This window comes from Ruegeria sp. AB6 (assembly GCF_056542685.1).
In genome coordinates this window covers 1-111,783 of sequence record NZ_JBQGAD010000008.1, presented here as the reverse complement: position 1 = coordinate 111,783, position 111,783 = coordinate 1, and the positions used below count along the sequence as shown (strand labels likewise).

Annotated in this window: 113 protein-coding genes, 3 tRNA genes and 1 other RNA gene (1 of these 117 only partly in view); 49 read left to right on the top strand and 68 right to left on the bottom strand. The window is 56.8% G+C overall.

The features are described from left to right. Both ACR0DB_RS16415 and ACR0DB_RS16410 read left to right on the top strand, forming a co-directional pair. Nucleotides 1-662, top strand: partial view of an AMP-dependent synthetase/ligase gene (locus ACR0DB_RS16415; protein ID WP_480552115.1) — the end only. The gene continues 1,225 nt to the left of window position 1, outside the view; only the last 662 of its 1,887 coding nucleotides appear in the window; the start codon falls outside the window, past its left edge; it ends in the stop codon at nucleotides 660-662. Between the two features lie 29 nt (nucleotides 663-691). Next, nucleotides 692-1,852 (top strand): ABC transporter substrate-binding protein, encoded by a 1,161-nt coding sequence (locus tag ACR0DB_RS16410; protein WP_170790955.1) that lies wholly within the window; start codon nucleotides 692-694, stop codon nucleotides 1,850-1,852. Nucleotides 1,853-1,908: 56 nt separating this feature from the next. On the opposite strand, the gene rpsI is transcribed toward ACR0DB_RS16410, so the two are convergent. The 3 genes from rpsI to ACR0DB_RS16395 all read right to left on the bottom strand — a co-directional run bounded on the left by rpsI (nucleotide 1,909) and on the right by ACR0DB_RS16395 (nucleotide 4,425). Further along, nucleotides 1,909-2,394, bottom strand: coding sequence for a 30S ribosomal protein S9 (gene rpsI / locus ACR0DB_RS16405; protein WP_039535473.1), 486 nt, complete (start codon nucleotides 2,392-2,394; stop codon nucleotides 1,909-1,911). Between the two features lie 6 nt (nucleotides 2,395-2,400). Beyond that, nucleotides 2,401-2,859: a 50S ribosomal protein L13 gene (gene rplM / locus ACR0DB_RS16400; RefSeq protein WP_170711488.1), complete on the bottom strand. Its 459-nt coding sequence runs from the start codon at nucleotides 2,857-2,859 to the stop codon at nucleotides 2,401-2,403. A gap of 162 nt (nucleotides 2,860-3,021) precedes the next feature. Next, nucleotides 3,022-4,425 (bottom strand): aminotransferase-like domain-containing protein, encoded by a 1,404-nt coding sequence (locus tag ACR0DB_RS16395; protein ID WP_480552114.1) that lies wholly within the window; start codon nucleotides 4,423-4,425, stop codon nucleotides 3,022-3,024. Nucleotides 4,426-4,524: 99 nt separating this feature from the next. On the opposite strand from ACR0DB_RS16395, the gene ACR0DB_RS16390 reads away from it, so the two are divergent. After that, nucleotides 4,525-4,752, top strand: coding sequence for a DUF1127 domain-containing protein (locus tag ACR0DB_RS16390; RefSeq protein WP_170769722.1), 228 nt, complete (start codon nucleotides 4,525-4,527; stop codon nucleotides 4,750-4,752). A 59-nt stretch (nucleotides 4,753-4,811) separates the two neighbouring features. Here the strand turns inward: ACR0DB_RS16390 and ACR0DB_RS16385 are convergent, their stop codons facing one another. After that, nucleotides 4,812-5,255, bottom strand: coding sequence for a PaaI family thioesterase (locus tag ACR0DB_RS16385; protein ID WP_480552113.1), 444 nt, complete (start codon nucleotides 5,253-5,255; stop codon nucleotides 4,812-4,814). Between the two features lie 58 nt (nucleotides 5,256-5,313). On the opposite strand from ACR0DB_RS16385, the gene ACR0DB_RS16380 reads away from it, so the two are divergent. The 4 genes from ACR0DB_RS16380 to gluQRS all read left to right on the top strand — a co-directional run bounded on the left by ACR0DB_RS16380 (nucleotide 5,314) and on the right by gluQRS (nucleotide 9,221). Then, nucleotides 5,314-6,099, top strand: a complete 786-nt coding sequence (locus tag ACR0DB_RS16380) for an enoyl-CoA hydratase (RefSeq protein WP_480504337.1) — start codon at nucleotides 5,314-5,316, stop codon at nucleotides 6,097-6,099. A 254-nt stretch (nucleotides 6,100-6,353) separates the two neighbouring features. Next, on the top strand, nucleotides 6,354-7,694 hold the full coding sequence (gene trmFO, locus ACR0DB_RS16375) for a methylenetetrahydrofolate--tRNA-(uracil(54)-C(5))-methyltransferase (FADH(2)-oxidizing) TrmFO (protein ID WP_480552112.1): 1,341 nt from the start codon (nucleotides 6,354-6,356) through the stop codon (nucleotides 7,692-7,694). A gap of 37 nt (nucleotides 7,695-7,731) precedes the next feature. Further along, the gene (locus ACR0DB_RS16370; RefSeq protein ID WP_480552111.1) at nucleotides 7,732-8,346 is read left to right on the top strand and encodes a class I SAM-dependent DNA methyltransferase; all 615 of its coding nucleotides are present in this window, start codon (nucleotides 7,732-7,734) and stop codon (nucleotides 8,344-8,346) included. Continuing rightward, nucleotides 8,343-9,221 (top strand): tRNA glutamyl-Q(34) synthetase GluQRS, encoded by an 879-nt coding sequence (gluQRS, locus tag ACR0DB_RS16365; protein WP_480552110.1) that lies wholly within the window; start codon nucleotides 8,343-8,345, stop codon nucleotides 9,219-9,221. The genes ACR0DB_RS16370 and gluQRS overlap by 4 nt, the downstream gene beginning before the upstream one ends. On the opposite strand, the gene hisI is transcribed toward gluQRS, so the two are convergent. Continuing rightward, nucleotides 9,207-9,596 carry a phosphoribosyl-AMP cyclohydrolase gene (gene hisI, locus ACR0DB_RS16360; protein WP_170786709.1) on the bottom strand — a complete coding sequence of 130 codons (390 nt, stop codon included), beginning with the start codon at nucleotides 9,594-9,596 and terminating at the stop codon, nucleotides 9,207-9,209. The genes gluQRS and hisI overlap by 15 nt on opposite strands. Before the next feature lie 48 nt (nucleotides 9,597-9,644). Between hisI and ACR0DB_RS16355 the strand changes: the two genes are divergently transcribed. Together ACR0DB_RS16355 and ACR0DB_RS16350 are read left to right on the top strand one after the other, a co-directional pair. Continuing rightward, nucleotides 9,645-10,097, top strand: coding sequence for an iron-sulfur cluster assembly scaffold protein (locus tag ACR0DB_RS16355; protein ID WP_170769715.1), 453 nt, complete (start codon nucleotides 9,645-9,647; stop codon nucleotides 10,095-10,097). A 53-nt stretch (nucleotides 10,098-10,150) separates the two neighbouring features. Continuing rightward, nucleotides 10,151-10,789 carry a MarC family protein gene (locus ACR0DB_RS16350; RefSeq protein ID WP_170769714.1) on the top strand — a complete coding sequence of 213 codons (639 nt, stop codon included), beginning with the start codon at nucleotides 10,151-10,153 and terminating at the stop codon, nucleotides 10,787-10,789. Nucleotides 10,790-10,977: 188 nt separating this feature from the next. Here ACR0DB_RS16350 and ACR0DB_RS16345 read toward each other — a convergent pair whose 3' ends face one another. The 5 genes from ACR0DB_RS16345 to sciP form a co-directional block, all read right to left on the bottom strand. Next, nucleotides 10,978-11,100, bottom strand: coding sequence for a hypothetical protein (locus tag ACR0DB_RS16345; protein WP_272871073.1), 123 nt, complete (start codon nucleotides 11,098-11,100; stop codon nucleotides 10,978-10,980). Between the two features lie 112 nt (nucleotides 11,101-11,212). Next, the gene (gene recG / locus ACR0DB_RS16340; protein ID WP_480552109.1) at nucleotides 11,213-13,303 is read right to left on the bottom strand and encodes an ATP-dependent DNA helicase RecG; all 2,091 of its coding nucleotides are present in this window, start codon (nucleotides 13,301-13,303) and stop codon (nucleotides 11,213-11,215) included. After that, nucleotides 13,300-15,426 (bottom strand): NAD-dependent DNA ligase LigA, encoded by a 2,127-nt coding sequence (gene ligA / locus ACR0DB_RS16335; RefSeq protein ID WP_480552108.1) that lies wholly within the window; start codon nucleotides 15,424-15,426, stop codon nucleotides 13,300-13,302. Before ligA ends, recG begins: the two co-directional genes overlap by 4 nt. Before the next feature lie 116 nt (nucleotides 15,427-15,542). After that, complete coding sequence (gene ctrA / locus ACR0DB_RS16330; protein ID WP_170769711.1) at nucleotides 15,543-16,259, bottom strand: response regulator transcription factor CtrA; 717 nt, start codon at nucleotides 16,257-16,259, stop codon at nucleotides 15,543-15,545. 82 nt (nucleotides 16,260-16,341) lie between these two features. Beyond that, a complete protein-coding gene (gene sciP, locus ACR0DB_RS16325) occupies nucleotides 16,342-16,635 on the bottom strand; it encodes a CtrA inhibitor SciP (RefSeq protein WP_480552107.1) in 294 nt (97 codons plus the stop codon). A 128-nt stretch (nucleotides 16,636-16,763) separates the two neighbouring features. Between sciP and mnmA the strand changes: the two genes are divergently transcribed. Beyond that, nucleotides 16,764-17,909 carry a tRNA 2-thiouridine(34) synthase MnmA gene (mnmA, locus tag ACR0DB_RS16320; protein ID WP_170769709.1) on the top strand — a complete coding sequence of 382 codons (1,146 nt, stop codon included), beginning with the start codon at nucleotides 16,764-16,766 and terminating at the stop codon, nucleotides 17,907-17,909. Here the strand turns inward: mnmA and ACR0DB_RS16315 are convergent. From ACR0DB_RS16315 to ACR0DB_RS16225, 19 genes are all read right to left on the bottom strand, one after another. Continuing rightward, a complete protein-coding gene (locus ACR0DB_RS16315) occupies nucleotides 17,906-18,451 on the bottom strand; it encodes a carboxymuconolactone decarboxylase family protein (protein WP_480552106.1) in 546 nt (181 codons plus the stop codon). The genes mnmA and ACR0DB_RS16315 overlap by 4 nt on opposite strands. 78 nt (nucleotides 18,452-18,529) lie before the next feature. Beyond that, on the bottom strand, nucleotides 18,530-19,105 hold the full coding sequence (locus tag ACR0DB_RS16310) for a hypothetical protein (RefSeq protein WP_170790975.1): 576 nt from the start codon (nucleotides 19,103-19,105) through the stop codon (nucleotides 18,530-18,532). Beyond that, nucleotides 19,105-20,262, bottom strand: coding sequence for a lipid-A-disaccharide synthase (lpxB, locus tag ACR0DB_RS16305; protein ID WP_480552105.1), 1,158 nt, complete (start codon nucleotides 20,260-20,262; stop codon nucleotides 19,105-19,107). The genes ACR0DB_RS16310 and lpxB overlap by 1 nt, the downstream gene beginning before the upstream one ends. Beyond that, on the bottom strand, nucleotides 20,262-21,056 hold the full coding sequence (locus tag ACR0DB_RS16300; RefSeq protein ID WP_480552104.1) for an LpxI family protein: 795 nt from the start codon (nucleotides 21,054-21,056) through the stop codon (nucleotides 20,262-20,264). Before ACR0DB_RS16300 ends, lpxB begins: the two co-directional genes overlap by 1 nt. A 4-nt stretch (nucleotides 21,057-21,060) precedes the next feature. After that, nucleotides 21,061-21,846: an acyl-ACP--UDP-N-acetylglucosamine O-acyltransferase gene (gene lpxA / locus ACR0DB_RS16295; protein ID WP_170786696.1), complete on the bottom strand. Its 786-nt coding sequence runs from the start codon at nucleotides 21,844-21,846 to the stop codon at nucleotides 21,061-21,063. Next, entirely contained in the window at nucleotides 21,843-22,316 is a 474-nt protein-coding gene (gene fabZ, locus ACR0DB_RS16290; RefSeq protein WP_170769704.1) for a 3-hydroxyacyl-ACP dehydratase FabZ, read from the bottom strand. The genes lpxA and fabZ overlap by 4 nt, the downstream gene beginning before the upstream one ends. 72 nt (nucleotides 22,317-22,388) lie before the next feature. Next, nucleotides 22,389-22,970, bottom strand: a complete 582-nt coding sequence (locus ACR0DB_RS16285; RefSeq protein ID WP_480552103.1) for an OmpH family outer membrane protein — start codon at nucleotides 22,968-22,970, stop codon at nucleotides 22,389-22,391. 10 nt (nucleotides 22,971-22,980) lie between these two features. After that, nucleotides 22,981-25,341, bottom strand: a complete 2,361-nt coding sequence (gene bamA / locus ACR0DB_RS16280) for an outer membrane protein assembly factor BamA (protein WP_480552102.1) — start codon at nucleotides 25,339-25,341, stop codon at nucleotides 22,981-22,983. Nucleotides 25,342-25,469: 128 nt separating this feature from the next. Continuing rightward, nucleotides 25,470-25,598: a hypothetical protein gene (locus ACR0DB_RS16275; protein WP_269149762.1), complete on the bottom strand. Its 129-nt coding sequence runs from the start codon at nucleotides 25,596-25,598 to the stop codon at nucleotides 25,470-25,472. An 89-nt stretch (nucleotides 25,599-25,687) separates the two neighbouring features. After that, on the bottom strand, nucleotides 25,688-27,040 hold the full coding sequence (rseP, locus tag ACR0DB_RS16270; protein WP_480552101.1) for an RIP metalloprotease RseP: 1,353 nt from the start codon (nucleotides 27,038-27,040) through the stop codon (nucleotides 25,688-25,690). A 4-nt stretch (nucleotides 27,041-27,044) separates the two neighbouring features. Continuing rightward, a complete protein-coding gene (gene dxr / locus ACR0DB_RS16265) occupies nucleotides 27,045-28,217 on the bottom strand; it encodes a 1-deoxy-D-xylulose-5-phosphate reductoisomerase (protein ID WP_480552100.1) in 1,173 nt (390 codons plus the stop codon). Then, nucleotides 28,217-28,999 carry a phosphatidate cytidylyltransferase gene (locus tag ACR0DB_RS16260; protein ID WP_480552099.1) on the bottom strand — a complete coding sequence of 261 codons (783 nt, stop codon included), beginning with the start codon at nucleotides 28,997-28,999 and terminating at the stop codon, nucleotides 28,217-28,219. The genes dxr and ACR0DB_RS16260 overlap by 1 nt, the downstream gene beginning before the upstream one ends. Further along, nucleotides 28,996-29,727 (bottom strand): isoprenyl transferase, encoded by a 732-nt coding sequence (locus ACR0DB_RS16255; protein ID WP_170769698.1) that lies wholly within the window; start codon nucleotides 29,725-29,727, stop codon nucleotides 28,996-28,998. The genes ACR0DB_RS16260 and ACR0DB_RS16255 overlap by 4 nt, the downstream gene beginning before the upstream one ends. Before the next feature lie 8 nt (nucleotides 29,728-29,735). Continuing rightward, nucleotides 29,736-30,299, bottom strand: coding sequence for a ribosome recycling factor (gene frr / locus ACR0DB_RS16250; RefSeq protein ID WP_170769697.1), 564 nt, complete (start codon nucleotides 30,297-30,299; stop codon nucleotides 29,736-29,738). Between the two features lie 185 nt (nucleotides 30,300-30,484). Continuing rightward, nucleotides 30,485-31,480 (bottom strand): acryloyl-CoA reductase, encoded by a 996-nt coding sequence (gene acuI / locus ACR0DB_RS16245; RefSeq protein WP_170786690.1) that lies wholly within the window; start codon nucleotides 31,478-31,480, stop codon nucleotides 30,485-30,487. Between the two features lie 103 nt (nucleotides 31,481-31,583). Continuing rightward, on the bottom strand, nucleotides 31,584-32,687 hold the full coding sequence (locus ACR0DB_RS16240) for a dimethylsulfoniopropionate demethylase (protein ID WP_170769695.1): 1,104 nt from the start codon (nucleotides 32,685-32,687) through the stop codon (nucleotides 31,584-31,586). Then, nucleotides 32,688-33,194, bottom strand: coding sequence for a DinB family protein (locus tag ACR0DB_RS16235; RefSeq protein WP_170769694.1), 507 nt, complete (start codon nucleotides 33,192-33,194; stop codon nucleotides 32,688-32,690). After that, nucleotides 33,194-33,898 carry a DUF1326 domain-containing protein gene (locus ACR0DB_RS16230; protein WP_170769693.1) on the bottom strand — a complete coding sequence of 235 codons (705 nt, stop codon included), beginning with the start codon at nucleotides 33,896-33,898 and terminating at the stop codon, nucleotides 33,194-33,196. The genes ACR0DB_RS16235 and ACR0DB_RS16230 overlap by 1 nt, the downstream gene beginning before the upstream one ends. Before the next feature lie 4 nt (nucleotides 33,899-33,902). Further along, complete coding sequence (locus ACR0DB_RS16225; RefSeq protein WP_480504356.1) at nucleotides 33,903-34,694, bottom strand: DUF2182 domain-containing protein; 792 nt, start codon at nucleotides 34,692-34,694, stop codon at nucleotides 33,903-33,905. Nucleotides 34,695-34,780: 86 nt separating this feature from the next. On the opposite strand from ACR0DB_RS16225, the gene ACR0DB_RS16220 reads away from it, so the two are divergent. The 6 genes from ACR0DB_RS16220 to ACR0DB_RS16195 all read left to right on the top strand — a co-directional run bounded on the left by ACR0DB_RS16220 (nucleotide 34,781) and on the right by ACR0DB_RS16195 (nucleotide 38,869). Then, complete coding sequence (locus tag ACR0DB_RS16220) at nucleotides 34,781-35,512, top strand: FadR/GntR family transcriptional regulator (RefSeq protein WP_480552098.1); 732 nt, start codon at nucleotides 34,781-34,783, stop codon at nucleotides 35,510-35,512. 10 nt (nucleotides 35,513-35,522) lie between these two features. Then, the gene (locus ACR0DB_RS16215; protein WP_480552097.1) at nucleotides 35,523-35,885 is read left to right on the top strand and encodes a DUF4345 family protein; all 363 of its coding nucleotides are present in this window, start codon (nucleotides 35,523-35,525) and stop codon (nucleotides 35,883-35,885) included. Between the two features lie 36 nt (nucleotides 35,886-35,921). After that, nucleotides 35,922-36,269, top strand: a transfer-messenger RNA (tmRNA) gene (gene ssrA, locus ACR0DB_RS16210). A gap of 83 nt (nucleotides 36,270-36,352) precedes the next feature. Next, on the top strand, nucleotides 36,353-36,784 hold the full coding sequence (locus tag ACR0DB_RS16205) for an ester cyclase (protein WP_170769690.1): 432 nt from the start codon (nucleotides 36,353-36,355) through the stop codon (nucleotides 36,782-36,784). 293 nt (nucleotides 36,785-37,077) lie between these two features. Next, nucleotides 37,078-38,331 carry a chromate efflux transporter gene (chrA, locus tag ACR0DB_RS16200; RefSeq protein WP_480552096.1) on the top strand — a complete coding sequence of 418 codons (1,254 nt, stop codon included), beginning with the start codon at nucleotides 37,078-37,080 and terminating at the stop codon, nucleotides 38,329-38,331. A 76-nt stretch (nucleotides 38,332-38,407) separates the two neighbouring features. Beyond that, a complete protein-coding gene (locus tag ACR0DB_RS16195; protein ID WP_170786684.1) occupies nucleotides 38,408-38,869 on the top strand; it encodes an SspB family protein in 462 nt (153 codons plus the stop codon). A gap of 11 nt (nucleotides 38,870-38,880) precedes the next feature. Here the strand turns inward: ACR0DB_RS16195 and ACR0DB_RS16190 are convergent, their stop codons facing one another. Continuing rightward, a complete protein-coding gene (locus tag ACR0DB_RS16190) occupies nucleotides 38,881-39,387 on the bottom strand; it encodes a hypothetical protein (RefSeq protein ID WP_480552157.1) in 507 nt (168 codons plus the stop codon). Nucleotides 39,388-39,649: 262 nt separating this feature from the next. Between ACR0DB_RS16190 and fumC the strand changes: the two genes are divergently transcribed. From fumC to ACR0DB_RS16170, 4 genes are read left to right on the top strand one after another with little or no spacing between them, the layout of a single operon-like run. Next, nucleotides 39,650-41,044 carry a class II fumarate hydratase gene (gene fumC, locus ACR0DB_RS16185; protein ID WP_480552095.1) on the top strand — a complete coding sequence of 465 codons (1,395 nt, stop codon included), beginning with the start codon at nucleotides 39,650-39,652 and terminating at the stop codon, nucleotides 41,042-41,044. After that, nucleotides 41,044-41,220 (top strand): DUF4169 family protein, encoded by a 177-nt coding sequence (locus ACR0DB_RS16180; RefSeq protein ID WP_480552094.1) that lies wholly within the window; start codon nucleotides 41,044-41,046, stop codon nucleotides 41,218-41,220. Before fumC ends, ACR0DB_RS16180 begins: the two co-directional genes overlap by 1 nt. Further along, on the top strand, nucleotides 41,217-41,438 hold the full coding sequence (locus tag ACR0DB_RS16175) for a ribbon-helix-helix domain-containing protein (protein WP_170769685.1): 222 nt from the start codon (nucleotides 41,217-41,219) through the stop codon (nucleotides 41,436-41,438). The genes ACR0DB_RS16180 and ACR0DB_RS16175 overlap by 4 nt, the downstream gene beginning before the upstream one ends. 57 nt (nucleotides 41,439-41,495) lie before the next feature. Then, nucleotides 41,496-42,098 (top strand): DNA-3-methyladenine glycosylase I, encoded by a 603-nt coding sequence (locus tag ACR0DB_RS16170; protein WP_480552093.1) that lies wholly within the window; start codon nucleotides 41,496-41,498, stop codon nucleotides 42,096-42,098. A gap of 6 nt (nucleotides 42,099-42,104) precedes the next feature. Here ACR0DB_RS16170 and ACR0DB_RS16165 read toward each other — a convergent pair whose 3' ends face one another. From ACR0DB_RS16165 to ACR0DB_RS16150, 4 genes are all read right to left on the bottom strand, one after another. Next, nucleotides 42,105-42,986: a fructose bisphosphate aldolase gene (locus ACR0DB_RS16165; protein ID WP_480552092.1), complete on the bottom strand. Its 882-nt coding sequence runs from the start codon at nucleotides 42,984-42,986 to the stop codon at nucleotides 42,105-42,107. A 72-nt stretch (nucleotides 42,987-43,058) separates the two neighbouring features. Further along, entirely contained in the window at nucleotides 43,059-44,408 is a 1,350-nt protein-coding gene (locus ACR0DB_RS16160; protein WP_480552091.1) for a cytochrome P450, read from the bottom strand. Continuing rightward, nucleotides 44,405-45,619 (bottom strand): hypothetical protein, encoded by a 1,215-nt coding sequence (locus tag ACR0DB_RS16155; protein ID WP_480552090.1) that lies wholly within the window; start codon nucleotides 45,617-45,619, stop codon nucleotides 44,405-44,407. Before ACR0DB_RS16155 ends, ACR0DB_RS16160 begins: the two co-directional genes overlap by 4 nt. A 63-nt stretch (nucleotides 45,620-45,682) precedes the next feature. Then, complete coding sequence (locus ACR0DB_RS16150; RefSeq protein WP_170769680.1) at nucleotides 45,683-46,435, bottom strand: cytochrome c biogenesis CcdA family protein; 753 nt, start codon at nucleotides 46,433-46,435, stop codon at nucleotides 45,683-45,685. A 105-nt stretch (nucleotides 46,436-46,540) separates the two neighbouring features. On the opposite strand from ACR0DB_RS16150, the gene ACR0DB_RS16145 reads away from it, so the two are divergent. Then, a complete protein-coding gene (locus ACR0DB_RS16145) occupies nucleotides 46,541-46,774 on the top strand; it encodes a sulfurtransferase TusA family protein (protein WP_170769679.1) in 234 nt (77 codons plus the stop codon). A 50-nt stretch (nucleotides 46,775-46,824) separates the two neighbouring features. On the opposite strand, the gene ACR0DB_RS16140 is transcribed toward ACR0DB_RS16145, so the two are convergent. The 7 genes from ACR0DB_RS16140 to purC all read right to left on the bottom strand — a co-directional run bounded on the left by ACR0DB_RS16140 (nucleotide 46,825) and on the right by purC (nucleotide 56,197). Then, complete coding sequence (locus tag ACR0DB_RS16140; protein ID WP_480552089.1) at nucleotides 46,825-49,626, bottom strand: Rne/Rng family ribonuclease; 2,802 nt, start codon at nucleotides 49,624-49,626, stop codon at nucleotides 46,825-46,827. A gap of 515 nt (nucleotides 49,627-50,141) precedes the next feature. Then, a complete protein-coding gene (locus ACR0DB_RS16135; RefSeq protein WP_170769677.1) occupies nucleotides 50,142-51,476 on the bottom strand; it encodes a sigma-54-dependent transcriptional regulator in 1,335 nt (444 codons plus the stop codon). A gap of 12 nt (nucleotides 51,477-51,488) precedes the next feature. After that, a complete protein-coding gene (locus ACR0DB_RS16130) occupies nucleotides 51,489-53,267 on the bottom strand; it encodes a sensor histidine kinase (RefSeq protein WP_480552088.1) in 1,779 nt (592 codons plus the stop codon). A gap of 37 nt (nucleotides 53,268-53,304) precedes the next feature. Then, nucleotides 53,305-53,973 (bottom strand): phosphoribosylformylglycinamidine synthase subunit PurQ, encoded by a 669-nt coding sequence (gene purQ / locus ACR0DB_RS16125; protein WP_170791025.1) that lies wholly within the window; start codon nucleotides 53,971-53,973, stop codon nucleotides 53,305-53,307. 11 nt (nucleotides 53,974-53,984) lie between these two features. Next, nucleotides 53,985-55,028, bottom strand: a complete 1,044-nt coding sequence (locus ACR0DB_RS16120; RefSeq protein ID WP_480552087.1) for a zinc-dependent alcohol dehydrogenase family protein — start codon at nucleotides 55,026-55,028, stop codon at nucleotides 53,985-53,987. A gap of 4 nt (nucleotides 55,029-55,032) precedes the next feature. Next, nucleotides 55,033-55,263: a phosphoribosylformylglycinamidine synthase subunit PurS gene (gene purS / locus ACR0DB_RS16115; RefSeq protein ID WP_480552086.1), complete on the bottom strand. Its 231-nt coding sequence runs from the start codon at nucleotides 55,261-55,263 to the stop codon at nucleotides 55,033-55,035. A 178-nt stretch (nucleotides 55,264-55,441) separates the two neighbouring features. Next, entirely contained in the window at nucleotides 55,442-56,197 is a 756-nt protein-coding gene (gene purC / locus ACR0DB_RS16110) for a phosphoribosylaminoimidazolesuccinocarboxamide synthase (RefSeq protein ID WP_170769672.1), read from the bottom strand. Nucleotides 56,198-56,382: 185 nt separating this feature from the next. On the opposite strand from purC, the gene ACR0DB_RS16105 reads away from it, so the two are divergent. Both ACR0DB_RS16105 and bmt read left to right on the top strand, forming a co-directional pair. After that, entirely contained in the window at nucleotides 56,383-56,700 is a 318-nt protein-coding gene (locus ACR0DB_RS16105; protein WP_170769671.1) for a DUF1476 domain-containing protein, read from the top strand. Between the two features lie 117 nt (nucleotides 56,701-56,817). Further along, nucleotides 56,818-57,831, top strand: coding sequence for a betaine--homocysteine S-methyltransferase (bmt, locus tag ACR0DB_RS16100; RefSeq protein WP_480504369.1), 1,014 nt, complete (start codon nucleotides 56,818-56,820; stop codon nucleotides 57,829-57,831). Nucleotides 57,832-57,834: 3 nt separating this feature from the next. Here the strand turns inward: bmt and ACR0DB_RS16095 are convergent, their stop codons facing one another. The 10 genes from ACR0DB_RS16095 to ACR0DB_RS16050 form a co-directional block, all read right to left on the bottom strand. Further along, complete coding sequence (locus ACR0DB_RS16095; RefSeq protein ID WP_170791033.1) at nucleotides 57,835-58,611, bottom strand: enoyl-CoA hydratase-related protein; 777 nt, start codon at nucleotides 58,609-58,611, stop codon at nucleotides 57,835-57,837. Nucleotides 58,612-58,684: 73 nt separating this feature from the next. Then, nucleotides 58,685-59,137, bottom strand: a complete 453-nt coding sequence (locus ACR0DB_RS16090) for a cytochrome c-type biogenesis protein (protein WP_480552085.1) — start codon at nucleotides 59,135-59,137, stop codon at nucleotides 58,685-58,687. Then, nucleotides 59,134-61,098 (bottom strand): heme lyase CcmF/NrfE family subunit, encoded by a 1,965-nt coding sequence (locus ACR0DB_RS16085; protein ID WP_480552084.1) that lies wholly within the window; start codon nucleotides 61,096-61,098, stop codon nucleotides 59,134-59,136. The genes ACR0DB_RS16090 and ACR0DB_RS16085 overlap by 4 nt, the downstream gene beginning before the upstream one ends. A 75-nt stretch (nucleotides 61,099-61,173) precedes the next feature. Next, entirely contained in the window at nucleotides 61,174-61,752 is a 579-nt protein-coding gene (locus ACR0DB_RS16080) for a holin family protein (protein ID WP_480552083.1), read from the bottom strand. Further along, complete coding sequence (locus ACR0DB_RS16075) at nucleotides 61,743-62,354, bottom strand: holin-associated N-acetylmuramidase (RefSeq protein ID WP_480552082.1); 612 nt, start codon at nucleotides 62,352-62,354, stop codon at nucleotides 61,743-61,745. Before ACR0DB_RS16075 ends, ACR0DB_RS16080 begins: the two co-directional genes overlap by 10 nt. 119 nt (nucleotides 62,355-62,473) lie before the next feature. Further along, on the bottom strand, nucleotides 62,474-62,920 hold the full coding sequence (gene ccmE, locus ACR0DB_RS16070) for a cytochrome c maturation protein CcmE (protein ID WP_170769664.1): 447 nt from the start codon (nucleotides 62,918-62,920) through the stop codon (nucleotides 62,474-62,476). A 7-nt stretch (nucleotides 62,921-62,927) separates the two neighbouring features. Then, nucleotides 62,928-63,956 carry an N-acetyl-gamma-glutamyl-phosphate reductase gene (argC, locus tag ACR0DB_RS16065; protein ID WP_480552081.1) on the bottom strand — a complete coding sequence of 343 codons (1,029 nt, stop codon included), beginning with the start codon at nucleotides 63,954-63,956 and terminating at the stop codon, nucleotides 62,928-62,930. A gap of 93 nt (nucleotides 63,957-64,049) precedes the next feature. After that, a complete protein-coding gene (gene murI, locus ACR0DB_RS16060; protein WP_480552080.1) occupies nucleotides 64,050-64,859 on the bottom strand; it encodes a glutamate racemase in 810 nt (269 codons plus the stop codon). Between the two features lie 8 nt (nucleotides 64,860-64,867). Continuing rightward, nucleotides 64,868-65,746 carry a lysophospholipid acyltransferase family protein gene (locus tag ACR0DB_RS16055; RefSeq protein WP_170786655.1) on the bottom strand — a complete coding sequence of 293 codons (879 nt, stop codon included), beginning with the start codon at nucleotides 65,744-65,746 and terminating at the stop codon, nucleotides 64,868-64,870. Nucleotides 65,747-65,827: 81 nt separating this feature from the next. Further along, nucleotides 65,828-69,247, bottom strand: a complete 3,420-nt coding sequence (locus ACR0DB_RS16050; RefSeq protein WP_480552079.1) for an indolepyruvate ferredoxin oxidoreductase family protein — start codon at nucleotides 69,245-69,247, stop codon at nucleotides 65,828-65,830. Between the two features lie 170 nt (nucleotides 69,248-69,417). Here ACR0DB_RS16050 and ACR0DB_RS16045 point away from each other — a divergent pair, with 170 nt between their 5' ends. The 5 genes from ACR0DB_RS16045 (at nucleotide 69,418) to grxD (ending at nucleotide 76,126) form a co-directional block, all read left to right on the top strand. Continuing rightward, nucleotides 69,418-70,323 (top strand): LysR family transcriptional regulator, encoded by a 906-nt coding sequence (locus ACR0DB_RS16045; RefSeq protein WP_170786651.1) that lies wholly within the window; start codon nucleotides 69,418-69,420, stop codon nucleotides 70,321-70,323. Between the two features lie 268 nt (nucleotides 70,324-70,591). Beyond that, nucleotides 70,592-72,835 carry a mechanosensitive ion channel family protein gene (locus tag ACR0DB_RS16040; protein WP_170769658.1) on the top strand — a complete coding sequence of 748 codons (2,244 nt, stop codon included), beginning with the start codon at nucleotides 70,592-70,594 and terminating at the stop codon, nucleotides 72,833-72,835. A 154-nt stretch (nucleotides 72,836-72,989) separates the two neighbouring features. Continuing rightward, nucleotides 72,990-75,149, top strand: coding sequence for a phosphoribosylformylglycinamidine synthase subunit PurL (gene purL / locus ACR0DB_RS16035; protein WP_480552078.1), 2,160 nt, complete (start codon nucleotides 72,990-72,992; stop codon nucleotides 75,147-75,149). Nucleotides 75,150-75,274: 125 nt separating this feature from the next. Then, complete coding sequence (locus ACR0DB_RS16030; RefSeq protein ID WP_170354080.1) at nucleotides 75,275-75,511, top strand: BolA/IbaG family iron-sulfur metabolism protein; 237 nt, start codon at nucleotides 75,275-75,277, stop codon at nucleotides 75,509-75,511. Nucleotides 75,512-75,763: 252 nt separating this feature from the next. Further along, complete coding sequence (gene grxD, locus ACR0DB_RS16025; protein WP_170769656.1) at nucleotides 75,764-76,126, top strand: Grx4 family monothiol glutaredoxin; 363 nt, start codon at nucleotides 75,764-75,766, stop codon at nucleotides 76,124-76,126. Here the strand turns inward: grxD and ACR0DB_RS16020 are convergent, their stop codons facing one another. From ACR0DB_RS16020 to ACR0DB_RS16010, 3 genes are read right to left on the bottom strand one after another with little or no spacing between them, the layout of a single operon-like run. After that, complete coding sequence (locus ACR0DB_RS16020) at nucleotides 76,127-76,477, bottom strand: MliC family protein (protein ID WP_480552077.1); 351 nt, start codon at nucleotides 76,475-76,477, stop codon at nucleotides 76,127-76,129. It abuts the gene before it with no gap. Further along, the gene (locus ACR0DB_RS16015) at nucleotides 76,474-76,866 is read right to left on the bottom strand and encodes a cell division protein ZapA (RefSeq protein WP_170786647.1); all 393 of its coding nucleotides are present in this window, start codon (nucleotides 76,864-76,866) and stop codon (nucleotides 76,474-76,476) included. The genes ACR0DB_RS16020 and ACR0DB_RS16015 overlap by 4 nt, the downstream gene beginning before the upstream one ends. After that, nucleotides 76,866-77,663: a hypothetical protein gene (locus tag ACR0DB_RS16010; protein ID WP_480552076.1), complete on the bottom strand. Its 798-nt coding sequence runs from the start codon at nucleotides 77,661-77,663 to the stop codon at nucleotides 76,866-76,868. The genes ACR0DB_RS16015 and ACR0DB_RS16010 overlap by 1 nt, the downstream gene beginning before the upstream one ends. A 234-nt stretch (nucleotides 77,664-77,897) precedes the next feature. On the opposite strand from ACR0DB_RS16010, the gene tkt reads away from it, so the two are divergent. Together tkt and ACR0DB_RS16000 are read left to right on the top strand one after the other, a co-directional pair. Continuing rightward, entirely contained in the window at nucleotides 77,898-79,919 is a 2,022-nt protein-coding gene (gene tkt, locus ACR0DB_RS16005) for a transketolase (protein ID WP_480504379.1), read from the top strand. Between the two features lie 166 nt (nucleotides 79,920-80,085). Further along, on the top strand, nucleotides 80,086-80,436 hold the full coding sequence (locus tag ACR0DB_RS16000) for a hypothetical protein (protein WP_170786641.1): 351 nt from the start codon (nucleotides 80,086-80,088) through the stop codon (nucleotides 80,434-80,436). 43 nt (nucleotides 80,437-80,479) lie between these two features. Here ACR0DB_RS16000 and ACR0DB_RS15995 read toward each other — a convergent pair whose 3' ends face one another. Next, nucleotides 80,480-81,418 carry a DUF808 domain-containing protein gene (locus ACR0DB_RS15995; protein ID WP_480552075.1) on the bottom strand — a complete coding sequence of 313 codons (939 nt, stop codon included), beginning with the start codon at nucleotides 81,416-81,418 and terminating at the stop codon, nucleotides 80,480-80,482. Nucleotides 81,419-81,600: 182 nt separating this feature from the next. Between ACR0DB_RS15995 and gap (ACR0DB_RS15990) the strand changes: the two genes are divergently transcribed. From gap (ACR0DB_RS15990) to gap (ACR0DB_RS15980), 3 genes are all read left to right on the top strand, one after another. After that, on the top strand, nucleotides 81,601-82,602 hold the full coding sequence (gap, locus tag ACR0DB_RS15990) for a type I glyceraldehyde-3-phosphate dehydrogenase (RefSeq protein WP_170791060.1): 1,002 nt from the start codon (nucleotides 81,601-81,603) through the stop codon (nucleotides 82,600-82,602). Nucleotides 82,603-82,673: 71 nt separating this feature from the next. Further along, the gene (locus ACR0DB_RS15985) at nucleotides 82,674-82,817 is read left to right on the top strand and encodes a hypothetical protein (protein WP_170769648.1); all 144 of its coding nucleotides are present in this window, start codon (nucleotides 82,674-82,676) and stop codon (nucleotides 82,815-82,817) included. 83 nt (nucleotides 82,818-82,900) lie between these two features. Continuing rightward, on the top strand, nucleotides 82,901-83,905 hold the full coding sequence (gene gap, locus ACR0DB_RS15980; protein WP_480552074.1) for a type I glyceraldehyde-3-phosphate dehydrogenase: 1,005 nt from the start codon (nucleotides 82,901-82,903) through the stop codon (nucleotides 83,903-83,905). Here gap (ACR0DB_RS15980) and coaD read toward each other — a convergent pair. The 3 genes from coaD to ACR0DB_RS15965 form a co-directional block, all read right to left on the bottom strand. After that, nucleotides 83,897-84,388: a pantetheine-phosphate adenylyltransferase gene (coaD, locus tag ACR0DB_RS15975; protein ID WP_170769646.1), complete on the bottom strand. Its 492-nt coding sequence runs from the start codon at nucleotides 84,386-84,388 to the stop codon at nucleotides 83,897-83,899. The genes gap (ACR0DB_RS15980) and coaD overlap by 9 nt on opposite strands. An 85-nt stretch (nucleotides 84,389-84,473) precedes the next feature. Beyond that, on the bottom strand, nucleotides 84,474-84,911 hold the full coding sequence (locus ACR0DB_RS15970; protein ID WP_170786633.1) for a CBS domain-containing protein: 438 nt from the start codon (nucleotides 84,909-84,911) through the stop codon (nucleotides 84,474-84,476). Nucleotides 84,912-84,971: 60 nt separating this feature from the next. Beyond that, a complete protein-coding gene (locus tag ACR0DB_RS15965) occupies nucleotides 84,972-85,874 on the bottom strand; it encodes a LysR family transcriptional regulator (RefSeq protein ID WP_480552073.1) in 903 nt (300 codons plus the stop codon). A 103-nt stretch (nucleotides 85,875-85,977) separates the two neighbouring features. Between ACR0DB_RS15965 and ACR0DB_RS15960 the strand changes: the two genes are divergently transcribed. Together ACR0DB_RS15960 and ACR0DB_RS15955 are read left to right on the top strand one after the other, a co-directional pair. Continuing rightward, nucleotides 85,978-87,477, top strand: a complete 1,500-nt coding sequence (locus ACR0DB_RS15960) for a CoA-acylating methylmalonate-semialdehyde dehydrogenase (protein WP_480552072.1) — start codon at nucleotides 85,978-85,980, stop codon at nucleotides 87,475-87,477. 183 nt (nucleotides 87,478-87,660) lie between these two features. Further along, nucleotides 87,661-88,260: a L,D-transpeptidase gene (locus ACR0DB_RS15955; RefSeq protein WP_170769642.1), complete on the top strand. Its 600-nt coding sequence runs from the start codon at nucleotides 87,661-87,663 to the stop codon at nucleotides 88,258-88,260. Between the two features lie 53 nt (nucleotides 88,261-88,313). Here ACR0DB_RS15955 and ACR0DB_RS15950 read toward each other — a convergent pair whose 3' ends face one another. Both ACR0DB_RS15950 and ACR0DB_RS15945 read right to left on the bottom strand, forming a co-directional pair. Next, a complete protein-coding gene (locus tag ACR0DB_RS15950; RefSeq protein ID WP_480552071.1) occupies nucleotides 88,314-88,790 on the bottom strand; it encodes a fasciclin domain-containing protein in 477 nt (158 codons plus the stop codon). A 70-nt stretch (nucleotides 88,791-88,860) separates the two neighbouring features. After that, nucleotides 88,861-89,712 carry a class I SAM-dependent methyltransferase gene (locus ACR0DB_RS15945; protein WP_480552070.1) on the bottom strand — a complete coding sequence of 284 codons (852 nt, stop codon included), beginning with the start codon at nucleotides 89,710-89,712 and terminating at the stop codon, nucleotides 88,861-88,863. 130 nt (nucleotides 89,713-89,842) lie between these two features. Between ACR0DB_RS15945 and ACR0DB_RS15940 the strand changes: the two genes are divergently transcribed. From ACR0DB_RS15940 to ACR0DB_RS15915, 6 genes are all read left to right on the top strand, one after another. Next, the gene (locus ACR0DB_RS15940; protein WP_480552069.1) at nucleotides 89,843-90,958 is read left to right on the top strand and encodes a carboxylate-amine ligase; all 1,116 of its coding nucleotides are present in this window, start codon (nucleotides 89,843-89,845) and stop codon (nucleotides 90,956-90,958) included. A gap of 103 nt (nucleotides 90,959-91,061) precedes the next feature. Then, nucleotides 91,062-92,204, top strand: coding sequence for an acyl-CoA dehydrogenase family protein (locus ACR0DB_RS15935; protein ID WP_480552068.1), 1,143 nt, complete (start codon nucleotides 91,062-91,064; stop codon nucleotides 92,202-92,204). A gap of 7 nt (nucleotides 92,205-92,211) precedes the next feature. Continuing rightward, the gene (locus ACR0DB_RS15930) at nucleotides 92,212-93,252 is read left to right on the top strand and encodes an enoyl-CoA hydratase/isomerase family protein (protein ID WP_480552067.1); all 1,041 of its coding nucleotides are present in this window, start codon (nucleotides 92,212-92,214) and stop codon (nucleotides 93,250-93,252) included. Nucleotides 93,253-93,255: 3 nt separating this feature from the next. Continuing rightward, nucleotides 93,256-94,128, top strand: a complete 873-nt coding sequence (gene mmsB / locus ACR0DB_RS15925; RefSeq protein WP_170791081.1) for a 3-hydroxyisobutyrate dehydrogenase — start codon at nucleotides 93,256-93,258, stop codon at nucleotides 94,126-94,128. A 95-nt stretch (nucleotides 94,129-94,223) separates the two neighbouring features. Further along, entirely contained in the window at nucleotides 94,224-94,616 is a 393-nt protein-coding gene (locus tag ACR0DB_RS15920; protein WP_170769635.1) for a hypothetical protein, read from the top strand. Between the two features lie 80 nt (nucleotides 94,617-94,696). Next, nucleotides 94,697-95,353, top strand: coding sequence for a site-2 protease family protein (locus tag ACR0DB_RS15915; RefSeq protein WP_170791085.1), 657 nt, complete (start codon nucleotides 94,697-94,699; stop codon nucleotides 95,351-95,353). A gap of 2 nt (nucleotides 95,354-95,355) precedes the next feature. Here ACR0DB_RS15915 and uvrA read toward each other — a convergent pair whose 3' ends face one another. From uvrA to ACR0DB_RS15900, 3 genes are all read right to left on the bottom strand, one after another. Beyond that, on the bottom strand, nucleotides 95,356-98,214 hold the full coding sequence (gene uvrA, locus ACR0DB_RS15910) for an excinuclease ABC subunit UvrA (RefSeq protein ID WP_480552066.1): 2,859 nt from the start codon (nucleotides 98,212-98,214) through the stop codon (nucleotides 95,356-95,358). A 177-nt stretch (nucleotides 98,215-98,391) separates the two neighbouring features. Continuing rightward, nucleotides 98,392-98,468: transfer RNA gene (locus ACR0DB_RS15905), tRNA-Asp, on the bottom strand. A gap of 45 nt (nucleotides 98,469-98,513) precedes the next feature. Then, nucleotides 98,514-98,590, bottom strand: a tRNA-Asp gene (locus ACR0DB_RS15900). 340 nt (nucleotides 98,591-98,930) lie between these two features. On the opposite strand from ACR0DB_RS15900, the gene ACR0DB_RS15895 reads away from it, so the two are divergent. Next, nucleotides 98,931-99,668 (top strand): porin, encoded by a 738-nt coding sequence (locus ACR0DB_RS15895; RefSeq protein ID WP_480552065.1) that lies wholly within the window; start codon nucleotides 98,931-98,933, stop codon nucleotides 99,666-99,668. Nucleotides 99,669-99,778: 110 nt separating this feature from the next. Beyond that, nucleotides 99,779-99,853: transfer RNA gene (locus tag ACR0DB_RS15890), tRNA-Val, on the top strand. 101 nt (nucleotides 99,854-99,954) lie between these two features. On the opposite strand, the gene ACR0DB_RS15885 is transcribed toward ACR0DB_RS15890, so the two are convergent. From ACR0DB_RS15885 to ACR0DB_RS15870, 4 genes are all read right to left on the bottom strand, one after another. Beyond that, a complete protein-coding gene (locus ACR0DB_RS15885; RefSeq protein ID WP_214648752.1) occupies nucleotides 99,955-100,848 on the bottom strand; it encodes a tyrosine-type recombinase/integrase in 894 nt (297 codons plus the stop codon). A gap of 227 nt (nucleotides 100,849-101,075) precedes the next feature. Next, nucleotides 101,076-101,627, bottom strand: coding sequence for a recombinase family protein (locus ACR0DB_RS15880; RefSeq protein WP_170751026.1), 552 nt, complete (start codon nucleotides 101,625-101,627; stop codon nucleotides 101,076-101,078). Nucleotides 101,628-101,945: 318 nt separating this feature from the next. Beyond that, a complete protein-coding gene (locus ACR0DB_RS15875) occupies nucleotides 101,946-102,440 on the bottom strand; it encodes a hypothetical protein (RefSeq protein WP_170756474.1) in 495 nt (164 codons plus the stop codon). Between the two features lie 199 nt (nucleotides 102,441-102,639). After that, nucleotides 102,640-103,935, bottom strand: a complete 1,296-nt coding sequence (locus ACR0DB_RS15870) for an MFS transporter (RefSeq protein ID WP_170751022.1) — start codon at nucleotides 103,933-103,935, stop codon at nucleotides 102,640-102,642. Between the two features lie 249 nt (nucleotides 103,936-104,184). On the opposite strand from ACR0DB_RS15870, the gene ACR0DB_RS15865 reads away from it, so the two are divergent. From ACR0DB_RS15865 to ACR0DB_RS15840, 6 genes are all read left to right on the top strand, one after another. After that, nucleotides 104,185-104,355 carry a hypothetical protein gene (locus tag ACR0DB_RS15865; protein WP_170751020.1) on the top strand — a complete coding sequence of 57 codons (171 nt, stop codon included), beginning with the start codon at nucleotides 104,185-104,187 and terminating at the stop codon, nucleotides 104,353-104,355. 47 nt (nucleotides 104,356-104,402) lie between these two features. Next, nucleotides 104,403-105,434, top strand: coding sequence for an AraC family transcriptional regulator (locus ACR0DB_RS15860; protein WP_170724319.1), 1,032 nt, complete (start codon nucleotides 104,403-104,405; stop codon nucleotides 105,432-105,434). Between the two features lie 315 nt (nucleotides 105,435-105,749). Then, complete coding sequence (locus ACR0DB_RS15855) at nucleotides 105,750-106,613, top strand: alpha/beta hydrolase (protein ID WP_414478960.1); 864 nt, start codon at nucleotides 105,750-105,752, stop codon at nucleotides 106,611-106,613. Between the two features lie 283 nt (nucleotides 106,614-106,896). After that, nucleotides 106,897-107,718: a hypothetical protein gene (locus ACR0DB_RS15850; RefSeq protein ID WP_170354049.1), complete on the top strand. Its 822-nt coding sequence runs from the start codon at nucleotides 106,897-106,899 to the stop codon at nucleotides 107,716-107,718. Nucleotides 107,719-107,761: 43 nt separating this feature from the next. Beyond that, complete coding sequence (locus ACR0DB_RS15845; RefSeq protein WP_170354048.1) at nucleotides 107,762-109,201, top strand: arylsulfatase; 1,440 nt, start codon at nucleotides 107,762-107,764, stop codon at nucleotides 109,199-109,201. Nucleotides 109,202-109,529: 328 nt separating this feature from the next. Next, nucleotides 109,530-111,314, top strand: a complete 1,785-nt coding sequence (locus ACR0DB_RS15840; protein ID WP_170751015.1) for a Na/Pi cotransporter family protein — start codon at nucleotides 109,530-109,532, stop codon at nucleotides 111,312-111,314. Nucleotides 111,315-111,544: 230 nt separating this feature from the next. On the opposite strand, the gene ACR0DB_RS15835 is transcribed toward ACR0DB_RS15840, so the two are convergent. After that, a partial coding sequence (locus ACR0DB_RS15835) for a hypothetical protein (RefSeq protein ID WP_480552064.1) occupies nucleotides 111,545-111,783 on the bottom strand: 239 nt, incomplete at its 5' end.

Here is a 111,783-nt window from a genome sequence, read left to right as displayed (position 1 = left end):
AAACCTCGGGTCTGGCGACGCTGAATACGACTAAGCACAACAAGATCGGCACCATTGGCCGCGCGGTGCCGGGCAATGATGTGCGTATTGCAGTTGACGGAGAAATTCAGATCAAGGGTTTGAATGTTTTTCAGGGCTATTGGCGCAACAACGCCAAAACCGCCGAGACCTTCACCGCGGATGGCTGGCTTCGCACAGGCGATATGGGGCAGATCGACGGCGACGGCTATGTGACAATCACCGGGCGACTGAAAGACATCATCATTACGGCGGGCGGCAAGAACATCACCCCGGCCGAGATCGAAAGCCGCCTGAAATTCAGCCCCTATATCTCGGACGCTGTGATAATCGGCGACCAACGCAAGTTCCTGACGGCGCTGATCATGATCGACCAGGAGAATGTCGAGAAATTCGCGCAGGACCGCAAAGTTCCGTTTTCGAACTTCGCCTCACTCTGTGCCGCGCCTGAGGTACGCGATCAGATCAGGGCTGAGGTCGACGCGGTAAACAAGGAATTTGCGCGGGTCGAACAGATCAAGGATTTCCGCCTGATCAACGTGTTGCTGACCGCCGATGACGAAGAGCTGACGGCCACTATGAAGCTGAAACGCAGCTTTGTGGAAAAGAAACACGCAGATCTCATTGAAGATATGTACAATTAGATAAGGGTTTACCCAAAGGGAGGAGAAACATGAGGAACGTGATCAAACGGCTGGCCACCGCCACCGCTTTGACGGCTGCGGCAACTGTTGCAGGTGCTGAGACACAAGGTGTGAGCGATGATGAGATCGTCATCGGCTCGGTCAACGATCTGAGCGGTATTTTCGCTGCCGTCGGAGTTCCGGCCACCAAGGGCGCAAATGTAGTGTTTGACCGCGTAAATGCCGAAGGCGGCGTGCACGGGCGCAAAATCCGTTTCGTGGTTGAGGATAACGGCTATCAGATGCCGCGCGCGATGCAGGGCTATAACAAGCTGCTGAACCGCGACAAGGTGTTTGCCATGCTGCAGTCACTGGGCACGCCGATGAACGTGGCCGGATTCAAACTGCTGGACCCGAAGGGTATTCCGAACGTAGCGCCTCTGACAGCCGCGCGGCAAATGCTGCAAGAGCCGATGAAGAATAAGTTCACCTCGTTCTCGACTTATTTTGATCAGGCCCGGATAGGGGTGAAATATCTGAACGGAGAATTCGGATCACAATCCGTGTGCACCATGTACCTGCCCACCGATTTCGGCGAAGAAATTCTGGAAGGCAGCAAAGCGGGGGCCGAAGAGGCTGGGATCGCATTTGTCGCTGAAACCACGCACAAACCGGATGAGACGGATTTCGTCGGCTCTCTAAGCAAGCTCAAGGAGGAAGGCTGCGATATCGTCACAATGGCTTTGGGAGTGCGGCAGGCCATCACCGTGGTAGGCACGGCCAAAAAGATGGGGCTAGCGGATATGAAGTTCCTTGGTACTTCGGCCAGTTTCCTGACCGTGGTTGCGCAAGTACCCGGTGGCGTAACCGACGGGTTCTATGCAGCGGCCTCCTGGCTGGACCTCTGGGCGCGCGCGGAAGAGCCTGCCCCGGCCGCATTCATCGCCGAATACAAGGAGGCCACGGGCGAAGACCCTGTCGGTTTCTCGATGCTGGGCTATTCGGCCGCCGAGATGATGGTCAAAGCGCTAGAGGCCGCAGGCCCTGATCTGACCCATGACAGCTTTATCGCGGCCATGGAGTCCCTGAACTACAAGGATGATCTGGTCGGAAACCAGATCACCTATGGTCCAGACGACCATCAGGGCGCGGATACTGTCTTTGTCAGCGTTGTCGAAGATGGGGCCTGGAAACTGGTCTACGAAGAATAAATCAAAGAAAAAGGGCTCGCCGAGGCGAGCCCTTTCCAATTCGGTGTCCGTCGCGATTAACGCTTCGAGAACTGGAACGAACGACGCGCTTTGCGCTTACCGTATTTCTTACGTTCCACAACGCGGCTGTCGCGGGTCAGGAAGCCAGCGGCTTTCAGCGCGCCACGCAGCGAGGGATCATAGAGCTGCAGCGCTTTCGAGATGCCGTGCTTGACCGCACCGGCCTGACCGGTCAGGCCACCGCCTTTTACGGTCGCAACAACGTCGAACTCACCTTCTACACCGGCAACCTGGAACGGCTGGCGCAGGATCAGCTGCAGAACGGGACGAGCAAAGTACTTGTCCTGGTCCTTGCCGTTCACGGTGACTTTGCCGGAACCCGGCTTGATCCAAACGCGTGCAACAGCGTCTTTACGCTTGCCGGTGGCGTAGGAACGGCCCAGCTCGTCGCGCACGGGTTCACGCACGATGACTTCTTCGGCCACGGTTTCAACGCCTGCGACGGCGCTCAGCTCTTCGAGAGTATTGATCTGATCAGCCATCGGTCATTAGCTCCGGGTGTTTTTCTTGTTCATAGACTTAACGTCCAGAACTTCGGGCGCTTGCGCCTCATGGGGATGATCGCCACCGGCGTAAACGCGCAGGTTGGTCATCTGCTTGCGCGCCAGGCGGTTGCCCGGCAGCATTCGCTTGACGGCCTGAACAACAACGCGCTCAGGATGTGCACCTTCCAGGATCTGCTGTTTGGTGCGCGACTTGATGCCGCCCGGGTGGCCAGTGTGCCAGTAGAAGTTCTCTTCGCGCTTCTTGCCGGTCATCTGGATTTTGTCAGCGTTGATCACGATAACATTGTCGCCCATGTCCATGTTCGGGGTGAACGACGCTTTGTGCTTGCCACGCAGGCGCATGGCGACGATCGAAGCAAGACGACCCAGAACAACGCCCTCGGCGTCGATCAGGATCCATTTCTTGTCGATGTCTGCAGGTGTTGCAGAAAAGGTTTTCATGGCAGGATAGTCCTGTTTGATGTGAAAGACCGCCCCCGTGTGGAGCGGCCCGAATTCGATGGAGCGTATTTAGAGGGGAGCGTTGCGCAGGTCAACTGCAGTAATCTCTTTTAAGTGTTGTAAAAACAGTAACTTATAAAATAGGTATTATTTTACCCCAATTTAAACGCTGATTTGCTCGGGCGGGTTGTCCAACAGATTGCGCAGGCGCTGCATTGCATCTTCGAACCGTTCCAGCGAGACATGCCCGTTCATCGCAATGCGCACTGCATTCGGCGCGCGCCCATCGCGCAAAGCGAACTCATCGGCGGATCGCAGTTGGATCCCTTCCCGCTCAGCCGCCCGGCTAAATGCAGCAGCACGCCAGCCCGCGGGCAAGTTAAGCCAGACAAACGGCACATCGGGCGCCCAGTTCAGGTCAAACCCACCCAAGGAATTTACAGCCACGCGCACATATTCCCCCATCTTCTCACGTACATCGCGGGCAATTCGCCGGGTGCGCGGGTCGGACAGCATGAGCCGGGTCAATTCCGCCAGTGGCTGGGCTAAGCCGAAATAACCGTATTCCGCCGACCTCCGCAGATCGACACTGCGCTCACGCGGGGCAATCGCAAAGCCCACCCGCAGCGCAGGCGTCAAAGTTTTGGAAATGGACGACACGTGCCATCCACGCTCGGGGGCCAGGGCGCGGTAGCTGGGCTCGCGTGCGTCGCCCATTCGGTAGCAATCATCTTCTATGATTTGCAGGTCAAAGCGACGGGCGACCTCGACAACTTCTTTGCGTCGTTCGAGGGGGGTATGCGCGCCGGTCGGGTTCTGCACTTCGGGTGAGACACAGACGGCCTGCGCTGGGTTTTGACGTAGGACATGCTCCATCGCGTCGGGGTCAATGCCCCATTTGTCCATCTTCACACCGACCACCTCGGCCCGCATCAGCTCTCCGGCGCGGCGGAACCCGGCGTAAGACAGGTCCTCGACCAGGACCAAAGGTTTAGGGCCACGCAGAATCGTTTGAAACACAAGGCACAATCCGTTCTGGCCGCCATGTGTCAGTACAATATCGTCATGCGACAACGGCCCCAATGGCAGATCGGATAGCCAGTCAACTACGGCCTGGCGCATCGGTATATACGCATCGCGGGTCGGATAATTCAGAAACAACCCCGGATCGGATTGCGACACCTTTTGCAAGCACTCCCGGATCAGAGCCACCTGCCCTACATCCGCCAGTCGCGGGCTGAACAGACTGACGCTGGCATTGTACTTGTCGTCGCGCAGATGCAACTGACGCGCCCAGACATCATCCAGAATCGGCGATTTCGGCGGGGCCACGAATGTACCGCGCCCCACCTCGGCTTGTAACAATCCCTCATCCGTCAGAATCGTATACGCACGCGCAACGGTGCCCGGCGTAATTTGTAACCGATACGCCAGTTCTCGTACCGGAGGCAGCTTAGTTCCGACCTCCAATAATTTGTTATCAATAGCTTTTCGAATTGTATCGGCCACAAGTGTATACTTAGGTCCCTTGGATTTCGGTAGAGACTCTGGCCAAATTGTATCCATTACAATTCTTCCTTTGATTTTGACACAATGTCGAATGTATCAATCAGACATACCGAACATATTACGTTTGTGTCAATACAATTTGAAAGGATACCCAAGATGACACGCGCAATGCACACCCCCGCCCTTTTGCTGCTGAACGACAGCCCTCGGCTGCCGCTGATCGCATCGCTGGCCGTGCGGTTTGCGGCGACTGTCACAAAGTGGGAGCGACAGCGCCGCAGCAGAGTCAATTTGTCGAAACTGGATGATCGGTTGCTGCGTGATGTCGGGTTGACCCGAGATCAGGCCAACCGCGAAATCGAACGCCCGTTCTGGCACGGGTAAGATATCCCCATTCCCTTTATTGGGACCTCTTCCTTGGCCGGGCTCGTCCCGGCCATTTTTTATCCGAATGCCGCGGCGGCAGACCCCTCGGGCGGCAGCGAATAGGTCATCGTGGCACGTGCAACGGGTTTGTCAGAGCCTTCCGAATACATCAGCACATCGCCTACGGCTAAAGCCTTTCCCAGCTTCAACAGGGTGCAGCGTGCGATCATGTCCCGGTCCCCATCGGGTTTGCGCATGAAATCCATCGAACAACCCGTTGTAACGGCCAGAGATTGACGACCTTTGCGCGCAAGAATGATCGCGTAGACACAGACATCGGCCAGACCGAACATGGACGGCCCTGAGACCGTTCCGCCCGGCCGCAAGTGCCGGTCTTCGACCACCAACCGCATGGTGATCGTGTCCTCGGTCAGGTCCTCAACCACAAAGTCCCGATGCACCTGCGGAAAGACCTGTTTCATATAGGCAGTCAATTCTTCCCGGTCTAAGGCCAATGACATGCTTCCCCTCCTCGATTTGCCGACCTAGAGTTGGCCTCACATCAGATCGGAGGGCAAGATGGGAATTCTGGAACGCAGCGACACCGGAGCGGTCGCAAGGTTGACGATGAATGCGCCGGAACGCCTGAATGCCCTCAGCGACGAAATGCTGGCGGCACTGCAAACCGAGTTCGATGCCCTGCGCGACGACCGGTCTATCCGCGCGGTGGTCCTGTCGGGTGCGGGCAAAGCCTTTTGCGCGGGCCACGATCTGAAGCAGATGACAGCGGGGCGTCAAAGCGAAGATGGGGGCAAGGCCTATTTCCAGGACTTGTTCAGCAGATGCGCACAGATGATGCTGACAATTCAGTCCTTGCCTCAACCTGTCATCGCTCAGGTTCATGGCATCGCGACGGCCGCTGGATGCCAGCTGGTTGCCACTTGCGATCTGGCCGTGGCGGCAGAGACGACGCGGTTCGGCGTCAATGGCGTGAATATCGGCCTGTTTTGTTCGACACCCATGGTTGCGCTCAGCCGCAATATTCCCCGAAAACAAGCGTTTGAAATGCTGACCACAGGCGATTTCATAACGGCTGAACGTGCGGCAGAACTGGGGCTGATCAACCGGGCCGTGCCGGAAATGCTGCTGGAGCATGAGGCACAATCCCTTGCGGAACAACTGGCGGAAAAGTTGGGATCGGCAGTGAAAATCGGCAAGGAAGCGTTCTATCAGCAGCTCGATATGCCCATTGAACAAGCCTACGCACATACCGGCGAAGTGATGGCGCAGAACATGATGCACCGGGATACCGAGGAAGGAATCTCTGCATTTATCGAAAAAAGAACGCCAAATTGGGAACAATAACGCAATTGTTTCTTGGGAATTCTGCCCGATTCCGCATTTTGGGACTTTTCAAAACGGCGACACTGTGGCAATGCTGAGACAAGGCTATGGCCTGAAAACCGATTTTGGGTCGCCGTAGGCGGAAGGTCCCTCCAGCTGGTCTCTCTCACCGGCGTTGACATTCCCGCAGCGGCGACCCCAAAATTTCCCTTCTTCAGACAATCTGACCCAACAGGTGTTTGCGTTGACGCGTGCTCTGCCCTATGTGGCTGCGCATGACACAGAAACTGCATATCGTGGGCGGCGGCATGGCCGGGTCCGAGGCTGCCTGGCAGGCGGCGGAAATGGGCGTGGATGTTATGATCCACGAAATGCGGCCCAAAGTGGGCACCTTTGCGCACCAGACCGGCAACCTGGCCGAGATGGTTTGCTCGAACTCCTTCCGTTCGGATGATGATGAACAGAACGCCGTTGGCTTGCTGCATTGGGAGATGCGCGCCGCGAACGGGTTGATTATGACAACCGCTGATGCCCATCGGCTGCCGGCAGGCGGCGCCCTGGCGGTGGATCGTGATCCCTTTGCCGAATCCGTGACAGCCAAGCTACGGGCCCATCCACGAGTCGAGGTGTCCGAGGAGGAAGTAACCACCCTGCCCGATGACGGCCAATGGATTTTTGCAACCGGGCCACTGACTTCGGCTGCGCTGGGTGAGGCGATCCGGGCGGAAACCGGCACCGACTCGCTCGCCTTTTTTGATGCAATTGCACCCATCGTCTATGCCGACAGCATCGACATGAGCCAGGCCTGGATGCAGTCGCGCTATGACAAGGGCGAGACCGAGGAAGAGCGCACCGCTTATTTGAACTGCCCGATGGACCGCGACCAGTACGAGGCATTCATTGATGCCTTGTTGGCTGCTGACAAGACCGAGTTCCACGAAGGCGAAACCGCCGGGTATTTCGATGGCTGCCTCCCGATCGAGGTGATGTCGGAACGCGGTCGTGAAACCCTGCGCCATGGTCCGATGAAACCCGTTGGCCTCACCAATCCGCACCAGCCCGATGTGAAGCCTCATGCCGTTGTGCAACTGCGCCGCGACAATGCATTGGGCACGCTATTCAATATCGTGGGCTTTCAGACCAAGATGAAATACGGCGCGCAAACGGATGTTTTCCGTATGATTCCGGGGCTGGAGAAAGCAAGTTTCGCGCGGCTGGGCGGGATTCACCGCAATACGTTCATTAACTCTCCAACCCTTCTGGACGCACAGATGCGGTTGAAGTCCAGACCCAACATTCGTTTTGCCGGGCAAATCACCGGGGTCGAGGGCTATGTCGAAAGCGCCGCGATGGGCCTGCTGGCCGGGCGGCTGGCTGCGGCGCAGATTCTGGGACGAGAGCTGCCAAATGTGCCGCAAGACAGCGCCATGGGCGCTCTGATCCATCACATCACAGGCGGTGCCGAGGCCAAGACCTTTCAGCCGATGAATGTGAATTTTGGCCTGTTCCGCCCGGTCGATGGGCTGAAAGGCGGCAGACGCGGCCGCAAGGACCGCTACAAGGCCTATACAGATCGGGCCAAGGCGGCATGGTCAGACTGGCTGGCGCATTGCTGACTGGACGCAACGCGCTCTACCGGCCTAACATAGGGGCATGAGCGACGAATATATGAAAGACGTCTACGGGCTGGACACTCCCGAGGCGACCCGCGACCACTATCAGAAATGGGCATCCTCATACGATAGCGAGGTCGCGTCGCACGGCTATATTACCCCAACCCGTGTGGCCGAGGCGCTGCGGTCGAAACTCCCCGAACCTCAGACGCCGATCCTGGACTATGGCTGCGGCACCGGGCTGTCTGGTCAGGCGCTGCGGACCGCCGGGTTCGAGGTTATCGACGGCATAGATCCCACACCCAGAATGCTGGAAGAGGCCGAATCCAAAGGCGTTTACCGGCAGTTGTCCTCATTCGAGATTTCCAATCCCAATCCGGTGAACGCAGGGGCCTATAAGGCGATTGCAGCCATCGGTGTTATCAGCGTCGGAGCGGCCCCTCCTGAGACTTTCGACATGCTGATGAAGGCGCTACCCAAGGGTGGATTGTTGGCGTTTTCATTTAATGATCATACCCTTAAGGATTACAGCTATACCTGTCGATTGAACGATTGGCTTGATATGGGAGCCGCCCGGTTGCTTTTTCGGGAATACGGTCCGCACCTGCCGGGTATGGACCTGAAATCTGACGTCTACATTGTTGAAAAAGCGTGACATTCACCACTCGGTTTGCGCCATCACCAACCGGCCCGCTTCATCTTGGTCATGCTTATTCGGCTTTGCTGGCCAGTGATTTGGCGCGGCAGCACGAAGGTCAGTTCTTGCTGAGGATCGAAGACATCGACCGCACCCGCGCTCGTTCACATTGGGAAGAGCGGATTTGCGACGACCTCTCATGGTTGGGTTTGACATGGCCCGAACCCGTCCTTCGGCAGTCGACGCGGATGGAGGTTTATGAAATCGCGTTACAGCAATTGTGGTCGCGCGGCCTTCTGTATCCCTGCACCTGCAACCGGCGCGATATTGCAGCAGCAGCCAACGCACCACAAGAAGGTGCACCCTTGCTGGGACCAGACGGTATCGTCTATCCCGGCACGTGCCGCGAGAAAGCAGATCGCTCAGGTCCGGTGCCACGCGATATTCCGCTGCGTCTGGACATGCAGAAAGCCGCGCAAACTGTTAAGGTTAAAAGTGAATTTCAGTTCTTGGAAGCCGGTTGCGGACCTTGTGGAAGCACGGGCTATGTCTCTTTCTCGGATCAGGAACTGACCGACACCATCGGAGATGTCGTGCTGTCCCGGCGAGATATGGGCACGTCGTACCACCTGTCGGTAGTGCTGGACGATGCCGCGCAGAATGTGACGCATGTGGTCCGTGGGCAGGATTTGTTCGACGCCACCCGCATTCATGTGGTTCTGCAGGCGCTTCTGGATCTTCCCCAGCCCATCTACCACCACCACAAACTGATCCGCGATGATGCTGGCAAGAGATTGGCTAAACGCGACGATGCGCGCGCCATCTCGAAATACCGCGACGAGGGCGTTTCGCCCGCCGATATCCGCGCTATGATCGGGTTAGACCATCGGTGACATCAGTTCTGTTTCGTCACCGTCGCGCACAGCGGTGTAGAAACAGCTACGCCGGTTCGTATGGCAGGCCGGTCCTGTTTGCCGAACAATCACCAACAGGCAATCTCGGTCGCAATCCACGCGGAAGTCGACCAACTCTTGTACGTGGCCCGAGCTTTCGCCCTTTGTCCAAAAGGATTGTCGGGACCGGGACCAATACGTCACCCGACCGGTCTGCAACGTTTTACGGATGGCATCTGCGTTCATCCACGCCATCATCAGCACTTCGTTGCTGTCTGCGTCCTGTGCGATGGCCGGGATCAGCCCAGCCTCGTTGAACGTCAGGGTCAATGGGTCAAAAGTCGCAGGGGTCGTCATCGTAAAAACCTTTTGCATCCGGGTGGATGCTTACTATGTATGGGGAACACGAACCGAGGGAAAGCCATGTCCGGCGACAATGATCTGATCAAGCTGTATTCCGGCCGTATTCTGGCGCTGGCGGCGGATATTCCGCATCTGGACCGCCTGAGCGATCCCGACGCGACGGTGAAGAAACGCTCGCCCTTGTGTGGGTCGACGGTGACTGTGGATGTCAAGCTGACGGACGGTCGGATTTCAGAGTTTGGGCAGGATGTGAAAGCCTGTGCTTTGGGTCAGGCCTCGGCCGCTGTTGTTGGCGGAGCGGTGATCGGTGCCACCCGTGCTCAGGTCGAAGCCGCGCGGGATCAACTGGCGGCCATGCTTAAGAAGGACGGCCCTGCCCCCGATGCACCGTTTGACGGGCTTGAGGTGCTGATGCCTGCGCGTGACTACAAAAACCGGCACGCGTCGATCCTGTTGGCTTTGGATGCGACCGCCGAAGCAATGGAACAGGCCGAGCAAGCCAACTGCGCCTGAACATGGCGTTTTTCGCGCATCCGGTCTAACCTTTTGGAAATGCAGGGGGCGCGGTGAACAATCTGCTTGAACATTTTGTAACGCTGTGGGTCGTCATTGATCCCATCGGCACCATTCCGGTCTTCATAGCAGTGACAGCTGGACTGGGCGCTGCAGCACGACGAAAAATGGCGCTGTTAGCCTCGGTGATCAGTGCCGGAGTTTTGTTGTTCTTCCTCGTCTTCGGTCAATTGTTGATCGAGGCGTTGGATATCGGTCTCAATTCCTTTCAGGTCGCAGGTGGGATCATCCTGTTTCTTTTTGCGCTGACCATGATCTTTGGCGAAAGCAAACAGGATGTGGAACAACGCGCCGCTGAAGATGACGAGAAAGATACGTCGCACCAGCACAATCCGGCGATCTTCCCACTGGCGGTGCCGTCTCTGGCCTCGCCCGGCGCCATGCTGGCCATCGTGATTCTGACCGACAACAACCGATATAGCATTGCGGATCAAGGGATTACGGCCCTGGTTATGATCTCGGTCATCGCCATTGCGTTTGTATTGATGCTGCTGGCTGAGCCGATCATTCGCCTAATTGGCCACTCGGGCGCTGCGATTATCAGCCGGGTCATGGGGATGATCTTGGCTTCGGTCGCTGTGAACTCAGTCTTGTCGGCAGTGCTCGAGATTATTCGCACCGGACAGCTCTAAGAAAAAAACCGCCGCACCTTCCGGGCGGAAAGGGCGGCGGCAGGTTGTGCGTGTCTCATGTGGGGTCCGGTATACCGCACGGGGCCGAGGCATGGCCCCTTCAAGGGAATTGGGACAGGCAGGTCACCCTTGACTGAGATGGGGATGACAGCGCGGCGTTGTCGGCATGAGATCGCAGGCAGAAAGGGTCAGAACGTTCCGGGCACGTGCAGGGCAACCATCAGGATAACCACCAAAGACACAGCACCGGCAGCATCTTGCAGCAAAGTGGCGTGCGAGCGGCTGATAGCGGTTTTGATCTGGGTCAGCATGAGGTCACCTCCGGTCAGAGCTTTAATCCTTTGTTGACCTTTTGTTCTCATATTTTACCGAGTCGGTAAAGAACTTTTTAAGAACATTTGTGAACTTGCGCGAACTTTCCGACTAACCCACTGAAATTAAACGGATCGCCTGATCCTGCCGCATCATCCACAAAAGAACACGAACTGCCCGGCCCCGATCCGAGGTCAGCTTGGGGTCTTTGGCCAGCAGCGCGCGCGCATCCGTCTGGGCCGTTGCCATCAACCCGGCTTGTCGCTCGATATCCGCAATTCTGAATTTTGGCAGGCCTGATTGGGCGGTCCCGATCAAATCGCCCGCACCGCGCATCTCAAGATCGGTTTCCGAGATGCGAAATCCGTCTTCGGTTTCGCGTAGAATCTCCAGCCGTTTCCGACCGCCGTCCGTTAGCGGAGGTTGATACATCAGCAGACAAGTCGAATCCGCTTCACCCCGCCCGACCCGACCGCGCAGCTGATGCAACTGCGCCAGCCCAAAAATCTCGGCGCGTTCGATCACCATGATCGACGCGTTAGGTACGTTTACACCAACCTCGATCACCGTGGTCGCGACCAAAACCTTTGTCTGACCTTCCTGAAAGGCTTTCATCGCGGCGTCCTTGTCGGCTGGCGGCATCTGGCCATGGACCAGCCCCACGACTCCTTCCCCCAGAACCGCGCGCAACCGTTTGAACCGTTCTTCCGCGGCGGTCAGATCCGACACTTCGGATTCGTCGACCAGCGGGCAAACCCAATAGCACTGCCGTCCCTCGTCGATGGCCCGCTGCAGATGGGCGATGACCTCTTGCATCCGTTCCGTGCTGATCACCGCCGTTTTCACAGGCTTTCGCCCCGGTGGTTTTTCGTCCAGAACCGAAACGTCCATGTCTCCATACTGCGCCAGCGCGAGACTGCGTGGGATCGGTGTCGCCGTCATCACCAACACATCCGCGCCCTGCCCCTTTTCCGACAACTCCATCCGTTGCCGCACACCGAACCGGTGTTGTTCATCCACGATGGCAAGGCGCAAATCGCGGAAGGCGACATCAGATTGGAACACCGCATGAGTGCCGACGAGGATATGGATATTGCCCTGTTGCAGCGCTTCAAGCTTTGCGCGCCGCTCTGCGCCTTTGTCGCGCCCGGTCAGGATCTCCAGCACGATCCCCGCGCTTTCCGCCAAGGGGCGCAACCCTTCCAGGTGCTGGCGCGCCAGAATCTCGGTTGGGGCCATCATGACACCCTGCCCGCCCGCCTCGACCGCGACCAACAGTGCCATGAAAGCCACCAGCGTTTTACCAGCGCCGACATCGCCCTGAAGCAAGCGGTTCATCCGCGCGTCCGAGGCCATATCCTCGGTGATCTGATCAATCGCCCGCATCTGCGCGCCGGTGGGTTTGTAGGGCAAATCTGCCAGAACCCTGGATTGCAACCGCCCGGTCGCTACACTGACAATCCCCCGCGCCTTGCGTTCCCGTTGACGCGCGAGGGCCAAAGTCACCTGATGCGCAAAGAACTCATCATAAGCCAATCGCGCTCGCGCCGCGGCATGAGGTGACACGTCATCTGCCCCCAAGGGGTTGTGCGCCGCAGTAACCGCATCGAACCAGTTAGGCCACTGCTCTCTGCCGATCTGTGACGGATCTATCCACTCTGCCAGTTTCGGTGCCCGTGCAAGCGCACTGCGCGCAGCCTTATAGGCCGTTTTCTGGGTCACGCCTTGCGTCAGATGATAAACGGGTTCGAATTCTGGGATATCCCCTGCGCTCTCGATCGGGAGAATGTGGTCGGGGTGTACCATCTGCGCCATTCCGTCGAACAGCTCCAACTTTCCCGAAACCACACGCCGATCGCCCTGCGGCAACACCTTTTTCAGGTAGTCCCCGCGGGCATGGAAAAACACAAGCTGAAATTCTGTCTGCGCATCTTCGACATGAACGCGATAGGCCCCACCCTTGTTTCGTGCGGGCCGATGCGCACCGACCGTGACCTCTACCGTCAGGGTCGAGGGTAAATCCGCCCCTTGGATCGTGTCCCGCCGTCGCCGGTCGATCACGGCGTAAGGCAGACCGAACAGGACATCACGCGGCGCTTCGGTCCCGCTTTGGGTCAAAAGCTGCGCCGTCTTGGGACCAACCCCATCAAGCGTTTCCAACCCGGCAAACAGGGGAAACAGGATTTCTGGTCGTCCAGTCATGCCGCGCCTATCAGGTGTAGCCAGCCATCCTCGTCCAACGTTTCGATGCCAAGCTCGGCGGCCTTTTTGGCCTTCGACCCCGCGCCGGGGCCCGCCACCAACAAGTCGGTCTTTTTGCTGACCGAACCTGACACCTTGGCCCCAAGCGCCTCGGCCCGTGCTTTCGCCTCGGCCCGCGTCATTTTTTCAAGCGTGCCGGTGAATACCACGGTCTTTCCGGCCACCGGGCTGCCATCGGTGTCGGGCCGTTTGGCTGGTTGAACTTCAAGCTGCGCGACCAGAGCGTCGATGCTCGCCCGCTCGGCCTCTTGTGCGAAGGCGGACACAAGCGCGCGCGCCATCACCTCGCCGATGCCGTCAATGCTCAGCAATTCATCCCATTCCGGCCCTTCGAACCCGGAGGCGGCCGTCACCGCCCGCTCAAATTCAGACCATTCTCCGTAATGGGTCGCCACCAGGTTTGAGGCCGCCTCGCCCATGTGGCGAATCCCAAGGGCAAACAGCAGCCGCGCAAACGGTATAAGGCGTTTTTCGTCAATCGCAGCCCAAAGGTTGCCCGCGCTTTGCGCACCCCATCCCTTGCGATTGGCCAGCTTATTCAGATTTGCCGCGTCACGCGTTTGCAGCGTAAAGATATCGACGGGCGTTTTGACGGACAGATCAGGGTCGTCATAGAACATCTCGATCTGCTTAGCCCCCAAGCCTTCAATGTCGAAGGCCTTGCGTGAGACGAAATGTTTCAGTTTTTCAGTGGCCTGTGCGGGGCAAATGATGCCGCCCGTGCACCGCCGAACGGCATCACCTTCCTCGCGGATTGCCTGGCTTTGGCATTCCGGACAGGTTTTCGGAAAGGTGAATTCGACCGCATCATCAGGGCGTTTTGAGATATCAACATCTGCAATTTTTGGGATCACATCCCCTGCGCGATAGACCTGCACCCAGTCGCCGACGCGAATATCTTTGCCGTCCCGGATTGTCCCGCCTTTGGCGTCGCGCCCGGCAATGTAGTCTTCATTGTGCAGGGTCGCGTTCGAGACGACCACACCGCCAACCGTCACCGGGTGTAGCCGAGCCACAGGACTGAGCGCTCCGGTACGACCGACCTGGATGTCGATGGCCTCCAACCGGGTCCAGGCCAGTTCAGCGGGGAATTTATGAGCGATCGCCCAACGTGGCGTGGTCGACCGGAACCCCAATCGCGCTTGCAACGCAAGATCATTGACCTTGTAGACGACACCATCAATGTCATAGCCAAGCGTTGCCCTCTGCGCTTCGATCCCACGATAGTGGTCCAGCATATGATGCGTCGTCTCACACAGGGCCGTCAGGGGGTTGGTCGAAAAGCCGTACTGCTTAAGCCGTTCAATGGCGCCCATTTGCGTCTCAGCCAAGGGCGCGGACAGCTCTCCCCAAGCATAAGCGAAAAAGCGCAATGGTCGCGCCCGAGTAATCGCCGAATCCAGTTGCCGTAGCGATCCTGCAGCCGCGTTTCGGGGGTTGGCGAATGTCTTCTCGCCTGCCTCCGCTTGCCGCGCGTTCAACTGATCGAAATCCGCGTGCGACATGTAAACCTCGCCCCGCACTTCAAGCACCGCCGGAGCATTCTCCAATCGGTGCGGAATGTCCGAGATTGTGCGTGCATTGGCTGTGACGTTTTCGCCAACCTCGCCATCTCCACGCGTTGCGGCTTGCACCAAGTGACCGTCTTCATACCGCAAGGACAGGGACAGGCCGTCAATCTTGGGTTCAGCCGTAAACGCTAGCGGAGCATCGTCGCCAAGGCCCAGATATTTTCGGATTGAACGGGTGAAGTCGCCGACATCTTCATCATCGAACGCATTGCCCAGCGACATCATGCGTACGGCGTGGGTCACTTTTGAAAACCCATCACCCGGCTTGGCGCCGACCTGGTCGGATGGGCTGTCTGCGCGTTTCAGATGGGGAAAGCGCTTCTCGATCTCGGTATTGCGACGTTTGAGATCATCATATTCCGCGTCCGAAATCTCGGGCGCGTCCTGCGTGTGATACTGCGTATTGGCCCGCGCCAGCAGTTCGGCCAACCGCGCAAGTTCTGCGCGCGCGCTGTCTACTGTCAGCTCTGAAACCGGAAGTGAATCGCCCATAGCCCCGCCCTGTCACGTCTTCTTGGACCTCAGTGATAGGGCTAGGCCATGGTCAGGTCCAGATGTGCTGTTCAGTGAGTGAGGGAGCCGCCCCGGACCAAAGCGGCAGATCTGTTTTAGGCCCCGACGGCCATGCGACGTTCATCGACGCTGTTGCTTTGCGGGTCGCGCAGCACATAGCCCCGGCCCCAGACGGTTTCGATGTAGTTGTCACCACCCGTTGCATTGCTGAGTTTCTTACGCAGTTTGCAGATGAATACGTCGATAATCTTCAATTCGGGCTCATCCATTCCACCATAGAGGTGGTTCAGGAACATCTCTTTGGTCAGCGTTGTGCCTTTTCGCAGGCTCAGAAGTTCCAGCATCTGGTATTCCTTGCCGGTCAAATGCACGGTCTTTCCTTCGACCTCGACGGTCTTGGCATCAAGGTTCACAGCGACTTGACCGGTGTGAATGACCGATTGCGAATGCCCCTTGGAGCGTCGGATGATTGCGTGAATGCGGGCCACCAGCTCTTCGCGGTGGAAAGGCTTGGTCATATAGTCATCTGCGCCAAAGCCGAAGCCCTTGATCTTGCTTTCGGTATCATCTGCGCCCGACAATATCAGAATCGGCGTTTCAACGCGCGCAACGCGCAATTGGCGCAAAACCTCATGGCCGTTCATGTCCGGCAGGTTCAGGTCCAGCAAAATCAGGTCGTAGTCATAGAGTTTTGCCAGATCGATCCCTTCCTCACCCAGATCCGTCGCATAGACGTTCAGGTTGGCGTGCGTCAGCATCAGCTCGATGCTTTTCGACGTGGTGGGGTCATCCTCGACAAGAAGTATACGCATTTACTGCTCCAATTCGGTTCAATTTACCAATTCAAACTGAGCCTGATCAAAAATGGTTAATCTGACGTTACCGTTGAATCATTTATTCACGTTCTACTTTAAGTTGTCGATATTTTTTTAATGAAGTGGCCTTCAGAGCGTCTGTTCCATGCTCTGCCACGGCTGAAACCCACGAGTTGAACTCCTCATCGCTTAGCCCATAGCGTTTCTTGGCATCCGACAGTGCGATCAAGCCATATAGTACCCCGCGCACTACTATTGCCTTGCGGGACGCCACCCAGCGTGTCGTGTCGTCCGGTGGCAGGTCTGCACGCGATAAAACCGTTCCATCCGGCAGGGTTACGGACCGTGGCCCTTCAACTTTGTGCAAATACATCTTTCCAACCTTTTCTGCTGCGACAAAGCTGACACCAGCCTACTTAATGTGCGGTGAAACCGCCTCTTGAGAGTGTGTAGAATTTTCCTATATTCTGCCGGTCTTTCTTAACCCGCATTGGAATCGTCATGGCCCTCGATACCGAGACCCCGCTGAACTCGCTTGGCTTTGCCAAACCGCCCTCGGAAACGCGGGTGGTTGTCGCTATGTCAGGTGGCGTGGACAGTTCCGTTGTGGCAGCGCATCTGGCCGATCAGGGCTATGACGTGGTCGGCGTGACCTTGCAGCTCTATGACCATGGCGCGGCCTTGGCCAAGAAAGGCGCCTGCTGTGCGGGTATCGACATCCACGATGCGCGGCGTGTGGCGGAAGAACGTGGCTTTCCCCACTACGTCCTGGACTATGAGAACATCTTCAAGGACGCGGTGATTGACGAATTCGCCGACAGTTATTTGGCCGGTGCCACCCCGGTGCCCTGCATCCGTTGCAATGAGCGGGTGAAGTTCAAGGACCTGCTGGAAACCGCCAAGGACCTTGAAGCCGACTGCATGGCCACCGGTCACTATATTCAGCGCAAGATGGGCCCCAACGGTCCCGAGTTGCACAGCGCCGAGGATGCGAACCGCGATCAGTCCTATTTCCTGTTCTCCACCACGCCTGAACAGTTGAACTACCTGCGCTTTCCTCTGGGCCACCTGCCCTCGAAGGATGCGACGCGCGAGATGGCAGCACAGTATGGCCTGGCTGTGGCCGACAAGCCGGACAGTCAGGACATCTGCTTTGTGCCCAATGGCAACTATGCCAGCGTTATCGAGAAACTGCGCCCCGGCGCAGCTGAACCGGGTGAGATCGTGCATGCCGATGGCCGTGTATTGGCGCAGCATGACGGAGTGATCCACTACACAATCGGTCAACGCCGCGGCTTGGGCATCGGCGGGCTGACCGAGCCGCTTTATGTGGTCAAGTTGGATGTGGACAAGAAACAGGTCGTCGTCGGCCCCAAGGACATGTTGGCCACACGCACGATCCCGGTACGCGAGATCAACTGGTTGGGTGATGAACCATTTACGTCTCGTGATGAATGGCATCTAAAGGTCAAAGTCCGCTCGACCCGCCCCCCGCGCGAGGCAATCATTCGCCCCCTGTCCGATACCACCGCCGAGGTCGAACTGCTGACGCCCGAGGAAGGCGTCTCACCCGGTCAGGCCTGCGTGTTCTATGCATCTGAGGGCAGCCGTATCTTTGGTGGCGGTTGGATCTGGCGCGGCTACTAGGCCGAAACGGGCGCGACCTCGGTCTCGATCTCGACTTGCAGCGCATCGTTGAAGCGGTTGAACGCGCCAGTCAGGGCAATGCGCCATGTCAGTTCCACGATCTGAGAATCGTTGAACCATGCGCGCAAGTCCGAGACTTCGGCATCGCGCATCCGGCCTGACCGCGTCGTGACCGCCTCGGCATAGCGAACGACCGCTTTGTCGCAATCGTCCAGTTCGGGGTGATTTTCGACATCCGGCAGACGCGCCGCGCCATCAGGGCTTAACCCTGTCACGGTCAGTTGGGGAGTGTGATGCGATACGCAATAGTCGCAGGCGTTCAATTTGGACACCGTAACCATCGCCAGTTCCAACGCACGGCGCGGCAGGTTTTCCTGCGCCTTGAATGCCGTCAGCATCTCAGCTACGTGTTCCAACACCGCAGGGCTATGGGCAGCAATGCGCGCCCAATTGTCGAATGGCCCATACGCCCCAAGCAGGGCCCGAGACGCGCGCGCGGCCTCGGTCATGTCGTCGTCGACGAGGGGCGGAATTCGGGACATCAAATTTCTCCTTCACCGGACATGGCTGGTCTTGGCGGTGGGCCATAAAGACCTGATAGGGCCGATTTGGTCAACGCATCACAACAGATCGGTGGGCGAGTTGAACAGGATATAGAGCCCGACGCACACCATGACATAGGGCGCGATCCGGTCCAGGCGCGCCACTTGCGGCCCGAGGCTTTTGGCCCGAGGCGCTCCCCAAGCCGCCACCGCGACCAATAGGAACGCGGCCACTGCAGCACCCAGCAGGGCGGCCAGTCGGAAAGAAGGTGTGGAATCGGCCAGCAGCGGGGTCATGACGGCAAAGCTGTCGACCGACAGGCTGAGAAACAGGGTTACAACCGAACTGACAGCACCTTTCGCGCTTATGTCCTCGCCCGCGTCCCCGCGATATTGCTGCCAGATGCCGCGCAAGCCGAACACCAAGGGGATGACACCCAGATATCCAATCCACTCGGGGATGCCGCTTTGATCAAGCCCGATTGCCACGATCATGGCAAGGGACAAGACCATAGCCTGTGCGACCGCAAATCCTGCGATGGCGCGGCGTTGCTCGATAATCAGGATCAAGCCCAGCAGCACCGCCAGATTGTCCAGATTGGTCGAGATCATGGCCAATCCGGCCGAGGCCGCAAAAAGAACGTGGTCGAGCATCAGCCTGCCATCCGCTCCAGCACGGCGCGGGCAGCGCGTAGACCCGGCGCTTCGCCACCCCGGCCCAGCCGCTGCATTGTCTCGGCCATCGCCTGCTGTTGAAGATTGGGCGTTGCCGCCACCTGCCCCAACGCCTCGGCGATCTTGTTTGGCTGGCAGTCATCAAGCAGGCATTCGGGCACGGTGCGGGTCTCGGACACCAGATTGACCAGTGTGACGGTATCGAGTTTGACCATCCGCTCGGCCATCTTTTGCGTCAGCCAGCTCAAACGATAGGCGATGACCATCGGCGTCGCCTGCGCTGCCAGTTCCAGTGACACGGTTCCAGAGGCAGCCAGAGCCAGATCGGCGGCTGCAAAGGCCGCGCGTTTTTGTGCGGTTGCCTCATCCGCGGGCAAGTTGCGGGGATCTACAACAACTGGATTACCGGGCCAGTTTTCCAGATGCGCCTGAACCGTCTCGACCATATGAGCTACGGCAGGTACCACTATGCGCGTATCGAGGTGATCGCGCAGATAAAGGTCAAGTGCCTGGCCAAAGACCGGGGCCAAGCGATCAACCTCGCCCCGGCGCGAACCAGGCAAGGCCAAGAGGATCGGCGCATCCCCCAGATCATAAGCGTTGCGGAACGCGGCAATATCGTCCTCGGTTGCAACGGGTTCGCTTGCGACGGGATGGCCGACGAAATCACATTCCATCCCCGCGCGTTCCATATAGGGCGGCTCGAACGGCAATAGCGCCAGAACGTGGTCGATGACCTTAGCCATCTTGTCTGCCCGCCCCGGTCGCCACGCCCAGACGCTGGGGGCCACGTAATGCACCGTACGAATGTTGCTTTGCGCTTTTATCAGCTTGGCGACGCGCAGCGAGAAATCGGGGCTGTCGATGGTGATCAGAACATCAGGTTGCATGTCCAGAACCGCCTGAGCAGTCTCGGCTATGCGACGTTTGAGATGAAAGAACTTGGGCAGGACCTCGACCAGCCCCATCACCGAAAGCTCGGACATGGGAAAGCGGCTGTTCAATCCTTGCGCCTGCATCAGAGGGCCGCCGACCCCGTCGAACTGTACATCGGGTTGAAGACTGCGCAGCCCTTCCATCAGTGCGCCACCCAAGCGGTCGCCTGACGGTTCACCGGCGACCACGAAAACGCGCATCAGTTCGTCCGCTCGCGCACGTAAAGAAACAGTCCCAGCCGGTCACATTCGGCAATGACCTGCGGCCGTTGCAGCACCATCACCCCACCCTTTTCAATGACGATGCCCGACAGCCCGGCGGCCACTGCATCCGCGACGGTATCCGGGCCAATCGCAGGCAAATCGACACGTCGATCCTGATCGGGTTTGGGGGCCTTGAACAGGACGCCTCCGCCCGCATCGGGCCTTTGTGTCAGCGATTTCAGCATCCAGGCGGTCCCGAAAATCCCCTCGACCGCCAGCGCTTGCCCCTTCGAGACGACGCAAGCTTGCCCGATATCCGCAGCACCCATGGCGCGAACGATCCCAGCTGCTCGATTGGCGTCAGACAGGTCCGCGTCCGATGGCTGAGCCTCGGTCAGCGGTCCAAGAGCTGGCAAAAGGGCTGGCACGATTTCATGGGCGGCACGGACCTGTAGGCCCGCATCTTCAAAAATCCCGATCACCGCTCGCAAGGCCCCATCGTCGCCGGACATGATGGCCTGTTGCAAGATGGGCACCAAAGGCATGGTCGCGGCATCAATCCGGCTTGGATCAATTGCAGGGCGCCGCACCGCGCCTGCCATGCAAATCTGCGTTACGCCGCGTGCTTTCAAATCCGCGATGAATGTCCCCAACTGCTCAAGCGGGAAGGTCATATCCACGTCCAGAGTGTCGGGCGCGAACCCTTCCATCGCGCAGATCACCGGGCGGTCAGCCAGTTGGTCGACCACCTCGGCAGGCAAAGCGCCGGTTCCCGCGATAACAGCCAGCATGGGCTTACTTCCTCGGTGTCAGGAAAGAACGGTCGGTCTGCCCGGTTACGAAGTCCACGATCCGCTGGACATATTCGCTTTCATTCTTGGCTCCGACGCGATGGGCGCGCTCCATGAATGTACCGTCGCCGGTCGAAAGTTCCTTGAACGCCGCCCGCAGGGCCGAGATGTCTTCGCGCGACACACCTTTGCGTTTCAAGCCGACCAGATTCAGCCCGTCCAGTTCCCCGCGCGGAGCCTGAACAAGGCCATAAGGGATCACATCATTGGGGACCATGGTCAAAGCACCGATGATTGCGCCACGACCGACGCGCACCCATTGGTGCAGACCCGAGATACCGCCAACGATCACGTCATCCTCGATGATGCAATGCCCAGCGGCACCCGCATGGTTCACCATGATCACACGATTACCGATCTGAACGTCATGAGCCACATGGACGCCTGCCATCAGAAGACAGTCATCGCCGATCCGGGTCACGCCACCACCACCCTCGGTGCCGGTGTTTACCGTTACATGCTCGCGAATGCGGTTGCGTTTGCCGATCTCCAGCCGTGTGTTTTCGCCACCGAATTTCAGGTCCTGTGGGATTTCACCGATGACCGAGAAATTGAAAACGACGGTTTCATCGCCGATCACCGTATCGCCGGTGACCACAACATGCGACTTCAACTCGACCCGGTCGCCCAGCTTGACCTGAGAACCGACATAGCAAAACGGCCCGATGACACAGCCTTCACCGACTTGCGCACCGTCTTCGATGATCGCGCTTGGGTGAATGCCGCTCATGTCGTTTTTTCCATGTCCCAGTCCACATAGGCAGAGAATTCGGCCTCGGCCGCAACTTCGCCATCAACGGTCGCGCGGCCGGCGAATTTGAAGATCTTGCCGCCCTTCTTACCGCGCACGGTTTCCACATGCATTTCCAGCACATCACCGGGTACGACCTTGCGGCGGAATTTGCACTTGTCGATATTCATGAAGTAGATCAACAGCTCGCTGTCGATCACGTCCATGCCGACACCAAGCATCACACCTGCGGTTTGCGCCATCGCTTCGACGATGGTGACACCGGGCATGATTGGGGTGCCGGGAAAGTGGCCCTGAAAATGGGGCTCGTTCATGGTGACATTCTTGATGCCAACGGCGGATTGATAGCCTGAGATATCGACAACTTTATCAACCAGCAAAAACGGATAGCGGTGTGGCAAGATCCGCTGGATCAGCTGAATATCTGCGCTTTTTGTTTCCGAGGTCATCTTTTGGTCGTCCCGTTATGGATTTCTCTTGGACGCGTGGTTAGCAACACAGCGCCGCAAGGGCAAGCGAACCTATTGGTCGCCAATCTTTTCAAGGGCGCTACCATCGCCAATGGCCGCGTTGATCCGTCCAATCGCGATCTCGGTCACATCCGTCCTGTCCGAGCTTAGAAAGACGCTGGAGCGTTCAATAATCACGGTCGCGCCAGAGTCGCGCAACAGTTCAATGAGAACCGGCTGGATCATTTCAAAAAACAACTGTTGCGCCTCATCACTGCGACGCGCCAAGGCATCCAACTTGGCCCGTTGGCCATCTCTGTGGGACTGAACTTTGCTGTCGAATGCCTCGGCCAAGGGACGGAACTCATCTGCTGGCATTTCAGCCCGCTTTTCGGTCAATTCTTTTTCTTCGCGGCTTAACTCAGCCACGATGCGCTCGTTTTCATCTGCCAGCAAAGTTCCTTCAGCCTCAATCTCGCGCAATATGCGCTGACCGAAGGCAGAATCCGAATACAAACGGTCGCTGGAAATCGTCAGCACGGTCGTTTCCGGCACACCCAGTTGCTGTGCCTCAAGCGGCAGCGCTAAGGCATGGATTAAAATAAAATACAGGGCCCAGATAGGGCCCTGTAGATACGACTTCCAGAAGCTCATCATGAACGGATCAGAACCGTGCCTGAATAGTCAGGTCAAAGTTCTGTTCCTGGTCAAAATCTTCTTTCACGATCGCTTTCGAGAAGTTGAAGCGCAGCGGACCAAAGGGTGTCGTCCAAAGCACGGAAACACCAACAACGTGCCGGACCGACCCGTCCTCGCCCACGATATCCGCTCCTGCTGTGTTCACATCATCCAAGTTGTAGAGGTTGCCTACATCATAGAACACCCCGCCCCGCAGGCCCAGTTCTTCGGGCAGGCCCAAAGGAAAGTCCGATTCGAACCGAGCGACCCAGTAATAGTTGCCACCAATGGCGTCATCCTGACCATTCGACAGGTCACGCGGACCCAGACCGGCAGGTTCAAAACCGCGGAATGTGCTGGGGCCAAGAACAAAACGGTCGACTGTGCGGCTGAAATCATCCCCCGTCCAGTGCAATGCGCCCAGTTCGAAAGAGGCACGCAGAACCACCTCTTCGCTCAGGACGCGAGTTTGGGCGATCGCGCGGGCCGTCGTCTGGAAGAACTCATTGTCACCACCCAGACCTGCGGCATCAACGCCAACCTCAAACAGCACTCCGGCATTGGGGTTCAGGCCACCACGACGGCTGTCATACACATACGAGACACCAAGAGCGCTCGTTGTCCGTTCGCCCTGCGCAATCTCGGACGCGACGACAACACCGTTCACTTCGTTGTCCTGCTGCGTCATCTCACTGCGATCCCACTCATAGCGCAGACGCAGAGAAGACAGTTCACCGATGGCGTAGCTCAGCTGGGGACGGAAGAACAGGCTGTCGGTGTCAAAGCTGGCAAAGCTCGAGTTTGTAGTCGCCAGGCCCAGACCCACATCGAATTGCAGTCGGCGTCCCAGCAGGAAAGGTTCAGTGAAATTCAACGTATACTGTTCCGAATCCTGCGCCGTCGACAGGTTCAGCCCTAGGGTTTGTCCGCGACCCAGAAAGTTCGTCTCGGTCAGGCCAACCGCGATACCGAAACCATCCGAGGCGGAGAAGCTACCGCCGAGGCTCAACGAGCCAGTAGGCTGTTCCTCGACATCCACATCGACGATGACTTGACTGGGGGTTGAGCCTTCGCGCGGTTCGACTTCAGCGTTGGCAAAGAAACCCAGAGCCCGAATTCGCTCAGCGGCCTGACGGATCTCGCGTGGATTGAACGGATCACCCTCGACCGTATCGAATTGGCGGCGAATGACACGGTCAAGCGTGGTGGTGTTGCCCTCGATATCGATCCGTTCAACAAAGATGCGCGGACCACGGGTCAGGACAAACTCGACGTCCAGGGTCAATTCGCGCGCATTGCGCGTCACCCGTGGCTCAACCCGCAGGAAATCGACGCCTTGTTTAAGGCCCAACCGCTCTTGCCGGGCGATCGAATTTTCCACCAAAGACGGGGTGTAGGTCACCCCAGGTTTGATTTTGAGCGCCGCTTGGTACTCCGCCGCGTTCACCCCTGGGATTTCACTGACTGTTGTGATGTTCCCGAACGAGAATTTCTGCCCCTCGGTAATGTTCATAACCAGGAAAAAGGCGTCCCGCTCCTGAGTGAATTCAACATTAGTGCTGTTGACGCGGAAATCGACATAGCCACGGGATAGGTAGAAATCCCGAATGACCTGTTTGTCGAACTCAATCCGGTCGGCGATGAACGTATCGCTGCGAATGAAAGTCCGAAGTATGTTTGCCTGCTTAGACTCCAGCACGCGACGCAAGCGACGGTCGGTGAAGGCGCGGTTACCCACAAAGCTGACACGCTCCACCTCGATCGTAGTGCCTTCGGACACTTCAAACACAAGGTCGACGCGGTTGTCACTGCGTCGGATAATGCGCGGAATAACCGTCGCTGACACCCGGCCCTGCGCCGAATAGATCTGCGCGATCAAATCTGCATCGGCTTCGGCAACCTGAGGCGTAAAGACACGACGGGGTTCGGACGAAATCGCCTCGAGCAAGACATCATCCTTGACCCGGCGATTCCCTTCGACGCTGATCTGGTTGATCGTTGGATATTCCTGAACCTCGATCACCAATGTATTGCCGCGCGGCGTCAGTTCGACTGTTTCAAAAACACCACTGTCAAGCAAACGCTGAAACGCGTCATTCAGTTCACCCGCGGTGACAGTCTGCCCCGGTTCGATCCCTGTTCGAGCGATAATCGTGGACGTTTCGATCCGCCGGTTACCCTCAACCTCGAAGGAGTTGATGATGAAACTTTGCGCCTTTGCCGATTGTGGCAGGGCAACTAAACCCACCAGAACAATAAAGGAAAAAACGGATAGCGCCCGCCACAAAATCTTGTTTGCCAGCGTCTGCCCTCCGCAGGATGTGCCTGCGCCTCGCCGATCAGTCATATTTTTCTCTACCCAAAATTATAGGACTTAGAAGCTGAGTAACGGGATTAATTATTCTTGTCAAAAGCCCAAAACAGAAAGCGGCCCAATGGGCCGCCAAACACTTTTCAATTTCGGTGCTTACAGAATCACATGCTGATCAAATAGGCCCAGCCTGCCATCGCAATTGCCGTCGCCGCAAAGAACAGGATCGAGTCCCAGTTCAGCATGAACAGGAAGCTGAAGCTTCGATAGGATTTTTTCAGCGCCTTTGCCATTGTAGCCTCTGACTCAGTTTGGATTTGGTCACAAACCTACAGATTGAATGCGGCGGAATTACGGCTTTTCTGGGCGGCTAAGGCCACATTCAACAGAAGAGATCGTTTGTTACAGAAAATACCATAAGACCAAGGATCAACGAGACCCCGATCCCCATCAATATCCGCAACGCGCCGTCGCTGGGCGGCTTGCCTGTCACGGCTTCATAAGCGTAAAACACCAAATGCCCACCATCCAGTGCAGGGATCGGGAACAGGTTCAGCAACCCGACTGCTGTGGACAAGACGGCAATAAAGAAGATGAAACTTTGCGCGCCCTGACTGGCCATAGCGCCTGACGTTTCCGCAATTCCGATGGGGCCTGAGATGTTGCACGTGCTAATTGCACCCGTCACCATGTGCCACATGCCCGACAGGGACGCGTCGATTATACGCAGGGTCTGACGCGTGCCCCCTGTAACAGAGGCCCACAGGCCGGCCGGTTCAGTCGCCGGTTCCAGCATCATGCCGCCCACAATGCCGATCCGCCAATGTGTGACGTACCCGCCATCAGGCTGCGGCTCATCCGTCCGACGCGGGGCTAGTGCAAAATCCAGCTCGGCCCCTTCACGCCACACGTTCAGCAACAGGACTTTTCCATTCGAGCCTTCGACATGCTCTTTAAGTTGTTCAAACGCAAAGATCGGATCGCCATCGACTGCAGTGATTACGTCACCCGGCTTCAGATCGATGTCATAGGCTGCGCTGCGTGGGGCAAGTTGTTGGATCAGAGGCGGGAACAACCAAGGGCCGGTTACGTCCTGCGTCTGGCCGTCCCGCAGGACAGTATAGTCCAAAACGGGCTGCACGGGTAGCGCATCGGTGAACTGCGTCCAGGCGTCCTGTTCGTCGAATTCGGGCACCTGAATACCGGCGATCGACAAGATCTCATCGCCTTCCCGCAATTGCTGTTCGGTGCCCGGTAGCGGGTGCAGGCTGCCGACGGTTAAAGGTTCCTTGGTCACGCCTTGCGATAGGAAAATTGTGCCAAAAACGATGATCGACATGACGAAATTGAACACCGGTCCAGCCGCAACTGTTGCCGAGCGTGCCCACAAAGGCGCGCCATGCATGGTGCGGCGTAGTTCTTCGGGGCTTTTCTGGGTGATTTCGTCCATCGCCGCCTCATCCTTGCCGGATGCCGCATTAGAATCGCCCAGAAACCGCACGTAGCCGCCAAAAGGCAGCGCAGCGATTTGCCACCGCGTTCCGCGCTTGTCCACGCGGCTCAGCAGCACGGGTCCGAACCCAATCGAGAAAACCTCGGCATGGATGCCTGACCAGCGGCCGACGATGTAGTGTCCATACTCATGCACCGCGACGATCACCGACAAGGCGATGACAAAAGCCACAATCGTATACAGCAAGTTTCCAAACTGAGGGATCAGCGAGAGTATGTCCAAAATTCTATCCTGCTCTTTGGCCTATGGCTTCATCGACCCACTTACGTGCCAGATGGTCCGTTTGCAGCACGTTATCAAGGGTCAAAGGGGCATCAATAAGGCTGCTTTGGGCATCAAATCGGTCCAAAACAGCGGCAACGCAATCGGCCATCGACAAAAATCCGATCCTACGCGCGATGAAGTGATCAAGCGCGCGTTCCTTGGCGGCGTTGAACACGGCACCAGACAAGCCGCCACGTTGCATCACGTGCCGGGCCAGTTTCAGCGCAGGATAGCGTGCATCGTCGGGCTCGCTGAACCGCAACTGACCAAGCTTGGCCAGATTGAGCCGTTCGACCGGCAAGTCCTGCCGCGCGGGCCAATGCAGCGCGTATCCGATGGCGTGGCGCATGTCGGGCGCACCCATATGTGCCATCAACGCCCCGTCGTTGAACCCGACTAGCGCGTGGACGATGGACTCGGGGTGAACCAGAACCTCAACCTGCTCAGGTGAAACCCCGAAATATTCCTTGGTTTCAATTACCTCCAACGCCTTGTTGAACATCGAGGCGCTGTCGATAGTAATTCGTTGACCCATGTTCCAGTTCGGATGGTTGGACGCCTGCTCGACCGTTGCGTTGGCCAGATCATCTAACGGCCAATCGCGGAATGCCCCACCACTGGCTGTGATGATGATCCGCTCGACGGCGCTCATATCCTCTCCGGCCAGGGCCTGAAACACAGCGGAGTGCTCGCTGTCAACCGGCAAAAGGGTAGCATTGTGTTTCCGCGCCGTATCAAGGACCAGGGGACCAGCGCAGACCAAAGTCTCTTTATTTGCCAGGGCAAGCGTCGCGCCCTGCTTCAAAGCTTCTAGCCCCGGTGGAAGTCCGGCAGCCCCAACTATGGCCGACATCACCCAATCCGCTGGCCGCGCGGCCGCTTCGGTCAGGGCCATAGAGCCAGCCGCTGCCTGCACGTCGGAACCCGCCAAAGCAGCCCGCAGATCCTCCAGCCGGTCCTGATGGGCGGTTACAGCCACACTGGCGCGCAGGCGTTTGGCATCCTCCGCCAGTTTGTGGATATTCGCCCCACCCGTCAGTGCCACGACGTCATACGCATCAGGGTTCCGGTCGATCAGGTCGATCGTGTTCTGCCCAATCGACCCGGTGGCGCCAAAAATCGAAACCCTGCGCATCACATCGGTCCCGGTGCGTATAGCAGCCCAGCAATCAGAACGAACAAAGCCGCACCCATCATCCCGTCAAACCGGTCCAGAAAGCCGCCATGGCCCGGGATCAGGTTCGAGCTGTCCTTGACGCCAAACTTCCGTTTTGTCGCGCTTTCCACTATGTCGCCGGCTTGACTGGCCATCGAGGCTGCGACGGACACCAACACGAACAAAAATCCGAACCCTGCGAAAGCCGCAAAAACCGCGCCGACGATCGCCGCCGCGAACCACCCGCCGGCAGTGCCCGACCATGTTTTCTTGGGGCTCACGCGCGGCCAGAATTTCGGCCCACCCAGCGCCTTGCCCACGAAATATCCCGCAACATCCGTCGCCACAACTACCGAGATCAGCCAGACCATCCAGCCAAACCCCATGTTTTCACGTATAGAGATAAACCCGAGCCCCGCCGCCGCAATCCACGCTGCAAACAGCAGATAAGTACCCTTGGCCCGACTTACCTGCCCCGCCCCAACCAGTGCCGGAGCCAGCAGGAACGGCAATTTATAAAGCGGCGGAAGATGATAACTGAGGACAACAGCAACCCCGGTCAACACTGCAAGCTGGATAGCGACCCCAGTCCGGTCCGGGTCGATCATCCGAACCAACTCCCAGGTCATCAGGCCGCAGGCGATAGCGATGAAGGCTTCGAACCACAGCCCGCCCAGCCAAACCTCAACCGAGCCGACGGCCACAAGCACCGCAGCCGACAGAACCCGCGCTGTCAGATCAGACCATCGGCTGTCGCTCATGCTGGGACAGCCCCAAACCGACGTTCGCGAGACCCGAAATTCTGGCACAACCTGGCAAGTTCCTCTGCGGTGAAATCAGGCCATAGAGTATCGATGAATTCATATTCCGAATAGGCCGATTGCCACAAAAGAAAGTTCGAGATCCGCGCTTCACCGCTGGTGCGGATGACCAGATCAGGATCGGGAAGAACGTGCGTATCCAGATACTTGGGCAGCGTTTCTTCATCCACATCCTCAGGTCGCAACCGACCTTCGGCCACGTCACGCGCCAACCGCTTGGTGGCACGCGCAACCTCGTCCCGACCGCCATAGTTGATAGCAATGGTCAGATGCACCAGATCGTTATCCTTGGTGGCATTTTCCAGCGTGTCCATCAGGTCGATCAGCTTAGCGTCCAGACGCACCCGATCTCCAATGAACCGAACCCGAACCCCGTTTTTTGTCAGGTTCGCTGTTTCCTTAATGATGTAGCGCCGGAACAAGCTCATCAGCCCGGCCACTTCGGCCTGTGTCCGCTTCCAGTTCTCGGTCGAGAAGGCAAAGACAGTCAGATACTTGATGCCAAGCCCCGGGCAGGCCTCGACCACATCCCGCACGCGCCGCGCACCGGCCTGATGGCCAAACAGGCGCGGCCGTCCACGCGCCTGAGCCCAGCGACCGTTGCCATCCATGATGATCGCAACATGCCGAGGCCCATCCTGAGGCGCCGTCTGTGGGGTGTCAGGCATATCCGGTCTCAGACCTGCATGATCTCGGCCTGCTTGGTCTCAAGCGCGGCATCCACGGTTTTGATCATCTGATCGGTCAGGTCCTGAACTTCGCTTTCCCAGAACTTCTGATCGTCCTCGGACATCCCGTCTGCCTTGGCCTTTTTGATCTGGTCCATCCCATCCCGACGCACGTTACGAATCGAGACGCGCGCATGTTCAGCATACTGACCGGCGACTTTGCCCAGCTCGCGACGACGTTCTTCGTTCAGCTCCGGGATCGGCAGCATGATGATCGTCCCGTTTAGTTGCGGATTGATCCCCAACCCACTTTCGCGAATGGCTTTTTCGACCTTGCCGACCAGACCTTTGTCCCAGACATTGACCGTCACCATACGCGGCTCGGGTACATTGACCGTGCCAACCTGATTGATGGGCGTCATGGAACCATAGGCATCAACCATCACCGGCTCCAGCATCGAGGCCGAAGCCCGCCCGGTCCGCAACGATGCGAATTCGGTTCTGAGGTTGGACATCGCGCCTTCCATGCGGCGCTTCAGATCATCGGTATCCAGTTCGAAATCGTCAGCCATTCTGCTCACTCCCCGTCTTCAGGTGCTGTTGGGATGGCTCATAAGCCATCACAATTGGGATGTATAGCGATGATGATCTGGAATTGCGCCAATGACCAGAGCTGTTTGCGGCATTTTCACGGTCGTTCAAGGGCGCAGGAACCGGTCCGGGCAGCGCCGGACCGGTGCGGTGTTCTGACATGGGTTCAGGCGTTTACGTCCACAACCACCCGGCCTTTGACCTGCCCCTTAAGGATATCAGCGCCCAATTGTGGCAGATCACTCAGTGTGGCCGGGTGAACCATGGCCTCCAACTTGTCCATGGGCAGATCGGTCCCAACGCGTTTCCACGCCCGAACGCGGTTCTCGTAGGGCTGCATCACGCTATCGATCCCCAACAGGTTTACACCACGCAGCAGGAACGGAATGACGGTTGCCGGAAGTCCGGCGCCACCTGCCAAACCAACAGCCGAGATCGACGCACCGTATTTCATCTGCCCCAGAACACGGGCCAGCATGTCACCACCAACGGCATCGATACAGCCTGCCCATGTCTCGCTTTCCAGCGGACGCTTGGTCGTCTCGTTCAACTCATCACGAGGAACAATGGTCGTAGCCCCCAAAGACTTGAGGTAATCGCCCGCTTCGGCCCGGCCCGTCACTGCTGCGACCTCGTAGCCCAAGTTTGCCAGAATCGCTGTCGCAACCGAACCAACACCGCCCGCAGCACCGGTTACAAGCACCGGCCCGTTGCCAGGCTTGAGGCCGTGATCCTCAAGCGCCATGACGGCCAGCATGGCGGTAAACCCAGCGGTTCCTACAGCCATCGCCTGACGCGTGTCCAACCCATCGGGCAGCGGTACCAGCCAGTCGGCTCTTGCGTTGGCCTTCTGACTATAACCACCCCAATGGGCCTCACCAACACGCCAGCCAGTTAGCACAACCTTGTCGCCGGGCTTGTAACGATCATCCGCGGACGCCTCGACCGTACCAGCATAATCAATGCCCGGCACATGCGGGTAGCTGCGCACCAGACCGCCACCTTTGGGCGACATGCAAAGACCATCTTTGTAATTGACCGTCGAATACTCGACCGCAACTGTAACCTCACCCGTAGGCAGGTCATCGGTTGACAGCTGTTTGACCACGGGGCTGGCCAGACCGCTCTCGTCGTCTCTCTCCATTACCAACGCATTAAACATCTGAACGTTCCTTTCATCTCATGGTGCCAGGCCCCGTCCTTCACCTGGCAAAAAATATCCCGGGGGAGTCGCGCAGCGACGGGGGCAGAGCCCCCAACCACGACTAAGTCCAAAAATGCGCCTGTACGATTGCGCTACGCATCCCATCAGGTGTTTCAACCTCTACCTGAGTGCCGGCATCCCAATGGCTCAACCGCAACATCCCGATGGAAACATTGGTGCCAAAATCCGGAGACCAAGCAGCAGACGTCACCTGCCCCACCCGTCTCCCGTCAACATAGACTGGCCAAGGCCGATCGCAGGGCGGTACCGCCGCGCCGTCAATCGCAATCGGCCGGATTTGCTGCACCGGTCCTTCCTTGGCCACGCGCAACAGCGCATCCCGACCGATACACCCAATTGCCGTGTGCGTGTTGCAGAACTTGCCCAATCCACATTCATGTGGCGTGTTGTCGTCGGTCATATCGTTGCCATAGGACAGCAATCCACCTTCGATCCGCTCGATCAGGTTCGGACACCCCGCCCGCACATTCAAATCCTCCCCCGCCGCAAACAGCGCGTTCCACAGCGGCATGCCGATATCCGAGCCCTCGACATAGATCTCAAACCCGCCCTGTTTGGAATAGCCCGAGCGTGCAACGGCCAAGTCGCGGCCTTCGAACGCGAACATGTCGAACTTGAAAAACCGGATATCGCGCACGCGGTCGCCGAATACACGCGACATCAGCTCATCGGCTTTGGGACCTTGCACTGCCAGAGGGGACACGTCCGGTTCATCCACCAGAACATCCAACCGATAGCCATTGGCGATACCCTTTACCCACAACAATAGGTCACTATCGGCAATCGAAATCCACCAGCGGTCCTCGGAAAGCTTCACGGCCACCGGGTCGTTCAGCATCCCGCCGGTTTCGTCCACGATGGGCACATAGAAACACTGACCTGGCAACATGCCGCGCAGATCACGTGGGGTCAGCATCTGCATCAAACGCGCTGCATCCGGGCCGCGCAACTCGACCTGACGTTCGCACGATACATCCCATACCTGCACATGTTCCTTGAGGTGTCGGTAGTCGGCCTCTACCGACTCGAAAACGGTGGGTAGCAACATCCGGTTATAGACTGTGTAGGCCTTGACCCCCGCCGCCTCGACACCCTCAGAGAAAGGGGTCCGGCGCAACCGACGTGAAAACGAAACCTGAGCCATTCATCCCTCCTGTGGTAAGAAGACCAGATCGCTGACCGGCGCTGCCGATCCGGTCTCGGTCAACATCTTATGAATTTGACCCCGGTGATGTGTCTGATGGTTGAAGAAATGCATCACACATTGCGCGTAGGGCTTTGTGACATCGGCTTGTTTTGCCGCTGAAAACCATGTGAAGGGCCCTGACAACGCCTCATCCTTCAGGCTGGTGACCCAACCCTCGATCCGGGCATCGACAACGTCACGCAACGCCACCCACTCATCGACATCAGCACAGATCGCCGTGCTTTCCGGAATGCCACCGTCGGGTCCTTCGCCTCCGTCGAAACGTGACATCCAAATCCAGTCACCCCAAAGCAGATGATTGGCCGTCCCAAGAATCGACCCAAAAAACGCTCCGCGCTCACGGTTCAATTCCTCGGTGGTGAGTGCGCTAAAGAACTCTTTCAACTGACTGTTCTGCCAGCGATTATAGCGCGCCATCTCCTGCACATAGGCCGCGGTGATCATCACTTGGGTCCATGCCAGTCGATTGGGCAAATCTCGGCCGATTTACCACCAAAATCCCACACCCGGCCATAGTCCCGCACCTTGGATTTGGTGCCACGTGCCACGATGATATCCGGACCCATCCAGTATTTCGAGTTCGAGACCATCACAGGGTGATCCGGATCCTTGCCCGCCATCATTTCAATTTCGCCCTGAATTTTTCGGCCGATCACGATACGCCGCTTGGTGCCATCGCGTTCAATGACGACCGGAGCGCGCTCTGCCCCGATGATCTCGCTGACCAGCATGGTGAACAGGCCTGTGGTGCCTCCCGCCTGCCCGCTGAAGATTTGCAGCAAACCGTTATAGGCCTTGCCACTGGCGCGTTCATCCACATAAGCCGCAACCTTCCACTGCCCTTCGCCCATACGGCCCGGAATATCGACCAGCAGACCCACATTCAGTCCCGACAAGTCCTCGCCCTCGAAATGACCTTCGTCGATGATCACACCCATCCAGGCATGGCAGTGCCCCTCAGTCGGAGGATGCGCGCCCAGCGAGACCACACAGGGGCAGAACACGTCACAGGAACAATTCAGGATCAGTTCACCTTTGATGGCCCAGTTGGTCGGGCTCATCTCGCGCCGTTTGGGGTTGGGCATACGGCTGTCGATCCGTTGACTGATCGGCAAGCGGTCCGAATCTGTTTTTCTGTTTTTAGCCATCAGCTTATCCTCCGTAAGCAAAGGGATAGATGAGCAGCAGAGCGCCGCCCGCAATCAAAGCAAACCCCAGCGGACGCGTGATCGCGTGCCCGATCTGAGGCAGTTTTTCGAGAACCATGAAGAAAGTCGCAAGACCCATCCACAACAAGCTCATGACGCCACCAACAAAACCAAGCGCCATGAACCCCCAGCAACAGCCGACGCAGAATGCGCCAAGTCCAAGCCCCATCCGCAGTCCGCCAGTAAATCCGGTTTTCCAATGGCCCAGAAAATAACTCATTGGCGCATGGCAGACGCCGTGGCAGACCTCTTTAGCTCGGGTGAATTGAAATGCGCCCACTGCGATCATCAAAGCGCCGGATAAGAACGTCGATTTGGGGATGCCCAGCATGTCAACCACGCCACCGAACAACAGCGCCAGTTGGACAGCCGTGATAAGTGCTGCAAACCCGACCCAAACAGCGAAGTAACCGGACAGCACGCCCAGCCACCCTGCCCGCGTGCCATTGGCGCTGCGGATCAGGTCGTCATAGCTGCGAAGGGTCGGAACCAATGTCGGCAGCATCATCGCAGCCATCATGATTGCCCACATCCAGAACAAGGGCCCGAACTCGGCCATCGGCATATACATGTCCATCCGCGGATCCATCGCGGCCATGGCCTGTCCCATCGGACCCGGACGGCCGATCCAGTCCAGGTCCATTGCGCGGCTCATGGTGAACATCATCCACCACGCCCACAGGATCAGAGCGTAAAACCCCAGCCAAAATCCGTTGCGGAGAACTGCGCGACTCACTTGTCCCTCCCGACTCAGTCCTTGCAATTCAAATGTCAGACTTTTAAATGTCAGACAAATAAAAACGTACCAGCAGGTGCCGGAATATGAAAATCGATCCTCAGAAGCCTGCCGACCTGTCCGCGCAGATTGCGCAGGCGATCCGCGATGCCATCGTTTCGGGCCAGTTGATCGTTGATGAGCGTTTGCCGTCCGAGGCAGAGTTGGCCGACCAATTTCAGGTGTCGCGCCCGACGGTGCGCGAGGCCTTGAAGCGGCTAGCTGCGCAGTCTCTGATCCGCACGCAACGGGGCGCGACCGGCGGTGCTTTTGTCAATCGGCTAAGCTTTGAAGACGCCTATTCCCAGCAAATAACCACGTCGACGCTGTTGTTGTCCATGAACACGGTCAGTTTCGACACCGCCTGCGAGGCCCGCTATGCCTTGGAACGCGCCTGCGCGCGTTTGTCGGCCCAACGACGCACGGCCGATCAACTGGCCACAATGCGAGCCGAGATCTTTCGCCAAGCGCAGCCGGGCCTGACGGATGAAGCTTTTTGCGCGTCAGATGTGGCCTTCCACCGTGCCCTGGTCGACGGCGCAGGAAACCCTGTGTTGTCCTATCAGTTGGCGGGTGCGGTCGAAGCGATGCAGCCGCTGATGAACATGATCACCTTCACCGCCCGCTCGCGAGAGGAAATCATTTCGCTGCACAGCCAGATTGCCGACGGCCTGGAAAACGCCGACGCCGACGCGGTTGATGAGAGTCTCACAAAACTCGAAAAGTACACACGAAAACTGGCCCATGATGTCGCGGAACAGCGACGCAAACCTGCTTAGAGAGGATCTGATGGTATCCGTCCTGAATATCATTGCGGCCGTGGTGACAATCGGCTTTGGATTGTTCGGCTTTCTGGCTCCGGCTTATACCGCCAACGCGCTGGATCTGGCCCCGACCGACAGCACCATGGGGCTGAGCGAAATGCGTGCCTCGGTTGGCGGATTGTTTGTTGTGACGGGTATTGTGGTCCTATGGCTGAATGCGCCAATGGCCTACGCAATGTTGGGCGTGGTCTATGCGGGAGCAGCACTTGGTCGCTTCTTGTCGGTCATTCTGGACAATCCGCCTTTGGTCAAGGCCCTGACTTTTGGCGGAATCGAAGCGGTACTTGCGATTTGGTTGATATTGGCAAACTTGAATAAAGCGCCGTAAGCAACTGTAATTATGTAATACACGCTCTGAAACTGAACAATTGCATCCCCGACGTCCCTCACCTATATAAGATGTGTCCCTCGGGACTATGGACATAAACGCGCTCGTAATAAGCGGATCGGACCCGGGGGCGGTACCCGGCGGCTCCACCAAGCATCCTTCGTTTGAGGATTTCGGGGCCGAAATAGGATCGACGAACGTCTAAAGGGGTTAGCTTTGTCTCGGCTGTCTGCCACCGTTATCGGCGAAACTAGTACAATTGCAAACGACAATCGTGCTCCGGTTGCAGTTGCTGCGTAAGCAGTAACAAGACCGAAACTTAAGCCCTTGCGCCTAGCCGCGTAAGGCGGGGTTCGCAGGTACCTGGCAACAGAAACCTGCATTTCTCCACCTCATTTTATCTTCAGTGTTCAGAGTTTGTTCACTCCTTTTGTTCATCTTTGTTCCAGCAAGACAGGAGAGCTGAGATGTCACATGCAGAGATCCTACGTGAGTGGTATTCCGAGGTTTGGGAAAACGGCAACACCGATGCGATTGATCGGTATTTCACGCCTGATACAGCGGCTGAGGGGTTGATCCCCGAGATGCAGGTCGGTGCCGACGACTTTCGTGATTTAGTCATGGCTTTTCGCCATATCTTGGGAGAAATCTCAATTGATGTACGTAAGACCATCGAGAACGGCGATTGGGTGTCCAGTATTTTGCACGTTCAAACCTCTCGGGCTGACAATGGTGCCCCGGTTGAGGTCACGGGTCAGGTCGTGGCGCGCTTTCGCGGCGACAAAATGGTTGAGGCATATAACCAATTCGACTTCATCTCGCTTTTCGAGCAATTAGGACAGTTCCCAAAGGATACATTGCCTGTTTGTATGACCGGGCAGCGGTTGGATTGGGTATAGTTTTGCAGGGCGCTTGACCCGTTTGTCTGATGCGCGTTAGCAACAGGCAGAGGGTCAGGTCGCGAACACCCGTGATGGGGCAACCCCAAGCTTCGCGTGGTCGTGCCTGAGGCAAGTGACATGCCGTGCCCTATTCAACCTATTCTGAATGTACTCCAAAGACAAAAACGCAATATTCCCGCCGTAACTCTTTGTTGCTTAGACCTAACTTCGCGCACTGAAAGTGGAATTGCTCGCTGCAGCTGTCGTTTGACGTCAGCGCAATACCTAGCCGTTTTCATGGACAGAACCAGATGACGCCCCCTTCGGTCCCCGAGTTGATCCGTGTTTTTGGACGTATTGGCCTGCTATCTTTTGGCGGACCCGCGGCGCAAATCTCATTGATGCACGAAGAACTTGTCGAAAAACGCCCTTGGTTGGATGAACACACCTATCTGCGGGCGCTGTCACTTTGCATGCTGCTTCCCGGCCCCGAGGCAATGCAGTTGGCCACCTATGCCGGCTGGCGTTTGCGCGGCGTGCCCGGCGGTTTGATTGCCGGCACCCTATTTGTACTGCCGGGTGCCATAGTGATTGGCGCTTTGGTTTGGCTTTATGCTCGGTTTGGTGACCTTCCTTTCGTCCAAGCGGGCTTTCTAGGAGTGAAGGCAACAGTCATCGTCATTGTCATTCAAGCATTGCGCAATCTGTCACGCCGCGCGTTGACCAGTGGCGAAAGCAAACTTATCGCCCTGTTCGGTTTTCTGACCATCTTCGCACTGCAACTGCCCTTTCCTGTCATTATTCTGAGTGCCGCGGTTTGGGGGTATCTACGGCTTGATGGGGGCCAGTCTTCCGTATCGGGCATTTACTCGCCCCAAACCAACCCTGTGCGCACCTGTCTGATTTGGATCACTCTGTGGCTGACACCTTTGTTTCTCCTCAGCATTGCGGGCGCTAAACTGTTAAGCGATCTGGGTTGGTTTTTCGCCCGTTTGGCAGTAGTCACATTTGGTGGCGCATATGCCGTTCTTGCGTATATGACGCAAACCGTCGTCCAAAGATACGAGTGGATCACAACCAACCAGATGATCGACGCATTGGGTTTGGCTGAAACGACCCCGGGCCCGCTTATCCTTGTTACCCAATTCGTTGCCATGCTGACCGGACAAACAACGGCAGGTTTGCCGTTGGCGTTGGCTGCGGGAATCGTTGCGCTTTGGGCTACATTCGTGCCGTGTTTCCTGTGGATATTCCTGACCGCACCATACTTGGACCAGCTGGCCGCCAGACCCCGCCTTTCAGCCGCATTGCATGGCATAACGGCGGCAGTTGTGGGTGTGATTCTCAACCTTTCTCTTTGGTTTGCCTTGCATGTTTTTTTCACGGACGTGACAGAGATAGCGTGGGGGCTTGTTCGTTTGCCCTGGCCCGCTGCAAATACGCTCAATATATCCGCCCTGATATTAACTGTGATCGCTGGAGTGTTGATATTTCGATTCAAATTCGGCATGGGAAAGACATTGGCCCTGATGGCCATAGCCGGTGTCGGAACGTATTTTCTTTGAACAATCCCGCGACTCTCGGTCTTTCGTTTCCAATGGAATCCCTTATGCTGAAGGGCACCATATTTGAGGATGACACATGTCGCAGGACATTGATTACGGGAACCTGATGCACACCGCCATGCGCGGGCTGATCAAAACGGTTCTGACCAGCGTTTCTGAAAACGGTCTTCCCGGAGCGCATCATTTCTTTATTACTTTCGACACGCGCCAGAACGGCGTTGAAATGGCCGATTGGCTGCGCGAGCGATATCCAGAAGAGATGACGATCGTCATGCAGCACTGGTTCGAAAATCTCGAAGTCGGAGACTCGGGTTTTGCAATTACGCTGAACTTCGGTGATGCTCCGGAACCGCTGTATATTCCGTATGTTGCGATCAAAACTTTCGTCGATCCTTCTGTCGAATTCGGACTGCGTTTTGAAAGCGCCGAAGATGAGGACGATGAGGTACCGATAGCAGAGGCGCCGATTGAAATCGAGGCCGAGCAGGACGAGCATCATGACGCTGATGTCGTGTCGCTAGACAGTTTCCGGAAGTAACCCTGTCGGGATTATTGTTTTTTCAGGAAGGTCTCGACCGAGCGAGACTTGATCCCGTTGCGAAACCGGGAAAAGGATAGATCAAGCCCACCCTCCGCCAGGGTGCGGTCGAACTGCTGCAGCTCGTATCCACCGTTTTCATCAATAAACAACGAAAACACGGTCAGGGTGTCGTCCATGATGCGGCCCCAGACGAATGGCTCGCCTTGCATCGGGTCCAACGGCACTTCGTGCCCGAAAACGTTTCGGCGCATCGCGGCCGAGAAAACATCAGATCGCTCAGAGGGGTTGAAGTCGATCGAGAAGGCCTGCTCTTTCACGCGCCCGTCATGCTTGTAGGTCGTCGTTTTCCAACTGACATTGAATCCGTTTTTGTTCTCTTGGATCGAAACGCTCATGTCCCTTGGGGTTTCGGTGCCATCCTGATCAACCATATTGGCCGAACCTACATAGTCACCGACAAAGGGCGTGATCTCAGCAGCATGCGATGGCAATGCGACGACCGAAAAAAACGCCACCCAACCTGCAATAAGGCCAATAAGTCTAAAGGAATGAACCGGAACTTGTAGGAGCACGTGAGCCTCCAAAATGATGATGTACTATTCTAGCTCACCTACCGGCGCGTACAATGGTCCGTTTGAAGTTTAACAGAAGAAAATGACACCCGGCACGATCTATACCTTTGCCCACCTTAAGTTTATGGTGCGCGCAACTGGCCGATTGCATGATGCTAAAGTTGTGCGTAAACGGCATGCAACGGCATACAAGACGGAGTGACCGATGTCCCAGACCCGCACCGAATCCGACAGCTTTGGCCCGTTGGAGGTTCCCTCAGACAAGTATTGGGGCGCGCAGACGCAACGCTCGATCATGAATTTTCCCATCGGCTGGGAAAAACAGCCCGTCGCCATCGTGCGCGCGCTAGGGGTGATCAAGAAAGCCTGCGCCATGCAGAACAAGGCAACCGGCAAACTGGACGCAACGATTGCGGATGCGGTAATTCAGGCGGCTGGTGAGGTGTTTGAAGGGAAGTTCGACGACAACTTCCCGCTAGTAGTGTGGCAAACCGGCTCCGGCACCCAATCGAACATGAACTCGAACGAGGTGATTGCAAACCGCGCCATCGAGATTCTCGGCGGCGTAATCGGATCGAAGGACCCGGTGCATCCCAATGATCACTGCAATATGGGGCAATCGTCAAACGACACCTTCCCAACCGCCATGCATATCGCAACCGCGATGAGCGTTCGGGATGTCCTCTTGCCCGGCCTGGAAAAGCTGGCCAGTGGACTGGAACAGAAAGCGGATGAGTTCAAAGATATCATCAAGATCGGCCGTACCCATACGCAAGACGCGACCCCGCTGACGCTTGGCCAGGAATTTGGCGGCTATGCCCATCAAATCCGACAGGGAATCGCACGTGTAAACGCTGCAATGCCCGGCATTTATGAGTTGGCCCAAGGCGGTACAGCTGTAGGTACCGGTTTGAACACGCAGCACGGATGGGGCGAGGCTGTGGCAGCCAATATGGCAGAAATCACTGGCCTGCCCTTTGTCACCGCGCCAAACAAGTTCGAGGCGCTGGCCGCACATGATGCCATGGTATTCCTGTCTGGCGCGTTGGCGACAATTGCCGGTAGCTGCTACAAGATCGCCAATGATATCAGGCTTTTGGGGTCCGGCCCTCGCTCCGGCCTTGGCGAACTGATCCTACCCGAGAATGAGCCCGGTTCGTCCATCATGCCCGGCAAAGTGAACCCAACACAGGCCGAAGCGCTGACCCAGGTGGCAGCGCATGTGATGGGCAATGACGCCGCGATCAAATTCGCAGGTAGTCAGGGTCATTTTGAACTGAACGTCTACAACCCGATGATGTCCTACAACCTGCTGCAATCCATCCAGTTGCTGGGCGATGCTGCGGACAGCTTTACGGAACGGATGCTGCTGGGCATTCAGGCCAACGAACCGCGCATCGACAAGCTGATGAAGGAATCGCTGATGCTGGTGACAGCACTGGCCCCCACCATTGGTTATGACAACGCCACTAAGGTTGCCAAAACGGCGCACAAGAATGGCACGACTTTGAAAGAAGAAGCCATCGCGCTGGGTTTCGTGGATGAGGCGACCTTTGACGCGGTTGTCCGCCCCGAACAGATGATTGGCCCAAAGGACTGATGGGCAAACCGGTCAATCTGAACCGGTACCGCAAGGAAAAAGCGCGGGCCAACAAAAAGGCCCGCGCTGACCAGAACGCCGTCGCTTTCGGGCGCAGTAAAGTTCAGAAAGAGGCGGACCGGCTGGATCGAGAAAAACAGACACGCGATCTGGACAATCACGAGTTAGATGAATGAGCGGGCGCCCTGTCAAACGCTCTGTGACCCTCAAAGGGCACCGAACTTCGGTCTCGCTTGAGGATGAATTTTGGTCCGCATTTCGGGATATTGCAAAGCAAAAACAGATGCCTATCAATGCGTTGGCTGCGCAGATTGATGTGGAGCGTGACCCTGATATCGGGTTAGCGTCGGCAATTCGGGTCTATGTGCTGAACTGGTACCGCAACCGTCCGTGAGCGATTGCTTTTTGGCCTGAGGCGCAGTAGCGTCAATGGAACAAAAAGGGCACAAACATGTTGAAGACCGTACAAGGCCCGGACGGCCAACCCAGATGCGCCTGGTGTCAGGCCGCACCTGAGTTCTTTGCGTATCATGATGCTGAATGGGGATATCCAGTCGCGGATGATCAACGGTTATTCGAAAAGCTCTGCCTCGAAAGTTTTCAATCCGGCTTAAGCTGGCGCACAATCCTGTCCAAACGCGAAAATTTCCGTAAAGCGTTTAGACATTTCAATATCAAAGAGGTGGCGCAATTTGATGACGCGGATGTGGAACGGTTGTTGCAGGATGCAGGTATCATCCGGCATCGCGGCAAGATCGAGGCCGTGATCAACAACGCCCAACGGGCGCAGGAATTGATTGCGGCCGAGGGGTCGCTGGCAGCTTATGTGTGGCGGTATGAGACGACAATGCCCCCGGTTCCGCAAACGGCCTCAACCTCGGCCGAGTCCATTGCGATGTCGAAGGATTTGAAGAAACGGGGCTGGAAATTCGTGGGCCCCACCACGGTTTTTGCCTTCATGCAGGCGATGGGGCTTGTGAATGATCACGCGGAAGGGTGCGTGATGCGTGAAAAAGCGGCGCGTTTGCGCCGCGAATTCACAAAACCGGTTTAGGTCAGATCAGACCGAAGCCTGGAAGATCTTGTCGATATTGCCACCCAGCGCCGCGTTGAACTCGGCATCTGATTGCTGTTTCGACAAACCCTCGGTCAGCGCCCGCGAGAAAGATGCGATCATCTTGCCGTTCTCGGACAGCAGCGCACAGGCCTGATCAGTCGAATACCCACCCGAAAGCGCCACAACGCGCAGAACACGCGGGTGATCGGCCACAGCATCGTAAAGATTGGCGGTGCTGGGGATGGTCAGCTTCAGCATTACATCCTGCCCGTCCTCCAACTGGTCGAGATTCTTCAGGATTTCCGCTTTCAGGATGTCCTCGGCCTCGGCCTTGGTGGAGGAGTTGATGTTTACCTCAGGCTCGACAATCGGCACCATACCAGCTGCAACAACCTCGCGTGCGACGTCGAACTGTTGGGCGACCACAGCGGCGATGCCCTCTGCATTCGCCTCATGGATGACAGAACGCTCCTTGGTGCCGAAAACACCGTCGGCCTTGGCCAACGTATCCGCCAAGCCAGGGATCGGCTTCATCATCTGTACGCCGTTCGCTTCATCCTCTAGCCCCTTGTCGATCTTGAGGAACGGCACGATCCCTTTTTGCGACCACAGGTAATCGGCAACTTTCCTGCCGTCGATCTCTTCGCTCAGGGTACGTTCGAACAGGATGGCGCCGATCACTTTATCCTTAGTGAAGTCATCGGCCAGAATGATGCGCGCGCGCATCTTCTGGATTTCGCCGAACATCTCAGCATCCGAGCTGTAATCCGATGCCTCAACACCATAAAGCGCCAGCGCCTTGGGGGTCGAACCACCGCTTTGATCCAGAGCGGCGATAAACCCCGCCCCATTGGCCATTTGCGCGCGCTGTTCTGATTTGGACATAAGGTTTTCCCGTTCGAAATGATTCCGCTGTTTTCAACCGCATACAGCAACGTGATTGGTGATGGTAGTTTGTTAGCGCTCAACCACACGCAACCGAATGCCATCTTTTGAGCGAACGGTCAGATGAGCCACGGGAACCGGTGTTTGGCCTTCGACCAGTTCGAAGCGATATCGGCGCAGCAGCGTAGACAGGATCAAAGGCCCTTCGACCATCGCGAACCCTGCCCCGCTACAGACCCGTGCGCCTGCCGAAAACGGAATAAACGCGGTGCGCTGGCAGGTTTTGCCATTCTCAGTGTGCCATCTGCCGGGGTCGAACCCGTCGGGATTGTCCCACAGGCGTTCATGACGATGCAGGTGCCAGGGGCTGATAACCATCTGAGCACCGGGTTGTATCTGCCGGTTCCGAAAGACTTCGGGGCATGTGGCCTGCCGCACCATCATCGGGACCGGCGGGTATAGGCGCAGGGTTTCGCGGAACACATCGCGGCTGATCTTCAAGCCAGCAACGGCGGTCATGCCGGGGGTGTCCAGCGCTGCGGCCTCTTCAGCCACCTTGTCCTGCCAGTCCGGATACAGTGCCAGTAGGTACAGGGCCCACGCTAATGCGGATGCGCTGGTCTCGTGGCCAGCCAGAAAGAAGATGGCCACCTGATCCACCATCTCGTCTGTGTCGAAACACTTGCCAGTCTGGGGGTCCGGGGTCGTCATGATCTTGGTCGCCAGATCGTTTGGCGCCATACCTTGGGCGATCAGCGCGGCGCGCGCTGAGATAAGATGTTCGATCAGCTCTCTGATTTCTCGGGCATTTTGTTTTGTTTGGCGTGAATGGAACCGAGGCATCCATCTAGGCAGCGGTAGGAACGCGGCTAGGTTCAACAAGGGCTGTCTGCGTTGATAGGCGCGAAATTTAGTGAACACCTGTGCGGCAACTTCATGCTCGATGGGCACGGAAAACAGGGTGCGAAAGATCACATCCGCCGCAGCGTGGCTGGTGAATTCCTCGCATTCGAGGATTTGGTTCAGGCTTTGCTGCAACCGATCGCTGGCGGCTTGCGCGGCATCCTGCATCGCCGGAAAGGTATCTTTCAGGCGGCCACCTTCAAAGGCAGGATCAATGATCCGCCGCTGGCGTTTCCAGGTGTCGCCATTGGTCAGAAACACTGAATTGCCCAGCAAAGGGCGCAGGCCTTCGGCGATGCGGTTGGACTTGGGGAAGTCGTCGGGCCCCTTTTTCAATACAATTTCAACTAGCTCCGGCTGGTTGATCATGTAGGAGCGAAAGAAAACAGTCCGAAACTCAGCCATCCATGCCCGGTAGAGCCGTTGTGGCTGGGCCGACAAAAGATCCTGCCGAAACAATTTGAGATACCGCCAAAGCGAGACCTTGTCTGGCCGCGGGGTCGGCTTGGGCGGTTTCATCCAACCACCGAGCGGTATTTCGACACAGGCGTATCAATGCGCGATTTGGACGGTGCGCGATCCCCAAAACGTGCACCCAACGTCAAAGGTCCAGCGGTCACACGGAAATAATCATAGGCTCCCGCCCGGTCGAAAGCGCAAAGATATTGAAAATGCAGCCGAAAGAACCGCCAGCGCAACTGCCCCCACCGCTCAGGTGAAAGTGTCTGCGTAAAGGCGGCCGATAGCACCAAAGGCCACTTTTTCGTATCGGTTCCAACGCCTGTCACAGACACAGGATCACAAAGCGCAAAGGCGCATCCGTCGCCGGGGGCGGAGACATCGACCCACGTCACCCCCTCTTGCTGCGAGAGGAACTGCAGATCAGCGCGTAGGTTGGTCGCGTCCGGCAGAAAAGAGACCATCGGAACCACTTGACCAAGCGACAGAAAAGACAGTGTTGGACCGTCTCTGTCTGGGAGTGCAGACCGGATAAGTTCGGCCAGGACGGCGACACCAAGATGCGCGCCCGAACTGTGGCCTACGACTAGAACTTCATCCACGTCGTCCTTTAGAGCGGCGTTGACCAACGACGCGAATTCAGCAAGGCGTTGCTGCAAAGCTAGAGGCGTTCGCCCCCGACATGCGGCGGAATGGGCATAGTCATGCATCAGGTAATAGGCGAACAGGTGGTTGTCGATTTTGCGGAACCATCGCAGCACGGCATAGCCCAATGCGGTGGCAGGAAGGCAGGCCACCCAGCCCAGTATCGACGACAGAAGCGCCCATATTCCCAACGCGGCGCCGACAGCGACACCCAATTGGATCAGCAACATCGCAACCGGATAAATTGCGGCGATTACAGGACCTTTGCGGAGCTTCATCAACCGCCACAAAGCCCCAGTCGAGATATAGACCCACGCAGTTCTGATCAGTTGCCCATAGGTTGCCGGTATCGAGTTCGACATGCTGTCGCGCACGATATCCGACCACACGAGCACCTGAAACTCGGCCTCTACCGCCGCCCCGTCCTGGACGGAAAGCACGTGCCAGCCATAAGGCCCATCGCCGGTTCTGGGCGAAAGCGTGATTTCATACCCTGATAGGGCCGCCTGCGCCGCGCTTTCGGTCCGGTAAAGCTCTCGGTACCGGCGGGGATGAATGGGGTCATAGCCGGGAATATAGAACACCCGGCGCCGTTTGACCTGCCTGTGATTGTCGTGACTGCGCATGCTCTTACCTTCTGCGGCGCAGGTTAGCGCAGCGTTACCGGCAAGGTAAGAGGGGTCCGGTTTTTAACCGAAATTTGCCAACGCAGGGAAGGTTTCCAGCAGCCACCAGCTGAACTGAGTGAACAGGCCGGTGATCAGCATGATACCTACGAACAGCAGCAGGCCACCCATGACTTTCTCGATCGTCGCCATGTGCGGTTTGATCTTGTTCATCACAGTCATCGAGCGGTTCAGGAACATCGCTGCCAGCAGGAACGGAATACCCAGCCCGGCCGCATAAACGCCCAGCAACAAAGTTCCCCGAGCGACCGAGGCCTCGGACGCGGCCAGAGACAGAATCGCCCCCAGTTGCGGCCCGATGCAGGGCGTCCAGCCGAAGGCGAATGCAAGGCCCAGAATATAGGCTCCAAACACGGAACCACCCGAGTCGCCCGTTTCAATCCGCGCTTCCCGGTCCAGGAAAGGAATGCGGAACACGTTCAGAAAGTGCAGGCCGAACACGATAACAACCGCGCCCGACAGCTTTGCGAACAGCACTTGATTTTGCAGCACAAAGGCCCCGAAGGCCGATGCGGTAAAGCCCAGCAACAGGAAGACAGTCGACAGGCCAAGCACAAAGAACAGCGCCGTCAGAGTTGCCTTGCGTCTAGCGGCCGCCTGATCCTGCATTTCGTTGATCGACACGCCGCTCATATACGCCAGATAAGGCGGAACGATGGGCAAAACGCAAGGCGACAGAAAGCTGATCAGCCCGCCCAGCATTGCGATGAACATGGCAGGCAGCAGGCCCGCGTCTATGATATCAATTCCGAACATGTTTCAGCACATATGGTATGAGGCCGTGAACGTCACGGGGCCATTCGGTCACATCCTCGTGGTTGCACGCTGGACACCCAGCCAAGTTGGAAATATCTCAGACCTATGTCAAACCCATCTGATACACTTGATGCGTTGGGGCTGCTATGCCCCCTACCCGTCCTCAAGGCACGTAAGCGCCTGAAATCTATGCCGGAAGGCGCATTATTGCGTGTCTTGGCCGACGATCCGGCAGCCGTTGTCGACGTTCCGCATTTTTGCGCGGAAAGCGGTCATCGCCTCGTTTCACAGGACGAGGCAGACGGGCATCAGATCTATATCATCCAGAAAATAGGCTAGAATTGTTTCAATACTGAACAAAAAAGGCGGGCCATTGGCCCGCCCTTTGGTCACTGTCCCAATGACCACCACCCACGCCTTTTCGGCTTAGCGGGCTTTTCAGGTTCGTCCGACACAACCTCAAGAACCGGTTCTTCGACCAAAGGCTCTTGCGGAGCCTCAGCGATGGGTTCCGCTGCAGGTTCTTCCGTGGCTTCGGCAACGGGTTCAGCGGTTGGCTCGGCGCTAAGCTCTTCAACAGGTTCTGCTGCAGCCCCTTCTTCGGAAACTTCTTCGGCTTCGGGTTCTGCCACAGGTTCATCCGCTGCGACTGCAGGCTCCGCTTCTTGGGAATCCTCTGACGTCTCGGCCGCAGGTTCTTCGGCAGCTTCGACACGCGGTTCTTCAACCGCTGCCGCTTCAAGGGGTTCCGAAGGTGTCTCGGCCTCATCAGACGCCTCGGCGCTGACTTCATCTTCAACCGGTGCTTCTTCTTTCTTTTTGCGGCGCGGTGCACGACGACGCTTTGGTTTGACCTCTGCTTCCTCGTCGCTTTTCTCGGCTGCATCCGCTTCGGCAGGCGCATCTTCCGCAGAGGGTTCGTCCTGGCTTTCAGCCTCGTCCGCCGTCCCTTCGGCCTGATCGCCATTCCCATTGCCTTTCTTGCGACGCCGACGACGACGTTTGCGTTTGGGTTTGACCTCTTCGTCGGTCACAGGCGTTTCTTCCTCGACCTTTTCCTCTTCATCTGCATCCACGAGATCCATTAGGGACGCGTCCACCGACACAACAGGCGCGGAGGCTTCGGGCACAATTCGGCTGGCAGTCTTGAACTTCTCCATCGAGAAATCGGGGCTGACCAGATGAATATCGCCTTCGATCCGAACCGACAGGCCATAGCGTGCCTCGATCTGCGCGATATGCTCGCGCTTCTGGTTCATCAGGAAGTTCGCAATGCTGACAGGGCAGCGTACCAACACCTCGCGTGAGCGGCGGCGGGTACCCTCTTCTTCGATCTGGCGCAGAATGGTCAGCGCCATATTATCATCCGAGCGGATCAGCCCTGTGCCATGGCACGATGGACAAGGCTGTGTCGTCGCCTCAAGCATGCCGGGGCGCAGACGTTGACGGCTCATCTCGAGCAGGCCAAAGCCGGAAATCCGACCCACCTGAATGCGGGCACGGTCGGTTTTCAACTTGTCCTTCAGGCGCTTTTCGACAGCCGAGTTGTTCTTACGCTCGTCCATATCGATAAAGTCGATGACGATCAGACCGGCCAGATCGCGCAGGCGCAGCTGGCGCGCGACTTCCTCGGCCGCCTCAAGGTTGGTCTTGAGCGCGGTTTCCTCGATCGAGCCTTCCTTGGTCGCCCGCCCCGAGTTCACGTCGATCGCCACAAGCGCCTCAGTCACGCCGATCACGATATAGCCGCCGGATTTCAGCTGTACGGTCGGGTTGAACATCCCAGCCAGATAGCTTTCCACCTGATAACGCGCAAACAGAGGCAACGAATCCTCATACCGCTTCACGTTCTTGGCGTGTGACGGCATTATCATTTTCATGAAGTCCTTGGCGATGCGATAGCCGCCCTCGCCTTCGACCAGAACCTCGTCGATCTCGCGATTGTAAAGGTCGCGGATCGACCGTTTGATCAGGTCGCCTTCCTCATAGATCTTCGCGGGCGCGATGGATTTCAGCGTCAGTTCACGGATCTGTTCCCACATGCGCTGCAGGTATTCGTAGTCGCGCTTGATCTCGGACTTGGTACGCTTGGCGCCAGCGGTCCGAATAATCAGACCTGCGCCCGTAGGCACGTCAATCTCGGCAGCGATTTCCTTCAGTTTCTTACGATCCGGTGCGTTGGTGATCTTGCGGCTGATCCCACCGCCACGCGCGGTATTCGGCATCAACACGCAATAACGCCCTGCAAGCGAGAGATAGGTGGTCAGTGCGGCACCTTTATTGCCCCGCTCTTCCTTGACGACCTGCACCAGCAGGACCTGGCGGACCTTGATGACCTCTTGAATCTTGTACCGACGCGGGCGCGGTTTGCGCGGAGGACGAATATCCTCGCTGTCATCCTCATCCGCCACTGATTCAATCGTGTCATCCTTGGCCGTCGCGTCTGCACGCGCCTCGCCCTCGTCTTCCGGTTTTCCTTCTGCCTCTTCGGTCTCCGCAGCTTCTTCTGCCACCGCGTCATCCGTAATAGCAGCATCAGGCTCAGATTCCTCTGCGAGCTCTGGCTCAGCGGCAACATCCGGCTGGTCATCTTCCGATGCAACCTCAGTATCCGCTTCTTCAGTCTCAGCCGGAGTATCCTCGGAAGCCGCATCCTCTTCGGGTTCCTCAACCGGCGTTTCCGCAACGCGATCGACCGGAGACGAGCCTTCGGGAACGGCCATGTCGGCGTTCTCATCCCCGTCATCCAGGTCAATGGTTTCCATGCCCGACGGTTCCGACGACACCTCCAGCGTTTCCACTGCATCATCGGTTTTCACATCCGCTGCCTTGCTCCGCGACCGCGACCGACGCTTCTTGGGCTTCGCTTCCTCAGCCTCGTCGCGCGCTTTCATCGCCTCGGCATAGGCGCGCTCTTCCTCCATCAGCGCCTCGCGGTCGGCGACGGGGATCTGGTAATAGTCCGGATGAATCTCGGAAAACGCAAGGAACCCATGCCGGTTCCCGCCATAGTCCACAAAAGCCGCCTGCAGCGACGGCTCGACCCGTGTTACTTTTGCAAGATAGATGTTACCAGCGAGCTGGCGTTTGTTTTCGGATTCAAAATCGAATTCCTCGACCTTGTTTCCATCGACCACCACAACCCGAGTTTCCTCGGCGTGGGTGGCATCGATAAGCATTTTCTTAGCCATTTGTCCTTGGTGCACCGCGCCAAACGCGTTGTCCTGACCCGTCCAGGCGGACAGGCACTTTTGGGGAGGTGTCTTGTACGGGCGATTTCGGACGGCGCGCGGCAGGGTCTGGCGCTGTGGCCCCCTGCCCGTATAGTCAATCGTTGCGCGCGCGTCATCGCGGTTCTTCTCCGACAGACGCGCCTTGACGCTGTCTGCCCATTATATTCCTTTCACCCGCATCCACGGGTTCAGGCGTTCAACTGCCCCTTGATCGGGGCACAATCGGCCTGCTCAGCCAGTGTGGGAAGATGTCACCACCTGCGACCTCGCAGCGAAACTCAAAGATTCGGGACTTCAGGGCACAAAAATGGCCCGGCCCGTTCGGGTACAATAAAAGCAGTCCTGTGGAAAAGACAATGGGCAAACTGCATGCCGCCTCAATCCAGCACGCTCCCAAACCTTCTTCTGTTTAAAAATACCTCGGGGGTGAATTGAGCCACAGGCTCAAGAGGGGGCTGGCCCCCTCCCAACCGTCACAAATAGTCCGAGCGTTGCAACCCGTATTTCGCCATCTTTTCGTTCAACGTCCGACGCGGCAGACACAGCTCATCCATCACCGAAGCGATCGAGCCTTTGTGTCGGCGCATGGTATTGTCGATTAGCATCCGCTCGAACGCCTCAACATATTCTTTCAGCGGCTTGCCCTCTGTGGTCATAACCGGTTGCATCTCTTCATGATCCGACATCAACAACGATGCGATCGTTCCAGACCCGCGCCGTGATTGCAGAACCGCACGTTCCGCAATGTTAATAAGCTGCCGCACATTACCCGGCCACGGTGCCTGCAACAGCTGCGCGGCCTCCTGCGCACTGACCTGCGGTGCATCACAGCCATATTCCTCGGCAAATTGCTCGCTAAGGCGCGTGAATAGCGTCAGGATATCTTCGCCGCGCTGGCGCAGCGGCGGCATGGTGATGCGCAGCGCAGCCAACCGATAGAACAAGTCCGGTCGCAGAACATCTTCCGAGGTCTTTCCCGCTTCCTGCAAATTCGAAATTGCGATAATGCGGGTCTCGGCAGGTGTGCCCTGATCATTCATCACGCTCAGCAATCGCGCCTGCAACGTGTCGCTCAACGCTTCGACATCTTCCAGCACCAGCGTGCCGCCACGGGCCTCTTCAATGGCAGGCAATTGCGCATCCTCGGGCATCATAGGCCCGAACAACCGTTTGGACAGCGCCTCTTCCTCCAAGGCTGCGCATGAGATCAGGACGAATTTCTTACCTGCCCGACTGCCTACGGCGTGCAGAGCGTGCGCCACCAATGTCTTGCCAGTTCCGGTTTCACCGTCGATCAGAACATGCCCATCGGCCTGTCCCAGATCCAGAATATCTTCGCGCAGGCGCTCCATGACCGGACTGGCACCGATCAGTTTGCTCATGATCTGGGTGCCATCGGACAACTCACGCCGCAAAGCCCGGTTGTCGAGCGTCAGACGACGGGCGTTGCTGGCGCGTTTGGCCAGTTCGGACATCCGGTCGGGGTTGAAGGGCTTTTCCAGAAAGTCGAACGCGCCCACGCGCATCGCCTCAACCGCCATAGGCACGTCCCCATGCCCGGTGATCATAATCACCGGCAGTGTACTGTCCGCGCCCATGAGTTTCTTCAGCAACTGAATGCCGTCCATACCGGGCATCTTGATGTCCGAGATCACGATTCCGGGGTAATCCGGCCCTAATACCTTGAGCGCATCCTCGGCGCTGGCAAAGGTTTCGGTGTCATATCCCGACAGTGCCAGCCATTGACTGATCGACTGGCGCATATCCTGTTCGTCGTCCACAATGGCTATCTTCATGGCTTGTGCCATTTTCTTACCCCGTTATTCCGCGGCCTCTAGGCCATCGCTTCCAAGTATTGGCAACTGCATCTCGAACACCGCGCCCCCGTTGGGACTGTTGCGGGCGGTCAGCCGTCCCCCATGGTCGTTCACGATCCCAGAGGAGATGGCAAGCCCCAGTCCAACCCCGTCGCCCGGCTGCTTTGTGGTGTAGAACGGCTCGAAAAGGTTTTCGATATCTTCGATACCATGCCCGTTATCGCGCACCGTCAACACCGCCATATCGCCTGCTGCCAAAATTATTTCGACGTCGGGTTCTGATACCGATTTGGTGGCGTCCAGCGCGTTGCGCAAGAGGTTTACCATAACCTGCTCGATCCGCATCCGATCGCCCATGGCCAATACCGGTTCTTCGGGCAGAATCTGAGTAATCTTAACGTGGCGTTGCCGCAACTGCGGTTCCATCATCGACAAGGCCGAGGCCAGCGCTTCGCCAAGATTTACAGGGGAAAACGCGTCCGCCCCCTTTCTTGCGTAAGACTTGAGCTGGCGGGTGATCGCCCCCATCCGCTCAATTAGCCCGTCTATGCGACCAAAGCTGGCCAATGCCTCTTCGGGACGGTTGCGGCGTAGCAAAAGGCGTGCCCCGGCCAGATAGGTTTTCATTGCAGCCAGAGGTTGATTAAGCTCATGGCTGACGGCCGCCGACATCTCGCCCAACGCCGCCAGTTTCGAGCTTTGTGCCAGCGTCTGCTCAGCCACTTCCAACGTCTTTTCTACCCGTTCACGTTCAGCAATTTCCCGCTGCAAGCGGGCGTTCAATGCGCGAAGCTCTGCCGACTCGCGCTGAAACAGCGCCATGCGGAACGTCGCCCGACGGCTGAGCGCATAGAAGGCCAACGCCAGAAGAATCGCAAAGCCCATGATCTCCAACGCGATGACGCTGTTCACTTTTTCCCGGATAGATGAATAGGTCGTAAACGACGTCATCTTCCATCCACGGAACGGAATGCGGGTCTCCATGCGCATAACGGCCTCTCCCTGGACATAGGCGTCGGCTGGCAGGGCTGTCCAATCTGCGGTGGCACGTATGGCGCGTTCGATGGCAGAATCCGGCGATTGGCGTTGAATGGCAGTGTTTTCGTCCAGTCCGCGCCATTTGGGTTCGGTCGAAAGGATCACGGTCCCGGTGCTGTCCGCCACCATAACGGCATCCGAGATTCCGGCCCAAGCGCGTTCGAACTTTTGCAAATCGACCTCGACCACGATGACACCGAGGACTTCGGCATTTGCCTCAATCCGGCGCGAATAGACAAAGCTGTATCCACCGGACTCTGTCTGTATCACTGTGAAGATCGTCGCGTTGGAGCGAACCGCATCAATGAAATAAGGCGAGTTTCTGTGCCCTTCGCCAAGACGGTTCCTGTCCGTCGCCGCCCGTGTCAGACCATCACCGTCCAATAGCATCAGTGAGGCTGCACCGATTTCCTCGACAAATGAAATCAAGCGTTGGCTGGAGAGCGTATAGTCACTGGACTGCAAGGCCGAGATCAGGCTGGGATCGCGCGCCAAAAGCTGCGGAACAATAGCATTGCGGCGTAGTTCGCTCAGCAAATTTCCGGAGTACAAAGCCAGCCGCAGTTCAGCGCGGTTGCGTGTGGATTCGGTAAAGCGGTCGGTCAGCAACCGGTTCGTGACCCAAATCGTCGCCACAGTTGCCAGAAGAAGAACGGTGACCGCAACGCGCAATCGCCACCCCAAAGGGGCGCCTTGAAACGGGGTCTTGAAAGAAGACCAGCCTGAACGATTGTCGGAACTCATGCCCCGGAAACTACGCGGGCTGAATCGGTTCCTCAAGTCACGCCGGAGCAAGAACGCCTGATAATGCGCGGAACAATGCCGTTCCGTCCGTGCCGCCATGGCCCTGATCCGCCGCCCGTTCAGGGTGCGGCATCATCCCGAGAACCCTGCGGTTTTCCGACAAGATGCCTGCGATGTCCCCGACCGAGCCATTCGGATTCTCGGTATAGGTGAATGCGATGCGATCTTGATCACGAAGTGTGGACAATGTTGCGTCGTCAGCAAAATAGTTTCCATCATGATGGGCAATCGGCACGCCGATCTCGTCACCTGCGTTGTAGCCCTGCGTAAAAGCGCTGTCGCTGGTTTGAACTTTCAGGCCGACGGTCTTGCAGATGTACTTCAGGCCCGCATTGCGCAGCAGCGCCCCCGGCAAGATCCCGGTCTCGGTCAATATCTGAAAACCGTTGCAAATCCCTACGGCATAGCCACCACGGTCGGTATGGTCGACAACCGCTTTGCAGATAGGAGACTGCGCGGCAATCGCACCGCAACGCAGGTAGTCACCGTACGAGAACCCGCCGGGCACGCCCACGATATCCACGCCCTCGGGCAGAGCGGCATCCTTGTGCCAGACCATGTCGACCTGAAAACCGGCCTGTTCAAAGGCCACGGCCAGGTCCCGGTCACAGTTGGAGCCGGGAAATACGATGACTGCTGCGCGCATGGCGGGGCCTCCTAATGCATGAAATCGGTGACAACGGCAACGCCGGGCGGCGTCGGGTGGTCAAAGGCGGCAAGTTCTTCACTTACCTGGGACAAAGAAATATGCCGCGTCACCAGTGGGCTCAGGTCAACACTGCCCCCTGCGATCAACGACAAAAGCGAGGGGTAGCGCCAGCTGGGCATACCGCGGGTTCCGAATACGGCAAGCTGACCGGAATAAAGCGCATCCATCGGCAAGGTCATGTTGCTATGCGGTCCGGCGGGCATTCCTATTTGCACCATGCGGCCCAGCTTTCGCAGGGATTTCATGGCGGCGACTGTCGTGGTTTCGATCCCCAGAGCTTCGATCGCGACATGGGCACCACCGCCGGTGATGTCCTTGATAGACTCTGGCGCCTTGCTGGTCGCGGCATTGACCACTGCATCCGCACCCAGAGTTTTGGCGTAGCTCAACTTGTCGTCGGCAATATCCACAACGATCACGCGGGCTCCCAAAGCTTTACCCAGCAGCAGGGTCGAGATCCCCACTCCGCCGCCGCCGAAAACCGCCAGCCATTCGCCCCCTTGCAACCGAGCACGTCCGACCAGCGCCTGCCATGCAGTCGTGACACGGCAGCCTAAAGCCGCAGCGATTTCAGGGGACATCGTTTCAGGCAACACCGACAGATTGGCATCCGCATGCGCCACCGAGACATATTCAGCAAACGCGCCATCGCAGGTAAAGCCAGGCACCAACTGATCGGCGCAGATTGTTTGATGACCTTGCGCGCAATCCGGACAATGGCCGCAGGCCAGAATGAAGGGCGCGATCACCCTGTCTCCGACCTTCCAACGGCCAACACGCTTTCCAACCGCAACCACCTCGCCGCAGAATTCGTGTCCGGGGATCATGGGAAGGACAACATCAGGGTCCGCGCCGGACCATGCGTGCCAGTCGGACCGACACACGCCGCAGGCCAGCACGCGCAGAACCACACCGTCCTCTCCCGGTTCCGGATCGGAAACCGAGGCCAGCTCGAGCGGCTGGCGATAGGTGATTAGACGCGCCGCCCGCATCCGCTTAGACCAGTTCGATCTCGTAGCGTTCGATGACCGTGTTGGCCAACAGTTTTTCGCACATCTGGGTCACGTCGGCTTCGGTCGCGCCGTCGGTCAGCTCAAGGTCGATCACCTTGCCCTGACGCACGCCTTCGACCTGATCAAAACCCATGGCACCCAATGCGTGGCGCACGGCCTCGCCCTGCGGGTCGAGAACCCCATTCTTGAGCATCACATGCACACGTGCTTTCATTCCTGCAACTCCAGCTAAGGGCCAAAAGTCGCGGCCCGTTCCGTTGCGCGGGGGATAGCGTGCCTTTTGTCATTCGACAACCCTTGTCCGCACGCAGTTTGCCGCAGGCAACAGGCGCAAATGCAAAAACGCCGCGCAAGGGCACGGCGTTTCCGGTATTCCACGCAAGCGAGGCAGATTAGTTGATCAGCGTAGGCTTGGTCACATTGCTTTTGGGAAGAACGCCCAGACGTCTTGCGACCTCGGAATAGGCATCCGTCAAGCTGCCCAGATCGCGACGGAACACGTCCTTGTCCAGCTTCTGGCCGCTTTCGATATCCCACAGACGGCAACTGTCGGGGCTGATCTCATCGGCGATAATCAAGCGCTGGAAATCGCCTTCGTACACGCGCCCGATCTCGATCTTGAAATCGACCAGACGAATGCCTACCGCCAGCATCATGCCGCTGAGGAAATCATTCACCCGCAGCGCAAGGCTGAGAATATCATCCATGTCCTGCTGGCTGGCCCAGCCAAAGGCGGCGATATGTTCCTCGGTCACCAGTGGATCGCCCAGAGCGTCATCCTTGTAGCAATACTCGACGATCGGACGCGGCAATTGCGTGCCTTCGGCAATGCCCAGACGTTTGGACATCGACCCGGCAGCATAGTTACGCACGATCACTTCCAACGGCACAATCTCGCAGCTACGAACCAGTTGTTCACGCATGTTCAGGCGGCGGATGAAGTGTGTCGGAACGCCAATCTGGTTCAGACCGGTCATGAAAAACTCGCTCAGGCGGTTGTTCAGAACGCCCTTGCCGTCGATCACGTCTTTCTTTTCCGCGTTAAAGGCAGTGGCATCATCCTTGAAGTACTGGACGATCGTACCCGGCTCGGGGCCTTCATACAGAATTTTTGCCTTGCCTTCGTAGATTTTCTTGCGACGCGCCATAAGCGACCCTTCCAGACTGACGAGCGGGAATATTCCCGCTTCTTGGCGCTCTCATAGTCCAACCCCCCTTTTCCCGCAAGCGCAGTAAACCGAGAGGCTTTGACGCAGCGCGAATCCCTTGCGTCCGGGCGCGGCTATCGTCATATCATCAATCAAGAAGATATAACCGAAGAGGTCCCCAACCCATGACCACGTTTGACGAACGCGAAAACGCATTTGAAGCCAAATTCGCCCATGATGAGGAAATGCAGTTCAAGGCGCAGGCGCGTTGCAACAAGCTGCTGGGCCTGTGGGCCGCGGAAAAGCTGGGCAAGTCCGGTGCCGACGCTGAGGAATACGCCAAAACTGTTGTGATCGCCGATTTCGAGGAGGCCGGACACGAAGATGTCGTGCGCAAGGTCTCTGGCGATCTGGGCTCGCTGTCGTCGGATGACGAAATTCGTGCCAAGATGGCCGAGCTGCTGCCCCAAGCCAAGGCGCAGGTTCTCAGCGAAACCGACTGAGGGAATTCGCCCCGCCTCATGATCTTCATGAGATTTATGAATTTGCTTTGAAGTCCCGGTCATGAGACACGGGACTTCTTAGTTTTATCGGCTTCGCCGACTTTTTGGGATAGCCCAATGACAAACGCACTGACGAAACTTCTGGAAACCAAAGATGCGATTCTGGCCGATGGGGCCACCGGAACAAACCTGTTCAACATGGGCTTGCAATCCGGTGACGCGCCTGAGCTGTGGAATTTAGACGCGCCTGACAAGATCAAGGCTTTGTATCAGGGCTCGGTCGATGCGGGCAGCGATCTGTTCCTGACCAACACCTTTGGCGGTACATCCGCCCGTTTGAAACTCCACGACGCGCAGAACCGCGTGGCTGAGTTGAACCGCATCGGGGCCGAGCTGGGCCGTGAGGTGGCCGACAAGGCCGGCCGCACCGTGATCGTCGCGGGCTCGGTCGGGCCGACCGGAGAGATTATGGAGCCCGTGGGCAGCCTTTCTCATGAAGGTGCCGTCGAGATGTTCCACGAGCAGGCCGAAGCGTTGAAAGCAGGCGGTGCCGATGTGCTGTGGCTTGAAACCATCAGCGCACCTGAGGAATTCCGCGCTGCCGCCGAAGCCTTTGCGCTGGCCGACATGCCCTGGTGCGGGACTATGAGCTTCGACACCGCAGGGCGCACCATGATGGGTGTGACTTCGGCCGACCTGGCGCAACTGGTTGAAACGCTACCGAACCCGCCCGTGGCCTTTGGCGCTAATTGCGGCACCGGAGCATCGGACATTTTGCGTACAGTTCTGGGCTTTGCGGCACAGGGCACCGAACGTCCTGTGATCTCGAAAGGCAATGCGGGTATCCCCAAATATGTGAACGGCCATATCCACTATGACGGCACGCCCGAGTTGATGGGCCTGTATGCGGCCATGGCCCGCGATGCCGGCGCAACAATCATCGGTGGCTGCTGCGGCACGATGCCCGATCACCTGCGCAAGATGCGCGAAGCGCTGGACAGCGCGCCGCGTGGTGTGCGCCCTACTCTGGATCAGATCACGGATGCGCTGGGGCCGTTCTCATCGGCCTCGGACGGCACGGGTGAGGATGCCGTGCCCGAGCGACGGACACGCCGCCGCCGCCGCGCCTGACGATCAGCGCCCCTCGAATTTCGGGGGGCGTTTTTCCATGAAGGCCACGACACCTTCGGCAAAATCACGCGAACGTCCGCATTCGCCCTGCAAATGGGCCTCGATCGTCAGTTGTTCGTCCAGCGTTTTTTCGTAAGTACCACGGATCGCTTTCTTGATCGCGCTGAACCCTGCGGTCGGACCATTTGCCAGATAAGTCGCCCGTTTGCGCCAATGTGCGTCGAATTCCGTGTCTGGGACGGCCTCCCAAATCATGCCCCACTCATCTGCTTGCCGGGCGCTGATCTTGTCCGCGAAAAGTGCGGCGCCCATCGCCTTGGCAAACCCCATCTGGCGCGGCGTGAACCAAGTGCCGCCCGCATCCGGCAACAGCCCGATCCGCGCGAAGGCTTGCAGGAAATAGGCGCTTTCCGTGGCAATCACTACATCGGCACATAGCGCCATATTGCACCCTGCCCCCGCCGCTGGACCGTTCACCGCGGCGATGGTCGGCACGGGGCAGTTGTAGATCGTTTCCAGCATCGGTTCGTATTCATCGCGCAAGGTCCGCTCAAGGTCGATCTTGCCGGTGCTGGACGCATCCCCCAGATCCTGCCCGGAACAAAACGCTGCACCAGCGCCGGTCAGAACCACCGCACGCGCATTCGCGGCCGCCTGTTTCATCGCATAGGCGACCTCGGCCCGCATCTGCGCTGTCATCGCGTTCATCTTGTCGGGCCGGTTCAATGTCAGCACCGCCAGATTGTCCGAGATGTCGAGCAACACGGTTTCGTAATTCATCAGGATCCCCCCAAACAACAGTCTTGGGCAAACCCTGACGCAATTACATCACAAGGGAAAGACCGACCAAGGGTTAGTCCTTGAGAATTTGTTCCAATCGCTTCTTTTCCGCCTCGCTGAGCGTATCCGAGCCCGCGGCCTGAACGTCCGAACGTTTTCTCAGGAAATTCCACCCCATCGCAGCGGCGATCAATAGCATGATCGGACCGGCCAGCCACAACATCAGGTTCGACCCCGTAACTGTTGGCTTCAGCAAGACATACTCGCCGTAACGATCTACAATGAACCGGATCGCCTCGTCATCCGTGTCCCCGGCAACCAGACGCTCGCGCAACAATAGGCGCAGGTCACGGGCCAGATCAGCGTTGCTTTCGTCGATACTTTCGTTGCGGCAAACAAGGCACCGCAGCCCGGTGCTCAGATCGCGGGCGCGTTGTTCAAGAACCGGATCGTCCAGCACTTCATCAGGCTGCACCGCAAACAGGGGCGAGGCGATTAGGGCGAAGATCAGCACAAGACGCTTCATTCCGCGGGTACTCCGCCACTTGGGGCCTTGCGCGCGCCCGCTGCGACCCGGAACCGTCGGTCCGACAGACTGAGGAAACCACCCAGAGCCATCAGGATACACCCACCCCAGATCCAGTTCGCCAGCGGTTTGATATAGGTCCGCATGACCCAGCCGCCATCGGCCTGCTGATCGCCGATCACAACATACAGATCGCCCAACAAGCGATAGTCGATCGCCGCCTCTGTTGTGGGCATTCGTGCGACCGGGTAGTCGCGCTTTTCGGGATGCAGGCTGCCCATCGGACGGCCATACTTTTCGACCCGAACATCAGCGGTTGTCGAGAAATAGTTGGGCCCTTCAACCCGCCGCACATCTTCCAGTGTCAGCGTAAATTGCCCAACCTCGAAAGGTTGGCCGGGTTGTGCGACGCGGATATCCTCGACTTCCCAAGCGGTCAGCCCTGCGATGGCGAAGATGGTGACGCCAAGCCCCGTATGAGCGACTGCCTTGCCCCAATCCGCACCGGGCAGTCGGAACAGGCGTTGGATACTGCCTTTACGGCCCGTGCGACTCCACAGGTCCACCGCGGCCCCGAAGGTGATCCATGCGCCAAGAAACAGCCCAACCGGGCCCATGGCGCTGCGGCCGGTCTGCATCGCCCAAACCAGAATGGCCAATGCAACAGCCAGCACAAACGCATAGCGTAGCGAATATGCCGCTTTGCCGATCTTACCCCGCTTCCACGGCAGGATCGCCCCAATGGGCAGCACAAGGCCCAAAGCAATCATGAAGGGCGTGAAGGCGGCATTGAAGAACGGAGGCCCAACGGACAGTTTCCGATCAAACGCCATCTCGGCCACCATGGGCCACATGGTTCCGAAAAAGACCACGAAACAGCTAACGGCCAGCAAGATATTGTTCAGCACCAGCGCGCTTTCTCGGCTGACCATTCCAAAGACACCCTTGGCCTCCATCGCCTGCGCGCGTGCGGCAAACAACGTCAGCGCGCCGCCAATGAAGATCACAAGAATGAACAGGATGAACACGCCGCGTTCCGGGTCGTTTGCGAAGGCATGGACCGAGGTCAGCAACCCCGAGCGCACGATGAACGTGCCGATCAGCGAGAACCCAAATGCGATGATCGCTAGCAGGATGGTCCAGCTTTTCAGCGCCTCGCGTTTCTCGACCACAATGGCCGAGTGCAGCAGCGCCGCCGCCAAAAGCCATGGCATGAACGAGGCATTCTCAACCGGATCCCAGAACCAGAATCCACCCCAGCCGAGCTCGTAGTAAGCCCACCACGATCCCAGCGCGATACCGATGGTCAGAAACACCCATGCGGCCAATGTCCAGGGGCGTACCCACCGTCCCCAAGCCGCGTCTACGCGGCCCTCGATCAGGGCGGCGACGGCAAAGCTGAAGGCCATGCTCAGACCCACATAGCCCAGATACAGGAAGGGCGGATGAAAGGCCAATCCGGGGTCTTGCAGCAGAGGATTCAAGTCCCGCCCATCAAACGGAGCGACGATCAGGCGATCAAACGGGTTCGATGTAAACAGGATAAAGGCATAGAACGCGACACCAATTGCCGCCTGCACCGCCAAGACGCGTGCTTTCAGCGTTGGCGGCAACCCCGCGCCGAATATCGCTGCCATACCGCCGAAAATCGCCACGATGAAGACCCACAGCAACATAGACCCTTCGTGATTTCCCCATGTGCCGCTGATCTTATAAAGCATCGGCTTTGCGGAATGGCTGTTCTCAACCACGATGCGCAGCGAGAAGTCCGAAGTCGTGAAGGCCCAGACCAATGCACAGAAAGAGAACCCAACCAAAACGAACTGAGCGATGGCCGCCGTCTCGCCGAATGTCATCCACCCGGTCCACCTTTTGGCCGCGCCGATCAAGGGAACGACTGTTTGCACAATTGCAACGAGGAAGGCGAGGATGAGCGCGTAGTGACCGAGTTCTGTAATCATGGCCCCGGATATAGTCCTGTTGCGCCGCAAGCACCAATAACTTTCGCTTAAACAGCACGCACATAGTGTCGCGGGTCAGGCTGTTTTCGCGCGGCGCCACTCTTCAAGTGCCGGGTTCTGGTCCGGGGTCAAGATCGTCTCGGACAGTTCTGCGTCAGAGCCAGTATCCGCCCGACCCATGCTGGTGTGACGCAGCGCATTCAGGGTCTCGATGTTTTCGGCAACCTGGGGTGCGCGCAGGACTGTGGCCGAGATTTCCCGCTGCAAATCCTGTGCCTTGGCCTGATGTCGCGCACCGAAATAAAACGACACGATGACCCCCAAAAGCCACCAAAGCGGCTCGGGCACCAAGGCGATTCCCTGCATTCGGGCGGCAAACCACAGCGGGTCGATCATGGCAGCCACAAACAACCCCATCGTTCCCAGCGCCAGCGCAGGCCGCGGCAGGCGGTTTAACCCGTCGATGAACCGGTCATAGGCGCCTTTCTGCGGCATCAGAAACTCGGCCCCAAACTGCGCAAGCGTTTGGCTTTGAACCGTCGCATCCCGGACAGCGCGGTTCTCGGCATTCTCGCGGAAGACCTCAGCGGTTTCACGCACCACGTTGCGCCCTCCTCCGAACAGAAACGTCAAGACATCCGAGATCAATCCCATTGCGCAACCCTTTGCTGAAATTCGCGTTCGTTCAGGTGATAGCGGGCCGAGATGAACTCTTCCGCCCGGCGTATCCACCCGCCCTTCCCCCCGGCCCGCGTTCGCGCGTATTTTCGGGACGCAGGGCGACGGTCGGCCAGTCGAAAGTAATAGTTCCGGCGCGCAATCCCGTATGCATCAGCCAAGGCTGTTGGGCTCCTTTCGGCCGCCTTGTGGCTGGCCTGCGCGGTTTGCGGCCCGATGGCCCCATCAACCACCACCGCAAACCCCATATCGCGCAGCAGGTGTTGCAGGAGTTTCACGGCCTGCGCGCCGGCATTCACATACATGTCGAAAACTGGGGCCTGAAGACCCTCGGGCAGCAAGGCCAGACGGGGGCGGTCGAAATAATGCGTGACGAAAATCTCGACGGCTCGCGATAGGCTGAGCAGTCTAACATCCTCTGTCGTCACTTGACCGTCCGCGTTCAGATCCAGCCCCAAACGCCGCATCGTATGGATTGTGACGCCGTATTTGGTCGCGCCGCCGGGGTCGTCCGGGTCGTTCACGAACCCACCCTCGCGCGCCACGATCTGCGTGGCGATATCCCGAACCGTATGCATGGCATCCTCCGCATCTGATTGCCGAGAACGCTGGCAGATAACAATTAATTCAAGACAATGACAAAGGGCGCTGCAAGGTTCATCCCCGCAACGCCCGTTTACTCAGTTCCGAGCAGAGTTCAGCTATCGCTGCCTTCTTTGTAGACGCCTTGTTCCTTGAGCGCATCCACCACCTCTTTTGGCATGTATGTCTCATCATGCTTTGCAAGTATTTCAGTGGCTTCGAACACGCCATTCACGTAGCTGCCTGTGCCCACCATTCCCTGATTTTCGGTAAACAGATCAGGCAGGACACCGGTAAAGGCCACCGGTACACTTTCGCCGCCATCTGTGACGACAAAGGTTACAGTCTCACCCTGCCCCCGCACGATCGAGCCTTCTTCGACCAACCCGCCGATGCGAAACACCTCCGTCGGTTTGGGTGGCTCGGCGATTACTTCACTGGGGGACCGGAAAAAGTTGATTCCATCCTGCAAAGCCCACCCAATCAACGCCGTCGATGACACCAAGGCCACCACAGCCAGCAGAATGATTTGTACGCGACGACGTTTCTTGAGAGACTTCATGATATCCTCACGGGAATAGAGGGGCCATCATCAGGCCAACGGTTTCAGTTTCACCTAACATCAGGTTCGCATTCTGCAAGGCTTGGCCACTGCTTCCTTTTGTCAGATTATCCAGCGCGCCGATCACAATGGCGCGACGTTCGATCCGGTCGCCCACCACGCCGATATGGCAAAAATTCGAGCCCCGCACATGATGGGTCGACGGGGTCTCGCCAAAGGGCAGCATCTGGATGAAAGGTTCGTGTTCGTAGGTTTTGGCCAGCGTTTCATACACGCTTTCCGGATCACCCTTCACATAAGTGGTCGCCAGGATGCCCCGGTTAGCTGGAACCAGATGCGGCGTGAACTGCACATGGACCGGACGTCCTGCTAGGGCCGAGAATTCCTGATCGAACTCACCCAGATGCCGGTGCGTGCCACCCACGGCATAGGCGTTGTACCCTTCGCTGAGTTCGGCATGCAGCAGATTTTCCTTGAGCGACCGCCCCGCGCCGGACACCGCGCATTTGAGGTCCAGAATGATGTCATCCAGATCAATCACCCCGGCCGAGATCAGCGGACGCAGCACATATTGCCCTGTGGCCGCGTTGCAGCCGGTACCGGCTACCAGACGTGCATTTCGGATATCAACGCGGTAGAACTCGGTCAGGCCATAGACGGATTCGTCCTGCTGCGCCAAAGCGGCATGCGGGTTGCCGTACCATTTCTCATACTCTTCCGGGTCGCGCAGGCGGAAATCGGCGGAAAGGTCAATGATTTTCAGATCTTTGGGCAGATCGCGGATGACCTCTTGGCTGGTTTTGTGCGGCAAGGCGCAGAAACACAGGTCGATCTGCGAAAAGTCAATCTCGGCTATCTTGCACAGGTCCGGCAGATCCATATGGCGCAGATGCGGAAAGACCTGCGCCATGGACTGGCCCGCCTTACGCTCGGCGGCCAGCGCGGTGATCTCCATATTCGGATGCTCGGCGATCAGGCGCACGAGTTCGGCACCGGTGTAGCCGGAAGCGCCCAGAATTGCGATTTTATGGGTCATGTCAGACCTCTTCTATTCATATGTCACATATCACGACCGCCGATGCGACGGCCTTGGTTTACGGATTCGTCCGCTTGGCGTCCTTGACCTAAGTCAGACAGCCTCGAAGGAGATTTGTCGTCGCAGGAACTGCGTTGCCCGGTCACTGACGAATGCGGGCTTGCCGGTGGTCAGAAACCCAGCCTCGCCCTTGCCCAGCATGTTTGGATGCCGTTCCAGATAGTCCGCAAGGCTTTCGGCGACCAGAGCGCCCTGGCTGAACACCTGAACATCCTCACCCAGCGCCGCCTGAAACTCATCGGCCATCAGCGGGTAATGGGTGCAGCCCAAAATCGCGGCCTGCGGATCAGGCATCTTGCGTTTGAGCGCATCGACATGGCTGCGTACCAGGGCTTCGGCCAGAATCATGTCGCCGTCCTCAATGGCGTCGACCACGCCGCCACAGGCCTGGGCCTCAACATCCACGCCAATGGCGCGAAAGGCCAGTTCGCGCTGAAATGCACGGCTAGAGACAGTCGCGGGCGTCGCAAACAGCGCCACATGTTTTACGGTAACCTCACGCGGAGGGCTGTTGTCGCCCCATTGCCGCTCGGTCAAAGCCTCGATCAGCGGTACAAAGACACCCAGCACGCGCTTGCCCTCGGGCACGCCTTCTTCTTGCATCCGGCGCAGCGCAGCGGCGCTGGCGGTGTTGCAGGCCAGGATCACCAGATCACAGCCGCGGTCCCACAACGCGTTCACCGCCCCGCGGGTCAGGTCATAAATGTTTTCCGCATCCCGCACGCCATAAGGCGCGTGCGCACTGTCTGCGTAATACAGGAAATCCACCTCCGGCAGACGTTTCTGCGCGGCGTCTAGAACGGTCAACCCGCCCAAACCAGAATCAAAAATACCTACTGCCATTTGCCCCTTCAGGCGCGATGCCGTTCCTCAAACTCATAGCCGTAGTCATAAGACTTCAACGGCTTCGGGGACAGCTCATACGTGGCTTTGCGCAGGAAATCCATCATCTTGCGTGTGTCACTGGCCAGAGGGTCTAGAACGTCGCGGCTGATCGGCTCCCCGATCGCCACTTTGACCGGAGTGTCGACGCGTTTTTTGAACTCTTTGATCAGCAAACCCATGCGCAAAGTGCTGTGCAGATGGCTGGCGATCTGAAACAGACGCGAGGTGTGGCCGTCAAAGAAGACCGGCACCACTGTTGCGTTCGATTTAGCGACCATACGTGCGGTAAAGCCGCGCCAGCCCGGATCCATCGGGTATGAGAACGGCTTAACCCCGGTGCTGACCGTACCGCCGGGGAAAATCCCAATCGCGCCACCGTCACCCAGATAGTTCAGGGCCGTTTTGCGAGTTTGCAAGTTCAGCTTCATCGCTTCTTTGGTATCGTCAAACGACACAGGCAAAACGACCCGGTTCAAGTCCTCGGCCTTGCGGAACACGCTGTTGGCCAGAATGCGGAAATCGCCGCGCGTTTGTGACAGAATATGTCCCATCATCATCCCATCAAGAATGCCATAGGGGTGGTTGGCAATCAGGATCAGTGGGCCGGTATTGGGGATATTCGCGAGCGATCCGCCCACCACATCCAGAGAAAGGCCATAACGGTCCACCATGACCGTCCAAAAATCGCGGCCCTGCGCGACCTCTTGCTCATAGCCGTCCGCGCGTTTGATCAGGCGCATCCGACCCGTCGTGTTTTCCATCAACTTGATGACCATGCGACCGCCTTTGGTTTCGGCGGAATAAGCATAAGAAATGTCACGAGCGACATGGCGGGGCGAAGGCATTGCGGTCTCCGAGGTTCTGTGGCCTGCAACTTAGGTGCAGCCCACAGGTTTGCCTAGAGATCGTGACAGGGATGTGACGATCTATTCCGCCGCTGCGCGCAAATCGGGCCCACCGCTGCGAATGACAGACAACAGTTCTTCGCGCCGTTTGGCGGCCTTGGCTTCGCTTTCCTTCAAGACCGGACCAAAGCCACGAATGTCCAGCGGCAGACGCGCCAGTGCGATCACCGCGTCCCGTGTCTGAGCGTTGATCAGCGGAGTGATCTCTTTGAGATCACGCTCATATTGTTTAATCAGGGCGCGCTCCATCCGGCGTTCGGAGCTGTAGCTAAAAATGTCCAGAGGCGTCGCTCGCAATACTTTCAACTTGGACAAGAGCTTGAGCGGACCCAGCATCCATTCGCCATAGGTTCGTTTTTTCGGGCGACCATTCGGCCCCTTGCTGCCAAGAATGGGCGGGGCCAGATGCAGGGTCATTTGAAAATCGCCATCAAACTCGGCTGTGGCTTTTTCGCGACTGGTCAGCAGCAGACGCGCGACCTCGTATTCATCCTTGTAGGACAGAAGTTTGTGATAGCCCCGCGCCACGGCCTCGCGGATATCGGTATCCTCGAAGGCATCTACCATTTTGCGATACTTTTTGGCCAGACGCGCGCTTTGGTAATCGGTCAGGTGGTTAGCACGGAAATCAATGATCTGATCCAGCGTTTTGGGCAGTTCAGCGACGTTCGGTTTCAGGATATCGGCGACCTGCTGCGGGTGCAAAACAGCCCAGCGGCCGATATCAAAGGCGCGCTTATTTCGTTCCACTGCAGTGCCGTTCAATTCGATAGCTTGTTCTATGGCCGAATGGCTGACCGGCAGCAATCCACGCTGCCACGCAGCCCCAAAGACCATCATGTTGGAATAGATCGAATCCCCCATCACGGCGCGCGCCAATGCAGTCGCGTCGAACAGAGAGACATCCTCTTTCAGCCGTGCCTCCAGTGCCAGTTCCAACCGTTCGCCGGGGATACGGAAGGCGGTGTCACGCGTAAAATCACCCGTTACCGTTTCATGGTTGTTGACCACGGCACCGGTGTGGCCCGCACGGGTCAGGCCCAAGGTCTTTGCCCCAGCCGACACCACGAGGTCGCCACCAATGAGCGCGTGCGCCTCACCAGTGGCCACGCGGATGGCGCTGATATCTTCGGGGCGGTTGGCCAGACGGCAATGGATATGCACCGCGCCGCCCTTTTGCGCCAGGCCGGCCATTTCCATCATGCCCGCACCTTTGCCGTCGACCTGCGCCGCCTGCGCCAATACCGCTCCCAGCGTCACCACACCGGTCCCGCCGATACCGGTGATCACCACGTTATGCGTGCCATTGATCTCAGGCAGATCGGGCATTGGCAAATCCGGCAGGTCAATCTCGGTGGTGGCTTCCTTGCGGATCTTTGCACCTTCCAACGTGATGAAAGACGGGCAGAACCCGTTCACACAGGAAAAATCCTTGTTGCAACTGGACTGATCAATCGCGCGCTTCCGACCCAGCTCGGTCTCCTTCGGAACGATCGAGACGCAGTTGGATTGAACCCCACAATCGCCGCAGCCTTCACAGATGTCAGTGTTGATGAAGACACGTTTATCCGGGTCCGGGAACGTGCCGCGCTTGCGACGGCGGCGTTTTTCCGCAGCGCAGGTCTGCACGTAAACAATGACCGAAACCCCTTCGATCTCGCGGAAATTTTCCTGAACCTGCATCAGTTCGGCGCGTTCGAACGTATCTACCCCTGATGGCAGCGCCTTGAAGTTCACATCTTCCTTTTCGTCATAGACCAGCGCCACATGCTGCACGCCCATCGCCTTGACTTCGGCCACGATGCGTTCTGCGGTCAAATCGCCCTCGTTGCCCTGTCCACCTGTCATGGCAACGGCATCATTGAACAGGATCTTGAAGGTAATGTTCGTCCCTGCCGACAGCGCCGCCCGGATTGCCTGCACGCCTGAGTGGTTATAGGTCCCGTCGCCGAGGTTCTGAAAGACGTGCGGTGTGGTAGAGAATGGAGCCTCGCCAATCCAGTTCGCGCCTTCACCCCCCATCTGGGTAAAGCCCGAGGTATTTCGGTCCATCCATTGAACCATGTAGTGACACCCTATGCCCGCATAGGCACGGCTGCCATCGGGCACCTTGGTCGAACTGTTATGCGGACAACCCGAGCAGAAATAGGGCAAACGCGTCGCGATCTCTTCGGCGTTGTCGGCACGGCGCGACTCGGCCAGTTTGGTAAGCCCCGCACGCACACCGTCGGTTTCACGTCCCTCTTCGATCAGGATATCGCCTAGCTTTTCCGCGATCATAATCGGATCAAGGGCACCGCGGGTCGGGAACAGCTCTTCCCGATGTAGGGTCCCTGCACCGCCTTTGTACCAGCCATACACGCGCCGCCCGCGCCGGTCGTCGAAGATGGCTTCCTTGACCTGAACCTCGATCAGTTTGCGCTTTTCTTCGACGATGACGATCAGGTCCAGCCCTTCGGCCCAATCATGAAAACCCGCCATATCCAGCGGGAAGGTCTGGCCCACTTTGTAGGTTGTGATCCCCAGCCGTTCGGCCTCAGCCTCGTCGATATTGAGCAGCGACAGAGCATGGACCAGATCCAGCCAGTTCTTGCCCGCCGCGACGAAACCGATCTTGGCACCGGGTTTGCCCCAGACGCGCTTGTCCATCTTGTTGGCGTGCGAGAACGTCTCGGCCGCGAAACGTTTGACATCGATGATCCGGGCCTCTTGCAGGTGCGGTGTGTCGCCAAGACGGATGTTCAACCCGCCATCAGGCATGTTAAATTGCGGCGTGACGACTTTGATCCGATCCGGGCTGCCATCGACGACCGAGGTCACTTCGATCGTGTCCTTCATCGTCTTCAACCCGACCCACACGCCCGCAAACCGGCTGAGCGCATATCCGTAGATGCCGTAATCGAGGATTTCCTGAACACCCGCCGGGCTGACAATAGGCATATACATGTCCACCAACGCCCACTCAGACTGGTGCAAAACGGTGGAGCTTTCGCCGGTGTGATCGTCGCCCATCGCAACAAGGACACCGCCATGTTCCGCCGTTCCCGCCATGTTGGCGTGGCGCATCACGTCGCCCGAACGGTCAACGCCGGGGCCTTTGCCGTACCACAAGCCGAACACGCCATCGAACTTGCCGTCGCCCCGCAGACCCGCCTGCTGACTGCCCCAGAGCGCGGTGGCAGCAAGATCTTCATTCAGGCCGAATTGGAAGGTGACATCGCTTTCAGCAAGATGCTTTTGCGCCCGCATCATCTGCTGATCGACCGCACCCAACGGAGAGCCCCGATACCCTGTGACCAAACCTGCAGTATTCAAACCTGCCTGTCGGTCACGTTCCTTCTGCAACAGCATCAACCGTACAAGCGCCTGCGTGCCGTTCAAAAGGACGGGGTTCTTCTCAATATCAAACCGGTCGTTCAGCGATATCTGTGGCTGGCTCATCAGACGTCTCCCCTCGTCAGATCAGTGTGCGTATTTCCCTCGCATTTTAGGTCACAATTTCTGACCTGTATAGGGTTTACCCTCTGTAATCCTGCCAAAATCACAGTTTGAATGTAGAACTTGTTACCTATTTCATATAGGGCTTCCAAAAGATAACGAAAGTTGCGGCGATGGATTGGGACAAGCTTAGGATATTTCACGCGGTGGCCGATGCAGGCAGCCTGACTCATGCGGGCGACAAGCTGAATTTGTCGCAATCCGCCGTCAGCCGCCAAATTCGGGCGCTGGAGGAATCGCTTGATTCGACCCTTTTCCACCGCCACGCACGCGGACTGATCCTGACCGAACAGGGCGAGTTGCTGTTCGACGCCACCTCGGCCATGTCTAAACGTCTGGATGCCGCCGCCGCGCGTATCCGTGACAGTGAAGAAGAAGTGTTCGGCGTTCTGCGCGTCACCACAACGTTCGGCTTTGGCACGCTCTGGCTCGCACCGCGCCTTCCGAAGCTTTACGAACAATACCCGGACCTTAACATTGACCTGATGCTAGAGGAGCGGGTTCTGGACTTGCCCATGCGTGAAGCAGACGTCGCCATCCGCATGAAAGAGCCCAGCCAGGCTGATCTAGTACGCAAACGCCTGATGACCGTTCAGATGCAACTTTACGCCACGCAAGAATATCTAGAGGAAAACGGCGCCCCTGAGGAGTTGGAGGAAATCGCGAACCACCGGCTGATCAGCCAGACGCCATCGGCACCGCAAGTTGGGGCAAGTGCCGCCATGGTACGGCACCTGATGACCTATAACCCCAGGTCCCTGTTGTCAGTGAACAACTATTTCGGCGTGCTGCAAGGCGTGCTTCACAACCTTGGCATCGGCGTCTTGCCGGACTACGTAACCCAGGATTTTCCGCATCTGGTACCCCTGCTCACCGATATCGAAACTGCAGATGTCCCCGTTTATCTGGCCTACCCTGAAGAACTGCGCCATTCCAAGCGTGTCGCCGCTTTCCGCGACTTCGTGCAGGACGAAATCATCGCGCAGCGCAAACAGTTGAAGCAGATGGGAAAACTCTAGCTATGCACCAAGGTCATAGCGGACATGACATTTGATCAGTCTGAAACATCTTGATCGTTCATAAAGTGATCCCTAAATGAGCACATGAAGGCGATGATGCTGCAACGCTCATCATCTTCATACCTCCCTGTTGGACTATGGCCGAGCTTAGTGCTCGGCCTTTTTTTTGGCTTCCACCCTTGTCGCCCCCGCAAAACTACTGGGAAAAATTCCTCCAACCGCATATGATCCCGAAAAAGCTAAATAATTCGTGTTCGAGGGCTCATTCATGCTTCACCCACTTCGCCTGGCGCTGGCGATGGTCGCCGCGCTTTCTCTGGCGGTTCCCGTTTTTGCGCAGGATACCAGCGCGTCATCGGTCACAATTCCCGAGGATCTGACACCTGAACAGGTCGACGATCTTGTTGCGCGTATGTCTGACGATCAGGTGCGCGCGATTCTTCTGGAGCGGCTGGATGCCGTGGCCGAACAAAAAGCCGCCGAAAAAGCCAATGTCGAAGACCCACTGACCGAAATCAACGAAATCTGGGCCGAGATGGTTTCGTCCTGGACACATGTTCTTACAACACTTCCCAGGATTGTAACGGCGCAGATCACAGCGTTCGGCAATTTCGCTGATACGTTCGGCACGACCGGGGTTTTCACTCTATTGGGGCTCGTCTTGTCCGTCCTTCTGGTTGGCTATGTCGCCGAAAAACTGTTTATTTTCCTGACCCGTCATTGGCACGAGGCGACAGAGGTCGCGGACGAGGCCGATCTATGGGGCGCTGCCCGATACCTGTTTCGAAGGTTCTGCAGGGAAATAGCGGGGCTAATCGTATTTTATGTGGTCGTCCGTGCATTCGGTCGCGGCGTGTTGACGCCCGAGCAGATCATCTATGCCGGACCCTTTGTGTTCTACCTGATCTGGGTGCCGCGTCTTGGGGCCGCTGTCTCGCGCTTTGTTCTGGCACCGCAAAAACCGCAGTTCCGGCTCGTCAACATTGATGATCACTGGGCAAAATACCTACATCGCAATCTGATTGGCCTGCTCATCTTGATCGGCTTTACCCTGTTCATCCTGCGCTTCAATGGCTTGAATGACATAACATCAGACGATACGCGCATCGGATTCTGGCTGAACGCCGCGATCCACATCTATATCGGCCTGATCGCCTGGACTGCGCGCGAGGGCCTATCCCAGATGATGTTGGGTACAGACCCCGATCACACCAAATTCGACGAAGAAGTTTCGCACTATTACCCCTATTTCGCAATTGGGGTCTCGGTAGCGATCTGGTTGCTGGTCGAATTCCTTGTGGCGCAGCGTGACCCCGCTGTCATGCGTGTACTGGTCAACGGGGCGCATTTCACCACCATGTTCTGGCTGCTGATCGCGCCCGCACTTGATACATTGATTCGGGGCTTGGTGCGGCATCTTCAACCGCCGATGTCGGGTGAAGGGCCGCTAGCCGAACGGGCGCATCGCTCGGCCAAGCGCAGCTATATTCGCATCGGTCGCGTTATTGCGGGCCTTTTCGTTGTCTTCATGATCGCGAACGCCTGGCATCTGGACCTGCGCGATGTGGCCTCGGCCGGCGTCAGTGCCGAAGTGGGCGGCGCCGTGATCGAGTTCCTGCTGATCATCGCCATTGGCTATATCTTGAACGAGGTCGTTTCTCTTTGGATCAACCGTCGCTTGGCTAAGGAACAGACCGCAGCCGAGGCGCTGGACGAAGAAGCCGGTGGCGAAGGCGGCGGCGCGGGTGGTTCGCGTCTTGCGACTGTCCTGCCGCTGCTGCGCATCACAGCGCAAATCACCATCGCGGTAATCTTCGGCCTGCTTGCCCTTGGGGCGCTGGGCATCAACATCACGCCCTTGCTGGCTGGTGCCGGTGTTCTGGGTCTGGCCATCGGCTTTGGCGCACAGAAACTGGTGGCTGATATCGTCGGCGGTATCTTCTTCCTGATCGACGATGCCTTCCGCGTGGGTGAATATGTCGATGTGGGCGGCACCATGGGTACTGTCGAAAAGATCTCGATCCGCTCCATGCAGTTGCGCCACCACCGCGGACCCGTTCACACGATCCCTTATGGTGAGATACAAAAGCTGACCAATTTCAGCCGCGACTGGGTCATCATGAAGCTGAAATTTACCGTGCCGTTTGATACCGATCCCAACAAGGTCAAGAAAATCTTCAAGAAGATCGGGGCCGAGATGATGCAGGACGAGACCCACAAGGACGGCTTCCTGCAACCGTTCAAATCGCAAGGTGTATTCGATTTCGACGATGTCGGTATGATTATCCGGGGCAAATTCATGGCCAAACCCGGCAAACAGTTCACGCTCCGCAAAGAGATTTTCAATCGCGTGAAGGCGGAATTTAATGCCAACGGCATCGATTTTGCGCGCCGAGAAGTTCGGGTTGCCATTCCGGGATTGGAAGAGAACGAGAACCTCTCCGAAGAGCAAAAAGCAGCCGTCGGTGCCGCCGCCGCCGATGCAGTCAACAAGGGCGAAGCCCCGGCCTGAGCCTACGCTTTTTGAACCAATACGCGGGCCCTGCACCTTTGCGGGGCCCGTTTTTCTTCATCCAGACCACCCTGCGGTGACTTGACCCTTCCCACGGGCGCGCCCTTGCCCTAAAAGGCGCGCAATCTCGGCCCCTTTGGACACAGGACATAAGATGCAAGAGCCCGCCATCACCCCGGATCTGATTGCCGCACACGGGCTTAAGCCCGACGAATATGACATGATCCTCGAAATCATCGGGCGCGAGCCGACCTTTACCGAGCTGGGTATTTTCTCGGCCATGTGGAACGAGCATTGTTCCTACAAGTCCTCCAAGAAATGGCTGCGCACCCTGCCCACCTCTGGCCCGCAAGTGATTTGCGGACCCGGTGAGAACGCAGGCGTGGTCGATATTGGCGACGGTCAAGCCGTGGTGTTCAAAATGGAAAGCCACAACCACCCCTCGTATATCGAACCCTACCAAGGCGCGGCGACCGGCGTGGGCGGCATCCTGCGCGACGTCTTTACCATGGGGGCGCGTCCCATTGCGTCGATGAATGCGCTGTCCTTTGGCGAACCCGGCCACCACAAAACCCGCCAGCTTGTGAATGGTGTGGTCGAAGGCATCGGCGGGTACGGCAACTGCTTCGGTGTGCCCTGCGTGGGTGGCGAGGTGCGGTTCCACCCGGCCTATAATGGCAACTGCCTTGTGAACGCCTTTGCCGCTGGTCTGGCGGATAGCGACAAGATTTTCTACTCGGCCGCCTCGGGCGTCGGCATGCCTGTCGTCTATCTTGGTGCCAAAACCGGCCGTGATGGCGTTGGTGGTGCAACCATGGCCTCGGCCGAATTTGACGACACAATCGAAGAGAAACGCCCCACCGTTCAGGTCGGTGACCCCTTCACCGAAAAGCGCCTGATGGAGGCGACACTGGAGCTGATGCAAACCGGCGCCGTGATCTCGATCCAAGACATGGGTGCTGCGGGCCTGACCTGTTCCGCGGTTGAGATGGGCGACAAAGGCGGCCTTGGCGTGCGTCTGGATCTTGAAAACGTCCCCCAGCGCGAAGAGAACATGACCGCGTACGAGATGATGCTGTCGGAATCTCAGGAACGGATGCTGATGGTCCTCAAGCCCGAGCTTGAGGCCGAGGCCCGCGCCGTGTTCGAGAAATGGGATCTGGATTTCGCCATCGTTGGCGAAACCATTGCCGAGGACCGTTTCCTGATCGTCCACAACGGCGAGGTCAAAGCCGATCTGGTTCTGTCGAAACTGTCTTCGACCGCGCCCGAGTACGACCGCCCCTGGGTCGAAACACCTGCGGCTGAAGACCTCGCCGAAGTGCCTCAGATCGACCCGATTGACGGTCTGCGCGCCCTGCTCGCCTCGCCCAACTATGCGGGCAAGCAATGGGTCTATGAACAATACGACACCATGGTCATGGCCGACACCGCCCGCACGCCGGGTCTGGGCGCGGGCATGGTCCGCGTACATGGCACCGACAAGGCGCTGGCCTTCACCAGCGACGTGACCCCGCGCTATGTGCGCGCCAACCCGATTGAGGGCGGCAAACAGGCGGTGGCCGAAGCCTATCGCAACCTGACCTCCGTCGGGGCCACTCCGCTGGCCACCACCGACAACCTGAACTTCGGTAACCCCGAAAAGCCCGAGATCATGGGCCAGTTCGTCGGCGCGATCAAAGGCATTGGCGAGGCTGTCGCCGCACTGGATATGCCGATCGTATCGGGCAACGTCTCGCTGTACAACGAGACCGACGGTCAGGCGATCCTGCCCACCCCGACCATCGGCGCGGTTGGTCTACTGGCCCATACCGACGACATCATCGGCGACGAGGTCCGCGAAGGCCATGTCGCTCTTGTCATCGGCGAAACCAACGGCCATCTGGGGCAATCCGCCCTGCTGGCCGAGGTGTTCAACCGCGAAGATGGCGACGCGCCCCATGTCGATCTGGAGGCCGAAAAGCGCAACGGCGAATTCATCCGCGCCAACCGCGAGATGATCAAAGCCTGTACCGATCTGGGCGACGGCGGCCTTGCGCTGGCGGCGTTCGAACTGGCCGAGGCGGCTGGCGTCGGTGTGCATCTGGACGACGCCCCAACCGAGTTCCTGTTCGGTGAGGATCAGGCGCGCTATCTGATCGCCTGCAACTTTGATCAGGCCGAGGCTCTGATGATCGCCGCCGGTCAGGCCGGAGTGCCGCTGGAGTCGGTCGGCCGCTTTACCGGTGAGACGGTGAAGATCGGAGGCTCTGAGGCTGCGCTGGATGAACTGACCGCCACCTTCCGCAGCAGCTTTGCCGAAGCTGTCGCCTAATATAGCCTAAGTAAACGATACCGAAACCCGCGCTTGAACCGGCGCGGGTTTTGTCATCTCAGGACCACTTGCGCGCCCCGCTTTGGCGCTCTACATCTTGGGAAAGACCTTCAGGAGTAACCTACATGCCGATGAGCGCCCACGAAATCGAACACCTGCTGCGCGAAGCCTTTCCCGATGCGGAAATTCAAGTCGGCGGCAGTGATGGCGTGCATATGTCCGCCATGGTCGTGGACGAGAGCTTTCGCGGCAAAAACCGGGTTCAACAACAGCGCGCGGTCTATGCGGCCTTGAAAGGCAAGATGGACGGCCCAGATGGAGAGTTGCACGCGCTGGCGTTGACGACGAAAGTGCCGGAGTAAAATGGATCTTGGATTTGGCGTTATAGTTGGCATTGCAGCCGTCATAATCTTGACGACGCTGTTGGCGCGAAGCAGATCCAAAAATGACGCTCAATCAAAAAGAGGAACTCTTCCCGGATTAGGATACCGCACGATTTTCACCATCTATGATTCCGGCGGGTCCGGAGGTGGACATTCCACCCAATATCGTGTCCCGAAAGATCCTCAAGACTATGCCAAAGCGATGATGCCGAAGAGCAAAGGAAACGCGAAATGACTGACGTGAAAACCCAGATTGACGAAACCGTCAAAGCCAACGATGTGGTGCTGTATATGAAAGGCACCAAGGAAATGCCGCAATGCGGATTCTCGTCCCGCGTGGCTGGTGTGCTGAACTATATGGGCGTCGACTATGCCGACGTGAACGTTCTAGCTGATGAAGAGGTCCGTCAGGGCATCAAGGATTATTCCGACTGGCCGACCGTGCCGCAGCTTTACGTCAAAGGTGAATTCGTCGGCGGTTGCGACATCATCACCGAGATGACCCTGTCCGGCGAACTGGACACGCTGTTTGACGACAATGGCGTCGGCTACAACAAAGATGCCGCCGACAAGATCCGCGAAGCTAACGCCTGATTAGCGGCTACTACAATCGCTTAGAACAACCTGCTCGCTGGCGGCATCCCCTGCCGCCAGATAGCTGACAGTTGCGTCCCAGCCTTTCGAGCGCAGGACATAGCTGCCACCCGGACCGCTGGAGCGGTATTGGATACCCGACCCGCTGATGGTCTGCTCCAATGCAATCAACCGGTTATCCACCAACATCGCCGCAGCACTTGCACCGTCTGCAGCGTTGAAAAAGATCACCTCCAGCGGCGTGCCGTTCTCGCATGTGAAGGTCACAGGCAGGACGTCTATCTGGGCCGACGCGACGCTGCCCCACATGCCCAGCATGGAAGCTAGCGCAGTAGCAGGGAAAAATTTCATCCCGCTTTCTCTTCCACCACCGACGCCAATGCCTCGGCCCGTGCGGCCAGTTCCGCCAGCGTATCCGTGACCGAGGGCGGCACGACCGCCACTTCGACACGCTCTGGTTCAGGCTGCGGGGCGTTGCGCAGGGTCTGCACCTCGGCCTCGACCTCAGCCAGCTTGCCTTCCAGCATCTTGATACGATCATCCGTAGCGGCGGCCTTATCGGCCAGCATCAGCCCAGCCATCAGCAACATCCGCGATTCCGGCATCCGGCCAATCTGATCCGACAGCACTTGAGCCTCGTCGTCCAACATCTTGGCAGCGGCCTGCAAGAACACCTCTTCCCCCTGCTGGCACGAGACTTCAAAGCCACGACCGCCGATTTGAATGGTCACCTCGGGCATTACTCCACCTCACCTTCCGCCAGTTTCGCGCGCGACAACAACGGCTCTAGCCGGGCCAGAACTGCGTGGGCTTCGGCCGCGTCTGTGGCTTGTGCGGCGCGGGTCGCCTCAAGCTCGGCCACCGTGGCGCGGTTCAACAATTCGGCATCCGGCATTCCGTTTTGCGAGGCAGACCGCAGTTCATCTACCGTTTCGCGCAGCTGTTCATTTGCCTTGCGCATCCGTTGCAGGTCATCATCCAGACGCGACATCGCGGCCCCGTGGCTACTGCGTTCGGCGCGCAGCATCTCCAACTCGGCCGAAAGTTCAGCAACCCGCTCGCTATCAGCTAATTCGGACCGCAGACGCGCGTTTTCTTCTTCCAGAACCAGAGCTCCGTTGATCGCGGCCTTCAACTCTTCGTTTTCGGATTTCAGCGCGTCCAGTTCATCCTGATTTTCCAAAGCCGCCTTGGCTTCGGCCAACTCGGCCCGCGCCGCTTCGACAGAAGCCAGTTTCGCGGTCGCCTCTGCTAATTGCTGACGCAATTGAGGCGCCTCAGGGTCTTCGACCGGGGCTGCACGCAAGTTTTCCATGTCGGCGCGCATCGCGTCGACCTCTTGCTCGTGGCGCTGTTTCAGCGATTTCAAACGCTCTTCAAGCTGCGCGTTGGCAACTTTTTCGTCATCCAATGCAGCTTTCAGTACATCGTCTTGTCCGGAGGGATCTGCTGGTTTGGTGCCCAAGGCATCGACGCCGGCCCCAATCCGTTCCATCGCGGCGACAATGCGACGTTGTAGTTCTTCGATCTGGCTCATACCTGTGCCACCTGTTTACCAAGGTTCCTTGAAATGTGATTTGTGCGAATCAACATTGTCTTCGTCTTGGCCTAGTCTAACCGAATGGCGCGGAAAATACCCACTGTTTGCTTTCAATCACTTGGACCGCATTCTTGAACCACTGCGACCGCGTAACCCCCGGTTCTGCTTGCACTTTGAGGGCTGAGTGGTATTCAGCGCGCAATCTGCCCGTAATCCAAAGGAATAACGCCCGTGGACCTGACTGCGCTGCGCAATGCAAACCCCGAACATTGGGACAAAGCTGCGGCCATCCGCACCCTGACCCTGGACGCCGTCGCCGCCGCCAATTCCGGCCATTCTGGCATGCCGATGGGCATGGCCGATGTTGCGACCGTGCTGTTCGAAAAGCACCTGAAATTTGACGCCTCGGCCCCGAACTGGCCCGACCGCGACCGGTTCATCCTGTCGGCCGGCCATGGTTCGATGCTGATCTATTCGCTGCTGTATCTGACCGGCCACGCTGACGTCACGCTGGACGAGATCAAGAACTTCCGCCAGTTGGGCGCAAAAACCGCAGGCCATCCGGAAAACTTTCTGGTCGATGGAATTGAGACCACCACCGGCCCGCTGGGTCAGGGTATCTCGAACGCTGTGGGCTTTGCCATGGCCGAGGAAATCCAGCGCGCGCACTACGGCAAGAAGGTCGTTGATCACTATACATATGTGATCGCGGGCGACGGCTGCCTGATGGAAGGCGTCAGCCAAGAGGCGATCACCCTCGCCGGACGTCATGAGCTGAGCAAGTTGATTGTCTTCTGGGACAACAACAACATCACCATCGACGGCACCGTGGACATCGCAGACCGGACCGATCAGGTGCGCCGTTTCGCGGCTTCGGGCTGGCATGTGATCGAGATCGACGGCCATGACCCGCAAGCCATCGACACAGCCATCGTGCAAGCGAAAAAGTCGAACAAACCGACCATGATCGCGTGCGAAAGCCACATTGCTCTGGGTCACGCGGCTCAGGATACATCAAAAGGCCATGGCGCGCTGACCGATCAGGATCAACTAAAAGCCGCCAAAGAAGGCTATGGCTGGCCGCATGGCGCGTTTGAAATCCCTGCCGACGTGAAATCGGCTTGGGAAGCCATCGGTGCCCGTGGTGCCGCCGAGCGCACCGCATGGGAGGCCCGCTTTGCCGAGCTGTCCGAGCGTAAGCAGGCCGAGTTCAACCGCGCCTATGCGTTTGAAGCGCCCAAGAAACTGGCCGGCGCGATCCGCGCGTTCAAGAAACAAGCCTCGGAAGACCAACCGAAACTGGCCACCCGCGCCTCGTCGGAAAAAGTTCTGAACGTCGTTAACCCGATCATGACCGAAACCGTTGGCGGTTCGGCTGACCTGACAGGGTCGAACAACACCAAATCTGCGGATATGGGCGTGTTCCTGCCGGAAAACCGCAAGGGCCGTTACATCCACTACGGTATCCGCGAACACGGGATGGCCGCTGCGATGAACGGCATGGCGCTGCATGGTGGCATCCGCCCGTATGGCGGCACGTTCATGGCCTTCACCGACTATGCGCGTCCGTCGATGCGCCTGGCCGCGTTGATGAAAATCCCGTCGGTCTTCGTGATGACTCACGATTCTATCGGTCTGGGCGAAGACGGCCCGACCCACCAGCCGGTCGAACATCTGGCCATCAGCCGCGCGACGCCCAACACCTATGTGTTCCGCCCCGCCGACACGGTTGAAACGGCTGAGGCATGGGAACTGGCGCTGACCTTCAAGGAAAGCCCCTCGGTCCTGTCGCTGACCCGTCAGGGCGTGCCGACCGTGCGCAAGGATCACAAAACCAAGAACCTGACCGCACAAGGCGCTTATGTTCTGGCCGAGGCCGAAGGCAAACGTCAGGCCATCCTGATTGCCACCGGCTCGGAAGTGTCACTGGCGATGGAAGCCAAAGCGATGCTTGAGGCCGAAGGCATCGGCACCCGCGTCGTCTCCATGCCCTGTATGGAGCTGTTCGCCGAGCAGGACGAAGCCTATCGCAAGCGCGTGCTGCCCGCCGGTGCCGTCCGCGTCGGCATCGAGGCCGCCGTCCGCGCCGGTGGCTGGGATCGCTGGCTGCTGGGCGAGCGTGGCCGTGAAGCCAAGGCTGGGTTCATCGGCATGTCGGGTTTTGGTGCGTCGGCCCCCGCGGGTGAGCTGTATAAGCATTTCGGCATCACTGCCGAGGCCACCGTTGCAAAGGTCAAGGACCTGCTGGGCTAACCCGCAACGCATATCAAATCAAAAAAAAGGCGACCACAGTGGTCGCCTTTTTTCATACCTGTTTCCTGTCACAGGTTGGTGAGTCATTGTGACCCCGCCTGCCCTATCCTCCCCACTGAAACGCATTACCTGCGGCAAAACCAACCAGTCACAGGGAAGACCAAATATGAAACTCCACGCCGTCCTCTGCGCCGTTGTCATAGCCACCGCCGCCCCAGCCTTTGCGGCTGAATTTGCCAGCAAGGAAGAGATTCAGAAAACCATGGCGGGCCACACCTATGCCGGAGGTATGCTGTCGGGCGCGTTTACCGAATATTACGCCGCTGATGGCACCATCAAGGGCGAGGGCTACACGGGCAAGTGGGAAGCAACGGATAGTGGCATGTGCTTTCAATACGGCACAGACCCCAAGAATTGCTGGGAATTGAAAATTGACGGGGTCGCCGTGACCTTGTTCAAAGACGGCAAGATCGACGGGTCCGGAGTTGTGGTCAAAGGCAATACCAACGGTTTCTGACACGATGCCGCGCCGCTCATTGTGGCGGCGCGGATTGGCCAGATCAGTGCGATTTGAGCAGCTTTGTCGCCACCGGGATTAACGCCAGCCCCCAGGCTAATCCGAACACACCGTCCATAGTTGCCTTGGCGATCCACTCAGCCGCGTCTTCATATTGCGCTGAAACCATATGGCCCACCGCATAGGCCCAGTCGTGAATGTGGTGGCCCAGCCAGCCAAAGCCCAAAACCTCGAGCCCGTGGATGATGATCGACCCGCCGACCCACAGCATTGCGGCGGTCCCAACGATTGAAAGCAGCTTCATCACAATCGGCATGGCTTTGACCAAGCCTCGCCCGGTTCCGCGCCCGATCGGCGTTGGTGCGTTCTGCGCCAGAAACAGGCCCACATCGTCCATTTTCACGATCAACGCGACCGAGCCATAGACCGCAACCGTCACGCCGATCCCGACAACAGCCAGCGTCGCCGCCTGCATCCAGATGTTCGGCGCCTCAATGGCGGCCAGCGCGATGGTCATGATCTCGGCCGACAAGATGAAATCGGTCTTTATTGCACCTTTGACTTTCTGCTCTTCCAGATGGCCTGGATCTCGGACTTTCATATCCTCGTCGATGGCATGGCTACCATGGGGGAAGAGGACATGGAAAATCTTCTCGGCCCCCTCGAAACATAGATAAGACCCGCCCAGCATCAGCAAAGGCGTGATCAGCCAAGGCGCGAAATTAGCCAGCAACAGCGCAACGGGCAGCAGCAGCACGATCTTGTTGAAAACCGACCCGCGCGCGATGCGCCAGATGATCGGCAACTCGCGCGCCGGGGCGAAACCTTGCACGTATTTTGGCGTCACGGCTGCATCGTCAATGATTACACCCGCCGTTTTGGCCCCCGCCTTGCCAGCCGCTGCAACAACATCATCAACCGACGATGCCGCAACTTTTGCAATTCCGGCAACATCGTCCAGCAATGCCAAAAGACCGCTCATGCCTAGTTCCTTCCTGTAACCAGCCGCAGGTGGACCCTACCTGATCTTTCAGCTAGCGCAAGCGTTAGCGATACCGGCCAAGGTTTGCGCTAACACGTTAAAAATATGTCACTTTTACTCTTTTGAGAACGCGTTAGGGCCGCTATATCGCCTGCAACGCAAGCGCATTTTGGAGACGTCATATGACCATCAAGGTCGGCATCAATGGTTTTGGCCGTATCGGCCGCTGCACCCTGTCGCATATCGCGGCATCGGCCCGCAACGACATCGAAGTGATCAAGGTCAACGCAACCGGCCCGCTGGAAACCACGGCGCATCTGCTGAAATATGACAGCGTCCACGGGCGCTTCCCCCGCGACGTCTCGATCGAGGGCAACACCATGGATCTGGGCCGCGGCCCCATGGAGATGTTCTCGACCTACGACATGAACGAGCTGGACTGGGAAGGCTGCGACGTCGTTCTGGAGTGCACCGGCAAGTTCAATGACGGCCTGAAAGCCAAGACGCATCTTGAGCGTGGCGCGCAAAAGGTTCTGCTGTCTGCTCCGGGCAAGAATGTCGATAAAACCATCGTCTATGGCGTGAACCACAACAGCCTGGCTGCTGATGACAAAATGGTCTCAAACGGCTCCTGCACCACAAACTGCCTTGCTCCGCTTGCCAAGGTTCTGGACGAAGGCATCGGGATTGAGCATGGCATCATGACCACGATCCACGCCTATACCGGCGACCAGCCCACGCTGGACCGCCGCCACAGCGACCTGTACCGCGCTCGCGCTGCCGCTATGTCGATGATCCCAACCTCGACAGGTGCTGCCAAGGCGCTGGGTGAGGTTCTGCCGAACCTCAAAGGTCGTCTGGATGGCTCCGCAATCCGGGTTCCGACTCCGAATGTCTCGGCCGTGGACCTGACCTTCCGCGCCGGCCGCGAGGTGACCGTAGACGAGGTCAACGCTATCGTGCGTGAAGCTTCGCAGGGTCATATGCAGCGCGTTCTGGGCTATGAGCCCGCGCCGCTGGTTTCGACCGATTTCAACCACACCGAAGAAAGCTCGATCTTCGCACCGGATCAAACCCGCGTGGTCGGTGACCGCATGGTGCGCGTGTTGGCATGGTATGACAATGAATGGGCCTTCTCGGTCCGCATGGCGGATGTCGCAGTTGCGATGGGCCGTCTTAACTAAGACGCCATTGAATTCTTGAACATATTTGCCCGCTCAGGTTATCTGGGCGGGCATTTTCGTTCGGGGCCTCGATGACCAATCAAATAGCTATCTGGCTGGGTCTTTTGATTCTGGGGGCCGCCTGCCTAGACTATGCCCTGTTCGGGCCCGAGCATTTCGTGTTCCTTGGCAAGAAACTTTTTACCTTCCTGGATTGGGTCGCCGTCTGGCGCTGACAGAGGTTTTGCTTGACTTTTTCTTCGTTCTGGCTTTGTTAGCGCTAACTCGAACACAAGCCGAAAGACGGACGGAGCAGACCATGACACTCAAACTGGCAATCAACGGATTTGGACGCATCGGACGCAACGTATTGCGCGCTGTTATGGAGACTGGCCGAACCGATGTTGAAATCGTCGCCATCAACGACCTGGCCATGCCCGAGATGAACGCGCATCTGTTCGAGTTTGACAGTGTCCATGGCAGGTACTCCAAGCCAGTAACGCTGTCTGAAGCCGGAATGGATGTTGGCGCCGGTCCCATACGTTTGACCAGCGAGCGTGACCCGGAAAACCTGAACTGGTCCGATGTGGACGTCGTACTGGAATGCACCGGCGTGTTCCGCACGCGCGAGGCTGCTGACCGTCATCTGGAAAATGGGTCTAAGAAGGTTCTGATCTCGGCACCGGCCCGTGGGGATGGTGGCGTGAAAACGATCGTATTCGGCGTCAACGATCACGAGTTGACCGCTCAGGATACCATTGTGTCGAACGCGTCTTGCACCACGAACTGCCTATCACCCGTTGCTGCCGCCCTTGATGCGGGCCTTGGCATTGTTCATGGCAACATGACGACGGTGCACGCATATACGGCCAGCCAACCGGTGCACGATTCCGCTGGCAAAGACCCCTACCTGTCCCGCGCCGCGGCTTTGTCGATGATTCCGACAACAACCGGAGCGGCCTCTGCCGTGGGTCTTGTGCTACCGCAGCTGCAAGGCAAACTGACCGGACAGGCCATCCGCGTACCGACGCCCAACGTGTCGGTTGTCGATCTGGTCGCCGAAGTCTCGCGCCCTACTACCGAGGAAGAGGTCAACGCCCTGTTCGTAGAAGCGGCAGCCAAGATCCCCGGCGTACTTGCGGCGGAACAGCGCCCACTGATCTCGGTCGATTTTAACCACGATTCCCACAGCTCGACCGTGTCCCTGCCCGAGACGAAGGTAACCGACGGCACTCTGGTCCGGGTGCTGGCCTGGTATGATAACGAATGGGGCTTCTCGAACCGGATGCTGGATACAGCAGCGGCTATGGGCGCGTTAACCTAGACGCTCTTTCAACGCCGCATCGACACGGGGCGTGACGAATTTCGACACGTCCCCATCCAGACGGGCAATCTCTTTCACCAGTTTCGAGGCGATCGCCTGATGGCGGGCCTCGGCCATCAGAAAGACCGTCTCAATCGAATTGTCCAGCGCGCGGTTCATCCCGACCATCTGGAATTCATACTCGAAATCCGCCACGGCCCGAAGGCCCCGCACGATGATCTGAGCCCCAACATCGCGGGCACAATCAATCAGCAGGTTTTCAAAGGGATGCGCAACGATTTCCGTGCCGGTCTGCTCGGTCAGATGCGCGCATTCAGCCTCGATCATGGCGACGCGTTCTTCCAAAGTGAACAAAGGTCCCTTGTCGCGGTTGATCGCAACCCCAATCACCAGCTTGTCCACAAGTGCGGATGCGCGGCGAATGATATCGATATGACCCAAGGTGATCGGATCAAAAGTTCCGGGATATAATCCAACCCTCATCGCCGCCTCCTGCGCAACAAAATTTCTGCGCAAGCAAACACAACTCTGCCGCAGGTGCAATAGGTTGGCGTGGATATCGAGGCGATTAGTGCCCCATTATCATGGTTTCCAGCGCCTCTTTCTCCATTGCCAGTTCGGACAATTGCGCTTTGACCACATCCCCAAGTGTAACGATGCCGATCAATTTACCATCTTCGACAATAGGCATGTGACGGAACCGTCCTTCGGTCATGCGGCTCAGGACATCTTGGACCGAATCCTGACGCGTCGCCGTTACCAGATCGCTGGTCATGTAGGCGCTGACCGGTTTGCTGAGGCATCCGCTGCCGCTGGCCGCAAGTTCACGGACGATATCGCGTTCCGACAGAATGCCTGCTGCGGATTTCCCGCCATCCTCGGACACCACAACCGTACCGATCCGCTTTTCTGCCAGAATTTTCGACGCATCGGACACGGTCACGTCCGGGGCAACCGTCATGACCCCTTCGGTGGCCTTGGATTTCAGAATGGCCTGAACAAGCATAGGCGAAACCTCCGAAATAACTTGCTGTTTTCCAAAGCGTTGCCGGAATGTTTGAATGTGTCAAGATGAAGCTGCCGCTTCCAGCCGCGCCACTTCGTCACGAATTCCAGCGGTCAGCGCAGTTGCAAACCGGTTCAGGCGCTCGTTTCGCTGATCCCCTTGATGTCGGACCAGATGAAAACTCCGGGTCAGACTGACATGATCCGTCAGGATTTTCCGCAGATTTGGATGGAATGGCAGCGTGAAATCGTGGGCCACACAAACCCCAGAGCCCAAGGCAACCTGGCGCAACTGGACCGATACGGAATTCGATGCAAGTGCGACACGGTCAACCCCAAGATCGACCAGGTAGTCGAGTTCCCGGTCAAAGATCATGTCCGGGATATAGCCGATCATCCGATGCCCTTTCAGTGCTTCGGGCGTTGGGATCGCGGGCCGCGCGGAAAGATATTCGTCACTGGCAACCAGATGCAACCGGTAGTCGGTGATTTTCTGAACCAGCACCCGGCCTGCCGTCGGCGCGCTGACGGTCACAGCCATATCCGCCTCGCGTCGGGATAGGTTGATGACACGGGGCAAGGCGAGGATCTGGATATCCAGATCGGGATTGGCATCGCAGATTTGCGCGCAAACCTGTGGCAGCAGATAGTTGGCGCAACCATCGGGGGCCCCGATCCTTATCTGGCCACTTAGCGTTTTGGACGACCCCGCCATGGCCCCTGCTGCAGCGCGCATCGCCTCTTCCGCTTTCAACCCGTGACCTAGCAGACGTTCTCCGGCTGAGGTCAGAACATAGCCTTGCTGAGATTTGGTGAACAAAGGCGCGTTCAGCGAAGCCTCAAGCCGAGCAATCCGTCTGCCCACTGTCGCGGGGTCGATCTTAAGTTGCCGACCCGCGGCGGACAGGCTTTCTTCGCGCGCAACCGCCAGAAACACCCGCATATCATCCCAATTCGGCGTCACCGCATACTCTTTGCATTTTTGCAAAACATATTTGAGACATTGCCTCTGTTCACGCGATTTTTGCAAGCCTATTGTGCGCGCAAAGGTAACGGAGGAATTCGCAATGTCCGAACTGTCCCATTTCATCAACGGCGAGAACGTGTCCGGCACGTCTGGTCGCTTTGACGACGTCTTCAACCCTGCTACGGGTGAAGTTCAATACATATGCCCGATGGCCAATGCGGCCGAGACCACGGCTGCCATCGAAAGCGCCGCCGCTGCGCAACCCGCGTGGGGAGCCACCAACCCGCAGAAACGCGCGCGGGTGATGATGGCCATGGTTGGCCTGATGAACCGCGACATGGACAAGCTGGCCGAGGCGCTCAGCCGCGAGCACGGTAAGACCATCCCTGACGCCAAAGGCGACCTTCAGCGTGGTTTGGAAGTGATCGAATATTGCATCGGCGCACCACAGATGCTGAAGGGCGAATACACCGACAGCGCAGGCCCCGGCATCGACATGTATTCCATGCGCCAACCGCTGGGTGTTGTGGCGTCGATCATGCCGTTCAATTTCCCCGCCATGATGCCGCTGTGGCACGTGGGCCCGGCACTGGCCTGCGGCAATGCCGTGGTTCTGAAACCGTCCGAACGTGACCCCTCGGTCCCGCTGATGCTGGCGGAACTGTTTGTCGAGGCTGGTCTGCCCAAGGGCGTGTTCCAAGTAGTCAATGGCGATAAAGAGGCCGTGGATACCCTGCTGGACAGCGAGATCATTCAGGGCGTCTCTTTCGTGGGTTCGACCCCGATTGCGCAGTACATCTATTCCCGCGCCACGGCGAATGGCAAACGTGCACAGTGCTTTGGCGGCGCCAAGAACCACATGATCGTCATGCCCGACGCGGATTTGGATCAGGCCGCCGACGCACTGGTCGGTGCCGGGTTTGGCGCGGCTGGCGAACGCTGCATGGCAGTTTCGGTCGCCGTTCCTGTGGGTGAGGAAACCGCCGATGCGCTGATCGAAAAGCTGGTGCCGCGCATCGAAAAGCTGAAGGTCGGCCCCTATACAGCAGGCGATGACGTGGACATGGGCCCCGTCGTCACCGGAGCCGCGAAAGAGCGTATCCTTGGCCTGATCAACTCGGGCATCGAACAAGGCGCAGAACTGGTCGTCGACAACCGCGACTTCAGCCTACAGGGCTATGAGGACGGCTTCTTTGTCGGCCCACACCTGTTCGACCGCGTGACCCCGGATATGGACATCTACAAGCAAGAGATCTTTGGTCCGGTCCTGTCGACTGTCCGCGCGGGATCTTATGAAGAAGCACTGAAACTGGCGATGGACCATGAATATGGCAACGGCACCGCGATCTTCACCCGTGACGGTGACACCGCGCGTGACTTTGCCAGCCGTGTGAACATCGGTATGGTGGGCGTTAACGTTCCGATCCCGGTTCCGCTGGCCTATCACACCTTTGGCGGTTGGAAGAAATCCATGTTTGGCGATCTGAACCAGCACGGCCCGGACAGTTTCAAATTCTACACCCGGACAAAAACGGTCACGGCGCGCTGGCCATCGGGCATCAAAGAAGGCGGCGAATTTAACTTCAAAGCCATGGACTAAATGCCACGTAGTTTTTGAATCGGCCCCTTCGGGGGCCGGTTTTTTTCGGCAACGGTCTGCCGAATTCAGGCCGAAGCGCCGATTTCACGATAAATTCAGGCCAAGATGTCTGGAAATGTGCATCGATCGCCAATATTTTATCGACAAAATACAGACCGAGCAGTTCCTGAACCGGAGGCCAAATTGTCCAATTCCCGCTTGACCCGTCGCTCTGCCTTGTTGGGGGCAGCGTCCCTGTTGGCCACCCCTGCCCTTGTGCGCGCCCAAAGCTCTGACGCATTCCCGCAGAACGAAGACGCGATCAGCACGCAGCTTCCGGTGCGCCGTAACGTTTCGTCCTTCTCGCAGCAGAACTGGCAGGACCATTTTGATGAGCTGGGTGTTGGTGCTCTGTTGGCCGACATCACCAGCCGCGCGGTGCATTATTGGGGCCCGGACGGGACCTACAAACTGTATCCCAGCTCAGTCCCCATGAGTGAAGAGCTGACAAAGCGCGGCTATACCGAGGTTGTACGCAAACGCGAAAACCCAAGCTGGACACCGACCGCGTCGATGCGCGAGCGTGATCCTGATCTGCCGATCCGCATGGAAGGCGGTGAACCGGGCAATCCGCTGGGCACGCGGGCTATGTATCTTGGCTGGCCTGCCTATCTGGTGCATGGCACCCATGATACCCGCAAGATTGGACGTCAAAGCTCGTCCGGTTGTATCGGGCTCTACAATCAGCATGTCGAGGAGCTCTATCCCCTCGTCCAGGTCGGAACCCAAGTTCGACTGGTTTGAAACACAAAACCCCGGCCGCAAGGACCGGGGTTTTTTCATGACTTTACAGCGCGTTATTCCGGCAGGATGACTGCGTCGACAATGTGGATCACACCGTTGCTGGTTTCAATGTCAGCCTGAATGACTTCGGCGTCGTTGACTTTAACCCCGCGCTTGGCGTTGACGCTCAGTCGATCACCTTGGACCGTCAGTACCTTTGCACGCTTACCAGCAATGTCACCGGACATGACCTTGGCCGGGACCACGTGATAGGTCAGAATTTCGACCAGTTGATCCTTATTCTCGGGCAGCAGAAGCGTTTCTACTGTGCCTTCGGGCAAGGCGGCAAATGCCTCATCTGTGGGGGCGAATACGGTGAACGGGCCGTCACCTTTCAACGTGTCGACCAGACCAGCAGCCTGAACAGCGGCAACAAGCGTTTCGAACGACCCGGCCGAAACGGCGGTGTCCACGATGTCGGCGGCTTGCGCCTTGACCGGCAGTGTCAGGGCAAGTGCGGCTGCGGCACCCATCAGTGTTTGGCGGAACATGGCTGTATCTCCTCTCCAGCGTGTTATGGAAAGGGTTACGGGGCCTCAGCCGCAGCGGATCACTTTGAGTTCAATTTTCTTTGATCTGCACCCAGATACTTTGCGCTCGACCATCGCCCAGGAACGGCAAAGACTCGACCGCATCAGGACGATCGTGTTGCAGGTAATACCCCGGCCAAAGCATTGAAAACGCGCCAGATTGCAGCAAAGCGTGCAGCATGTACTGCTCGCCCCAACCGGGGCAGTCATAGAAGAATCGCTTGGGATATTCGTAGGGCAAAAAAACATCGTGCACATGGATCACGACACCGGGTTTCAGTGCAGGAATGATGCGACAGAACAAGTGTGCGACGTCATTGCTTATGCGTACGACGTGGCTGGAATCGATGAACAGGATGTCGCCCGCCTCTAACTGATCGAACAGCGCGGGGTCGACCTCTTCCAGCCGTTTCTGTTCGAAATGATCCACCACATGGGCGATGTCTGCACGCGGATAGGGGTCAATCGCGGTGATCTGCGTCTTGAGCCCGCCGTCGATGATCGCTTGCCGGGTCACGCGCGTTGAGTTGCCGCAGCCGACCTCAATCACCCTTCGAGGTTTGAACCGACGGATCATCAGGTACAAGGCATCGGCATCGGGGCTATCATAATAGCCATTGCCAATCCGATAGCCGGTTTGACTGCGCGCCGGGTCCTTCAACGCGGCCAGCGCATCGGCATGTTCGGCATATTCGGCCGCCAGCGGCGCGATATCGAACTCCTCCATACCCGGCGACAAGGCATAGGCGGGTCGTGTCAAGCCTCCTGCCCTCTCAAACGCTTCAAGGCGGGCGCGTTCGTCATTTTCGGGGGCTTTGTCGATCAGTTTAACCCCAAGTTCCTCAAGGGCGTCGTTGATTTTTCGGAATTTCCTGGGTTTCACGCGAACGCTCCGGGGTTTGGACTGTTGACTGAAGGGTTCTTATCGCCGGCGCCGGGGGCTTCGCAAGCCAAACACTTGGCAAGACGATCATTTCCGTATTCACTGTTTGGAATAACCTACGAGGGCGACCATGCAGCAAGAATACACGCTGGGTATCGAGGAAGAGTATCTTCTGGTCAACCGCGACACATGCGAACTTGCCGAAGCGCCCGAGGCGTTGATGGAGGCTTGCCAGACCGACTTCCAAGGCCAGGTCAGCCCCGAATTCCTGCAATGTCAGATCGAGGTTGGCACCCGCCCCCATGCCACTATCGCCGCCGCACGAGAGGACCTGAAACGCCTACGGTCCTGCGTGGCCAAACGCGCGGCAGACTACAACCTCGCACCAATTGCGGTGTCGTGCCATCCGTTTGCCGACTGGAAGAAGCAGCACCACACGCGCAAGGAACGCTATGACGCGCTGCAACATGCCTTGGGCGGCGTGGCGCGGCGAATGCTGATCTGTGGGATGCATGTCCATATCGGGGTTCAAGACCCTGCCCTGCGTGCTGATCTGATGCCGCAACTGGCCTACTTCCTGCCTCATCTGCTGGCCTTGTCCACCTCATCCCCCTATTGGAACGGTGAGGATACGGGGCTGTCCTCGTACCGTTTGACGGTCTTTGACAACCTTCCACGCACCGGGTTGCCCCCAGCCTTGGCCAGTTGGGACGAATATGAGCGCACCACCGGTATTCTGGTGGAGCTTGGCGTGATCGAGGATACGTCGAAAATCTGGTGGGATCTGCGCCCATCACACCGCTTCCCAACGCTTGAGACGCGCATAATGGACGTGCAGCCCCGGCTGGAACACGCCTTGTCTTTGGCTGCGATGGTTCAGGCTCTGACCCGGATGCTATGCCGGTTGAAAGCCAGAAATTTACGCTGGCGCAACTATGACCAGTTCCTGATCGGAGAAAACCGTTGGCGCGCACAGCGCTATGGCGTCGGCGAGGGCATGATCGACTTTGGCGACCGCTCGATCAAGCCCATGCCCGAACTGATGGGCGAACTGATGGGACTACTGGCCGAAGACACCGAGGCACTTGGTACAATGACCGAACTCGCGCGGTTGCAACAAATCGCGCAGAACGGAACATCGGCCACACGTCAGCGACGCGTTTATGCCGAGGCATCCGCCCGTGGCGAAGATCCGGGAAAAGCGGTTGTCCAACACCTGATCGAGGAATTTCACCACGACCTTTAATCCCCAATAGACAGATGCTGGGAATTGCTGGCCGTGAAAAATTTCTGTAAGGATTAGGAAATAAACACTCGTTCAATTCATCCGTCGGCGTGGGAGGGAAGCCATGGATTTCGCTTTGACCGAAGAGCAGACTGCGATCTTCGACATGGCCTATGATTTCGGGCAGGAGAACATAGCCCCCTATGCTCGACAGTGGGAGGCTGAAGGGACCATCCCCAAAGACCTGTGGCCACGTGTCGGAGAGCTTGGATTCGGCGGCCTCTACGTCTCTGAAGACAGTGGAGGTTCGGGCCTGTCGCGTCTGGATGCCACAATGGTGTTCGAGGCGTTGTCGATGGCCTGCCCGTCCGTCGCGGCGTTTCTTTCGATTCACAACATGTGCGCGAAGATGTTGGACAGTTTCGCCGGGGACGCGCTTAAAGCACGTATCATGCCCGATGTTCTCAGCCTGAATACCGTTCTCAGCTATTGCCTGACCGAACCGGGCTCGGGCTCGGATGCTGCTGCGCTGAAAACGCGCGCGGACCGCAGCAATGAAGGATACATGCTGAACGGGACCAAGGCGTTCATCTCAGGAGGTGGTTATTCCGACGCCTATGTCTGCATGGTGCGCACGGGACAGGACGGTCCCAAGGGGATTTCAACGGTCTATGTCGAGGACGGCGCCCCCGGCCTGTCCTTCGGCGCTTTGGAGCAGAAAATGGGATGGAAAAGCCAACCCACGGCGCAGGTGCAGTTCGATGATTGCAAAATCCCAGCCGAAAACCTTGTTGGTGTCGAAGGCGACGGGTTCAAATACGCGATGAAGGGCCTAGATGGCGGACGGCTTAACATCGCCTCATGCTCGTTAGGGGCCGCGCAAGCGGGGCTGAATATGACGTTGCAATATATGTCCGAACGGCAGGCGTTCGGTCAGTCCATCGACCAGTTTCAGGCGCTGCAATTCCGTCTGGCCGATATGGAGATCGATTTGCAGGCCGCGCGCACATTCCTGCGCCAAGCCGCGTGGAAATTGGATCAGGGCGCGCCCGATGCCACCAAGTTCTGTGCCATGGCCAAGAAATTCGTGACCGAGACCGGATCGAAAGTGGTGGATCAGTGCCTGCAACTGCATGGCGGATATGGCTACCTTGCAGACTACGGGATCGAGAAGCTGGTCCGCGACCTGCGCGTGCATCAGATCCTTGAAGGCACGAATGAAATCATGCGCGTGATCGTGTCGCGCCAGATGCTGGCCAATCGTTGAGGGCGCCATGGCTGATATCGACATTCGAACAGCGGGCCGCGCCGGACGGATCACTCTGACCAGGCCCAAGGCCCTGAACGCGCTCAGCTATGACATGTGCATGGCCATCGACACGGCGCTCCGCAACTGGCGCGAGGATGATGCGGTGGATCTGATCATCTTTGACGCCGAGGGCGACAAAGCATTTTGCGCCGGGGGCGACATTGCCGAGCTTTACGAGACCGGCACCAAGGGCGATTTCGCATATGGTCAGACGTTCTGGCGGGATGAATACCGCCTGAATGCGCTGATCTTCGAATACCCCAAACCGGTCGTCAGTTTCCTGCAAGGATTTACCATGGGCGGCGGCGTTGGGATCGGATGTCACGGCAGTCATCGCGTCGTGGGCGAAAGCAGCCAGATCGCCCTGCCCGAATGCGGCATCGGTCTGGTGCCGGATGTGGGCAGTTCGCTGATGCTTGCGCTGGCCCCCGGTCGGGTGGGCGAATATCTGGGCATAACCGGCCACCGTATGAGCCCCGCCGACGCGATTTTCGCCGGATTCGCCGATCACTACATCCCGACAGCGCAATGGGCTGACCTGATCGACATGCTCGAAGCCTCTGGCGACGCAAGCCTGCTGGCCGCCCATGCCCAAGACGCCCCTGACGGCAAACTCGCCGCACAACAGGACCAGATCAACATGCATTTTGATGGTGAAGGGTTGCAGGACATCCTCAACACCCTGACCGCGTCAGACACGGATTTTGCGGCGAGCGCATTGAAAATGGTGAACCGAGGTTCGCCCCTTTCCATGGCCTGCTGTATCGAAATGCTGCACCGGCTGCGCGGGCCTAACCTGACCATTCGGAAAGCGCTGGAACATGAATTCCGCTTTACCTACCGCGCAAGCGAGCACGGAGATTTTCTGGAAGGTATCCGTGCACAGATTATCGACAAGGACCGCACACCCCGCTGGAAGCACCAAGACCGGACTGTCCCCATTGTCGAAGTGTCGCGGATGCTACAACCGCTGGGCAGCAATACGCTGACATTCGAGGAGGATTGAGGAATGAAGATCGGGTTTATCGGCCTTGGGAATATGGGCAATCCGATGGCTGCCAATTTGTCCAAGGCCGGGCACGAGGTTGCAGGCTTTGACATGGCAGACGTAGACGTTCCAGGCGTAGTTATGGCCGCTTCGGGGGCTGAAGCCGCCGTCGGTGCCGAGATCGTCATCACCATGCTGCCCAACGGCCAGATACTGCGTGCTGTCGCTGACCAGATCTTGCCCGCAATGGATTCGGGCGCGGTCTGGGTGGATTGCTCGACCGTAGATGTGGACAGTGCCCGCGCAGTCGCAGACCAAGCCGCTCAAGTTGGCGTCTTGGCCGTGGATGCACCCGTGTCCGGAGGGATTGGCGGTGCCGCTGCCGGAACCCTGACCTTTATGGCAGGTGGCATTGAGGAGGCCTTCGCCAAGGCCGCCCCACTGTTCGACATCATGGGGCAAAAGGCCGTGCATTGCGGTGGCTCTGGTGCCGGTCAGGCCGCCAAGATCTGCAACAACATGATCCTCGGCGTCACTATGATCGCCACCTGTGAGGCGTTTGCGCTGGCTGACAAGCTGGGTCTGGACCGGCAAAAGATGTTCGACGTGGTCAGCACGTCCTCGGGCTATAGCTGGACGATGAACGCTTATTGCCCCGCGCCCGGTGTAGGACCTGCCAGCCCGGCGGACAACGATTACCAACCGGGCTTTGCGGCGGAACTGATGCTCAAGGACCTGCGCCTCAGCCAGCAAGCGGCCGAAAGCTCGGATGCTGATACTCCGATGGGACAGGCGGCCACTGCGCTTTATGAGCAGTTTGTCGAGGCCGAGAACGGGCTGGGCAAGGACTTTTCTGCCATGCTGCCCCGGTTCGAAAAACGCGGACGCGGATGATATTATCCCGTGGGCGGGTATCTGCCCGCGGGGTTGACCGCCGACCTTCGGACCGCCATCTATCGAGTCAGAGCAGTTTTGTGTCGGAGATCACGATGTCACGCGTTTTGGCAGTTTTGTTAACAGTTTCCACTCTGGTGGCCGCTCCTGCGGCGGTGATGGCAGGCAATGGTAAAGGCAACGGCAAGACTACGGACAACGTTTTTCGCCTCCCTTCGCAACCTGTGATTCAGGTCAAAAACAAGGGTGGCCATTGCCCACCGGGTCTGGCCAAGAAAAACGTACCTTGCGTTCCGCCTGGCCAGGCCAAAAAACTGTATCGCAACGGCGAGTTCATCAATAACGACTACCGCTGGATCAATGACCCTTATCGTTATGGTCTAGATCGCGGTTCGTATATCCGAGCTGGCGATTACGTTTACCGGGTCGACCCCGAAACGCGCAAAGTGCTGAACCTGATCGGCGCGGTCGTCGACATTCTGAACTAGGTCACACAACCTCAACGATAGCACCCAATTTTTGACGCAATTCTGCGTCATCACGATTCTCGTTATTGCGAGGATTGAATATGTATAGTGACGGTGCGATTTTTGAGTTCCGCGGCCCGTGGAACGTACCCATTCAATTGAACCAGAGCCTGATTTTACTGGTTCTGATCATCGTCGGATTCAGCTTCGACCCCGGGACCCTGCCCTATGCGCTTGGATTCGTGGGTATTTTGCTGGGCTCGATCCTGCTGCACGAACTCGGGCACGCTTGGGGTTGTTTGATCCAGGGCGTCCCCGTCAACCGCGTCGTCCTTTATTGCGGTGGTGGATTTTGCGAACATCGCCGCTCGACCTCGTCGTACGAGGATGAGTTGATCGTGGCCATGGGGCCAATAGTGAACCTGACCCTTTGGGCAGTGTGTTCACTGGTCGAGCCCTTCGTTTCCTCTCCCGCGCTGGGTTGGGTTTTGGTCGTGACCGCACAATTGAACCTGTGGCTGGCGATTTTCAACATGCTGCCATTGATGCCGCTGGATGGTGGACGGCTGTTCCACGCAATGCTGAACCGCATGGTGAAACCCGTAACAGCGACCCGCATTGCCGGATTTGTCGGACTGATTGGCGTCGCCATGTGGCTGCCGATGATGGTGTTTGCCTATGTGAATTTCGGCTTTGTGTTTCTTTTCTTCCCACCATTACTGCGCCACTGGCATATGCTGCGATACGCGCAGTATTGACGCTATTCCGCCGCGACCTGTTCAGAGTTCAGCATCTGATTCAGGTATCGTCCAGTATGGCTACGCTCGACGTCGGCCACATCTTCGGGCGTGCCGGTGGCCACGATCTCACCACCGCCATCGCCCCCTTCGGGACCTATGTCGATGATATGGTCAGCGGTTTTGACCACGTCCAGATTGTGTTCGATCACCACGACCGTATTGCCCTGATCGACCAGTTCATGCAGCACTTCCAACAGCTTGCGCACGTCTTCGAAATGCAGACCCGTCGTTGGTTCATCCAGAATATACAGCGTCCGCCCAGTCGAGCGTTTGGACAATTCCTTGGACAATTTCACCCGCTGCGCCTCGCCCCCGGACAAGGTCGTGGCCTGCTGCCCAACCTTGATATAGCCCAGCCCAACACGCGCCAGTGCGTCCATCTTATCGCGAATTGAAGGCACGGCCTTAAAGAACTCCTGCGCGTCTTCTACAGTCATATCAAGGACATCGGCGATGGATTTGCCCTTGAACTTGATCTCCAGCGTTTCGCGATTGTAGCGCGCACCCTTGCAGGTTTCGCAGGTGACATAGACGTCAGGCAGAAAGTGCATCTCAATCTTGATAACGCCATCGCCCTGACACGCCTCGCACCGGCCGCCCTTGACATTAAAGCTAAACCGTCCCGGCTTGTACCCTCGCGCCTTGGCTTCCGGCAGACCGGCAAACCAGTCGCGGATCGGAGTGAAAGCTCCGGTGTAAGTTGCTGGATTCGAACGCGGAGTCCTCCCAATTGGGCGTTGGTCAATGTCGATCACCTTGTCCAGATGCTCCAGACCCTTGATCGTCTCACAGGGCGCAGGCGTCTGCCGCGCGCCGTTCAATCGCATCGAGGCGGTTTTGAACAGTGTCTCAATCGTCAAAGTCGACTTGCCGCCACCCGATACACCGGTCACACAAACGAACTTACCCAGCGGAAATTCTGCCGTGACGTTTTTCAGGTTATTCCCGGTGGCTTTGACGACCTTCAGCTTTTTCTTGTTCCCTTTGCGCCGGTCAGTCGGCACAGCAATCTCGCGCGTGCCCGACAGGTATTGCCCGGTCATCGAGGCCGCATCCGCCGCGATATGCTCTGGCGTTCCATGGCTGACCACCTGCCCGCCATGCACACCGGCACCGGGGCCAATATCGAACACGTAATCAGCCTCGCGGATCGCTTCTTCGTCATGTTCGACCACGATCACCGTATTGCCCTGATCGCGCAGATTCTTGAGCGTCCCCAGCAGCCGGTCATTATCCCGCTGATGTAACCCGATCGAAGGCTCGTCCAACACATATAACACGCCCGTCAGGCCCGACCCAATCTGGCTGGCCAACCGGATACGCTGGCTTTCGCCACCGGACAACGTTCCACTAGAACGAGACAGCGTAAGATATTCCAAACCCACATTATTCAGGAATCCGAGGCGCTCGCGAATCTCTTTCAGAATCGCCCGAGCAATCTCATTCTTTTGTACGCTCAGATGGTTCGGGGCGTCCTCAACCCAGGCCAAGGCCTCACGGATCGACATCTGAACCACCTGCCCCACATGCAGACCCGCGATCTTGACGGCCAAAGCTTCGGGTCGCAGACGGTAGCCTTCACAGGCCCCGCAAGGACGGTTGTTCTGATAACGCTCGAATTCTTCCCGAATCCAGGCGCTGTCGGTTTCGCGATAGCGGCGTTCCATATTCGGAATAACGCCCTCAAAGCTGCGTGTCACCTGATAGACTCGCCCGCCCTCATCATAACGGAACTGGATTTCCTCATCACCAGAGCCGCGCAGGAATACCTGTTGCACCTTGGCGGGAAGGTCTTTCCACGGGGTGTTCTTGTCGAACTCAAAATGCCGCGCAATGGCTTCGATGGTTTGCAAAAAATATGGCGACTTACCCTTGCGCCACGGGGCCAAGGCACCGTCATACAGTTTGAGCGTCTGGTCCGGCACCACGAGGCGTTCGTCAAAGAACAGCTCGACCCCTAACCCGTCGCAATCCGGGCACGCCCCAAATGGCGCGTTGAAAGAAAACAGGCGTGGTTCGATCTCGGGGATGGTGAAGCCGCTGACTGGGCAGGCAAAATTCTCGCTGAAGGTGATACGTTCCGGGTCGCCCTCCTTCGGGGCGGTTTCCAGAATCGCGATGCCATCCGCCAAATCCAAAGCGGTGCGCAGGCTGTCGGCCAGCCGAGTCTCCATCCCTTCACGCACAACAAGGCGGTCTACGACCACGTCGATGTCATGGCGGAATTTCTTGTCCAAAGTGGGCGGGGTATCGAGCTCATAGAACTCGCCATCCACTTTGACACGTTGAAAACCTTGTTTGCGCAGTTCAAGGAACTCTTTCTTATATTCCCCCTTCCGGTCGCGCACGATGGGGGCCAGCAAGTAGCCGCGCGTGCCCTCCTCCATCGTCATGATCCGGTCGACCATGTCCTGCACCTGCTGCGCCTCAATCGGCTGGCCGGTGGCGGGACTATAAGGCGTACCTGCGCGGGCGAACAAAAGGCGTAGATAGTCGTAGATCTCGGTCACGGTCCCCACGGTCGAGCGCGGGTTTTTCGACGTCGTCTTCTGTTCAATCGAGATTGCCGGGGAAAGCCCGCTGATGTGATCCACATCGGGCTTTTCCATCATGTCCAGAAACTGCCGCGCATAGGCCGATAGGCTTTCGACATAACGGCGCTGCCCCTCGGCATAGATCGTATCGAAGGCCAGCGAAGACTTGCCCGAACCCGACAATCCGGTGATCACCACAAGCTGATCCCGCGGAATATCCACATCAATGCTTTTGAGGTTATGTTCGCGCGCGCCGCGCACCTCGATATTCTTCAGCTCAGCCATTCTTGGCCCCCTACACGCAAGTGACCTAGAAATAGGCGAGCAGCACTGAGTCTCCAACAGAAAAATTAGAACAAAGTGTGAACTTACGGATTATTGCCGATCACTCCTGACAAAACATGTGCGTCGGAGCGCAATGTGCTGAATGTTCAAAGTGCTGACTGAGATTTGAGAAATAAATGGCGCGGTTGACGGGGCTCGAACCCGCGACCCCCGGCGTGACAGGCCGGTACTCTAACCAACTGAGCTACAACCGCGCATCTATTTTCACGGCCTTTAACCTGGACCAAGGAGTGCAGCGATGGCGCGGTTGACGGGGCTCGAACCCGCGACCCCCGGCGTGACAGGCCGGTACTCTAACCAACTGAGCTACAACCGCCCGCTGCACGTTCGTTGCTGAACGTTGGGGTGTATTATGGCTCCGCTCGGGCAGCGTCAAGCGGCGTTTTGAAGTTTTTTCCGAATTCGGAAATTTTACCTTCGCCGAAGATCTCGGATCAACGTCTCATCACCGGTCTTGACAGTAGATCAGCCAACAACGCAAGTGGATCAAGCAGCAGGTGTTTTCGCCACAACCAAAAACTGTGTCAGCTTCGCCACATCGCACCTAATTCAACTGTGCCAGATACACTTTCCACTCTAGCCCGAATAAGTCCGCAATTGCTCAGAAGGTCTCAAGAAGACCCTATTGCACAACGAAAAGAAAACGGAGCATAAACGTGAAAAAGTTTTTTATTAGCAGTGCTTTGTCAGCAGCAACCCTGACTGGTGCAGCACAAGCTGTCGAATTTTCCGGCGGATATTTGAATCTGGATTATTCTACGTTCACAGACACCGACTTCGGTGACGCCTACAACCTGAACGGTTCTGCAGAATTGGCATTTAACCGCGCATTCAGCACACAGCTAGATCTTGGCGTCCAGCGATTTCAGGACCTAAGCGAGACCGCAACGAACTGGACCTTGCACGGCAACTGGCACACCGCCAACAACGCGTCTTTCGGCCTGTTTTACGGCCAGGAAGACCTGGACGATGCCGATTTCGAATTCTACGGTCTGGAAGCCGGATTTGATGCCGGACCCGCAGAGATCGAAGGTTATCTTGGGCGGCAAGATCTGACAAATGCCTCGGATCTGGATGGCACGCTATTTGGTATTTCGGCAAAAACCGAATTGGCTGATGCATGGGAACTGAACGCGAGCTTTGACATCGTTGACAACTTTGCAGGTGCACTGGACTACAACCTGTTTGCCATTGGCGCCTCTTATGCGGCTGCGGACAATGCCGAAGTCTACGGCAATGTCGGTGTTGCCCATATTTCGTCCCCATTGGTGTCCGGTAGCGAAAACGAAGCATATGTCAGCTTCGGCGTCCGTGTGAACTTTGGCAACGAGCGCGGTACCACCTTCGGTCAGCGTGGCGTTCTGTCCAGACTGCCAGGTTTGCCGGGTCTATGAGGACATTTTCCCCTCGGGGCGCGCCTCCGGGTGGACTTTGGTGCCGGGGTTAGAAAAACGAATCCCGGCTCTTGCGGCGGGCCAAGACTCACTGTAAGACGCCGCCTTACGGGTGATTAGCTCAGTGGTAGAGCGCTTCGTTCACATCGAAGATGTCAGCGGTTCAAATCCGTTATCACCCACCACTCCATTTTTCATTTACTTTTCAGCCCTTTACAGCCTGATTTTCCTACCCCAGAAGTATTGTCCGCACATACTGTGTGGGTTTTTGTACTAAGATTGCGCGTCAGGCGTCGAGCGCCAAACGTGCCTGAGCAACCACGTCTACCTTTTCAAGTTGAGCGTATTTCATGGTCTGGGAGATATTTGAATGCCCCAGAAGGACCGAGACTTGCTGTATCGAAAGGCCACGTTGGACCATCCGACTGGCATAAGTATCCCGAAGGCTATGCACCGTGGCGCTACCCCGTGTCAGGACAACCCGCTCCGACTTGTTGCAGTTGTCACGGATCACCTTACGCAGAAGTTTGATTGCTTCCTCTACGCCCTCGAAAGGCTGGTCCTGATTATGCAACCGTCGAAACAGGTCATGAACCCTTTGCGAGATAGGCACCAACGATACCGTTCCGGTCTTGGTCCGGTAGACTTCGATTTCCCGTCTGTTCAGGTCGATGAATTCCCATTCCAGAGTTACCGCTTCCATCAGGCGTAAACCCGTGTCAATCAGCACCACGCAAAGCTGTTCCGCCTTACGTGCCGTGATAGTTTCGTTCTGCGCCAGAACATCGAAGATGATCTTTTCCTCACGGTCAGACAGATACCGTGTCTTGGTAAAGCCTTTGATGCTCGGGTACTTCAGCTTCGGGCAGTTGTACCGATGCTCAAGCTTGTTGAACGCACGACGGATCGCTCGAATATCACCTTTCAGAGTGTTTTCCTTACGGCCCTGTTGACGACGAAAGTCCAGAAAGTCTTCCAGCATGTCTTGCGTGAAGTCAGAAGCGTTCATGTCCTTTGACGAAACGTATTCATACAGGACACGATAGGACGCCCTGTAGATGCGTCTGGACTGTTCCTTGTCCAGATCAACCAATGCATGTTCAAAGCAGTCCTCAAGGCTGATTTCAGGCAGCTCTGCAAACTGAACTCGGTCAAGCGCATCTTGGTAGGCTTTCTGCATGACTGCCTTTGCCCCCTTTTTGTCGTTGGATAACCGCTTTGTTGAACCCCGGTATTGCTTTCCATCAACGGTGAACGAATACCACCAGAATGAAGAACCATTGCGTTTGTACAGTTTCATGAGTTGGTCTTTCTTGCGCTGGGCGTACAAAAAAGCCGCTCAGAATTATCCAAAGCGGCTCGTACGACGATTGTTTTTTTAAGTGATCTGATTGAGGTGGTGAGGTGTCAGGACAGCGACGTCACGACTCGATAGACTGACCTTTCGGAGATGTTCAGGTGTCTGGCTATCGCCCGTTTGCTAAGCCCCTCAGAAAGCAACTGCTCAATGTCCGTTGCCTTAGCTCTGGCAGTGGGCTTTCTTCCCTTGTACTTGCCTTCGGCCTTTGCCTTGGCGATGCCTTCCCGTTGACGTTCCAGCATCATCTCCCGTTCAAACTGAGCCACGGAACCCAGAACATTCAGCATCAGTTTCCCGGTGGCATTTGACGTATCCAAGCCTAGGTTCAGCACCCAAAGGCCAATATTCCTTGCTTCTAGGTCGTCCACAATTTCCCCGAGATGCTTCACAGACCGGGCCAGTCTGTCCAGTTTGGTCACTACCAGAACGTCACCTTCCCGGCAGAACTCCATAGCGGCGTTGAGGGACTCTCTGAGGGCCACAGAGCTTATCTGTTCCTCGTACACCTTCTCGCACCCAACGCCCCTCAGTGACTCTCTCTGAGCCTCTAGGGATGCTTTCTGTTCCAGTGTCGACGTGCGAGCATATCCGATCATCATGTGATGGTCTCCTTGTTTGCCAATGATGTTTTAGAAGTTGCGGCAGGGTGTCTGCCAAAAGTCGAGACCGACTCCATGGACAGACATTTGCGCCACGCTCTGAAGCTGACACATGGGCATGGTTTATCGGCAGAGGCCAGCAAGCCGTATAGCGCTGGGCAGTTGGCCAGACAGAATTCATATCCGAATAATGAGGGGGCGGGGGTTTTCAGAAAGCGACTTCAAAAATCGGGGGTTTTAAGTGTTGTTATTGTTGTTGTTTGGAAGTCGACCATCTCACGAAGGACGATTGTAAATATTTGTACTCAAATCCATTTCTCATTCTTCAGGGAATTCAATTAAAAAACTCTGTCCGGCTACAAGAGAGTAGCGCAATCCCGATTCAACGACTTTAGCAACTAGAGTCACACAGTTAGAATTCACCACTTGTACGTCTTTTCGTTCTATCATCGGCAAGAAGCCACCAGCGACTCCTTCATAGTGTCCAACGAAGTCTTCCAAGGACTGCAGCCCGTATACATCTCCCTTTATTCGTACGGTGCTCGATCCCGTTTCGCCGAACTTCAACCCTCTTACTGTAAACTCAACCTGCTGACCGTTGTTGAGAGTAAGGACGCCTTCTCCCTGTCTAAAAGCGACGAATATTCCTCTCTTTTGGCCTTCCAATGTGAAGGTTCCTGATTTGTCGGGGTTTTCTGGACATTTCCTGCTTGCGGTTTGGGCGAAAGACTGAGCCGTAGGTTGATACACCATCCAACCTACAAATAAACCTACGCACAGATAAAATACAGAAGCTTTTGTTTTATTGCGCATTTTTTCCTCACTCAATGAGTTCCCAACACTTAACGTGAATTGCATTTCAAAAATTTTCTTATCGGATTGTGACCGCGTGATGATGCTTGTATCTGCGGGTGTAAGGCCTCATCTTGGCTACTTCGCAATGTGATACCAAGCGGCACCCGACACACTCGCCTATCCGAAACAAAGCTGAAGCTCGCGAAGCTAATAAGTATCATAGTTCCTCTTCTGCCCCCAAAATCGTGGCAGAAACCGGTACTCGCTTTTGCTCAGGCGTCATCTCAACGCTTGTCGCGGTACCGGGCACATGAGTAGCTCGAGCAGCTTGCGGTACACTATCGCGGCGATTCCTACGCCAAACGACAAACAGTGAGAACGTGAGCGCGATGACCAAGCACATCAAGAATATGTTTCCATCGCCAAATAACTTACTCACAATTGCTGCAAGAACAGGCCCCGTCACACCGCCGAGCGTCCAAACGAAGAGTAGCGTTACTGCTGCAGAAGGAACGTAGACCGGCACAGTTCGATCCATTCCATGCGCGACTAGCAACGAATAGGTTGGGAGAAGCAAGCCACCCAAGAGGAAAACCAAAGCAAACCCAAAAAGCTGCCACCCTATACCATAGTCGCCCTTGGCAGCCGCGGCGTCGCCCTTGCCCAAAACAACGAACAGTAACAGTATCATAGCGGTAAATACAGAGACGCCAGCAATCAAAATCCGACGGTCCATTTCGTCAGAGGCTTTTCCGAGCGGGAACTGGAAAAAAATGCGGCCCGCGTAGGCCAATCCAATTCCAATAGCAATTGTCCTGGGATCGAGCCCCAGCACGCTGGCACGAAACGGAACAACTGTTAACATAACAGTGACTAGAAGACCGTTTATAAAAGCGCCGACGAACGCTGTGGGCGACTCTCTGAAGACTTCGCTAATCCTAATATTCGCTGTTCCTCCGGGACTCGCAGGATTGGTCCGCGTTGTTGCAAGCACGACAATTGCGAAGCAATAGAACATCGAGACAAGAACAAAGGCTTCTGAAAGCTCGGCTGATTGGTTAATGACAATCCCTTGGCTCAGAACCGACACGATGCCGAGAACGATTGCGTAAACTGCGAGTATGCGTCCTCGGTTTTCAGGTCCGGCAGTGTCATTGATCCAAGCATCGCCGATAGCGTATAGACCTGCCGTCGCGAGCCCGGTGATGAACCGAACAAACACCATTATGACTGGTTCTTGGGTACTCGACAGAATTAGAGTGAAAAGCGTGCAAATCGCAGCGGCCGCCGTGAAGGCCCGGATGTGCCCAATCCGAGCTAGCGGCTTAGCGATGTAAAAACAGCCAACCATAAACCCAAGCGAATAAGCTGCAGCGACAATCGAAGCGGCTTCTTGAGTTCCTCCAATCGACGCGATTTGAAGAGCGACTAGCGTTCCCAGGGCTGCTGTTGCTAACTGTATCGCACCAACAGAAACAAATAGTGCGCGTAGTGACAGAATTTGGGCGTTCACTTTTCTTTCCCTAAATACATAACTACTCCAACGTCGCTTGCTTTTGCATTGGCTTGCGAGGAGGCTCACTTGCTGGGATTGCTTTCCAAGCCAGCCACAAGTGTCTCATTCGACCAGTTTCTCTCAAACCGGAGGAAACCTATTGCAATCGCTCGGGCTGGACTGAGTAATCCAACCATTGAGCAAATACGCTTTGTCGCCGTCCACCGCTTCTGGAATGGTAGATCGTAGCCTCATGCCGATGTTATGATGATCAAGTTTCGCTTGCTCTATCTTTCTGAGGAACGGCGTTACCATTTCACGACAAAATCCCGGCAATGGCTTGATCGATTGCAAAACTTTGCTTTGCAATGGTCATCAAGCCGCGTGTTTTCTCACAGCGCGGCGGCGTTCCGTCTCGAAGCTAGAGGAAAGCGCTGAATCTACGCCAAGTTGACATAAGGCTCCCGCAGCCATGATATTTAGTTATGAGTGAAATGACGTTTGGGCGCGTTAGCGATTTAAATGGGCTACCTGAGTTAATTCTAGCTTGGGGTGGAGAAGAAGCGCTGCGCCGCACGTTAGATCGGCAGATTCTTCCTTACGAAATTTTGGACGACCGTGACGCTGTCATCCCCATGAAAGACATTATCGGGCTGTACCGAAACGCCGCTGAAGTAACAGGCATTCGATCTTTTGGCCTTAAGGCTACTGAAGGAATAGAACTGAGCGAATACGGTGCAATGGCAGATTTTGTCCTTTCCGCAAAAACGCTGAAAGGTGCGATCGCTAAGTTTAAAACCGGGCTACCGTATTACGAAAGTGGGAGTGAAATCTCAGTACAGTACTCAGAAAATGAGTGCACTATAGGTTATCAGAACCTTTTCCAGTCTATTGTTGGTTTTCGCCAAGCAGGTGATATGACCCTGCGTATTCTTGAGGCCGTTATTCGAGCCTATCTTGGTCCTGAATGGTGCCCGAAGAGCATAAAATTAGCGTGTTCAAGTGGACCTTGGGAGCAAGACTATGAAGATACATTCGAAGCGCCTGTGCATTTTTGTTCGGACAGCTTTGCGTTCGTTTTGGACCGGGATCAATTCGAAGAAGCACGGGCCATTCAAGCCTCCAATGGCGATGCACTGGTTTCCCTCGCCGACCTAAAGCATTTGGGTGAAGATTTGCCGCTAGATTTTATTGGGTCGGTCGCTCACCTGATCAAGATACACTTGCCGGATGGAAAGAGCGGTCTTGAGGAAACCGCCCGCGCTTTGGCAATGGGCCCTCGCACCTTGCAACGTAGGCTTGAGGCACACGGTATCGGATTCCGAGATTTATTGGAGCGAGTTCGAATGCAAAGGGCATGTGAGCTTTTACGAGGAAGTGAGGCGACAGTGGCGATCATTGGCAACGAGCTTGGTTACTCCGCCACTTCACATTTCACACGCGCGTTTACACGAGTATTCGAAGTTTCACCAAGCAAATACAGATCTGAAATAACCGCGTCAGCACGATTGATGTAGACCCAGCTTGCAAAATCTTGCGGAACTTTCCTGACCGAATGTGGAGGTCTCATTTACTAACAGGGAGCGCGCTTTTTGATGGGCATACTTCGGCAAGCATTGTTCTCCCTAGTTTTGTGCCTTGCACTACTAAGTTGTACGCGTCCGCCGGATCTTATTGGCATTGAAAATCCGGATGTGTCGCCATCCCAGGTGCCGGGTATAACAAGCCATAAAGTTTTCATCATGACATCCAGAGCTCGAAGTGGCGTTGAAGCTGAACTATATTCTCGTCAACGATCAGGGCAACTCGGCCTTTCGTCAGTCGTTGTAACCGTGCCCCCTAACCACACGACCTCAAAGATAGAGAGATCGAAAACAAATCCACCAGACCCGCGCAAGAACTTCACTGTAATTGAACCTGTGGTGTATGAAACCGACGGTAAGTTCCTATCAAGTATGAATAGAGAATTGGAAAGAAGATCTCCAGAAGATCGAACGATCTTAGGTTTCGTACACGGGTATAATATGACCCTGAGCGACGCGACACTTAGGTTAACCCAATTCGTGCAAGACTCAGGTTTCGAAGGCGTTCCGGTACTTTTTTCCTGGGCATCTTACGCTAGCGCCACACGATATGTTTACGACCTTAACAGTGCACTTCAATCTAGAGTTCAAATGGTGACTGCCGCAGATTTGCTGACGCGCAGCAATGCGAACAGGGTTGATATCTTAGCATGGTCCATGGGCAGCTTTGCCATAATGGAAGGCATTGTCTACGCAACGACAACTGGCCATTTTGATCGTAAGAACCGACTGAAGAACATTATTCTGGCTTCACCGGACATCGATCTCGACCTGTTTCGTGCTCAATTGCAATTGATCCCCGAAGTCGTAGATGACGTATACATCCTTACTTCGAAGGCCGACTACGCGTTGAAGCTTTCAAGCTTAATTGCTGGACGACAAACACGACTTGGGCAAGCAAACATTGAGCAATTGGAAGACCTTGGTGTTTCAGTAATTGATCTCAGCGAAGTCGACGACGTTGGAACGAAGAGCCACGGAAAATTTGCTGAGTCGCCTAAGGTTGTTCAACTTATTGGCCGAGGCTTGAAGGAGACTAATTCTCTCGGAGAGGTCGCAGGCAGCGAGGCTGTGAGCCTTCCGTCTCTGCTTATCCAAGAACCGCGAAGATGATCCCCAATTGCCGCGGTTCAATAAGCTGTTTCGCTAGCTTTCTCATTTTCACTTCTGAGTATGCCTGTAGTCCTTTCCACAGAGTTTGACTCAATATTCAATTTGCGTGGCCAGTTTTCTTCACTTTAGCATGTGAAACCGCGAAAGCTGCATTGGTAGTGCCGCAAATTTTGTCGTGAAATGGCAACGACTTCCTAAGACCAAGGATAGTAGCGTAACCGCTACAAGTCTTCCTGATCGCCACTTCAGAAAGTGGCGAACCCAATGGAATTCGGAGTGCGTCATGAAATATTATTTTTTGTCCCTAGCGTTTTCTGTTTGCCTAACCGCATTGCAGACAATCAATCCTGCTCTGGCACAAGAAGCTTCAGAAGCAGAACAAGCTTCCGACGAAAAATTCCGTTCTAAAGATGACAAAACCGGAACAAACCCGATTAATTTTCAGAAAGACGTCCGCCTTTATCATGAATATCAAGATTTAGGAGGCGGAAACACGGGAAACGTTACTACGTTTGAATACCGAACGCCGTTCGCCAAAGGTAAATGGCAGTTTCGGATAAAAATTCCTCATCGATCAGTTGATGTTACTGGCCCCGGCTTTTTTTTTGATGAGGCGGGCCTTGGGGATATCAACTTTCGCGTCTTGACCGTTCCCTATCTGAATCCCGAGACTCGGCAAGCTTTCGCATACGGATTAGAGGTATGGTTGCCCACCGCGTCAGAGGACATCCTCGGCGACGATGACGTTGTATTGGGTCCGCAGTTATTTTACGCGTTCTTCAATCCGTTCGGCATTAAGAGTTCCGGGCTCTTCCCCGGCATACAGCATGCTTTTAATGTGGGATCAAACGTCGGCGACGATGTCAATGAGACCCGATTTGATGTCTTTTTCCTAAAGCAATGGCCTGAGCAGCAGCTCTATATGCTCTTGAATCCTCAATACATTGTGGATTGGGAAAACGATACCCAGGGCGGTGTTTTCGATGCGGAGGTTGGATACACGTGGAAATCCGGCGTCACTCTTTACGGCCGCCCTGGTGTCGGCTTGGGACCAGACGAACCACTGGATTGGAACTTCGAGGGCGGGGTCAAATATATATTCTGATCCTGAGCCCCTGCATTACTCAAATTTCGTTTTGGAGAGCAAGATGATGGGTCGAACATTCATAGCATTTGCAGTTGCAGTCACGACTCTGTTCGGCACGGCGGCTTACGCGTCCGAGAAACCCAACATTGTTTTGGTGTTCATGGACAACTTCGGTTGGGGCGAGCCTGGATTTAATGGCGGCGGAATAACGCGTGGTGCAGCGACTCCACGTCTAGACCAATTGGCTGCTGAAGGTTTGAGACTCACAAACTTCAACGTCGAGTCTCAATGCACACCATCACGCGCAGCGATAATGACCGGTCGCTACGCTGTTCGGACCGGCAATGGTACAATCCCTTTAGGAGGGGGCGTATATGGCTTGGTGCAGTGGGAAGTTACCATGGCCGAAATGCTGTCTGATGCGGGGTATGCAACTGGCATGTTCGGCAAGTGGCACCTTGGTCATACAGAAGGTCGATTTCCTACTGATCAGGGTTTTGAGGAGTGGTACGGAATCCCAAACTCAAGCGACGAAACACCTTGGTCCATCCTTGATGGGTTTTCCGAAAGCGGTGTTGCCGGAACCCACATTTATGAAGGCATTCGAGGTTCAACACCGCAGCAGGTTTTGGACTATGATCTTGAGCAGCGGGCATTGATCGACGGTGAGTTAACTAGGCGCGCGATCGACTTTATGGCTCGTCACGCCGCATCTGAAACGCCTTTTTTCCTCTACCTGCCTTACACAATGACACACTACCCCCTCATTCCCCATCCGGATTTTGCGGGCTCTACCGGCAACGGTAGATTTGCAGATGTGCTGGCACAGATCGATGCTTACAATGGTATGCTATTAGACGCGATTGACGATCTCGGAATACGAGACAACACGATCTTTATTTTCACGGCCGACAATGGTCCTGAAATCTTGCCTGAAGGATCAAATACTCCCTCCGTTGAATATTTCATACCGGGCAATGCAGGTCCTTGGCGCGGCTCGCTATTCACCGGGTTCGAGGGCAGCTTGAGAGTGCCGTTCGCAGTGCGTTGGCCAGGCAAAATTCCGGCTGGTGTAACCAGTGACGAAATTATTCATGAAATGGATTTATTCCCCACATTCGCCAATATAGCGAGCGGCTCAGTTCCAGACGACCGGATAATAGATGGTATCGACCAGACCGAGTTTTTCCTTGGAAATAAGGAGAAATCAAATCGGGAAGGCGTAATTGTTTATATGGGTAACGACGTTTGGGGCGTGAAATGGCGGAACTGGAAAGTACACCTCAAAGAGCAGCAGAACATTCTGACAGGTACCGTAAGTTACGGCGTGCCGCGGATCTACAATCTCTATAAAGACCCCGGTGAGACACAGAATGTCTTGTTTCCTGAGACTTGGGTACCGCAGGCAGCTCTGAAACAACTTACTCAGCACGCAATCTCACTTCAAAAAGAGCCTCCAATTAAGCCTGGCACTAAGGATCCATACATCCCCGCTGAATAAGCAAATGTGTTCTGTTGAACTTTCTTCACAAACTCTTCGTTCCCTTGATGCCGCGCGATTCTGCTTCGCTTGAAGGTCTGCTAAGCTGTTCGCAATGCGCGGAAATTACTTAATCCGTCGACGTGTCTGGAACAAAGTAGGTCCAAAACGCATATTGCGTCAGACTGCCGACGTTTATTCGGAATCTGACCGAATTCCTGCAACTTTATCTACCAAGGACCAATCTGTTGTTTATGGATTCGGAAAGCAGGCGAGAAAGGTATCCAGCTTCAGTTTGCTAACTTTAAATCCTGTCTATGCAGTTCGGATGAAAACGGGAGGGTGACCCATGCCGAAAACGATAGTTCGTTTGCTGCCATATCTTTTTATCAGTTTCGCTTTCTTGAGTTTCAATGCAGCCTATGCACAGCCCACAGAAACAACAGAGCAGCAAGTAGATTGGCTCCAATTGGGGATGGGACTTTTTGGCGGCTTGGCGCTCTTTTTAGCTGGATTGGATCTTTTGTCTGAGGGCTTAAAAAAGGCCGCAGGAAACACCCTGCGCGATGTTCTTCAGAAGTTGACAGTGAATCGATTCACGGGCGCCGCCACCGGTGCATTTGTTACCGGTGTACTGAATTCTTCTTCTGTTACGACAGTGTTGGTCGTGGGGTTTGTTACCGCCGGTGTCATGACATTGGCGCAATCCGTCGGCGTAATCATGGGAGCAAATATCGGCAGCACTGTCACGGCGCAGCTGCTGGCTTTCAACCTCTCTACGTATTCCCTTATTGCAGTTGCACTAGGTTTTTTTATGACTTTTGGCAGCAAAAATGAGCGCCCCAAATACATGGGTATGATGATAATGGGCCTCGGTTTGGTGTTCTACGGAATGGGTCTGATGAGTGAGGGTATGAAGCCTTTGCGCAGCTATGAACCCTTTCTGGAAATCCTTGCTAGCATGGAACGTCCGCTTTTTGGCATTCTGGCGGGAGCACTATTCACTGGGTTGGTTCAATCCTCCGCTGCCACTGTTGGTATTGCAATTGCGATGGCAAGCGAAGGTTTGCTGTCTCTTCAGGCCGGGATAGTTTTGGCCTTAGGAGCCAATATCGGGACCTGTGTCACCGCTTTGCTTGCGGCACTTGGCAAGCCAGTCGAAGCGGTTCGCGCATCTGTTGTCCATGTCTTGTTCAATATTGCAGGCGTCATAATTTGGCTTCCGTTTCTGAGCATTCTTGCGGACATAGCCGTAAGTGTTTCGCCCGCCGCTGCGGAAGGTCTGGTTGGAAAAGACAAACTTGCGGCGGAGGTTCCTCGGCAGATCGCAAATGCCAACACCATGTTCAATGTCCTCAACACTATGATATTTATTGGTTTCACAACGGCCTTCGCGCGCCTCGCGGAAAGACTGGTCCCAGATCGACCTGAGCCAATGGATAAAATCATTAAGTCCGAATTCCTCGATGACGCGGCGCTGGAAGCGCCCACGATCGCACTTGAAAACGCCAGAAGAGAGATTGAGCGGGCCGGACATATCGCCTTGGAAATGATGGACGCGTTGGGTGAAGGGGCTCAACGCTACGAAAGAGGAGCGTTGGATGCGGTCGCAAAGCGTGACGACGAAGTGGACATTCTAAGTTCAGAAATCATGAAGTATCTTGGTCGAATACGACAAAATTCACTCACGGAAAGCGAGAGCGATACCCATCAGCAACTTGTCGCCGCGATTATGAATATCGAGAGCGCAGCTGACATCGTTGAGGCGGATATGGTTGGGTTGCTCAAAATCTTCATCGATGGCGATTTTTCCGAAAGTAGTGAAACAACGCGAGATATGGTGCAGGGTCTTTGGACTTGTGTGAGAGAAAGTCTTGAACTCGCAGTCCAGGCTGTGGGGAATAGTGACGAACGCTCTGCCCAAGAAGTGCTCTTGCTCAAAGACGATATTAGAACCCTTTCCGACCAGCTATTCGAAAGGCACGCCAAGCGACTAAACATCGACGAACCCCGGTACTTGGAGCGTGTTCGACTACTGATGACTTTTATTGAGCAGTTGCGCCACATGTACACACTGACAAAACGGGTCGCGAAGACACAGTTACCAGTCGAAATCGCCGCAGAGGCGGCATAATTGGTTAATAGGTCAATTTCGGCAATGCGGCGAAGTTATTTGTTGTCCACACGAATTCTTGTTTTGCATATTTCCGCATGGAACGACTGTACCAAACGTGCCCCCACAACGGCCACAACGATAAAACTGTGGGCTTCGTTGGGGCGCTTGAAGCGGTTGGACAAGTTGTTCCAACGGTGGCGATATAACAATCTCAAGACGTACGCCTGATGAGGCTGCGCTGCGGACACCTATTCTTCGACAATTCCCACAGCAAGACCTTCCGTGAAGCTCAGAGCTACTCTGTCTCCCTGGCTAAGTTGCTCAACAAACTCACGACCAACTTCTGTTTCAACCTCGATCATTTGTTCTGTGCCGCTGCTGTCCGTCACAGTGGCTATTGAATTCGCGGCGTCGAAGGAAACAAAAGTCAGAATTAACGTGACCATCGTTCCAGCGGCTACGCCCGGTGTTGATCCCTCTGCCGCCC

Excerpts from the sequence above, each read along its gene's own strand:
- ACR0DB_RS16390 (WP_170769722.1), top strand. The coding sequence starts at position 4,525 with ATGACACGCGCAATGCACACCCCCGCCCTTTTGCTGCTGAACGACAGC.
- murI (WP_480552080.1), bottom strand. The coding sequence starts at position 64,859 with ATGGCAGTAGGTATTTTTGATTCTGGTTTGGGCGGGTTGACCGTTCTA.
- ACR0DB_RS16410 (WP_170790955.1), top strand. The coding sequence starts at position 692 with ATGAGGAACGTGATCAAACGGCTGGCCACCGCCACCGCTTTGACGGCT.
- fumC (WP_480552095.1), top strand. The coding sequence starts at position 39,650 with ATGTCCCAGACCCGCACCGAATCCGACAGCTTTGGCCCGTTGGAGGTT.
- ligA (WP_480552108.1), bottom strand. The coding sequence starts at position 15,426 with ATGGGCGATTCACTTCCGGTTTCAGAGCTGACAGTAGACAGCGCGCGC.
- ACR0DB_RS16085 (WP_480552084.1), bottom strand. The coding sequence starts at position 61,098 with ATGATTACAGAACTCGGTCACTACGCGCTCATCCTCGCCTTCCTCGTT.
- ACR0DB_RS16075 (WP_480552082.1), bottom strand. The coding sequence starts at position 62,354 with ATGCATACGGTTCGGGATATCGCCACGCAGATCGTGGCGCGCGAGGGT.
- gap (WP_480552074.1), top strand. The coding sequence starts at position 82,901 with ATGACACTCAAACTGGCAATCAACGGATTTGGACGCATCGGACGCAAC.
- ACR0DB_RS15995 (WP_480552075.1), bottom strand. The coding sequence starts at position 81,418 with ATGAGCGGTCTTTTGGCATTGCTGGACGATGTTGCCGGAATTGCAAAA.
- ACR0DB_RS16395 (WP_480552114.1), bottom strand. The coding sequence starts at position 4,425 with ATGGATACAATTTGGCCAGAGTCTCTACCGAAATCCAAGGGACCTAAG.
- ACR0DB_RS16315 (WP_480552106.1), bottom strand. The coding sequence starts at position 18,451 with ATGTCCCGAATTCCGCCCCTCGTCGACGACGACATGACCGAGGCCGCG.
- ACR0DB_RS16050 (WP_480552079.1), bottom strand. The coding sequence starts at position 69,247 with ATGAGCCAGCCACAGATATCGCTGAACGACCGGTTTGATATTGAGAAG.
- ACR0DB_RS16310 (WP_170790975.1), bottom strand. The coding sequence starts at position 19,105 with ATGCTCGACCACGTTCTTTTTGCGGCCTCGGCCGGATTGGCCATGATC.
- ACR0DB_RS16160 (WP_480552091.1), bottom strand. The coding sequence starts at position 44,408 with ATGAAACCGCCCAAGCCGACCCCGCGGCCAGACAAGGTCTCGCTTTGG.
- ACR0DB_RS16370 (WP_480552111.1), top strand. The coding sequence starts at position 7,732 with ATGAGCGACGAATATATGAAAGACGTCTACGGGCTGGACACTCCCGAG.
- recG (WP_480552109.1), bottom strand. The coding sequence starts at position 13,303 with ATGACTGGACGACCAGAAATCCTGTTTCCCCTGTTTGCCGGGTTGGAA.
- ACR0DB_RS16155 (WP_480552090.1), bottom strand. The coding sequence starts at position 45,619 with ATGCGCAGTCACGACAATCACAGGCAGGTCAAACGGCGCCGGGTGTTC.
- argC (WP_480552081.1), bottom strand. The coding sequence starts at position 63,956 with ATGACCCATAAAATCGCAATTCTGGGCGCTTCCGGCTACACCGGTGCC.
- ACR0DB_RS15920 (WP_170769635.1), top strand. The coding sequence starts at position 94,224 with ATGTCACGCGTTTTGGCAGTTTTGTTAACAGTTTCCACTCTGGTGGCC.
- ACR0DB_RS16095 (WP_170791033.1), bottom strand. The coding sequence starts at position 58,611 with ATGAATTACGAAACCGTGTTGCTCGACATCTCGGACAATCTGGCGGTG.
- ACR0DB_RS16010 (WP_480552076.1), bottom strand. The coding sequence starts at position 77,663 with ATGAGCCAGATCGAAGAACTACAACGTCGCATTGTCGCCGCGATGGAA.
- frr (WP_170769697.1), bottom strand. The coding sequence starts at position 30,299 with ATGGCTGACGATTTCGAACTGGATACCGATGATCTGAAGCGCCGCATG.
- rplM (WP_170711488.1), bottom strand. The coding sequence starts at position 2,859 with ATGAAAACCTTTTCTGCAACACCTGCAGACATCGACAAGAAATGGATC.
- uvrA (WP_480552066.1), bottom strand. The coding sequence starts at position 98,214 with ATGGCTGAGCTGAAGAATATCGAGGTGCGCGGCGCGCGCGAACATAAC.
- ACR0DB_RS15915 (WP_170791085.1), top strand. The coding sequence starts at position 94,697 with ATGTATAGTGACGGTGCGATTTTTGAGTTCCGCGGCCCGTGGAACGTA.
- ACR0DB_RS16080 (WP_480552083.1), bottom strand. The coding sequence starts at position 61,752 with ATGGGATTGATCTCGGATGTCTTGACGTTTCTGTTCGGAGGAGGGCGC.
- ACR0DB_RS16285 (WP_480552103.1), bottom strand. The coding sequence starts at position 22,970 with ATGAGCTTCTGGAAGTCGTATCTACAGGGCCCTATCTGGGCCCTGTAT.
- grxD (WP_170769656.1), top strand. The coding sequence starts at position 75,764 with ATGACTGACGTGAAAACCCAGATTGACGAAACCGTCAAAGCCAACGAT.
- rpsI (WP_039535473.1), bottom strand. The coding sequence starts at position 2,394 with ATGGCTGATCAGATCAATACTCTCGAAGAGCTGAGCGCCGTCGCAGGC.
- ctrA (WP_170769711.1), bottom strand. The coding sequence starts at position 16,259 with ATGCGTATACTTCTTGTCGAGGATGACCCCACCACGTCGAAAAGCATC.
- ACR0DB_RS16130 (WP_480552088.1), bottom strand. The coding sequence starts at position 53,267 with ATGAGTTCCGACAATCGTTCAGGCTGGTCTTCTTTCAAGACCCCGTTT.
- purL (WP_480552078.1), top strand. The coding sequence starts at position 72,990 with ATGCAAGAGCCCGCCATCACCCCGGATCTGATTGCCGCACACGGGCTT.
- lpxA (WP_170786696.1), bottom strand. The coding sequence starts at position 21,846 with ATGAGCGGCATTCACCCAAGCGCGATCATCGAAGACGGTGCGCAAGTC.
- ACR0DB_RS16275 (WP_269149762.1), bottom strand. The coding sequence starts at position 25,598 with ATGGCAAAGGCGCTGAAAAAATCCTATCGAAGCTTCAGCTTCCTGTTC.
- ACR0DB_RS15880 (WP_170751026.1), bottom strand. The coding sequence starts at position 101,627 with ATGATGATCGGATATGCTCGCACGTCGACACTGGAACAGAAAGCATCC.
- ACR0DB_RS15960 (WP_480552072.1), top strand. The coding sequence starts at position 85,978 with ATGTCCGAACTGTCCCATTTCATCAACGGCGAGAACGTGTCCGGCACG.
- ACR0DB_RS16175 (WP_170769685.1), top strand. The coding sequence starts at position 41,217 with ATGAGCGGGCGCCCTGTCAAACGCTCTGTGACCCTCAAAGGGCACCGA.
- ACR0DB_RS16120 (WP_480552087.1), bottom strand. The coding sequence starts at position 55,028 with ATGCGGGCGGCGCGTCTAATCACCTATCGCCAGCCGCTCGAGCTGGCC.
- ACR0DB_RS15860 (WP_170724319.1), top strand. The coding sequence starts at position 104,403 with ATGAGTGAAATGACGTTTGGGCGCGTTAGCGATTTAAATGGGCTACCT.
- ACR0DB_RS16135 (WP_170769677.1), bottom strand. The coding sequence starts at position 51,476 with ATGGCACAAGCCATGAAGATAGCCATTGTGGACGACGAACAGGATATG.
- lpxB (WP_480552105.1), bottom strand. The coding sequence starts at position 20,262 with ATGCGCGTTTTCGTGGTCGCCGGTGAACCGTCAGGCGACCGCTTGGGT.
- ACR0DB_RS16045 (WP_170786651.1), top strand. The coding sequence starts at position 69,418 with ATGGATTGGGACAAGCTTAGGATATTTCACGCGGTGGCCGATGCAGGC.
- bmt (WP_480504369.1), top strand. The coding sequence starts at position 56,818 with ATGACAAACGCACTGACGAAACTTCTGGAAACCAAAGATGCGATTCTG.
- ACR0DB_RS15935 (WP_480552068.1), top strand. The coding sequence starts at position 91,062 with ATGGATTTCGCTTTGACCGAAGAGCAGACTGCGATCTTCGACATGGCC.
- ACR0DB_RS15970 (WP_170786633.1), bottom strand. The coding sequence starts at position 84,911 with ATGCTTGTTCAGGCCATTCTGAAATCCAAGGCCACCGAAGGGGTCATG.
- ACR0DB_RS16255 (WP_170769698.1), bottom strand. The coding sequence starts at position 29,727 with ATGCCTGACACCCCACAGACGGCGCCTCAGGATGGGCCTCGGCATGTT.
- chrA (WP_480552096.1), top strand. The coding sequence starts at position 37,078 with ATGACGCCCCCTTCGGTCCCCGAGTTGATCCGTGTTTTTGGACGTATT.
- ACR0DB_RS16345 (WP_272871073.1), bottom strand. The coding sequence starts at position 11,100 with ATGCTGACCCAGATCAAAACCGCTATCAGCCGCTCGCACGCCACTTTG.
- ACR0DB_RS16105 (WP_170769671.1), top strand. The coding sequence starts at position 56,383 with ATGACCACGTTTGACGAACGCGAAAACGCATTTGAAGCCAAATTCGCC.
- ACR0DB_RS15875 (WP_170756474.1), bottom strand. The coding sequence starts at position 102,440 with ATGCGCAATAAAACAAAAGCTTCTGTATTTTATCTGTGCGTAGGTTTA.
- ACR0DB_RS16040 (WP_170769658.1), top strand. The coding sequence starts at position 70,592 with ATGCTTCACCCACTTCGCCTGGCGCTGGCGATGGTCGCCGCGCTTTCT.
- sciP (WP_480552107.1), bottom strand. The coding sequence starts at position 16,635 with ATGTATTTGCACAAAGTTGAAGGGCCACGGTCCGTAACCCTGCCGGAT.
- ACR0DB_RS16165 (WP_480552092.1), bottom strand. The coding sequence starts at position 42,986 with ATGTCCAAATCAGAACAGCGCGCGCAAATGGCCAATGGGGCGGGGTTT.
- ACR0DB_RS16385 (WP_480552113.1), bottom strand. The coding sequence starts at position 5,255 with ATGTCATTGGCCTTAGACCGGGAAGAATTGACTGCCTATATGAAACAG.
- ACR0DB_RS16215 (WP_480552097.1), top strand. The coding sequence starts at position 35,523 with ATGGTATCCGTCCTGAATATCATTGCGGCCGTGGTGACAATCGGCTTT.
- mnmA (WP_170769709.1), top strand. The coding sequence starts at position 16,764 with ATGGCCCTCGATACCGAGACCCCGCTGAACTCGCTTGGCTTTGCCAAA.
- ACR0DB_RS16145 (WP_170769679.1), top strand. The coding sequence starts at position 46,541 with ATGTCAAACCCATCTGATACACTTGATGCGTTGGGGCTGCTATGCCCC.
- ccmE (WP_170769664.1), bottom strand. The coding sequence starts at position 62,920 with ATGAAGTCTCTCAAGAAACGTCGTCGCGTACAAATCATTCTGCTGGCT.
- coaD (WP_170769646.1), bottom strand. The coding sequence starts at position 84,388 with ATGAGGGTTGGATTATATCCCGGAACTTTTGATCCGATCACCTTGGGT.
- ACR0DB_RS16020 (WP_480552077.1), bottom strand. The coding sequence starts at position 76,477 with ATGAAATTTTTCCCTGCTACTGCGCTAGCTTCCATGCTGGGCATGTGG.
- ACR0DB_RS16150 (WP_170769680.1), bottom strand. The coding sequence starts at position 46,435 with ATGTTCGGAATTGATATCATAGACGCGGGCCTGCTGCCTGCCATGTTC.
- dxr (WP_480552100.1), bottom strand. The coding sequence starts at position 28,217 with ATGCGCAGGGTTTCGATTTTTGGCGCCACCGGGTCGATTGGGCAGAAC.
- ACR0DB_RS16355 (WP_170769715.1), top strand. The coding sequence starts at position 9,645 with ATGTCCGGCGACAATGATCTGATCAAGCTGTATTCCGGCCGTATTCTG.
- ACR0DB_RS15865 (WP_170751020.1), top strand. The coding sequence starts at position 104,185 with ATGATCAAGTTTCGCTTGCTCTATCTTTCTGAGGAACGGCGTTACCAT.
- ACR0DB_RS16380 (WP_480504337.1), top strand. The coding sequence starts at position 5,314 with ATGGGAATTCTGGAACGCAGCGACACCGGAGCGGTCGCAAGGTTGACG.
- ACR0DB_RS15840 (WP_170751015.1), top strand. The coding sequence starts at position 109,530 with ATGCCGAAAACGATAGTTCGTTTGCTGCCATATCTTTTTATCAGTTTC.
- ACR0DB_RS16170 (WP_480552093.1), top strand. The coding sequence starts at position 41,496 with ATGTTGAAGACCGTACAAGGCCCGGACGGCCAACCCAGATGCGCCTGG.
- ACR0DB_RS16220 (WP_480552098.1), top strand. The coding sequence starts at position 34,781 with ATGAAAATCGATCCTCAGAAGCCTGCCGACCTGTCCGCGCAGATTGCG.
- acuI (WP_170786690.1), bottom strand. The coding sequence starts at position 31,480 with ATGTTTAATGCGTTGGTAATGGAGAGAGACGACGAGAGCGGTCTGGCC.
- ACR0DB_RS16180 (WP_480552094.1), top strand. The coding sequence starts at position 41,044 with ATGGGCAAACCGGTCAATCTGAACCGGTACCGCAAGGAAAAAGCGCGG.
- ACR0DB_RS16090 (WP_480552085.1), bottom strand. The coding sequence starts at position 59,137 with ATGAAGCGTCTTGTGCTGATCTTCGCCCTAATCGCCTCGCCCCTGTTT.
- ACR0DB_RS16230 (WP_170769693.1), bottom strand. The coding sequence starts at position 33,898 with ATGGCTAAAAACAGAAAAACAGATTCGGACCGCTTGCCGATCAGTCAA.
- ACR0DB_RS16195 (WP_170786684.1), top strand. The coding sequence starts at position 38,408 with ATGTCGCAGGACATTGATTACGGGAACCTGATGCACACCGCCATGCGC.
- ACR0DB_RS15845 (WP_170354048.1), top strand. The coding sequence starts at position 107,762 with ATGATGGGTCGAACATTCATAGCATTTGCAGTTGCAGTCACGACTCTG.
- ACR0DB_RS16055 (WP_170786655.1), bottom strand. The coding sequence starts at position 65,746 with ATGCCTTCGCCCCGCCATGTCGCTCGTGACATTTCTTATGCTTATTCC.
- gap (WP_170791060.1), top strand. The coding sequence starts at position 81,601 with ATGACCATCAAGGTCGGCATCAATGGTTTTGGCCGTATCGGCCGCTGC.
- ACR0DB_RS16235 (WP_170769694.1), bottom strand. The coding sequence starts at position 33,194 with ATGATCACCGCGGCCTATGTGCAGGAGATGGCGCGCTATAATCGCTGG.
- purS (WP_480552086.1), bottom strand. The coding sequence starts at position 55,263 with ATGAAAGCACGTGTGCATGTGATGCTCAAGAATGGGGTTCTCGACCCG.
- fabZ (WP_170769704.1), bottom strand. The coding sequence starts at position 22,316 with ATGACCTCGGAAACAAAAAGCGCAGATATTCAGCTGATCCAGCGGATC.
- ACR0DB_RS16140 (WP_480552089.1), bottom strand. The coding sequence starts at position 49,626 with ATGGCTAAGAAAATGCTTATCGATGCCACCCACGCCGAGGAAACTCGG.
- ACR0DB_RS15930 (WP_480552067.1), top strand. The coding sequence starts at position 92,212 with ATGGCTGATATCGACATTCGAACAGCGGGCCGCGCCGGACGGATCACT.
- ACR0DB_RS16240 (WP_170769695.1), bottom strand. The coding sequence starts at position 32,687 with ATGGCTCAGGTTTCGTTTTCACGTCGGTTGCGCCGGACCCCTTTCTCT.
- purC (WP_170769672.1), bottom strand. The coding sequence starts at position 56,197 with ATGGCGCGTCGCAAGAAAATCTACGAAGGCAAGGCAAAAATTCTGTAT.
- hisI (WP_170786709.1), bottom strand. The coding sequence starts at position 9,596 with ATGCAAAAGGTTTTTACGATGACGACCCCTGCGACTTTTGACCCATTG.
- bamA (WP_480552102.1), bottom strand. The coding sequence starts at position 25,341 with ATGACTGATCGGCGAGGCGCAGGCACATCCTGCGGAGGGCAGACGCTG.
- ACR0DB_RS15940 (WP_480552069.1), top strand. The coding sequence starts at position 89,843 with ATGCAGCAAGAATACACGCTGGGTATCGAGGAAGAGTATCTTCTGGTC.
- ACR0DB_RS15885 (WP_214648752.1), bottom strand. The coding sequence starts at position 100,848 with ATGCAGAAAGCCTACCAAGATGCGCTTGACCGAGTTCAGTTTGCAGAG.
- ACR0DB_RS16260 (WP_480552099.1), bottom strand. The coding sequence starts at position 28,999 with ATGAGCGACAGCCGATGGTCTGATCTGACAGCGCGGGTTCTGTCGGCT.
- ACR0DB_RS16015 (WP_170786647.1), bottom strand. The coding sequence starts at position 76,866 with ATGCCCGAGGTGACCATTCAAATCGGCGGTCGTGGCTTTGAAGTCTCG.
- ACR0DB_RS16000 (WP_170786641.1), top strand. The coding sequence starts at position 80,086 with ATGAAACTCCACGCCGTCCTCTGCGCCGTTGTCATAGCCACCGCCGCC.
- trmFO (WP_480552112.1), top strand. The coding sequence starts at position 6,354 with ATGACACAGAAACTGCATATCGTGGGCGGCGGCATGGCCGGGTCCGAG.
- mmsB (WP_170791081.1), top strand. The coding sequence starts at position 93,256 with ATGAAGATCGGGTTTATCGGCCTTGGGAATATGGGCAATCCGATGGCT.
- purQ (WP_170791025.1), bottom strand. The coding sequence starts at position 53,973 with ATGCGCGCAGCAGTCATCGTATTTCCCGGCTCCAACTGTGACCGGGAC.
- ACR0DB_RS15850 (WP_170354049.1), top strand. The coding sequence starts at position 106,897 with ATGAAATATTATTTTTTGTCCCTAGCGTTTTCTGTTTGCCTAACCGCA.
- ACR0DB_RS16205 (WP_170769690.1), top strand. The coding sequence starts at position 36,353 with ATGTCACATGCAGAGATCCTACGTGAGTGGTATTCCGAGGTTTGGGAA.
- ACR0DB_RS16030 (WP_170354080.1), top strand. The coding sequence starts at position 75,275 with ATGCCGATGAGCGCCCACGAAATCGAACACCTGCTGCGCGAAGCCTTT.
- ACR0DB_RS16300 (WP_480552104.1), bottom strand. The coding sequence starts at position 21,056 with ATGCTGGCTGTTATCGCGGGAACCGGCGCTTTGCCTGCCGAGGTGGTC.
- ACR0DB_RS15985 (WP_170769648.1), top strand. The coding sequence starts at position 82,674 with ATGACCAATCAAATAGCTATCTGGCTGGGTCTTTTGATTCTGGGGGCC.
- ACR0DB_RS15950 (WP_480552071.1), bottom strand. The coding sequence starts at position 88,790 with ATGTTCCGCCAAACACTGATGGGTGCCGCAGCCGCACTTGCCCTGACA.